This is a genomic window from Actinacidiphila glaucinigra (assembly GCF_035918135.1).
Classification (GTDB): Bacteria; Actinomycetota; Actinomycetes; order Streptomycetales; family Streptomycetaceae; genus Actinacidiphila; species Actinacidiphila glaucinigra.
This window is the reverse complement of the sequence record NZ_CP109144.1, coordinates 9,418,225-9,513,205: the sequence shown is the minus strand read 5'-3', so window position 1 is coordinate 9,513,205 and position 94,981 is coordinate 9,418,225. Positions and strand designations below refer to the sequence as shown.

Here is a 94,981-nt window from a genome sequence, read left to right as displayed (position 1 = left end):
CCCTGAACGAAGGCCGCCAGATTTGGTGCCAGCAGCTGCGCGCGCTGGAAGTGAAACCGCCACGCTTCGCGTGGCGGGACGGCCGGCTTCGCCGCCGGAGATCCGCTTCGCGGATCTTGGGGTGCCTTCGGCACCCTGCTGACTTCGCCAGCAGCCGGCGCTGCGCGCCCGTTGAGAGAGCGGCAGGTTCGCTTCGCTCCCCTGCCTGAGCCCTCCGGCTTCGCCTTCGGGCTTGGTGCCCGCTGACGCGGGCACGGCTGGCTACGCGTCAGGGGCTCTCGCGTGCTGCCACCTACCGGAGAAGTTGATGTTCCGTCAGGTGGGCTGGTCGCTTGAACGCACCTGACGGGCGGTAAGTGCGGTGATTGAAGGCGGGCCCCGTTCCCGGGCCGCTGCTGGGGTCACCCGATCTAGGGGCCATTCTCCGAAAGGAGGGTTGCATCAAAAGGATCCGGGATAAAGTCTAAAGCTAGGCCCCACTGCCTCCCGGTCGGGCCGAAGGCAAGCGAGAGGCAAGATCTCATGTCGACTCCGAAGCGGCTTCATCCTCATCAGATCGAGGCAGTGGATGCTGCTGTCCGTGCGCTGCAGGCGCCTGCGGATGGGGTGTTGCCTGAGGGCGGGTTGCGGGCTCAGGTCGTTGCGGCCACTGGAACGGGCAAGAGCTTGATCGCGGTGCATGCCGCGCACGAGCTGCGCGCTGAGCGGGTGCTGGTTCTGGTACCTACCCTCGATCTACTCGCTCAGATGGCCGCTGTGTGGCGGGAGGGCGGGCGCACCGGCCAGTTGTTCGGGGCGTGTTCGCTGTCCGAGGGTGAGGCGCTGGGGATGCCGTGCACCACGGATCCTGCCGAGCTGGTGCGATGGCTCGGGAGCGGGGGGCGGGTCACGCTGTTCGCCACGTATGCGGCGGTGGGGCTCGGAGTCCTGGAGCGTGCACACGCGGCGGGGCTGGGGCCGTGGGATCTGGTGGTGGTAGACGAGGCGCACCGTACCTCGGGGGCGCTGGGCAAGCCGTGGGCGGGGGTCCATGACAACGAGCGGCTGCCGGCCGTGCGCCGGTTGTACATGACGGCGACTCCGCGGCTGTGGGAGCCAGCTTCTGCCGGTGACTTCTCTGGTGCCGGTGGGGTTGGGGGGCCGGGTCAGTTGGTGGCGTCGATGGATGACGAGGCTGTGTTCGGGCCCGTGGTGTACCGGCTGACGCTGTCGGACGCGATCGAGCGGGGCCTGATCGCGCAGTACCAGGTCGTATGCGTGGACATCGCCGACCCACAACTGCAGGCAGCCCAGCTGATCGGCCAAGACGCCCGCACCGATACCGTCCGCGGAGCCCGCCTGGCCGCGCTGCAGACCGCCGTGCTCAAGACCGGGGCCGAGCACCGGCTGCGGCGGCTGCTGACTTTTCACTACCGCACAAGCGAAGCCGAGGCCTTCGCTAGCGGCCTACCATCCGTGGCCAAAGCCCTGTGGGAGAGCGACCCCGAGGCGTACCCGGAGCCAGGCTCGGTCTGGGCGCAGTGGCTGTACGGGGAGCACAAGCCGGCCCACCGGCGCCAGGTGCTGGGTGAGTTCACCGCCGGTGCCACCGCCGAGGGGGCGGTCATGGAGCGGTGCGTGCTGGCCTCGGTGCGGGTACTCGGTGAGGGCGTGGACACCAAAAACTGCGATGCGGTGGTCTTCGCGGACGTGCTCGGGTCCACGGTCGACATCGTCCAGGCCGTCGGCCGGGCCCTGCGCATGCAGCCAGGCGAAGGCAAGACGGCCTCCCTGGTCGTACCCGTCTTCCTCAGCCCCGGCGAAGAACCCGACGACATGCTCTCCTCGCGCTCCTACGAAGGCCTGATCAAGGTGCTGACCGCGCTGCGCGCGCATGACACCGAGGCCGTCGAACAGCTGGCCACCCCACAGGCGGCATCCCGGCGGAAGCCGACTGCGGTGGCAGATGGTGGAGGACAGGGCGCGGTAGGAGCGGTCAGTGCGCCGGCAGGTGGGCTGCTGTCGTTCTCCACCCCGCGCGATCCCGCACAGCTGGCGGCGTTCATCAGCCTGCGAGTGCTGAAGCCGGAGACCGAGTTCTGGCGGCGCGGCCTGCAAGCCGCCCTCGCCTACCACGGCGACCACGGCGACCTGCGCGTCCCCTACGGACACCGCACCCCCGACGGCTTCCCCCTAGGCGTGTGGATCGCCACCCAACGCCAGACCCACACCCGCGGCCGCCTCGACACCGAACGGGTCCATCAACTCGACGAGCTCGGCATGATCTGGAACCACGCCGACATCGCCTTCACCGAAGGCCTGGCCGCCGCGCGGGGTTGGGCCGCCGAACATGGCCACCTCCTCCCGCCCACCGACGCCACCTGGCAGGGCTACCCCCTCGGGCAGTGGCTGAAGAACCAGCGCGCAGCAGCCCGCCGCAGCAGCAGTACAGCCGGTGCTGGGAAGGCTGCGGGGCTGGACCGGGAGCGGCGGCGGGCACTGGAAGAGATCGATCCCGCCTGGTGCCCCGCGTGGCCGGTGGTGTGGCAGCGCTGCTTCCACCTCGCCCGCACCTACCGCACCGCCGGCGGCGCACTACCTGAGCGGGATGGTCAGCTCATCATCCAAGGCGAAGACATCGGCCGCTGGGTCCAAGCCCAGCAAACCCAATGGGGCACCCTCAGCGCGGTCCAGCAATGGCTCCTGACCGAGATCCTCGGCTTCACCACATCTGAGGACAAGCAGGCACCAGGCTCAGGGGCGCCGAGGCCGAAGCGCACCCGGGCGCAGATCTGGGCCGCCAACCTCACCGCCGCCCGTCAATACGCCGAACGGGAGGGACACCTCAACGTTCCCCGATCCCACGTCGAGGAAGTCGACGGCACCGATCACACCCTCGGCATCTTCATCGCCAACCAACGCGGCCGCCGTGCCAGCCTCGCCCCTGAGCGGATCGCAGAGCTCACCGCACTCGGCATGCGCTGGGTTTAGCGTGAGTCCTCCCTCCTCGGTTGATGAGTGACGTCACAGGCCAGGTCCGGCCGCGGTGTCGGCGCCACCTGAACCGTTCCGGGTATGATCGAGACTCTAGGTTGTGACTGTGACCTGGGGATTTGCGTTCTGTTGGTGGTAGGCGGCTTCGTATTCTGCGGGCGGGACGTGGCCGATCTCACCGTGCAGGCGGCGGTGATTGAACCAGTCGACCCACTCGGCGGTGGCCAACTCGACCTCGGAGAGAGTCTTCCAGGGCCGCCGGGGCTTGATCAGCTCGGTCTTGAACAGGCCGATCGCCGACTCCATCAGGGCATTGTCGTAGGCGTCGCCGACTGAACCGATGGATGCCGCGATGCCTGCCGTATCCAGGTGTTCGGCGAGCTTGAAGGACGTGTATTGCGACCCGGCGTCGCTGTGATGCACCAACTCCCCGGCGACATGGCGATGGCCCTCGCGGTCACGTTGCCACAACCCCATCTCCAGTGCGTCCAGTACCAATTGGGTCTCCTTGCTGGTGGCAGCGGACCAGCCGACGATGCGGCGGGAGAAGGTGTCGACGACGAAGGCGACATAGACGGTGCCGGCCCAGGCCGCGATGTGCGTGAAGTCGGCCACCCAGCACCGGTTCGGGGCCGAAGCCACGAAGTCGCGGTCAAGAAGGTCCGGTGCCCGCTCGGCCGCGTGGTTCTGGATCGTCGTGATGACCTTCTTGCCGCGGACTGCCCCGGTGATTCCCAGTTCCCGCATCAGTCGCTCGACGGTGCAGCGGGCCACCCGATGACCCTGTCGCTGTAGGTGACGCCAGATCTTGCGAGCCCCGTAGACGCGGTAGTTGGCATCGAACACCGCCTGAATCAGCACCTTCAACTCCGCGTCTCGGTTGGCCCGTTGCGAAGGTGGGCGACTCTTGGCTGCGTAGTAGGTGGAGGGGGCGATGCTGAGACCGTGCTCGGTGAGCACGGTGCAGATCGGCTCGACGCCGCCGAAGCGGTTCCGGTACTCGTCGATGAACGTCACGAGCGTGTGTGTGGCCGGTCGAGCTCGGCCGCGAAGAAAGCCGACGCGGCCTTCAGAATCTCGTTTGCCCGCTTGAGCTCGGCGTTCTCCTTGCGTAGGCGCTTGAGCTCGGCCGACTCCTCCGTCGTGGTGCCCGGCCTGGCACCACTGTCGATCTGGTCCTGGCGGACCCACTTGCGCAGCGTTTCGGTCGTCCCGATCCCCAGTTTCGCCGCAACCGCCTTCATCGCGGACCACTCCGTGTCGTACTCGGGCCGCACCTCGGCGACCATGCGGACCGCGCGCTTGCGCAGCTCAAGGGGATAAGGGGAAGGACGTGCCATGACTCGATCCTCTCAAATGATCGAGTCCCCACCGAACCCGGAACGGTTCAACCCTCTTCGTGTGTCTCGTAGAGGAAGACGCCTAGTGTCGATGCTGCGCCAACTGCCAGGCGAGCGTGGCGCGACGTAAGGCGTTGGTTGGCCTGTGCTTTGGATTTGCCGTGCCCCGTACCGTAGGCGTTACGCAGCTCGGCGGCGCCCTGAACGAGTTGAGCCAGGTTCATCATCATTCGCTTGAGCGTGTCTGCTGCGGGGGCAGAGGCATCAAGCTGGCCTGGTTGAAGATGCAGACACTTGGTCGTCTTGCGGACCAAAACTAGAACGTCGTCGCTCTTGGCGTGGGGTTCCTGCTGTTCATCGAGGATCGTCTTGCAAATGCTTTCGATGAACTCCTTTGCCGTCCCGATCGCAAGTTCGGGCTCCGCAGAGATCGCCGCTTCCATGCGCGTGACCTGTTGCGCAATGTACTCCGCGTCCAGGCGGGTGGCTGCAGCATGCGCGTGGCTGATCGCGCTGTTGGGGAGGCCGCCCAGCAGCGTGGCTGCATAGACCGGGCGTCCAGACATGCTCCCCTGCGGCTCAAGAACCCATCCATCACGCCGAAGGATCTCGTTGAACGCGGAGACCATAGTCTCAGCGTGTTCTGGAGTAGCGCGCACCACTGGGTGCACCATCTGCGACAGGAAGCCCAGGAGCTTCTCGTCGGGACCCCCGTCTAGCTCGAAGCGGGCATCGGTAAGTACCCACTCCTCAGACCAGTCGTAAGGGTTCCTGTAACGATGTTGCTGGATATCCTCGCGGGCAGTGCTGAAGCGGTAGTCCTCCGACGGCAGGGCATCTAGGTCGTACAACCGTGAGAGGAAGGCAATCTCGTCCAAGCGCCCATGCCAGGCCAAGCCCGAGGTTCTGATGTAGTCGAAGAGATCACGACGGGTCACCCGTGTGATCCGGTGCCCCGGGCCCGGTCGATCTTCAGCAGGCGTAGTCATCGGCTAATCATCGTGGGCTTGCCCTGTCGCCGCCGCAGGTTTTCACCAGAGCTGTCACCAAATCTCCGCCTAAGCCGAGGTATGCCGAGTCCCCCATGGAGCGAAGGTCTGATACGTGATCTTCAATTCGTCCAGATGAGAGCTCACTTCGGCGTGCTTGGAGTAGGGGTAGGCGATCGTCAGCAGTTTCCGGGCGCGGGTGATGGCAACGTAGTAGACGCGGAGCATCTCGTTGGTTTGGGTGTGGTGGAGCGGGTTCGCCCAGGCTTCGAGGAGGTCGGTGACGTCCTGGGGGCGGGAAAGGTGGATGAGGACTGCTTCGGCTTCGCTGCCTTTGGCTTGATGGACGGAGGAGCTGCGCATCGTGGTCGGCGTCGCTTCGTCGTCGGGTGTGTCCAGCAGGCCGATCAGGGAGCGGATGGGCTTGTCCAGGTCGGCATTGGCCAGGTATGGAGCTGTAGGGGTGGCGAGTTCGGTGCCAGGAGTGGGCAGTTGGGCCTTCAGTACTGCTCGTGCTTGGCTGCGCCAGATTCTGGCGGGCGAGGTGTCCACCGGGGGTAGTTGAGACAGCAGCATTCCCGCGCGCCTACGCATCAGCCCGGCCGGGATGTCGCGCTGGGCGAGGGTTTCCGCGACCGGGCCGTCTGCTTCGGGATACCAGTACGCGCTCAGAAATGTGGTTGCCATGGCCAGCGCGTGGGCGCGGGCGGTGGAGGTCGCGTCGTCTGATGCGAAGACAGCGGCACACCAGGCCAGGGCGATGGTGCTCGGTTCCTTGGGCAGGTGAGGGGCAGGCTTGGAGCGGGCCTTGGGGATGGCGCTGTTGCGGTAGGCCACGGCCAGGCAGTCAGCGGCGTCGATGCCCTCCTCCGCGGCCCTGTCCAGGAACGCCTCGCTGGCTGCTTGGGCGTCAGGGAGCCCGGAGGGGTTCTTGCGGTTGCTGCCGTAGGGCAGCAGGAGGACTGGGGTGGTGTGGGCGTGGTGCTCCCCCACGCACAGGTCCGGTGTCTGTCGTGGGGCCGGGCGCAAGGTTGCGGCAAGTTCGCAGATGGGTGGGCTGCTGCGCCAGTTGCCGTTCAGTTCAAGGTCGTTGTTGATGGCGCTGGTGAGGGTGTGGAGGTCCGTCGGGCGGGCGTCGTTCCACTCGTAGATGCCCTGGTCGGTGTCGGCGACGATGACCAGAGGGATGTCGGCACCGTGCAGGTGGCCGAGGATGGCGAGGTCGAGTGCGGAGCAGTCCTGGGCCTCGTCGACGACGATTTCGAAGAAGCGCTCGCGAAGCAGGTCGGTGACGGCGGGGTTTCTGACGTGGTCGAGTGCAGCGATGCGGAGTTCGTGACCGGTCATGTAGCCGCGGGTCTGCCAGAGGAACTCCTGCTTCTTTTCCGCTTGGACGATGAAGTCCTCCGCCGTCATGGCGGCGTTGTGGAGGTACTTGTCCGGTTTGGGCCAGGTGACGAGCGTCTGCCGGGTGGAAGGGTCGTAGGTGAACTTGAAGGCCGACAAGGGTACCTTGCGCTTGCCCCAGCCGACGACGGCTGAGGGGACCTGGTCCCAGGACAGCACGTGCTGCCACGGCGGCGTGGCCGGGAGGAAGGGACGGACCAGGTAGCGCCACAGGAAACTGTCGAAGGTCCCGATGTAGTGGGGAAAGGACGTCAGGTCGGGGCGGTTGCCGGAGCAACGCTCGCGTAGTTCGTCGGCGGCGACGTTGGTGAAGGAGATCAGGGCACGGCCGGCGCGTCGCGGGCCGGGTGGGGTGAGGCAGTGGCGGTCCACTAGAATCCGGGTTCTGCCTGCTCCCGGGCACGCGCGGACGAAGACGGGGGCCGCGGCGTGGACGGCCTGTTGCTGTTGGTGGAGGGCGTGGTTGCGCTGAGCCTCGAGGTTGGTCATGCGGCGTTCTCGTCCACTCCTGCGATCCAGCGGATGGCTGTGGCCAGGTGGTCGGGCACCACAAAGCCGTCGGGCTTTTCGCTGAGGCGCTCGGCGAGGCGGTAGGCGTAGTCGCCCTTCGGCAGCTTGATCTGGGAGGTGAACAGGTTCCCGAACGCAGCTGCCTGCTCTTGTGGAGTGGTGGCGTCCTGTACCGGCTTCCAGTGGTGCTGGGATCTGGGGCGGAGGTCGAAGAAGACCTCGGCGAGCAGGTCGTGGTTCTCGGCCCGCATCAGTTCCGGTTCGAGGGTCGGCTTGCTCTCCGCGATGTGGAAGGCGCTGGACGGCACGTCCCACTCCTGCAGGTGTCGTGCCAGGTAGGTCGCGCGGTTGAAGCCGACCTCGAGGGCCTCGTCGTCGCTCGCAGGATCGGCGGCCTCTGGCTCGCTGGCCGCGGTCTCCTCGGTGGACTCGTCGTCGTCGGAGTCCTGGGCGCTTTTCCTCTTGCGGGGATCCTGGTCAGTGATGAGAACGACGCGATCGGCGATCCGGACGCCGTCCACGTCGGCGAGCAGCGCGCGCATGTAGGGCTTGAAGTCCACTCCGTCGACGGCGACGATGCAGCTTCCGCGGAACACGGCCTTGGCTCGTCTGCGGTCGGCCTCGTCCGCGATGGCGCCCAGGACGATGTTGGCGAAGGCCGGCATCAGCAGGGCCTCGGCCAGGCCCTCCACCAGGACCACCCGGGTGCCGAAGAGCATGGCGCTCTTGGTGATGTCGAGGTAGCGGTCGAGCTTGGCCGGTTCGTGCTTGGCGAAGGGAATCGCTGCTACCGGTACAGCAGCAGTCGTAAACGCAAAGGCTGCAGGCGGCGTCGGGACGCCGCTGTCACCTTGGTTCGCGGCTTGCGGACTGGAGGGCGCGAGCACTCCCGCATCCGCTTGCGCCGGCACGGTGGCTGGTGCTGCTGGCTTCGGGTTGGGTGTGCGACATCGTTTGAGGACCACCAGGTCCTTGACCGTGGTGGCCGCGGCCAGCACCGGGGAGTGTGTGGTGATCACGACCTGGATCCGGCCGAGCGGGGTTCCCTCGGCTTCCGGGCGCGCCTGCTGTGATTGCAGGGCCTGGGTCTTGAGATGGTCAAGCAACAGGTTCTGCAGCTGGGGATGGAGATGGGCCTCGGGCTCCTCGACCAGAAACAGCGTGAGGTCGGCGCCGCGGGCCGCTTCAAGTTCGGCCAGCACGGTGGCGATGTAGAGCAGGTTGGCGTAACCGAGGCCGGAGCGGGCGATGTCCTCGACCGCCAGGCCTTCATCGCCCATACGCGTGCGCAGTGCCCGGGCGATCGACACCAGGGTGGGGTCGGCGAACGACAGTCCCATGTGCTGGGGGTGCGCGCCGGCTGTGAGCAAGGCGAGGGGATCGTTGATGCGCTTACGGGTGGCCTCGATCTTGTCGTGCTGCTCCAGGCCACGGAAGTGCTCGGCCTGCTCCTTCTCGAACTCCTTGATGGCCTCTTCGGCGCCCAATTCCGCGGCAAGGATCAATCGCAGCCGGTTACCGGCGCTTGAGGCCAGTTCCTGTTGGGCGTTGCGCATGGGGGGCAGGTAGACATGCCGGATCGTACGGCGCGCCTCAGGTTCCGGGTCATCCAGGAGCCGGCCGGCTGACCACACCGGTCGCTGCGGCCGGGTGTCGGCGGCAGGGCGCGCAAACTGAACGGTGTAACGGGCGCGGTGGCCACCCAGCAGGCCAGGCTCGTCCGCTGCGGGCACCAACGCCTGCAGGTGTGTGGCAGCCTCGGCAGCTTCCATGCCGCCGTAGACCGCAGTGAGCTCTGCCCCGGCCTCGGCCCACGGGTGAACGTCCTCGGCCTCCCACCATCTGCTGCGCCGCCCATCAAGCGGATCGGTCAGCAGCCGGAGCGCATCGATGAGATTCGACTTGCCGGCATTATTCTCCCCCACCACCACCGTGACACCCTGCCGCAGCGGAACATCCGCACTCAACAACGACTTGAAACCCTTAGCCCTGACCCGCCCCAGATACAACATCCACCCCTTATCTCCCGGCGAACACTACAAGGGGTGGTCGAACCACAAGGCACAAACCAGCAAATCCGGGGCGTTAGGTACCGCCCCTGTCTCGCCCCTGATGGTCCGGTCCGGTGATGCTGTTTCGAACTGGCACCACGCCCGCAGGGGTATGGGCTGCCTCAGGCCGAGGTCCACGCGGCGGCATCCTAACGCCGCGGATTCTGGAAGGATCATCGCGAGCGCGCAGCCAATGGTGGGGGCACAGAGTGAGGATCAGCAGGATCACGGCACAAGGCTTCTTGTCGTTTGCCGAGTTCGACTTGGACTTGGACCAGGGCCTGACCGTGGTCACCGGCCCCAACGCTGCGGGCAAGTCGAACCTGTGCCAGGTACTTAGCGCTGTATCCGCGGTCCTGAATCGCCACCTCGAGCCGAAGCAGCGCGACCTGCTCTCCCTGTACGAGCAGGCCGGCCACCACGGGGCCCCCACCTTCACGTTGACGGTCTCCTTCGAAATGGACCAGCCATGGGAACAGAAGCTGGTCACGGACTTCGTGAAGGCCTCGTACATCAGCGTCGCCTGCAAGAAGTACGACGGGATGGGCCCCAGCACTGCCGAGGTGGAGGAGGCCGCCGAAACCCGCATCACCGGGGACTCAGTGGCCGCACTGTTCCAAGGCACACTGCGGTTGGACTTCGACTCACACAGACGCAGTGGCTGGTCCTGCGCCTGGCAGTTCATCTACGGCGGGGACCCCTTCCATATCCAGTTGGAGGGCCCCTGGCCGGAGCAGCTCCGCCCCGGGGCAGCCCAGGGCTGGAAGACCGTCGCCATGGAGCAGGTGACCGAAGACCCTCCGCCCGAACTCGTTGATTTCCCGCGCATCTTGGACCGGCTTGAGCAGCCGGTCATGTTCAACGTGCCCACGCTCAACGACGCGTACAGCCCTCGGCCCGTCTCCATGACCGCGCTCGCCCAAGCGCTGCAGCTGACCGAGCAGCATTCCGTACCCTTCGTCGCGGTGCTCGGCAAGATCTGGGCCGCGGGCGTCTCGGTGACCGTCAATCGGCGCCTGCCCGCGCGCCGGAACTTCTCCCTCAATGAACTGGCGAGCGCGCTCGATCTGAGCGACGGCAGCCAGGTGTCCGCCGAGTTGTACAGACTGAAGAACGGTACGCGTGAACAACGCGAGGGCTTTTGCAAAGCCCAGAAGATCTTTCACACCATCACCGGGGCCCACCTGGAAGTCCAGGCATCCCCCGAGACGGACGGGCTGGCCATCGATGTCGTGATCGACGCCGGCCGTGGTGAACGCCGTGCTGAATTCAGCGGAGCAGGACTGCAGGAAGTCGTCTTGCTGGCGGCCCTGACAGCAGGTGGGTCCGGCCGCGTCATCGTTCTAGACGAACCGGCGGTCCAACTGCATCCGACCATGCAGCGACGCATCGCCACAACTGCCCTGCGTGACGTACAAGCCCTCCTGATCACCCACAGCGCGGACCTGGTCCCGGTAGTCACGGAAGCCGATCTCAAGCGCATCGTCCGTCTAGCCCCCGGGCCGGACGGAGCGACCATTGTCCGGCGCGCCCCGGCCAGGGCCGCCTCGGACCTGGCTGGCTGGATCCAGAACCTAGCCGCAGCTGACACCAGGGCCCTGCTTTTCGCCCGGGCGGTAATCCTCTGCGAGGGCGCGTCGGAGACCGGCGCCCTGGGCCAATGGTGGAACACCGACACCCAGCTGGGACCGGAAGCGGCCAACATCCCCCTGCTGGATGTCGGAGGCCAGAACAACTTCGGCGGCTACATCAAGTACCTATCCGCCTTCGGTGTCCCATGGGCAGTCGTCGCCGACGGGCCAGCCCTCCGCAACACCAGCGCACTCGCCAAACAACTAACCAAGCAGCAGCTTCGCCCCCTCAACCCTCCCGACGACGCAAACGACTTCACCGCCTGGACCGATTACTGGAAAGCCGCAGGCGTGTTCACCCTCGCCGACCAGTTCGGCGACGACCGCAGCAAGTCCGGCGAACTGGAGGCGTACCTGCGACGCCTGGACCCCCAGATCCTCGACCAGGCCCAGAGGGACACCACCAGCAAGCCGCGGGTGGGCGCCCTCTTCGCTACCCGCTACCCCCACGGAACCCCACCCGAGGTAGCCGCGCTGTACAAGGACGTGGCCGCGCACCTGGGTCTCGACTGACGCCCCCGCGTGCACTCGGAGTCTTCACTGCTACTGAGGTCCTGATGAGTGCTTTGTAGCCGCGGTGGCAGCGGTCCAGCGTGGTCCCCGACAGGTCGGACCCGGGGAGACGAGCCCTGCGGGCTCGTGGAGGGGCAGAAGTGGGTGCCACTGCAGTGAGTAAGGCAAGATCGACATGCCCGCCGGTGGTGGCCATCACATGGGACATAAGTTCTCCGGCAGCGGATGGCATCAGTAGGGGGGCTGTTTGTAACGGCCTGGGCTGCGGAGGTGTAGGGGGCTCACCGGCGCGGGTACGGTTCCCGCCTGGCTGCGGCTGACACTGTGGCCATGGGGGTGGGGGGTGGGGAGCTGTCCGAAGAGAGCCTGGAAACGTATCCGGCTATGCCAGTCGGAGGGACGAGCCCGTCGTGGAGCGGCGTGAGCCGGGTGACCCGGTTCCTGTGCGCGGCCGCCTACAACCATCGTGAGTCGTTCCGGGCCGGCATCCTGCAGCGTCTGACGCTGCCGACCGAGCGTTTCCTGCCGCCCGCTTACGGGGTGGACCCTGGGGCGGTGGCGTGGCATTGCGTCCGGGCGCAGCGGCTGGATGCGGCGCGGGAGCTGGCGGCGCTGGCTGTGCTGGCGGCGGCGTTGTGGGTGGAGCCGGTGTCAGCCGCTTTCGTGGTCTACGTTGCCACGGCGCTGCGCTTGCGGAGCTACTGGCGGCAGCGGCTACGCCTACATGTGCCGAAGCCGTCGGGTGTGAGGCAGTTGGCGGTGCCAGCCCTGACGGTGATCGTGGCGTTGTCTCTTGCCGTCTATGCGGCATTGCTGGTCTATGCGGTGTGGTCCGGGCTGGGCGGACGGGTGCCGTGGCTTGCTGCGTCGTCGGCTCCGGCCGTTGCCGCTCAGGCGGCCGGCACGTGGGTGCTCGTGGGACTGCCGGCCGGGTGGGGCGTGGTGGCGGCTGCCGAGCGGAGGGTTCGCCGGCGGCGCTGGCAGGAGATCCGCACCCCGAAGCGGCTCGGCCCACCGGAGACCCGGGGGTTGTGGGGCGTGATCGAGACGTCCACCGCCCGGGGCTTGCGCCGATTGTCGCAGCTGGAGCAGGTCACCCACGTCGAGTACGCCGACGATGCCTTCTACGGTGCCGGCGACGAGCTGGAACAGTTTCCGCCGTGGTCGTTCGCCACACAGTTACGGCGCCGCACGCCCCCCGCACCGCCGGATGCCGGCGCCGGGCATCTGCGGCTGGTCAAACCGCCCGAAGACAGCGGACCGCTGCTCAGCCACACCGAGGTCATCGACGCCATCCGTGAAGGCATGCACCGGTTCCGGGCCGGAGAGGCCAGATCCGGCGCGCGCCTGCAGCAGCTCACGATGCGGGACTACGTCTTCGCACCCCAGGGCCACCCAGCACTGATCGCCAAGCGACCGGCCGGGGACGTCCTTGCCGACGAGGACGAAGAGGCCCGGCACATGCTCGGCATCCGCGTCGGCAGCTGGGAGGAGGACCTCAGCACCACCACCTTCGTACGAGCCACCACCCACGGCGACATCCTCTACCTGGAAGTCTCCGTGCGGGTCCTCCTCCCAGTACAGAACAAGTACCGCTGGTCGATCCGCACCATCGACGCCGGCATGCTCAGCGCGCTGCGCTCGATTCCCGGCGACATCCTGCTCGCCGTGCCACGCCACACGTGGCAGCTCGCACGCCGGTTTCGCCTGATGTGGGGGAAAGAGCCGGAGCCCGCAGAGCGCAGCGCGGCCCAGGCCGAAGGCTGGGACGTGCCCGCGCCTCCCCTGCACATCAACTCGCTGCGCGAGCAGGTCGCACAACCAAGCCCGCAGAACCTCTTCCAGCGCCCGGACATCGAGCGGTACGTCAAAGCCGTCGAGCACCGCCTCATCTCCTCCGTCCAGGACCTCCTGGAACGCAAGAACTTGGAAAGCGACGAGTTCACCGCCCGCGTCAGCCAGGTCTTCAACACCGGCGTAATCATCAACGGCGGCGTGCAAAGCGGCTCCATCGCCAGCGGCCACACCGTCGCCCAGACCAACCAAACCAACGTCCAACCCAGCACCCCCTCCAGCCCGCAGACTGGCACCGCCTCCAGCCCACCGCCCGCCTGACCTGCTGCGCTGCAAGCACCCCTGCTACGAAAGGACACCCATGGCCACACCGGACGAGCACGGCTTCATCGGCGTCAACATCTCCGGCGGCACCCAGCACGGCCCCATCGCAGGCGGCTACCACGTCCAGCAGACCAACCAGACCATCCACATCAACGACGAAGCCGTCCAAGCCATCCGTGACCACATCGCCGCCATCCGACAGGCACTCCCCCAGCACCACGACCCCGCGGTCCAGCAAGCCGTCTCCACCGCCCTCGCCCACGTCGACGACGCCTTCACAGCCCCAGGACCCGCCGACCCCCAAACCTTCCTGCGCCGCCTCCAAGCCGCCGGGCTCTTCCTCACCCGCACCATCGAAACCCACCCCGCAGCCACCGCCCTGCTCGCCCAACTCATCCCCCTCGTCACCGCCGTCGCCGGAAGCGCGTAGAACAGCAAGGTTGAAACAACACGGCCGACGCTCACCGATGGCTGCATGCTCCGCCTCCGGTACAGGGCCAGGAACGGGGTGAGGGCGTCGATGAGAACCCGTACCTGCAGCAGAGTGCCGTCAGTGGCGGCTTCCGGTGCCTGGGCAATGGCGCGGGCGACGACTGCGAGCAGTGCGCAGAGGCGGCCGTCGGCGGCTGCCTGCGGGAGGTCCCGCAGGGATGGAGGTCCATGCCTCACCCAACGACCCACCCCGCCGCGCGCCCAGCGGGCGCTCGCAGCAGCCATGACCCGATCCAGCGGCGCGGGCAACGGGACGCCTCGGCGATCAGCAGTCTTGGCGGACTATCCGATCAACTTCGATCCCGTTGCCCACGTTGCAATCGACGCCGAAACCCCTTGCCACCAGCGCAAATCCGTTAGCTACCCGGCCTTGGGGCCAAGGCCCCATCTTCCCTATCTGGAGGACCCGGCAACGTTCTGGTGCGCTTGAGGACTTCATACACCGTCAGGCAGCGTCAGAGGAGGGCGCAGCCTGGACCACGGCACTCAGGTAGTTGTCTAGGGCTTGGAGGTGCTGTGTCAGGACGGTGACGCGTTCCCGCAGCCGGTCCCGCTCCGCGGTGATCCGGCTCACGAATTCGGGGTCGCCGTACTGAGAGCACGCTGCGGCAGCCAAGCACGGGAGAACATCCCGGATGATCTCTGTGGTCAGCCCGGCTCCCAGCAGACCGCGGATCTGCTCAACCCTCTGCACAGCCGCCTCGTCGTAGGACCGGTAACCGTTCTCCTCACGAAGTGGGGCGAGAAGACCTTGCTCCTCGTAGTAGCGCAAGAGCCTTGTGGAGACGCCGACCTGCTCCGAAAGCTCCTTGATCCTCATCATTGCTCTTGTTGCCTGACATACATGTGAATCTCCTCAGATGGCGCCCCGTTGGAAGGAGGCTCTGTGGTCACGCGGCTCGTGCTCGGGCGGAGGACTCCAGGGCCGTGGCGAGCTGTTCCCTGTACTGCGCGATGGCCGCCGCACGGTTTGCTGTCAGTGCTCCTACGAGCCGTCCGTCGCGGTAGTAGGCGACGTTCAGCCGCCGCCGCTCGATGTCCACTTCCCGAGCCTCAGCTTCATCGGCCTCCCGCGGAAGACCGACTGCCCGGAAGCGGACGCCGAACTGAGTCGACCAGAAGGACGCGACGGGCCGGTAGATCGCCGGAGCGTGCGGGTAGAGAAGCGTGTGAGCCGCGGTCCGCGCCTGCTCCACCGCGTTGCTCCAGTGCCCAAGGTTCACCAAGCCCGAAGCGTGCGGATGAGGAAAGCGCGTGACATCACCCGCGGCGACGATGCTGAGATGCGGCCGACCGTTCGTTCCCACAACGCGTGCGTGAGAGTCGGTGACCAGGCCTCTGTCCAGCCTCAGGCCCGAGGTGGAGAGCCAGTCGGTATGGGGTGTGGTCCCCAGCGCCAGGACCACGGTATCTGCGTTCACCTGACGTGCCCCGTTAAGGGTGACCGAGGTGACGCGCTGACGTCCCTGCAGCGCGGTGAGCGTGGCGAACGGCACGAGGGAGACACCTGCCGTGCGGTGGAGTTCCGAGAGGAACGATGCCGCGTCCTCACCTATGACGCGGTGCAGTGGCGCGGGCCCCTGGAAGGTGAGGGTCACGTCGTGCCCCAACTCTGCGGCAGTCGCCGCAGCTTCGGTCCCGATGAATCCGCCGCCGACGACGAGGATGCGGCGCGGCCTCGTGCCGAGGTCTCGCCGCAGCGCTGTGGCGTCATCGAGGGTGCGGAGGGTGTGGACACCCGTGGCGGGGAGGGGGGATGGCCAGCGGAGTGCCCCGACGCCAGTGGCGATGACCAGACCGTCATACGGGACGCTCTGGCCAACGTCCAGGTGCACCGTACGCTCGCTGGGGTCGAGGTGGACTGCTCGCCGACCGTAAAGTTCCGTCAGTCCGAGAGCAGCCGTATCCGTCAGGGCCAGCGACGAGTGGTTCGCGTCAGAGGTGAGGAATCCTTTCGACAGGGGGGGTCTGTCGTAGGGGCTGTAGGGTTCCTCGCCGATCAGAGTGATGGGACCGACGTGTCCGTACTCGCGCAGGGCTCGCGCCGCGTTCAGCCCGGCGAGCGACGCACCGACGATGACGATACGCATCGGCTGCGTGGTCATCGTGTGGGCCCAGGGTTATTGCCGGTTGCGGCCTCCGGGTGTGCGCCGCCCTCGGTGGTGCGCTCGATGCGGATCGCACGCACGGGACATGCTGCCGCGGCGGCGACGACCTTGTCGTACTGGGAGACGTCAGGAGCCGGCTCGTAGACCAGGACGTCGTCCTCGTCGAAGGCAAACACCTGCGGTGCGGCGAAGACACACTGTCCGTGGCTCTCGCACAGGCCCATGTCGACGATCACTTCGAGGCTGGTGACGGGACGCTCAGGCATGCGCTTGTTCCTTCACTCGGTCGGGGGGTTGAAGCGGGAGAATTGAGGCGCACTCCAACGCAGCGGAGAGGCGTGGCCGACGCGGACAAGCTTTTCGACGGTGAAGTCCACGACTCGCTGTGCTCCTGGCAGAGCGGCCACGTGGTCCGGGTCCCAGTCCACGGATGCTGTGCCGGTGAGGTGCAGGAGGGTTCCTGTGGTCCAGTCGGGGATCAGCAGCCCTGCACGGGGATTGACTTCGAGGTTACCCAAGGTGTTGAACATCGAGTTGCCGACGTAGTCGGGCCAACGCAGGTGATTGGGTCCCAGGGCTTTGAGGAAGCCTGGGTTGCCGCCGCGGTGGGAGGCGTCGGCGTTGCCGACCGTGTCTGCTGAGGCGATGAAGAAGGTGTCCGTGCTGTGGACGAGGGTGATGTCCTCGGGGGTGAGCCCGCTGCCTTCGAGTGGATCGTCGGGGGTGGCCGACTGCCAGTGCGGCACCCTTTTCTGAATGTACTTGGGGCAATTGGCGTAGATCTGCTCGAGCTCGATCTCCAGGCCGTCCCGGGCGGGGCGCGCTGTGCCGTTCATGCGCATGCGCCGCCGCGTGCCGGGTTCTATGGCGATCATGCCGAGGCGGGCCGGTTCGGCGAGTGTGCGGTACAGGGGGTCGCTGTCTGAGAGTGTGGCGGCGACGCTCACAGAGGAGGGGCCGCTGACGGTGATGAATCCGGGATCTCCCGTCAGGAGAGACGACCAGACTTCCCCTCGTCTGTTGGCTGCGCCGATGAAGAGCACAGGCTGCTCGGCCAGGAAGGCCTGGGCCGCGTGCGGGATCTCGGTCATGATTGCGGCGGAGACAGCCTTGGCCATCTCTCGAAGGCCGGCTCTGTTCTGCACAGCTAGTTCGCCGCGGTGATACGGCTCCATGTCTGCTCCTCCCGATGTCGGCGTATTACGTGCTGCCGGCCCGTCGTCGACCCGTGCGGGAAGATCCCGCGGACCCGCGCGAGGGTGCGTACTGGGAGTCGGTGCTCGCTCATATGTAGGTGGTCTCGGTGCGCCGGGAGGCCCACACCCGGCGACTCGGTGCAGGCTGGAGCCTCCCGGCGTGATGGCCTCTAGAAGAAGCCGCAGGTCGGCTCCTGACCGGCCGGTGCGGGTGCACCTTCCGCGCCGGTGGGCACGTAGAGCTCCAGGCGAATGCCGTCGGGGTCGCGGAAGAAGATGCCGCCCGAGGTGGCGCCCTCGGCGTGTGCTGCGACGCCGTCATAGACGAAGTCCGTGTTCAGCTCTCGCAGTACCGCCTCGGTCGCGGCGATCTCCTCGAGAGTGTCTACCTGGAAGGAGAGGTGGTGAAGGCCGGCGGTTCCGGTGGCGAAGCCGTCCTCGCTCTGCTGCCACAGCGTCACAACGATCTCCTCGCCGCGGCCGAGGAACGCCCATCGGCGGCTGTCCTCCTTGCCCTCGGCAAGGGTCTCGAAGCCGAAGACCCGGGCGTAGAACGGAAGCGATCGGTCGAGGTCGGTGACGCTCAGGCCGATGTGGCCCGTCTTGAGGGTGGCAGAGGACAGAGAGGTAGTCATGAGGTTCCTTACACGAAGTGGATGCATCTGACCGGAGCGTGAGCCGCTCCGCTCACCTAACCGGTCAACTTTAAGTTAACGGTTGCACGATCGAGTGTCAACCCTTAAAACTCTCTTTACAGGTGCAAGGTTCGGCTGTGTGATGGCATGGTCCCCGAACACGAAAGGGCACACCGCATGAACGCTCATCCCGCCCACACGGCCGACGCGGACCCCCGCCCACTTCTTGGGGAACCCCTGCCGCTGGACCTGCTGAACACGCGCTGGATTGACGACAGCGGTGCCCACGACCTGTTGGAACGCCCCGGCGGGCTCACAATCTGGCTCTCGTCCGCCGGCTTCACCGACGATGCGCCCGACACCCAGGAAACCCTTGGCGCTCTTCTCGCCACACGGACCGCATTGAGCTCCCTCGTGACCAGCGAAGGACCCGGCCTCGAACGAGCGAGGGAGATGCTTAACGACACGCTTGCTCACGGACGTATTCGGCGCCTGCTGGGGACGACAGGCCCGGAAGCCGTCGTAGAGACCGACACCCCCGGCTGGCTCGCCGCGTGGCGCACCGCCGACCTCTACCTGCGCCTGCTACAGGAAGGGGCCGACCGCATCCGCAAGTGCGCCAACCCCGAGTGCCCTCTGCGGTTCTATGACACGACGAGGAACGGACGCCGTCGGTGGTGCTCTATGACAGCTTGCGGCAACCGCGCCAAGACCCGCCGGCACTACGAACGCCACCAGGGCAGTCTGAGGCAGAGCAGGACCCGCTGAAGTTGCCACCCCGCGACCCCGCCCCGTGTTCCGTCACCATCGGCTTCAGCGCTACAACCATCTTCCAGGACATCCGGCCGGACAATGCCGATCGCTGTCCCGCTCCTGCGACCCACCATAGGGACAGGCCACAGCCACGGCTGCAAGGACCGCAAAGGTGGCTCCTGCCTGAAGTGATACAGCCCAACGCTCAGGCCCCCGGACCGGCCTCCAGCAGGAATGACACTGCCTGGACTGCAGTAGAGGTCAACTTTCTGCCAACCACCAAAATACCGTTTCACGGTTACAGAAACGAGAGACGCTTCCCTTCCATCGCAGAGTCCCCGTGTCCGAACGCGCCTTCCATGTTGCGGCCGACCCACTCTGCAGCACACGGCGACCAGCTCCCCTCGTCCGACTCGTGCGGGTACCCAAAGCGCCACTGCATGTCACTGCTTAGAGCTCGTAACGCGGTCATGTGAATCGTCTCTGGTGAGCGTGTCCGGTGCGACGATCCCGCCGTTCGTGGGGTGTGAGTAGCAAGCCGCGGATCGTGGATGATCAGTTGTGGTCGCTGGTCGAGCCACTGCTGCCGAAGTGGCCGGAGCGGTCGCCGGGGCCGCGCCCGGTGGACGACCGCCGGTGCCTGCGGGGCGTCTTGTTCGTCCTGTACACCGGCATCACGTGGCAGCAGCTACCGATGGAGTTGGGCTTCGGCTCGGGCCAGACCTGCTGGCGGCGCCTGGGGCGGTGGCGCGAGGCCGGCGTCTTCGAGGCCCTGCATCAGAGACTTCTGGCCGAACTGAACGCGGCCGGACAGATCGACTGGTCGCTGCGCTTGCGTGGACGCCTCCCACGTGAAGGCGAAAAAGGGGGCGATGCGACCGGCCCGTCACCGGTCGCTCGAGGTAGGACCGGCAGCAAACACCACGTGATCTGCGACGGCAAAGGCACCCCTTTCACGGTCATTACCACCGCGGCCAACGTCAACGACGTCACCCAGGCCCTCGCCCTGGTCGACGGCATCCCGCCCGTCGCCGGCCGCCCAGGACGCCCCCCGCAGCCGGCCCGACACGCTCCTCGGCCACAAGGCCTACGACAGCAACCCCCTTCGCCGAGAACTACGCAACCGCCGGATCCAGCCGGTGATCTCCCGCAAGGGCAGCACGAACATCCAGGGCCTGGGCACACTCCGCTACGTCGTCGAGCAGACCTTCGCCCTACTGCACCAGTTCAAGCGCCTCGCAGTCCGCTGGGAACGACGCCCCGACCTCCACGAAGCCCTGGCCTCCCTGGCCTGCGCACTCATCTGTTGGCGGCGGCTGAGGCATCGATAACCCCCAGGCAACCGTGTGCACGACAGGACATGCTAGAGATCAGCGGTGACTTTCTACGAAGACTTGAGCCCCTACTCCGAGGAGCCGGAAGACACCTTCTGGGAGGGCGAGGGCACCCGCGTGGTGACCTTCACCCCCCGTTACACGCGGATCAACGTCGGCTGGCTCGCGGCCGACCACCCCTTCGACGTCGGCTCACCCCCTCCCGGCTTCGAGGAACAACTCGACCGCATCCTGCACGGCCAGTACGTCAACGCCGCCCTGGGGACGCACCCGTGCGAACTGTGCGACATCGCAGAAGACGACACGCCTCAAGCACCCCGCGGCAGCAGCGAGATCCGCGTCCCGGCATCACCCACCGAGGTCTTCGCCGCCCCCTTCCTCATCGGACACTACGTACAGGCACACAGCTACCTCCCGCCGAGGCCCTTCGTCGATGCGGTGCTGGCTTGCCACGACACCTGGCGCAACGGACCCCCGGCCCCCTGGCTCCCTGACGACGCCCAGCGACTCGACTTCGAGGCGGACGACTGAGCAAGATCGCGTTACGAGCTCTTGGGGAGACGGTCCAGATAGTCATCGATGGCCTGGACGTTCTTCGCCAGGCAAGCGAGGCGCTCGGCCATGCGGCTGCGCTCTTGCCGGACTCGACTCACGAAGTCGGGGGCAGGGTACTGACAGTTCGCTGCCTCGGCCAAGCAGGGCAGCACAGCCCTGATGATCTCAGTCGTCAGGCCCGCATCCAGCAAGCTGCGAATTTGCTCGACCCTCGCAACTTGGGATTCCTCGTAGTCCCGATACCCGTTCTCCTCGCGCCTCGGCCGTAGGAGGCCCTGCTCCTCGTAGTAGCGCAGCAGCCGGGACGATACGCCTGTCCGCTCGGACAGCTGCTTGATCCTCATCACAACTCCTTAGCGACGATTTGCCTTCTCGCTGGTGTCAAGGTTGGAGGGTAGTCGAGCCACCGCGACCGCGGAGCCCGACGTGAGCCCGGGGCCACGTCGCCCAGCTCTGACCTGTAGGAGATCTGCATGGCCGTTGCAGAATTGTTCGAACCACTCACTCTCGGTCACGGTCCGGCGATGAGGAACCGATTCATGCTGGCACCGCTCACGAACCAACAGAGTGAGTATGACGGATCCGTGTCGAAATTCGATCAAGACTGGATGGAGCAGCTCGCACAAAGCGGCTACGCCCTGATACAAACCGGTGCCGCTACAGTCGAGGCCAGCGGCATTGCATATGAGCGGCAGTTGGGCATCCACTCTGATGAACATTTGCACGGGCTGACGCAGATAGCCACCGTGATCCGCGCCGGAGGCGGCCTCTCCGCGGTGCAACTGCATCACGCAGGGCATCGCGCCAGTCCAGAATTGGGGGGAGTGCCGGCACCGGCTTCCAGCCGCACACTTCCGGGCGTCAAAGCGCTGACAACGGACGAGGTAGAGCGAATCCGCGACAGCTTCATTGCAGCAGCGAGAAGGGCAGAGCTGGCAGGCTTCGACGGCGTCGCGCTCCACGGTGCTTTCGGCTGGATCCTCTCAGAGTTCATGTCCCCCCTCCTCAACGACCGCACCGACAAGTACGGTGGCAATACCGAGAACCGGGCTCGCCTCACGATCGAGGTGATCGAAGGGATTCGCAGGGAATGCGGCCCGGACTTTCAGATCGGTTGGCGCTTGTCAGTCGAGCGATACGGGCTGTTCCTGGAGGAGCTGCGCGAAATAACCGCTGAGATTCTCGACCGAGAACTGATCGACTACCTTGACCTGGCCCTGTGGGACTCAGCCCAGATCGTGCGAGAGGGAGCCTTCAGCGGGCAGACGATGCTCAGTGTCTTCACGAGCCTTCCCCGGAAGGGTGTACGGGTGGGAGCAGCGGGCAAGATCATGAGCGCCCAGCGTGCAGGGCAGCTACTTGATGAAGGTTGCGACTTTGTGCTGATCGGTCGTGCCGGAATTCTCCAGCGAGACTTTCCCCTGCAAGTAAAGAAGAACCCGGTGTATGACAGCCCAGAGCTGCCGGTCAGGGCGCAGTACCTGCGTGACGGAGGAATGAGCGAGCGCTTTATCAACCACATGCGGGGATGGCCGAGCTTCGTTCAGCGCTTCAGCGTGTGAGGGGAACCCCATATCGGGGACTACACTTCCGTGCCCGGCGTTCGCTCATCGGCCGGCCGTGCGAGCCTCCGTCCTTGATCTCGCCTGGAGAAGTGCAAGACGCGTTCACCATCGTCGACGAAGCCCAAGCGTGGCCGGGCCCGAACTAGAACACGCTGGGGGCGCCGACTCCGATATGGGCGGCAGAGACCAGTTAAATTGTCGACTAAACCCCCGTTCAGGGCATTACCCCCATGTTGGACGGTGTCCTGAGGTCATTCCATCCCAGAAGATGTGAGGAGGTACAGCAAATATGCATCGCCTTCAGCCGCTCGCTAACGGTCTTCACACAGATCATCCCGTCCCCGGGATACCTTTCGTCGACGACAGCCACATTCCGATCCACGATCCCGCCGCCATAGAGGCCGTCATTTGCCGAGAAGGCGGCGCCTCAATGGGCCGCTGGGAGCGAATGAACGAGGCTCAAGGAGCGTGGCTCGCCTACACGGCCGACCCGCTCCGCCCGGAGCTTGCCTGGGCCGTCCGCCACCATCCCGAGCACGGCCGCACGGTTCTGCTGCTCCTCACCAAGGACGCGCCCCTCTGGCACAGCAGCTGGAGGGGGCCCAAACTCCTGTTCCGCCAGGGCGGATACTGGTGGGACGGCACCACCTGGTACCGACCGGACCAGGCATGGGACGCCACCTGTAAGCACTTTTCCCTTCGGCCGGTCCCGGACGCGACCACCATCACCGCCGCCGACATCCTCGACGAAAACGCCCGCACCGATGGCGGCCGCCTGTTGGACGTCTACAGATTCGATCCGGAAGCAAAGCCACCAGATTCGTGGAATGAGCACTTGGCCATGTGGGCCTCACAGCGAGCCGCCGACGACCGTCCTCTCTCGCAGTGCGTGGTACGACTTTCCGCGCCTGAGCTTCCCGCCGACCAGCTCATTGGGGTACCAAAGATGCCGAAGATCGGACACATCGTGGCTCCGACGCTTCGCACGTACATCGCCCGCATCCAACGAGAGCTGCCCGCAGGTGACGGCTGATGGCTGCAGCGGGCGTGACGGAAGTTACGCCAGCGTTGAGGGTGGCCATGCCTCGTGACGGGATACCGCAGCCGGGCGTGCGCCCGGTTTCGCGATCTTTGCCGGGCGGTGAGCTCCTTGCGGGGCGGGCGTCTGGTCGGCGTGGCGAAGGTGGCGACGATGCGATGGGGGCGGGCCGCGGTGAGGTCGTGGGTACGGCCCGGAAGGGTGTGGGAGATCCAGACGATCTCGCCTCGCGGGTGGGTGATGACCTGGATGTTCACGCCGTGGCGGCGGTGCTTGCCGGAGTAGTCGGCGCGTCCGTCGCCGACCCGGTCGCACTCGGCGAGCGTGCCGTCCACCCGGGCCAGGTGCTGCGGTTCCCCGACAGTGGCCATCAGCCCTACCTGCAGGACCTAACCGGCTTCAACAGAGCGATCGGCCACTTCCTGGACTCGTTCGCGGAGGGGCCAAAAGCCTTCCTGCACCGTCGACACCTTGATGATCAAGGCGCCGCCATCACTACGAGACCGGAAGACACAGCTCAGCTGTGGTTCCGAGACATGATGTTCAGCTTCCCGGGCTCGGCCTGCCGCGTAAAGCGGTTCCCCACCGGACCACAACTGTCACTTTCCAGGACCCCTTGCATTAAACCACCAAAATGATGTTTACTGGTTTGGTATCTGGGTTGCAACGAGTGGAGGGTCGAACAATGCCCTTGACCGGACGGCGATGCGCGATCTCAACCCATCCTGATCGTTCACGCTTCGACACACGCCTCGGACGGAAGCTTTGGATGGCCTGGACCCGCATTCGCCACTCCGGCCTGGTCCTCCAGATCCAACCGCACGACCTCGCTGCCCTGTGGGCTGCGCGCAGGGCAGTTGCTCAGCACGCGTCGCATTGCGGCCTGGCTCCGATTAGCGGCGATGCGGCGCTGCTCGCAACTGAGCTGATCACCAATGCACTTCAGCACTCAAGGGGGCCTGCATTTCTGGCGGTGATACCGCTGAAATGTGGGGTGAGGGTGGAAGTTCATGACGCACTCCCGTCGATGCCTGCCTGCCAGAACAAAGATGCAGACGCCACCTCCGGACGCGGTCTGATACTGGTCGACGCCCTCGCGCAGTCATGGGGCATCGAGAAGAACAGAACCGGTAAACGAGTCTGGTGTGAAATCTACGCATAGATCATGAGCCTTTTCAGCGGGGCCACCGATCGAGTGATGGCCGACTGGGCGTATACCGGTACAGAACGGACGAGGCTCCCCGGCGGTTGAGCGAAACGTCTGACGTCCCAACTCTTCTGCCGGGGAGCCTCGTTGGTTACGTATCCTGCCTGTGAGAATGGAGATGCCGTCCCCGGGGTGCGGTCTGGCCCATATCCTGCCTGTCTCGCTTGTTGAGGGGATGGCGATGCTGATCGTCACTCGGGAGGGTGACCGCCGCTGCAAGCTCCGGCCCTCGCAGCGGGCCCTGGTCGCGCTGGTGCACATACGCAAGCACGACCCAGATCGCGGCCGGCTTCCGGATCAGTGTGGGCACCGCCCACGCCTACGTGCACGCGGTCATCGATCTCCTGGCCCACCGTGCGCCGGGCCTGACCCGCGCCCTGCGCGTGGCGGACGCGGAGTCGTGCTGCAGGGTTCCCGGCGTGCAGGTCGTCGATGCAATAGGGCAACGAGGCGGCCCTGTTCCCCTCGGACGCGCCCACCGAGCCCCCGCAGCTCCTGCCATTGATCAAGGTCTACGGCTTCGTAGAAGATTCGGTGCAGGTGCGCCGGATCCAGCGCGGGGAGCGATCTCACGAAGCCGCGCGCGATCGCGGAGTGTGCGGTCACCCCCACAATCGAGCAGCAACTCCGCCCACCGGCGCCCTCGCCCGGGCGGAGCAGGAGGTCGTAGAGGGCGAGTCTGGCGCTGCGGTCCGTGGAACGAGGGCGAGGAAGGTGTTGACGATCGTCAGCGACTGGACACGCCGGGGCCGACGCGCTGGGAATGCCAGGCCCACAGGTGCTCCCATGGACAGCCCCACGACTACTGGGCGCTCGATGCCGCAATGGTCCCAAGCGGCGCCTATGGCTGCAGGATAGGAGCTGAACGGCACGGCGGTTCCACTGGGCAGTCCATGTCCGGGCAAGTCAAGGGCGATGACGCGGCGGGCGGCGGAGAAATAGCGTCATTGATGGAGCCAGTTGCCGCATCTGCCTCCGAGGCCGTGCAGGAACAGCAGCGGCGTCGGCTGCGCAGCGGCAGGTCCGGCATCTCCCCGATCCGCGATGGCCATGTGCTTTCGTCGGTGTAGTGGAGTCGGTGTCCGTACCATTCGAAGATCATGGTGAAACCCGGGCCGTCCCTGGGGAAGCGCAGTGGCGCATCGCGCTCTCATGCGCCTTCGGATGGGTCGCCGGCCGCAGTGGCCCTGCCCCGCCTGAAGGTACTCTGGTGGCGTTCGTAATGCCGGCGGGTCTTGGCACGGTTGCCGCAGGACGTCATGGAGCACCACCGGCGGCCTCCGTTCTTGGACGTGTCATAGAAGCGCAGGGGGCACTCAGGGTTGGCACACTTGCGGATGCGGTCGGGTCCCTCCTCGAGCAGGTGCAGGTAGAGGTCGGCCGTGCGCCACGCCGCGACCCAGCCGGGAGTGTCGGTCTCCACGAGCGTTTCCGGGCCGGCCGTCCCCAGAAGCCGCCGAATGCGGCCGTGACCGAGTGTGTCGTTGAGCATCTCCCGAGACCGCTCCAGGTCGGGTCCGTCACTTGCCACGATCGAGCTCAGTGCGGTCCGCGTGGCCAGGAGGGCGCCGAGGGTTTCCTGCGTGTCCGGCGCGATGTCGGCAAGGCCGGCGGACGAGAGCCAGATCGCAAGACCACCAGGGCGTTCCAGCAGGTCGTGGGCGCCGCTGTCGTCGATCCAGCGCGTGTTCAGCAGGTCCAGCGGCAGAGGTTCTCCGAGGAGAGGGCGGGGATCCGCGTCAGTGGTGGGGGCTGGATGAGTGTTCATGCGGTGCGCCCTTTCGGGTCGAGGTCCATGCCATCATAACCTGCTAAGAGCATTTCAGCGGTTGCCAGAGCTAGGTCAACCGCTTTCGCCCTGCCACCCTCAAGACGAGCCACGTCGGCCTCAGCGTCACTGACCTCCCGCGTCGTCGTCCTCGTCGCCCAAGCTCTCCAGTGGCGTGACTGACAGTCGGGGGTCCTTTAGTCGCGGACCTCGTGGTAGATCTTTGGGGGGCCGAACACCGCCCTCACCGAGCCCACCACGCACAAGGCATCAGCTCCGGACTCGTCCATGCGTGCGCTGCGGGACGACGTCCTGGAGGCCATCAGTCTCGTGACGTGCGCTCACCCGAAGACTTCTCGGGCAGATTCAGTGCCCCTGCGCACCTGATCCAGGAGGCAGCCCTGCAGCGAGGGCACATCCCTCCGCAGTGAATGTGCCATGGTCCAAAGCCGCCAACGAAGATGGTACGTTCCGCTCCGATAACGAGCTCGCGGCGCTGTACGGAAGTCTCGATTCCGGACGAGAGATCAACGCTCACGTAGTTGTCTAGGACATTGATTTCCTGCGTCAGAACGGTGACGTGTTCCCGCAGTCGGTCTCGTTCTGCTGCGATCCGGCGAACGAAATATAGGTCGCACGCGGCGGCAGCCAAGCATGGGAGAACCTCTCGGATGATCTCAGTGGTCAGCCCCGGCTCCCAGCAGACCGCGAATTTGCTCGACCCTCTCTACAGCCGCCTCTTCGTGGTATCGGTAGCCGTTCTCTTCACGACGCGGGGCGAGAAGACCCTGCTCTTCTTGGTAGCGCAAGAGGCGGGTGGACACGCCGACCCGCCCCGAAAGCTCCGTGATTCTCATCACCGCCGCCTGCCACTTGACATCACATAGATGTGAATGTTCCACCATTGGCTCAGCCTCACAGCGCGCAGCGCTCCCCGATCAGGGATGACACTGGCCAACCCCGTCAAGGTGACGACGACCCTCCTGACGGACCAGGCTCAGTAGCCAGGCGGAGGCATAACCGGCACCCGGCGGGTACCGCGACCGCGGAATAGCAAACAGCATGAAAAGGACTTTTCAATGGTTGACGCGACTGCATCATCTCTCGTATTCGATTCGGTCGACTACGGCGTCTTGATCCCACTGGATGTTTACTTCGACGACCTTGACCCATACGGGATGCTGCACAACGGTCGTTACACCGTGATGGCCGAACGTGCTTTTAACACGTACGCGTTTAGCCTGGGCTTCGGCGGATCCGAAGTGGCCGTGCCGACCTATTATGTCGTGAAGGCGGTCGCCATCGTGTTCGACCTCCCTTTGATTGGCAACGGGGAAATCGCCGTCCACCTCTGGACCGAGCGGATAGGCCGCACATCGGCAACGACCGGCTTCCGCGTGTGTAGTCGTGATGGCAGCAGCACGTACGCACACGGGACGCGGACCATCGTGAATGTAAGCGGCGAGACGATGCGCCCCACCGAGTGGTCTGAGGAGCATCGAGCGGGGTTCGATCGAATCCAGGGCCCTGAAGCCTGACATCCTGCTTTGAAGCCCCTCGGACCGATGGGCTCGCCCGACTTCACGGGCCTCCGTGTGTCTACTGATTCCCAATGTGGTTGTCAACGCTTGACCCGTGACTGGCTGTAGCTGGCTCAGCCAAGGGTGGCAACGGGGAATGGTGGGCTGCTTTCGAGGGGCCGATTGTCGCGCAGTAGTGCCCACAGGACGTTCAGGCGGCGGCGTGCGAGAGCTCGTTTTCGGTCGTAGAACGCCTTCGAGGTGGGGCAGCATCGGGCGGCGACCTGGGCGGGCATGTAGAAGACCCGCATCAGGCGGCGGCAGTAGCGGCAGGGTCGGCGCATGTTGCCGCTGATCCGTCCGGAGTCTTGGGGGACGGGTGCCAGGCCGGCGACACCGGCGAGGCGGTCGGGGCTGCCGAATACGTTCATGCCTCCGCCGGTGTGGGCGATGAACTCGGCGCCCAGGACAGGGCCGAGGCCGGGCGTGCTCAGGATGATTTCGACGTAGGGGTGGTCGCGGAATCGGCGCTCGATCAGGGCGTCGGTCTCGTCGAGCTCATCGTCGAGGGCCATCACCTCCCTCGCGAGCCTGGCGACCACGGCCGCCCCCAGTTTTTCCCCGGGGGGCGGCGGTGTGCTGGGCCTCAGCTGCCTGGACGGCGGTGGCCGCGACGAGCTGGTGGTTGCGGACCTTGCGGTTCTTCAGCCACGTCGCGAGGCGGTTCTTGCCGTCGCAGGGCGGCCGGTGTCTGGTAGCCGGTCAGCAGCACCAGGGACGCCTTGGAAGTGCTGTAGTCGAAGGCCCGTTCAGGGCAGGGAAGTACTCCAGCAGCCGGGCTCGCATCCGGTTGATCGCCCTCGTGCGGTCCGCGGCAACGTCGAGCCGGCGCGAGGTGAGGATGCGCAGGTCGACGGCGATGTCGTCACCACGGTGCATGGTCTGCAGATCGCGGCGCATGCGGGCCTGGTCAGCGATGATGAAGGTCCTTCGCGTCGCTCTTCCCGTCGCCCCGGTAGGAGCCAGAGGCATGGTGGACGCTGCGGCCGGGGATGTAGAGGACTTGCTGCCCGTTGTCGGTCAGCAGGGCGATCATCAGCGCCGCCCCGTCGGAGTTGAGATCGATTGCCCAGGTCACCGGATCTCCCTCGCTCAGCGCGAGGACATCCGCGATCAGTTCCAGTCCAGCAACACGGTCTTGTCGTTGGCCACCCGCCGCGACAGCCTGCGCTGGCCCTCAGCGTCGATCACCATGCAGTGATGCTCGGTCTTGCCCGCATCCGTCCCAGCCCACAGCTCAGGCACGGCCACCTCCGACGTCGCTCCAGTTCCGGTTCCAGCAGACGACCTCGCCAGCGTGTCCTTACCAAGCGATCGTGCGCGCGCATCCCAATCAGTGGCCGGGTCGTGCGGGACGCCGGGCGGCCAATCCGGGAAGCGCGTCGGCGAACCAGTCGAGTGCCGCCGCGCACGCCTCGGTGGCGTACCCGTATCCTCACGCTTGAGGGAGTAGCGAGCTCGGCCTCCCCGCCTCCCGGACGGTAACCCAGACGCTCCGGGGCACGCCGATCAAGCGTGACTATGCCGATCAACGCTCCGTCGAGCTCGACCACAAAAGAGCCAGGGCGTTGCCCAGGCACCTCAGGCACCGCGCGCTCCAGCTCATCACGCGGTTGAGGGCCACCGATGTAGGTACCCACCTCTGGCGAGGCGAACAGCTCGATCAGCCGGGCGAGCCCGGCCTCAACTGCCTATCGCTCCCACGTTTTTGACCTGATCCCTGGTCAGAGTACGTACGGGTAGAGGCTGACCTTCTCGCGCTCGATGAAGAGTTCGACCCACGTATTGGCGACATCTTCGGGCAGCGGATCAGCAAGGTCCAGCAGGATATTCGTGCCGTCGAAGTCCAGCAGGGCGGCACCGACCTCAGTGAGGCTCAGCTGTCCCCGCAGGACTGCGCAGTGCCCACCGGTCCGGAGCCCGGGACCGATACAACAGCAGGCTTGGCGTTCTGCCCCCAGACTATGTCCTCGTCGATCGTCCACTCAACGTGGTACTCGCCGGGCTCCGCGGCACGATCCCCGCACCATCGGACCGCGGTGTGACCGAACGAGGTCCGGACATCTGCAAGCCAAGGACTTCCAGGGACCTCGCGACCTTCACCAGTTCGATCAGCACCGCTCGATCATGCAGCATCCGCGTCGCTGCCGGGACCCGTGAAGTTTCGGCGCTGCCTGGCACGGGTTCGCCGGAACATGTGCCCTGAGGGTCTTGTTCGAGGTCAGGATGATCGAGCCCTTTTCGTAGTGTTCGGAGATCACCTGGAAGACGAGCTTGGCCTCTGCTCGTTCCAGGGGCTGGTAGCCGACCTCGTCCACCACGAGGACGCTGGGGCTGAGGTAGGTGCCGAATTTACTGGTCAGGCGCCCTGCGGCTTCGGCGGCGGTGAGGTTGCGGACCATGTCGTCGAGGCTGGTGAAGTAGATCGAGTAAGCCGGCCCGGCAGGCCGCGACCGCGAGGGCGAGGTGGGTCTTGCCGACCCCGGGTGGCCGACGCGGTCGCGTCAACCACAGAAAATCCTTTTCATGCCGTTTCTTCTCCGGGCCCTCCCCGGCTGTCGGGGAGGGCCCTTCCTCGGCCGTGTTCGCGGTGGTTGGCCTGCCGTGCGCCGGCCATGCCTCTGTGGCTACTGAGCCTCGTCCGTCACCAGGGTCGTCGTCACCTTGACGGGGTTGGCCAGTGTCTCCCTGATCGGGGAGCGCTGCTGGACGAGCTCGGTCAGTTCCTGGAGCTGCTCGGCCGTCGCGTTCGGCGACTGCGCATGGACGTCCACCCGGATCTCCTGTGCTCCCGGACGGACGGACTTGTCGATGCCGAGGAAGCCCTGGAGGTCGAAGTCGACCTGCAGATCCAGGCTCAGAGAGCTCAGCTCGATGCCACGCGTGGCCGCGACCGACGCGTAGGTCACCGCGTAGCAGCCTGCCAGGCCCTGGAGGATGTACTCGGCAGGGTTTGCCGCCTTGTCCGTGCCGAGCAGCGCTGTGGGCTCGTCCGACTCGAAGACGTACGTGGCGGTACGGCTGGCGATGACTTCACCGTTCTGTCGGGGGGCGGTCGTGGTGGCCCGCTGGTGGGCGCCCCCGCTCCATTCAGACTGGACGCCGAAGGTGACCTGGGCCAATTCGGGCTTGTCCCGGACCGCATCCACGGTCTGGCTCAAAGCGTCCGTGTCGACACCGTTGATCATCAATCTCTCCTTGTCGCCTTCATGTAATCGATTTATCGGTCCTGGGTGACAGCTCGCTGAGAAAACGTCACCGACCGTGCATCGGCACCTTCCGAGATCCCCAAAAATGATCCCGGGCGCTGTCGTCGCCGGCGGCACGCATGACGTGGGCCCGGCGGTGGTGCGCGCGCGCTGCTCGCGGACGGCGTCGAAGTCCTGTTGACCCCGCCCGCGCCGTGGTTACCGGAGGTGGATCGCGAACCCGGTCTCACCGGGCACGTGCGCCTCCTCGAGAACCATGTTTTCGTCGTAGTCGCCACTGTTGCGGGAGCGGTACGGCAGCGGCTGCGTCGTCTCCAGCGTGCGCAGCCGCTCGCGCAGCGCGCCGCGGGCCTCGGTGAACTGCTCCGGGGGCACCCGGTCGGCGCCGTACACCGCGTACGGCGGGAGGACCGACATCCCGGTGTAAAAGAACGTCCCGTGCTGGAGGCTGAACAGCAGGTCGTCCAGTGAACCGTTAATGCCGCGCGGGCCCAGCGCCGCTTCGCTGGCGCCGCCCGTCACGACCACCATCGCGCGCTTGCCCGCCAGTCTGCCCTCGCCGTAGTGGAGTGTGCGGCCGTCATCGCCGGACAGGCCGTACGCGAAACCCTTCACGAACACGCGGTCGATCCAGCCCTTGAGGATCGCGGGGACGCCGAACCACCACAGCGGGAACTGCACGACGACCGCGTCCGCCCAGGCCAGTTTCTCCTGCTCGGCAACGATTTCCGGGCTCAGCATGCCCCCGGCGTACGCACGGGCGGACGCCGCCCCGACCTGCAGCCGCTCGTCGGCGGCCTCGGTGCCGTAGTCGGCCGCGTCGACGACCGGGTTCCACTTCATCGCGTACAGATCCGACTCGCGGACGTCATGGCCGAGGTTCCGGAGTGTCTGGAGGCTGTCGTCGCGGAGGGCGCCGCTCAGCGAGCGGGGTTCGGGATGGGCGAATACCCACAACACGTTCATGACTTCGATCATCCGACCGTTGCGGAGCGTGAGCGAGTGGCCTGATAGCCAATATATGCAAGAATCGGGCCATGACTTCTCCTGCCGCGTTCGCGCACCCCGACCGCCACCGCGTCGCCGTCCTGGTGCGGCACGGGATGCTCGTGATGGAACTCGGCATCATCCAGCGGCTGTTCGGGCAGGCGCGCTCGGCGGCAGGCGAGCCGCTGTACGAGGTCGTCACCTGCACGCCCGAGCCAGGGCTGGTGCGCACCGACTCCGACGTCGTCATCCCCGTCCACCGCGGTCCGGAAGTCCTCGCAGAGGCCGATACCGTGATCGTTTCGGCGTCGATGGCGGACTACGAGCCGGCGGCGCGCGAGCTGGCCCCGCCGGTGCGCGCCGCGCTGGCGCGGATCCGGGAGGGCGCACGGATCGCGTCGATCTGCACCGGCGCGTTCGTGCTGGCCGCCGCCGGCCTGCTCGACGGCCGCCCGGCGACCACGCACTGGCAATCCGCCGCGGAACTGCAGGAACGGTTCCCGGAGGTCGACGTCGACCCGTGCGTGCTCTACACCGACGACGGCGACGTTCTCACTTCCGCCGGCGTCGCCTCCGGGATCGACCTGGTGCTGCACATGATCCGCCGCGACCACGGCACGGCTGTGGCCAACGAGGTCGCCCGCGGCACGGTCGTCTCCCCGCACCGCGAGGGCGGCCAGGCCCAGTTCGTCCGCCGCCCGGTGCTCGAGCCCCGGACGTCGTCGACGAAGGCCGCCCGTGCCTGGGCGCTGGACAACCTGCACCGCCCGCTGACGCTGCGCGAGCTGGCGGCCCGCGAGTCGATGAGCACCCGCACGTTCACCCGCCGCTTCCGCGAGGAGGTCGGCGTCTCGGCGCTGCAATGGCTTACGCAGCAACGAATCGAGCGCGCCCGCCAGCTCCTGGAGGAGTCGGCCCTCCCGGTGGACCGGGTGGCGGCGGAAGCTGGCTTCGGCACGGGTGCCTCGCTGCGCCAGCACTTCCAGGCGGCGCTGGGCGTATCGCCGAGCGCGTACCGGTCGACGTTCCGCGGCGAACCGGCAGCCCAGTCCGGCTAGTTAAGTCTGCCTCGGTCTCGGGGTCGGCTCCAGGGCGGTTGCAAGTTCCGGGGTCGAGCCGGCCGTGTTCGAGTCGGTGGCCTCCGACCCGACGGTCTCGCGGCTGATCGACACCCTCGCCGCAGCCGGGCCGAAAGCGCTGACAGCCATCCGGGCCGCACGGTCCGAGGTCCGTGAACGTGTGTGGAAAGTGGCCGGTGATGCGGCCCCGGACCGCGGCGGACAGGTCATCGTGGACCTGGACGGGGTGCTGGTGATCGCGCACTCCGACAAGCAAGACGCGAAGCCGACGTGGAAGAAGTCCTTCGGCCACCACCCGCTGATGGGATTCGTCGACCACGGCAGCGGCGGCAGCGGAGAACCCGTGGCGGGCTTGCTGCGGCCCGGCAACGCCGGCTCCAACACCGCGGCCGACCACGTCGAAGCCGCCCGGCTCGCCCTGGCCCAGCTCCCGAAGACCTACCGGCGCGGACGCCACACCCTCATCCGCACCGACTCCGGCGGCGGGACCCACGAGTTCGTGGCCTGGCTGGCCCAGTGCGGAAGGTGGCTGTCGTACTCGGTCGGTATGACCATCACCGATCCCATCCACCGAGCAGTGCTGCACGTTCCCGCCACCGCAGGACGCGGGCCGTCGAGCCCCGTGGCGAGGTCCGCGACGGCGCCTGGGTCGCCGAACTTGCCGGTGACGCCCTCAAGGGATGGCCGACAGGGATGCGACTGATCGTCCGCAAGGAACGGCCGCGCCCCGGCGCACAGTTACGGATCACTGACGCCGACGGCCTGCGGCTCACCGCGTTCGCCACCAACACCCACAACGTGCCGATCGCTCGAGCTCAGGCACCGCCAGCGTGCGCGAGCCGAGGACCGCATCCGTGCCGCGCGAGCCACCGGCCTGCGTAACTGCCCCTCCACCACACCGCGCAGAACCAGATCTGGCTGGAGATCGTCCAGATCGCCCTGGACCTACTCGCATGGATGTCGATGCTCGCCTTGACCGGCTATGTCCGCCGCTGGGAACCCCGGCGGCTTCGACTCCGACTGTTCTCCACCGCCGCCCAGCTCGTCACCACCGGACGACGCCGCATCCTCCGCCTCGCGACGCACTGGCCCTGGACAGACCTGATCAACCAAGCCCTGCAACGGCTCCAAGCCCTGCCGAACCCCGGCTGACCAGCAACGTCCCGTCCCTACGAACAGCACCACCCCGCCCGGAACCGTGGAACCCGGCGCCCACCCGACGCTACAGCCGGGCCACAGACCTACCCGTGACCGCCCGAACGACCGAAACCGCCCGCCAGAGAATCCGACGAACCGTCACGAAAGATCGAGGTTAACGAAGCCCTATCCAGCGGTGCACCATCACGTCGCCACTGCCCTAAGAAGCGAGAGTTTCCGTACTGCTTCACTTGATGTCCCGAGTATCTCCGACAGTTCAGGCCCACGTCCTGCGAGGCTGTCCAGGAGCACTGCCATATCGCCACCGACGTCTGCTCGGCCACCCGTCTGGACGTAGACGTGGGAGTTGCTGTGGCCTATGCGATACGTGCAGTCGGGTGATCCGTACAGCTTGATCGCTGTCTCCACGTAGTCGCCAGACCAAGCGGCAGGTGCCGAGGCGGCAAGCAGGGTGTACATCACCATGAGGCGACCTTCCTCGCCATCAAGTGGAACGTCAAGTCCTAGGGGAATACATATATCTCGCTCATGCATCCACGCATCCCAGATCGTATGGGTGCCGAACACGGACCAGTGCAATTTTCTCCGAAGTGGACCCTGCTTCACTTGGGGGGACCCTTCCATCACGCGCCGGAGGAACAACTCCCCTTCCCGTTGGATCAATTGCGATAGCTCATCCACCGTCTCCCTTACGGATTCGCCCTCCGAATGCCTCATCCAAGCGGCAGGTGAGGTTTTCGGACTGAAGTTCCTGGGGTTTCCGAAAGGGTATTCAGTCTCATCTAGCATAGATATATGCACCTTGGTTACATCACGAACGTGGCGTACCACTTCATGCACCGACCAGTCCGTGCAGCGAGACTGTGCGTTGAATTGAGATTCTTCGATGTTGTTCAAGAGCTCAAGAAATGCGTGTCGTCGGCGGCGCAATATTGCGTAGACCGCCTCCGCGCCTTCGCTCCACCCTTCCATCTCGGAAATCATGTAAGTCGTACTTGAGTCCATCGGATCAACCATTCGCGCTTTTCGAAGCAGTAGGGACGGCTCGCACAGTTGCCTCTGAGTTCGGTAAAGGGTTTTGCAGTGCCCGGTCCAAAGATCCAGGAATCGGCCGCTACGGAGGCGTCACCACATTGAGGTCCGCAAAACGCAACTCGTGCTTCAGGCAGCTCCGCTGAGGATTCCCGTCTCTCTGCGAGACGGCCATTTGGTCAGCCGCCCAGATGGCCGATCTTCTTGGCCAGCTCCTCCAGATCCGACGGGGTTGCAGACCAGATGGTGCGAACGTGCTCAGTGATGTCCTCGGCAGGCCAGTTCCACCAGGCGATGCGCAGCATGCGGTCGATGTCCTCGTCTGGCAGCCGCTTCTTGATCTCTTTCGCGGGGTTGCCTCCGACCACGCTGTAAGGTGCGACATCGCTGGTGACCAGGGACCGCGCTCCGATGACTGCACCATCACCGATGGTGACGCCGGGCATGATGACGGCTTCACGACCGATCCACACATCGTTGCCTACGACGATGTCGCCCTTGCTAGGCAGATTGGGCAGCAAGTCGGCCGTCTTCTCGAGCCACGATCCGCCGAAGATGAAGAAGGGGTATGAGGTGGTGCCACCGGGCATGTGGTAGTCCGTTCCCGGCGACATGATGAACTTCGTCCCCATGGCCAGGCAGCAGAATTTGCCGATGACCAGTCTTTCCGGTCCATACGCATAGAGAACGTTGTTGTCCTCGAAGCCGGCGGCGTTTTCGGTGTCGTTGTAGTAGGTGAATTCACCGACCTCGATCCTGGGCGACTTGATGAGCGGCTTGAGGAAGACAGTGACGTCTTCGGCTGCTTCGACCAATCCGGGGCGCCGCTCGCTCTTTATCATGCCAGGGATGCGGGCGTTTGCGGGATCGGGGAACGTGGTCATGCTGTGGACCATCCTTGGTGACTGTGTCGGTGTGCATCAGGGGCTCACCACGCGGCGTGCGGTGGCGGGCAGTCCCTGTTCCCCATTCGGCTGACGTTCGCCGAGCCGGATGAGGCCAAGACGGAGCGGATCAGGTTTCGTCTGCGGTCGGCAGTGTGATGGGAATACCCACGAGGAGCCGTGTTCGGCCCACGATCCGTCGTAGTTGCGCAGGTTCTTGGATCAAAGTTCGAGAATTCCGTACAGTCCGACGAACTCGTCATCGGAGCGGAAGGTGCCGTCGTCGTTGGCGGCCTTGGACCATGGCACATTCACTGTGGTGGGGATGTGTTCTCGCTGCAGGGCTGCCTCCTGGTGGGCGGGGGCACTGATTTTGCCCGAGAGCTCCTCGGGCGAACCCACGTCCACAAGATTGAGTGAACCGATGGCCGCTAGGACGTCATCTCGCAGGGCACGCATAGATGGTTTCGGAGCTGATGCCTTGTACGCGGTGGGCTGGCGGGTAGCCCCTTCCTGCACCGGTTCTCGGTTGTCGAGTTCCCGTTTCTTGCGGCCGCCATCGAGCAGTCGTATGTCCTCGTGCCCGTATACCTTGAGATACCAGTATGCGAATGCCTATGTGGTGCCGTCGGCACCAGGCACGGATCGCCCTTGACGAATAAGCCTTGTCTGCCACCACGCGGGGCGGGCGGGTGCGCGGCCGACCCCCGTGGGCGTTGCCTGCGGTGAGCACGATCTCGACAGGGGCAGGCCGCGTCCGTCGACCGCGAGGTGGACCTTGGTGGTCAGTCCGCCTCCGGACCGGCCGAGTACCTGCCGCGCCGTTGCGGATCCGCCAGTTCGTCCCCTTCTGCGGGCGCCGGCGGCGGGCTGGTGCGCACGGTTGATCGTGGAGTCGACGGACACGGTCCACTGCACCGTGCCCACCGCGTCGTCGCGAATGTGGACGTGCTCCAGCAGCCGGGCCCAGGTCCCGTCCGTCTCCGAGCGCACAAACCGCTCGACGGTCTGCCAGGGCCCGTAGCGCTCCGGCAAATCCCGCCACGGAGCACTCGTACGCAACCGCCACAGCACTCAGTTGACCACCTGCCGATGATCTCGCCACGGCCGCCCACCGTCACGTGACGCTGCACTGTGTGCCGGCCTTTGCGGGCAGGCCGTGCGTCACCCGCGTGCGTGGACGGAGCCCCACCCTCCATCAACGCTGAGCAGCTGACCGGTCACGTAGGAACTGGCAGGACTGGCGAAGAAGAGGATGGCCTGCGCGATGTCCTCCGGCTCGCCGAGCCGCCCAAGGACGTATTCCTTCGTCAGCATCTCCTCCAGCGCCGGATTCTCCGTGACAGCGCGGGAGAAGTCGGTACGGGCTACGGCAGGCCTGACCGCGTTGACCCGTACGTTCGCGGTACCCCATTCTGCAGCCAGCGCGAGCGTGAGGGCGTCCACCGCGCCCTTAGTGGTGGCGTACAGGCTTACATTCGCCATGCTCCGGTCGCTTCCCACCGCGGAGGTCACGTTGACGATGCTCCCGCCGCCGACCGAGGCCATGTGCGCGGCAGCTTTCGCGCCCAACAGCAAAGGTGCGCGCGTATTGAGTGCCCACAGCGCGTCGGCTTCCTCGGCCGTCATATCCTGAGCAGGCGTCAAGCTGCCCAACTGACCGGCGTTGTTGACGAGTACGTCGACCTGGCCAAGCTGTGCGATAAGAGCCTCCCAGACTGCCTCGGGAGCCTCAGGCCGGGACAGGTCTGCCGGAATCACCACCGTGGTATCGGGCAAACTGTCCGCTAGCGCCTTCATCGACTCTTCGCGGCGGCCGACCAGCGCGAGCCGCGCACCCGCACGGGCGAGGAGGAGAGCCGTGCTCGCTCCTATTCCCCGCCCACCGCCGGTGACCACCGCCGTCTTGCCGGCCAGCGGGTGAGTGGGCAGACCATCGAGTGCGTTGTTCGTCATTGTTGTGTCCTTTTACACGTCGAATAAGGCATTCAGGGCCTCAGAGGGAGTACTCTTTCGCGCTCGCATTCGTGACACGCGTCACTCCGCAGGACGGCGGTAGGCGCCGTACCACCAGATCCTGGCGAGCTCACGGGCGAATGAGGCGTCGCCGCTTCCGTCGTCGACGCTGATGTGGTGGGCGATCGCCTGTCCGCCTCCCCACACGATGATCCGGCTCGCGGCCACAGCATCGAGATCGGGTGACGTTGATCCTGCATCCTGCTCGGCCAGCAGCGTCTCCAGCACGTGCTCGTCAAACCCTTCGAGGTCGGCTGTGTAGAAGTCGCTCACCTCTGGGTCGTAGGCCGCCACCTCACGGATCGCGGTGATCAGGCTGCGATGGGTACGGTGAACAACGATCACTTCTTCGAAGAACCGGGTAAACCGGTCTGCTCCGTCCTCTGCGACGGCTGGATCCCACTGGCGGGCCAGCGCCAGTAGCGACTCACGCAGTTGAGCGGACAGGCGCGCTAGAATGTCTGACTTTCCGCGGAAGTGTGCATAGAAGGTGGCTCGTGAGACGCCAGCCTCGTCGATGATGCGTTGCACGCTGATCGCCGTGAAGGGCTCGCCTGCATCAAGGAGCTCAGTCACCGCCGACAGCAGGCGAGCCTCGGTCGCCTCTGCTTGCACCGCATGGTGGGTGGACCTGCGTCGCGTAACGGATCGCAACGGGCACCTTCCGTTCGTCAGTGTGGGATTACGTACAGGGAGAGGGAAGGCCTCGCTCCGCGCGGCTCTCATGCATCCTGCACCGGCCTGACGGTCGCCGTGTTCGTCGCGATCTTCGTCAGAACGTCTGCGAATTCGCGGGGGTGGGAGTAGAAGGGCGCGTGGTGACCAGGGACGCGGTACACGGCATCGGCACGTTTCGCCATGTCTTCCTCGACCGCAGCGACGGTGGACACGTCGTAGTCCGGGATCACATAGCTGTTGGGCACGGTTTTCCAGCCCGCCTGCGTCACCGTCTCGAAGTCGGCACGCACGGTCTGCGGGACGAGTCTCGCCATCGCCTCCACCGTCTCCGGATTCGAGGCGTCACCGTCATAGAAGCCTGCGGGAAGATTCAGATCGGGGTTCTCCGGCGGACGCAGGCCGATCAGCGAGTCGGGGGCCGGCACGCCGTGCATCTGGAACATGCCCTCGCCGACGTCAAGCATGTAGGCCGCCACGTACACGGCGTGCACGACATTGGAAGCCCCGGCGATCGCCTCAGTGACCGGTACCCCGCCATAGGAGTGCGCCACAACGATCACCGGGCCGGCTATCGCCTCCAGGGCCCGCTTGATCACTTTGGCGTCGTCATGCATGCCCGGCAGCGGCTCGACTGCCGACGGGTCCTCCACCGCACTCACGAGGCTCACCGCTCGCGTGGACCAGCCATCGCTCTCAAGAACTTGCTGCAGCCGCTCCCATACCCACGGCCCGTGGTGGCCCCCCGGCACCAACAGGAACGTCGGGCGACTCGCACTCGCATTCACAGCACATCTCCTCAAGCAGGCCTTGCCGCGCACGCCCCACGGCGCAGAATCGGTCAACAGACCCCATACGCAATGACCATACAACATGTTCAGTCTTGCTCACCGCTGGGCAACGTTCGTCTATCGACCGCTTGATGAGCAAGATCGATAAGCGGCGGCGCGCGGCCGGATCGCGTGAACTCATCGTTCAGGCACCAAACGAGGGCCTGGATACCGCCCGGGCCCGCGGCATCCGCCGCGGGCCGGCCTGCGAGGACGGAGAAGCGGTAGTGCCACGCTCGCGACCTGCTTGTCCGACCGGACCGGAGAACACCGTCACCTCGATCGCGAAGCTCCTCGGCGTCTCCAGGAACGATCCACAACTGCGTGCCTGATCTGAAGGGCGGTCGCCTCGCACTCGCTGAACGGCGAGTGCGCTGGAACTGCCCCGACACTCCAGGTCCGAAGACTGATCACTGCCGTCTGCGGCTCGGCTCTTGCCGGTACCCCAATGTGCCGCAGCGGTGTGTTCTTCTGTCACCAGGTCCTGCGTACGGCCGGTCGCTCGTTTCGCCCGACCGCCGAGGCGTCTCACGTACTGCTGTTCCCTGGGGACAGAAGCGCTTCGCGGTGGCGGTGGGATGCCTGACACTCGTGTCGGCGACGGTCACCGCGAAACCACCCTTGCCCCCGAGCAGCCAGCCGCGCGGTTCAGACAGACCGCCGCCATCGCCCTTTACCGAGGGTTCGGATTGCGCTGTGGGCTGCGCCTCTCGACTGGCAACTGCCCACACCGCGCGCGAGGACGCCCTGGGCGCGGCTGGGTGCGGAGTCCCAGCCCTCGCCGCTTTCCCCAGCTCGAACCGAACCGCTCGCTTGCTCGTTCATCAGCCGCCTGCATGAGCTGAGGCGAAGCTCTGCGCTAAGCGACTTGCTTTCACACTGATGTCAAGGTTGGAGCCTAGTCGAGTCGCCGCGCTTGCGGAGGCTCGATGTGAGCCCGAGGCCACCTCTCCGAGGCTCTGATCACGAAGGACAGCCGTCGTGACCACTACCCAGATGGACGTTCCAAGGACCTCGTCCGTGGAGCGTTTGCCACTCCTGCCCCTGATCGCGAAGCCAGTCGACCCAGGATTGTGACATGAACATGACTTCGACAAAGAACGCCGACATCAACTTCTATTTCGACCCCATCTGTCCGTTCGCGTGGATGACGAGCAAGTGGATCCGGATCGTCCAGGCACAGCGCCACTACACCGTCGACTGGCGGTTCATCTCACTGCGTCTGATCAACTCGCACATCGACTACGACACCCACTTCCCTGAGGAGTACCACGCCCAGCACACCGCGGGCCTGCGGCTCCTGCGAGTGGCCTCTGCGGCCCGAGAGAAGCACGGACGCGAGGCGATCGGCCCGCTCTACGCGGCCTACGGCGCGCGCATCATGGAGGCCGGACCCGACGAGGGCCGGGCCCCCGGCTGGCAAGGCACCCCCGACCTCGCCGCCGACGCCCTCGCCGAAGCCAACCTGCCGACCTCGCTCGTCGACGCACTCGACGACACGACCCGAGATGCCGAGATCCAGGCCGAGTCCGACGAGGCGCTGTCGCTGACGGGCAAGGATGTCGGCACGCCGATTGTGCACTTCGAGCCGCCGGAGGGCATCGCCTTCTTCGGACCGGTGATCAGCCGACTGCCTGACGAGGAACAGGCAGGGGTGCTGTGGGATCACGTCATCGGCCTCGCCCGGTTCCCCGGCTTCGCCGAACTCAAGCGCAGCCTGCGCGAGCGTCCGCAGCTACCGTCGTTCGGCGTAACAGCGCAGGAGACGGGCAAGACCGAGGACTGGCACGCCGGAAGCCGCAGACTCAAGAAGTAGCTCTGCCAGGGCGCTCCCCCGGCAGCCGGCGGCTCCCGTCGCAGGTTGGAAAACGATCCACTACGTGTCGCGGTCGCGCGATGTGGTCGGAGCAACCCATCGCGTGGCCGGAGACAAAACGGTCAACGTGTTGTCCGGCCATGCGACTAGGTCGGCGAGCACGGCAACCACGACCAGCGGGCTACCGGGAGTCAAGCCACCAGTTAGGCGGGGCTTCGGCTTCGCTCCGAGCCTTCGCGCGGCCTCGCACACGGTCAGCCGTGCCCCTCGGCCGGGCTGCCCGGCACCCTCAACCATGGGCAGCCATAGTCACATCGAGAAGGAGAGATCATGTCCGACACCAGGCCGCGGCAGGCGGCCGTCGAGGTACCGCGAGGACTGGCGGGCGTCGTCGTCACCGATACCGCACTCGGGGACGTGCGGGGAACCGAGGGCTTCTACCACTACCGCCAGTACTCCGCGATCGAACTGGCGGCGAGCCGGAGCTTCGAGGACGTCTGGCACCTGATGTTCCACGGGACGCTGCCCGACGCGGAGCGCTCGGCCGCCTTCGCCGCCCGCGTCGCCGCACTGCGCCACCTGCCGGACGAGGTCGCTGAGGCGCTGCCGGCGATCGCCCGGGCGACCGCCGCGGCCGGCCCGCTCGCCGGACTGCGCACCGCGCTGTCGCTGTACGGCTCCGCCACGGGCCTGGGCCCGCTGTACGACACTGATCCGGCACGCCGCGCCGAGGACGCGCTCGCCGCCTCTGCCGTCGTGCCGACCATCCTGACGGCGCTGCACCGGATCGGCCGTGGCCAGGAGCCGCTCGCGCCGCGCGACGACCTCGGACACGCCGCCAACTACCTGTACATGATGACCGGTTCGGAGCCGGACCCAGTGCATGCGCGAGCGATCGAGCAGTACCTGGTGGCGACGGTGGACCACGGCTTCAACCCGTCGACGTTCACCGCGCGGGTGATCGCGTCCACCGGCGCCGATCTGGTGGCCTGCCTCGTCGGCGCGGTCGGCGCGTTCTCGGGCCCGCTCCACGGCGGCGCGCCGGCCCGCGCGCTCGACACCCTCGACGCGATCGGCACCGTCGACCGGATCGACCCGTGGATCAGGGAGCGGGTCCTCGCGGGCGAGCGAATCATGGGCTTCGGACACGCGGTCTACCGCACCGAGGACCCGCGCTCCCGGATGCTGCGCAGCACAGGTCTGGCGTTCGGCGGACCGCTCATCGACTTCGCCGTGCGGGTCGAGGAACGCGTGGAGGCGATCCTCGCCGAACTCAAGCCGGGCCGCGAGTTGCACTCCAACGTCGAATTCTACGCCGGCGTCGTCATGGAGCAGTGCGGCCTGCCGCGGGCCATGTTCACGCCGACGTTCGCGGTCGCCAGGGTCGTCGGCTGGAGCGCCAATATCCTGGAACAGGCCGCCGATCCGAAGATCATCCGTCCGGGCGCGCGGTACGTGGGCGAGACGCCGCCGCAGCCCCTACCGGCGGTGTGAGGAGGGAGCGGGGTCGCGACTACGACGTCGGGGTCGCTCGCGTCGACCGCGCAGCACACGCTGCCGTTGCCGACCGGCACCATCGGCGAGCCGACCTGTCGGCGACCGTCATGGCGTCGATCTCCACGGCCCCGAAGTCCCTGACGGCCACGCCGATCCTGGTGCCCCTGCGCTCCCCCCAGGAAATGGTTGAGGAGCCTCGTCTTGCCCGCGCCCCGGCGGTGACGTGGTCGTCTGGGAGGACGCGATGCTCAACCCGCCGGAGGACCCGTACCACTGCCCGCCCGGCGTGACATGGGCGTACTTCCTGGACGGCGGCCAGGCGGCTGCACCCCCGCCGACCCGTTCGCTGAAGCGTGCGGAGGGGGGCGGCGGGACGGGGGGCTGGGGGCGCCCGGGTCTGTGCGGGCGCTTGCGGGCGCCACCCGCACAGACCGCCACCGGCCCGCGCTCAAGCCTCTTCGCGCCAGACCCAGGTGACCCGTTCGTAGAGGGGCTCGAAACCGGTTCGCAGCATGTTGCGCAGCGAGGTGTTTCGTTCGCCTCCCCGCTCCGCGCCCGTCTCGGCGACCAGCCACCGGCAGCCGGCCTCGCGGGCCGCGGCCGCCCGGGCGAGGAGCAGCGCGGACTGGGCACCCCGGCCCCGGGCCTCGGGCAGCGTGGCGCCGCCGAACATGTCGGCGCAGTCTCCGTTCAGGTAGACGCTTCCGACCGCGACGATCTGCTCGCCGTCGCGGACCGCGTACTGCCGCCAGTGCGGTCGGCCAACGCAGGACGCGGCCAGCTCGATCATGTCCGGTGCGCCGAAGCCGAAGGTGGTCATCATGACGGTGGCCCACTCCTTCGCCTGGCGCGGCTCGACCAGGCCGACACGCAGCCCCGCGTCCAGGGGCGGGAGCCCGTCGGGCGCTGGCGTCCCGGCGGCGAGGTCCCACCCGAGCTTGACGAACGAGCTCCCCGCCGTGAGCGCCAGCCTCTCGGCGACGGCGGGCCAGTCCTCCGGCAGGAGCGCGGGCGCGATCATCATCGAGCCCTGCCGCAGGCCCTGCTCGCGGTAGAAGTCCCGGACGCGGGTGAGCACGTCGGCGCCGACGGGCACGTCGTCTGCGAATCCTCCGGCCCGGTTGAAGAAGCCGCTGGGGTCCTCCCGGACGCAGAGGGCCAGCGCGGGCCCGATCCGCAGGGCGGCGGCCCCCAGCCGTTCCGCCGCGGAGCCCGGCGCGCCCGCCGCGAAGTCCCCGTACGCCTCGATCTCCGTGCGCTCTGCCAGCCCGAACGGCACAGTCGTCATCGTCGTCCTCCGCTCTTCACGCTCCGCACGAAGCCGAGTACAGCGGCGGCGAAATCCTCCGGCTGCTCGATGTGCCCGAAATGACCGCTGTTTTCCAGGGTTACCACGGTGGAGTGCGGGAGCTCGTCGTCCATCGCCCGCGCCCACCGGGGGCCACAGATGAAGTCGTACGCTCCGACCACCACCAGCGTGGGCGTCATGACGGCGCCCAGGCGTCCGCGGTGGTCGAAGGCGCCGCCGGTCACGTGGGTGACCCTCAGCCCGGGCAGCCGCGCGAACTCGTCCTCGCGGCCCCAGTAGTCCGCGAAGTAGGCAGGGAGCAGGGCACGCAGGTGCTCGGTCCGGGCTTCGTCGGTGTCCGCGACGGTGTCGTCCGCCCAGGCCGCGAGGACGGGCGCCACCCGCGGGTCGCCCGCGAAGCGGTCCGCGAACTCCGCCAGTCGGGCGGTGGCCTCCTTGGCCAGCTCCTCCGTGTTGTGCGCCAGGGAGTCGTAGAGGACCAGCCCAGCCAGCCGCTCGGGGTACGTCAGGGCGTACCGCTGGGCGAAACCGCCCGCGGAGTGGCCGAGCAGATGTACCCGGGGGAGGCCGAGGTGCTCCACGACGGCGTGGATGAAGCGGGCGTAGACGTCCAAGGTGTACCCGTCGGGGTGGCTCGGAAGCCTGCTCTCGGCGGTCGTCCCGACCTGCGTCGGGTAGACCATCGTGACATCCTCCTCCAGCAGCGGGAACCGCAGGTAGCCGTCGTCGACCCGGGACCCCCGCTCAGCGCTAGGCATACCGCGGGCCCCTGCCCGCGGACCTCGTACTCCTGGGGGATCCCGTCGACCTCGATGACGTGGTGGCCTGGGGACAGCGGATTCATGTGTCGTTCCTCAATGGTGGTGCCGGTCATACCTGCACGATGCGGTGGCTGGCGGGAAAGTCCGACCGGCCGACGATGTTTCTCGGACTGGCGCTCCCGGTGGGGGCTGGTCGCAGCTGCCGGTGCGGATCAGGCGGCGCGTAGGTGCGTCCCCCCTCGTGGCGGGGGACCGCGAGGGGGGACGCCACCGCAGCGGCTGCGCGCCGCCGAGGCCAAGGGAAGCAAGGACGGACGCCGCCCCACCATGACGGCCGCGAAGACCGACACCGTCCGCACCGCGTACCTGGAAGGCCGCTCCATCGCGGCCCTCGCCCGCGCCCACGGCGTCAGCCGCGGGCGCGATCCGCACAGGCTGTCGCCGGCCTCCTGCCCGACCACGCCGTCATCGAGGAGGACGTCGCCGCCCCGAAGTTGCCTCCCCACCCCCTATGACGTGCACTTCGGCCTCGCCGAACAGCTCCGCGAGATGCGTGCCGACGTCCTCCAGGCCGCCTACGCCAAGCACCCCGAGCGCTTCATCTGCAAGCCTCCCGAGCCGCCGAAGCTCCCCGCAACGGCCTGGATCAACAAGCCGCCACCAGACGGCCCACTGATCCCGGCACAACGTTAGAACGACCTACCTGCCTTGATCCTTTTGGCAGGTTCAGGCTGGCTGATCCTCCGAGTGATCAGTGACGTCGGGGATCGTGCACACACCGTCGATGCAAGTAGCGGCCGCCGGCACCGTCAGCCTGACGAGCGGGCTCGAGTCTTCCTCTGGCGTCGTGCACGTGCCGTCGATGCCCGTAGTGGCCACCGGTACCGTCCGCTGGGCGATCGGGCTCGGCTCTTCCTCGGTCATCAAGCGGCCTCCCGCTTCTTCTCGGCGAGCTGGCGCAGAATGTCGGCGAACGTCGCCGGATCCTGTGCTCCCGCGACTCCGTAGGCGTTCTCGAACACGTAGAACGGAACACTCTGGATCCCGAGTTGTCGCGCGCGGGCTTCGTCCGCCCGCACATCGTCGGCATACCGGCCCTCCTCGAGTGCGCTGAGCGCCTTCTCGCGGTCGAGTCCTATCTCGGCGGCGAGCTCGGCCAGATCCTTGTCCCGGCCGACGTGCCGCCCCTCCTCGAAGTGAGCCGCGAGAATCCGCTCGACCATGTCGAGCTGGCGCCCCTCCGCTTTGGCCCACCGGATCAGCTGATGTCCCTTCAGCATGTTCGTGTGCCGGAGGATGTCGTAATCGAAGTCCAGTCCGACAGCCTTTGCCGCGGCAACGATCCTGGCCAGCAGCGGCTGAACCTGATCGGCCGTGAATCCGCGGATCTCGAGGTAGTCCTGTTCGCTTCCCTCGAACTCCTCCGGGAGATCCGGCGCGAGTTCATACGCGTGGTACTCGATCTCCACCGGGATTCCGGTTACGGTCATAGCTTTTTCAAACTTTCGCTTACCGATGTAGCACCAGGGGCAAGCGATGTCCGACCATACGTCGACTCGGATCGGATCGATCCCTGCTGCCGCCGCAGGTGCTGACATGGAGTCAACGTCCTCATTTCCTGCCATAACTTTCTTCCTTATTTTCGCAGTGCGGTCCGCACCGATTGCACACGTCGGGAGTCATCAGCTCGAGCATCGGTGAAGTGCATGAAGAAGCGCTGTCATGTCCCGCTCTATCTAACGTTCAGCTCGATACGTCGATGCCCTCAAGGCTTTGTGCTGGGTCCGGGGAAGGCGTGAGTTCGTGCGAGGATCACGACGACGACCGTGAAGATGACGAGGACCGCGACGGCGATCATGAGCGACGCCGATCCGAAGCCGGCGAGGAGGATGCCGCCGATCAGGCCGCCGAGGCCGATTCCACCGTTCCACATCGTGACCATCAGCGGCTGCGCGGCGTCTGCGTGTTCGCGCGACGCTGCCATCAGTGCGCCCTGGAACAGGGTCGCGGCCCCGCCGAACGCCAGTCCCCACGCCGTCACCGCGACGTAGTCCACGACCACGTTCCCCGACCAGAGAGTCAGCGCGACCGCGGCCACGGCGAAGAACACAGTGCTCAGGATGGTGAGGCGCCGGTGGTGCCGGTCGACGAACACACCGGTGAGCCAGATACTCAAGATCGAGGCGATGCCGAATGCGAGCAGAATCCACTGCACCTGGTCCGCGAGCCCGACTCCTGCCAGCACGGGCGCGATGTACGTGTAGAGGATGGTGTGAGCGAGCACGTACACACCCGTGACGACCAGGATGGTGCGAAGACCTCGGATACGGAGGAGGTGACCAAGAGGCAATCGCTCAGCGGCCTTCTGGCCGGGGACGTTCGGCAGCTTCCACATCGTCCAGGCTATGAGGAGCGCCGTCAGCACCGACATGAGGCCGAAGGTCACCTGCCAGCCCACGATCTGACCGAGGAACGCTCCGACGGGAACACCCAGGGCGAGCGCGACGGGCGTGCCGGCGAAAGCGAAGGCCATGGCCCTGCCCTTCAGGGCGTCCGGGGTGATGCGCTGCGCATAGCCGCCGAGGATGCTCCATGTCACGCCGGACGCTGCGCCGGCAACGAACCTCGCCACCATCGTGATCGTGTAGTCGACGGAGAGCGCTGTGACGAGGTTGGCCACGAGAAACCCGACGAGCGCGACGACGAGAAGATGCCGTCTGGGCCAGTTCGTCGTGGCGACCGCCACCGGGATCGCCGTGAGCATCGTAGCGACGGCATAAATTGTCACCGTCTGTCCCGCTACCGACTCGGAAACGCCGAGCGCACGGCTCATCTGCGGGAGCACCCCCGCCGGCAGGGCCTCGGTGAGCGTGGTGATGAAGCCTGCCGTGAAGAGCGCGATGAGAGCTCCGATGGGGAGGCGTTCTCGTTCCGGTGCCTGCAAGATCGCGTCCTGAACCTTGGTCACTTCTTCTTCTTCTTTCTCTGGCACGTCGAAACCGAAGATCGACGATCTGCCACGTCTCGATGCACCGCGATCGCGGCGTCGAAGGCGATACTGCAACCTTGACAGTGATGTGAAGGCAAATCTGTCCGCGAGCGGCTCTCCCAGGAGGCGCCCGCCAGGGGTCTCTGAGGCTGCCTTCTCCCGCCGATCCCTAGACCGCGGGCATGCGGATCGGGCCGGCGTCGCGCACCTGCCCCAGAGCTGAGCGGCCCCGGCGGCGCGGTTGCGGTCCTCCCGCCGGCCCCACGCCGGAACACCACCCGACCCCAGAACTGCACCGGCGCCGCCCTACGACGTGGGCAGAGCGGTCCGCCACGAGAAGGCGCCACGCACGTCACACGCTTGAAATTTAAAGCACATGCTTACCGACTTGCCTTCACATTGATGTGAAGGTGTAAGGGTGGGCCGCGCGTCACTGCCCCGCCTCCTGACGAGCCGGCGGCACCCATCCGCCGGTCGACCACTACTGAACTGGAGATCTTCCGTGACCGTTGCAGACCTCTTCGAGCCGCTCGCGCTTCTGCATGGCCCTGCGATGCGAAACCGGTTCATGATGGCGCCGCTCACGAGTCAGCAGAGCGAGCCGGAAGGCTTCCTCTCCGATTTCGACAAGGAGTGGATGCGACAGCTGGCCCAGGGTGGATACGGGCTGGTCCAGACGGGCGCGACGATCGTCGAGGCCAGTGGAATTGCGTGCGCTCGGCAGCCGGGCATCTTCAGCGACAAGCACCTGCCCGGGCTGGCGGAGGTTGCTGCTTCCATCCGCGAGGGCGGCGGCTTGTCGGCGGTCCAGCTCCACCACGCGGGGCATCGCGCGAATCCGCACTTCGGAGGTGTGCCCTCGCCCGCCTCCAGTCACACGCTGCCCGGAATCTCCGCATTGTCGACCGCAGAAGTGGAGCGCATCCGTGACAGCTTCATCGCAGGCGCGAAGAGGGCCGAGAAGGCCGGTTTCGACGGCGTCGCGGTCCACGGCGCCTTCGGGTGGATCCTGTCGGAGTTCATGTCTCCGATACTGAACGACCGGACGGACAAGTACGGCGGCAGCCTGGAGAATCGCGCACGTTTCACCATCGAGGTGATCGAGGGCATCCGTCGGGAGTGCGGACCTGATTTCCAGATCGGATGGCGCCTGTCGATCGAGCGGTACGGCCTGCGCATCGAGGAGCTTCGGGAGATGACCGCGGAGATCCTCGATCGAGAGTTGATCGACTATCTGGATCTCGCCCTGTGGGACTACAACCAGATCGTCCAGGAGGGTGCGTTCCGAGGCCGGACGATGCTGAGCGTCTTCGCCGATCTGCCACGGAAGGGCGTGCGCCTGGGCGCAGCAGGCCGCATCAGGAGTGCGGAGCGCGCCGGTCGGCTGCTGGACGAAGGGTGCGACTTCGTGCTGATCGGACGGGCCGGCATCCTGGAGCGGAACTGCCCCGTTCTGGTGGAGTCGGACTTCGAGCACGAAAGCCCGGTCCTCCCCGTCCCCGCGGACTTCCTGCGGAGAGGTGGACTGAGCGAGCGTTTCATCAGCCATCTGCGCGGCTGGGGCGACTTCGTCCGACCCGGCAGCCGCTGAGCAGCGGACTGACCGTACGCGGCGGGAAGGGAGCGCGGCGATGGAACTGAGCTGGCTCGGGGAGACCCTGCACTACACCGACGAAGGGGCCACCGACGACGCAATCCTGTTCCTCCACGGTCTGGGCGGCAACGCGAACAATTGGCTGCACCAGCGCCGAGCCTTTGCGGAGCATCACCGCGTGATCACCCTGGACTTCCCCGGCCACGGGCGATCCACCGGAACGTCAGTCCCGTTCGGGCAGTACGCGGCCGCCGCACAGGCCCTACTCGATCACCTTCGAGTGAACGAAGTGTCGGTCGTGGGACTGGCGATGGGTGCCAGAGTGGGGATCACGCTCGCGGCACGATCGCCACGCTGTGTCAGGCGTCTGACGATCGTGAACGGGTACTTGGAGCTTCCGCCGCGCGAGCACGAAAAACGCGTCGAGCTCTATGATCTGCTCCTGAGCCCGGGTGGTGCACGCGAATGGGCCCAGCTGCTGCTCGAAGGCATGGGGGTCTCCGGACACGCCGGCATAGCGCGAGGATTTCTCGCGTCAGCAGATCGCATCGATCCCGCACACGTGAATGCAGTCTTTCACCAGGTTGACGGGGTCGATCAGGCGGAGGAGTTCCGCGGACTGGCCATTCCTGTGCAGCTGATCGTGGGAGAGCGAGATCAGCTTGTCCCCACGTCGTCCACCGAGCAGCTGACCGCGCTCGCCAGAAAGGCAACAATCAGTCGCTTCCCCGACAGTGGACATCTTCCCTACCTGGAGGATCCGGCAACGTTCAATCGCGCACTCGAGGACTTCCTACACGGTCAGGCGGCATCAACGGATGGCGCAACCTGAGACACAGCGCCCAGATAGTCGTCTAGAGCATTGACGTGCTGCATCAGTATGGTTACGCGTTCCCGCAACCGGTCTCGCTCTGCTGCGATCCGGCGAACGAACTCAGGGTCGTCATACTGGGAGCACGCTGCGGCACCCAGGCATGGGAGAACCTCCCGGATGATCTCCGTGGTCAACCCGGCTCCAAGCAGACCGCGAATCTGCTCAACCCGCTCCACAGCCGCCTCGTCGTAGCATCGATAGCCATTCTCTTCACGACGCGGGGTGATAAGACCCTGCTCTTCGTAGTAGCGCAAAAGGCGGGTGGATACCCCGACCCGTTCCGAAAGCTCCTTGATCCTCATCGTCACTCCATGCCACCGGCAATCACATAGATGTGAACCTTTCCCAATCAGTATAGCGTTCAACAGTGCGGAAGCAGTATGGCCAGATAGAAATCTTTTTGGTGGCACCGACCAGGCCGACAGGCCGTCACCGTGCCGCGCGAAGATCGATAGGAAGTTGAGCGCGCTGAATTACCACTCCAGCCGTTTCAGCGGCGCCCGCATCTTTCACTTGTCCCCGAATGCGCGAAGCACGCCCTACATGGGGCGGCGCGGGTCAGCCGTAACCCGACTCCTCGCCCGGATCGCACTGGACTCCACCAGGCCCCTTGCTCACGCCGAGGACGAATCCGAACGTCTCACGCTGGCGTGCCGCGCCGCCGTCGAGGTGACGGCATCCGCTCCGGCCGGAAGACGAGTGGCGGCAGGGGCCGAAAGCGGCGTGACCGGGAGGACCGGCCGCCGGCGATGCTGATCGCGCCGGACGCCGCCGGGCTTCAGGGAAGGGCCCTTTTCCTAGTTCCGGCCGAGCGCATTCAACCGCGCGCAGCGGCGGAGTATCCACGTTCGCCGAAATAGAACAAGTGTACGATGAGTGATGTGGAAGCGGTGAGCACGCGTGATGAGGCGCGTCGCGCCGAGCTCGGCGCGCACGTCCTGCACGTGCGGGCGGACCGCGCGGTGCGCGAGTCCGGGTACGCGGAGCTGCTGGGAATGCTGGGTGAGGTCACCCCGGTGGTGCAGCCCCTGCCGCCGGCCGCGGCGCTCGCCAACGTCGCCGGCGCCTTGCGGTACTGGGACCGCACCCCGTACGAGCTGGCCCAGCGGATCCGGGCCCGGGCTCTGGCGGCCGGCCTGTTCCGTGCAGATCGGTGTGGCCGCCACCTGGGCGGTCGCGGCGGTGGCCTCCGCGCATCCCGGCCGTGGCGGCATCCGCGTCGTCCCTGACCATCATCAGGCGGTCCGCGCGTTCCTCGACCCTCTGCCGGTCGGTGACCTGTACGGGGTGGGGCCGGTTCAGGCGGCGACGCTCGAGCAGTACGGCCTGGCGACGGTGGGCCGACTGGCCCGCCAGCCCCTGCAGACCATCCAGCGGATCCTGGGCGGCCGGGAGGGGCGGCTGCTGCACGAGCGGGCACGAGGCATCGACCCGCGCCCGGTCACCCCGTCCGAGTTGCCGCAGAGCATCAGCGTCCAGCGGATCCTGGACCGCGACACCATCGACCCGTACCTGGTGCGCACCGAGATCCTCGACGCCGTGGTGGACCTTGCCGATCAGCTCCGCGAGCGCCGTCAGGTTGCCCGGGGCATCGCTCTCGGTGTGTCCTTCGCCGGGGGCAGCAGCGTGTCCCGGTCCCGGACCCTGTCCGAGCCGAGCGCGTTCACCGACGACCTGCGGGACGCGGCGATGGCGGTGTTCGAACGTCTCGGGCTGGAACGGGCCCGGGTGCGGGGAGTCTCGGTCCGCCTCGAGCACCTGGTCGACGCTGCAGGCGCACCGCAGCAGCTCAGCCTCGACGCCGGCCGGGAGAACAGCCGGCGCCTGGACCCGGTCGTCGACCGGGTCAATGCCCGCTTCGGGCCCGGCGCTGTCACCCGGGGCGCGCTCGCTCACCGCCGCCGCAGCGCCTGACCCTGGCCGGCGCCGCGTGCACGACGACCTGCCCACCGAACTCGCCCGCCTCCGCGTGATCCGAGTTCCATCTGCTGTAGCAGCTGCACCGGGTCCGCGAGCAGATCTACGAGGTGGAGACCGGCGATCAGCCGTGGGTATCGGGCCCCGCACCGGGGTGGCGCCTGCAGCGCCTTCCGAACGCTGCCGGCCGGCCGCCCCGGTATGTCCTGCACCGCCAGGACTGCTGGCTCGACGACGGCCAGGCACTCACCGGTACCGAAGCCACCACATGGGCCGCCCGGTGGGACGTACGGGCCTGCGAGCTGTGCAGCCCCAACCTGCAGACCACCAGGCCGTTACCGAGTACTCCGCGGATGGAACGTTGCCAGCCAGTGGAACCGGATGCAATCCGGTTCCACTGTCGTCGGCTGGAAAGGTGAACGGGTCTGCCAGCCAGGGCGGAGCTTAACGAGCCCGCCGTATCAGGATGCTCCGGAGCCCTCTCCAGAGCGCTCTGGAGACCAGCATCCCAGTACGCCTTGTCGCGGGCGCATCGTGATCACTGCGCCGGAGTAGCCCACCGCGCACCGAACCGCCCTGCCATTCACGCTGTCGGTATGCGCGCGATCTGGACCGGTTACGTGAGCTTCGGCCTGGTCACCATCCCCGTCCATCTCTACTCCGCGACCGAGGAGCACGGCACCGGATTCCACCAGGTCCACGCGAGTGACGGGGCCCGCATCCGGCACCGGAGGGTCTGCGAGCGCGAGGACGTGGAGGTCCCGCAGTCGGAGATCGCGCGCGGCTGGGAGCGTCCCGACGGCCGCACCGTCGTGCTCCTCGATGAGGACCTTGACGCGCTCCCCCTCCCCACGAAGCGTACGGTCGACGTCCTCGGCTTCGTCGACGAGCACGACGTCGACCCGGTGCTCTACGCCCGCCCGTACTGGGTCGGGGCTGCCGGCGAGCAGGGACAGCGTCCCTATGCGCTCCTGGTGGAGGCGCTGGCCCGGCATGGGACGGTCGCCGTCGCCAAGGTCACCTTGCGCACCCGGGAGCGGCTGGCGGTACTGAGGCCGCGGCGCGGGATGCTCGTGCTCCACACGCTGCTGTGGCCGCAGGAGATCCGTGAGCCCGACGACCTCTCCAGCCCCGCCCCGGTGACGGAGAGGGAGTTGGAGCTCGCCGAGCTGCTGATGGACCAGCTTGCCGGGGTCGACATCGCCGAGCTCCACGACGAGTACGCAGCGGCGCTCGAGCAGCTGGTGGCCGCCAAAATGACCGGCGCCGGGCTGCAGGAGCCAGAAGAGCCGACGCCGGCCGTGGATCTGTTGGCGGCGCTGGAGGCCAGCATCCGTGCGACAGGAAAGCGCTGAAGCAGACAGAACTGCCGCGTGTAAATCGGCTCAGCCTGCAACAGCGACCAGGTCGCCGGTTCGCCAGGAGTGTGACGCCGGTGGGTTTCCGTCGGGGTGGTCGTGGATCCATTCCAGGCCGCCGAGGTCGAGGCGGGTGCGTGCGCGGGTGACGGCGACGTAGGCGAGGCGGGCGTCGGCGTCGCCAATGGGGCCGGGCAGGGGGTTTCCGTGCTCGTCCTTGTCGTCGCTGTCCTTGGGCGGGTAGAAATCGTCGGCGATCTCGACCTGGGGCCACTCGCGGCCCTTGGATTTGTGCGCGGTGGAGATCGTCACCTGTGCGTCCTGCTCGGGTACGAGACGGCCCACCGCGGCCAGGACGGCGTCGGTGCCGTGGTGGTCGACGAGGTCGACCAGGGGCTGCAGGTCACTGCCGGCAGGGTCGTGTTCGGCGTACTCCTGCAACTGGCCCCAGGAGGTGAACAGCACCAGCTCGGGATGGGAGGTACGGCGCCCGTCCTGCAGGTCGCGTGACGCCAGCGCCAGAGCGCGCAGGGCTTCCCCTCCTCCGACCAGCGCGACCCTGCGGCCCTTGGCGAGAAAGCGGAAAATCTGCGCCATGGCGCCGATGTTGCTGCGGCACAGCACCGCGTCCGGCTGGGTCACCTTGCCGACCTCGGTGGGGATCGCCTGGCTGCCTTCCAGGCGGATCGGGGCGTCGGCGATCGCCAGCCACCGGTTGGCCTCCAGCGCGAGGATGGGGCCGAACCGGAAGGACTGGGTCAGGGACAGGGCGGTGCCGTCGAAGCCGGTCATGACGTCCTTGGCGCCACGCCATCCGTAGATGGCCTGCGCGGAGTCGCCGACCATGACCAGCTGAGCGTGGCCGCGTTGGTTGAGCAGGACTTGCTCGAGGACGGGGTTGGTGTCCTGGGCTTCGTCCAGGAGGACGAAGTCGGTGTGGAGTTTCGGGTCGGACAGGCCCAGATTTTTAGGTAGTGGTCGTGTTCGAAGCGGACCGCTCCGGTGTCGGGGTGCTGCAGGTCGGCCCAGGCGGCGCGGGCGTAGGGCAGGATGCGCCAGGCGAGCTCCGCGTGCAGGTCCGCGGTGTCCAGGCCACGGAGCGGCGGCACATGGTGGCGCTCGATGACGGGGTCGGCAGACTGGCAGAACCGGGTCACGGTGCGCTGCGCCGTGGAGGTCAAAGTCGCCGGCCACACGACGCGATTGCCGATGCGCATGGGCTTGGTGATGCCCAGGGCATCGGCGGTGTGCCGACCGGGCAGCCGGGGACCGTTCAGGCGAGCGCGGTAACGGTGGCCGATGGCGGCGTAGGCCAGGGAGTGTGCGGTCTTGCACAGCACCGTGCCGGGGAAGCGGCCGGCCGCATCCTGGGCGATGGACCGGTTGAACGCCACATACAAGCCCCGGCGCGAGGTACTGGCCGCGAGCTGGGTGAGGGTGGTGGTCTTACCCGTGCCAGCACCGGCCTGGATCACCAGGTGGTCACCGGTGGCGAAGGCGTCAGCGGCCGCGATCTGTTCGTCAGTGGGCTTCAGCACGTTGAGCTTCATCGATCTGTGAGGGCGCAACACGTGCGCGGGGTTGGTCAGGTGTCGTCGTCGGTGAGGAAGCCGCGCATCGGCACAGGCGGCAAACCCTCGGAGAGCACGGCCGCGTGGCGGCGCAGGTCGGCCAGGTCCCGCACGATCGCCACGTAGTGCACCACCACCGGCTCCGCCGGGACGGCAGCACGAGCAAGGTCGTGGACGAGGCCCTTCTTCGCCTCGTCGCCAGAGTGGTCGGCGCCGGCTTGCTGATGGCGCTCGAGCTCGGCCGTGACAGCTGCCTGGGTGCAGGGCTCCTTGTGGCGGTGGACCGCGGCGGCGGCAAGGAAGACCTCCCGGCAGGCCGGGCTGCTGAAATGCGTCGGTCGCAGGACCGCCACGAGATACGGGACCAGCTGCGAGTGGTGGAACACGGCCGCCAGGACCATGCGCTCGGCGTGCTCGTCGCGAAGAACAGGCTCGGACGGCGGCTGATCAGGGTCGGGAGTGCCGATCAGGGTCTTGGACATGGGCGCCTCACAGATGGGCGGAGAACGGAGTCGACAGCTACGAGGTTGCCGGAGCAGCAGGGTCGACCGCAGCGGGATGCCGGTGGCCGCGCCTACGGGCGGAGGCGGCGGTCCCTGCCTGTGCGCGGGTCAGGGATCGGGAAGCCGGTCACGGACGTATGGGCGGTGGCGCACCGGGTCGAAGGGCTCCCACTCGGTCCGCGCGTGGTCCGCGGCCTCGCCGATGCCGGCGTGCGTGGAGCAGCGCTGCTTGTGCCAGCGCAACTGCTCGGCATACGGCAGTCCGGTCAGGTCGTAGACCGCCATCAGTTCCTGCGTGAGCGGCAGGCGGCCACCGCCGGGGCCAAGGAGCGGATCCGCTGGCTCCAGGCGCCACATACCCGGCAGGGCACCTGGGTCCTGGACCGGCAGAGGGCAGCGGCGGCGGCTGCGGGTGTGGGCCACGCACTGAAGATGCTCAAGAGGCCCGGGGGCGAGGTAGCGGGTGTAGAGCAGACACACCACCGGCCGAACCGGCAGGGAGGGCGGCGCAGGGGCCGACTCCATCTCAGGACGGGGCGTGAACAAGCCGGCGTCCTGCAGCCGACGCGAGGTCAGACCCAGTGCCCGGCGCATCTCCGCCAGCAGCGGGCTGCGATTGCCCGCCGGGCCGGCCGGGCACACCGCGTGGTGCCGAACCCGGCACCAGGCACTCCCGTCCTGGCCGGCGTGTGCGGCGCCAGAGGAGACGTGCCAGCGCTCCCCTGCAGGGACGGTGCTGGCGGGCAGTTCCTCGGGGTGGAGCGGGACAGGAGTACTGCCGGGGCGCTGGTACCACTCCACACGGTTCCCGCAAACGTCGCACCGGCCGACCTGCGCGGACCGCAGCAACCGGCTGGGACTGTCCGCGTCAATACGCAGCGCCCGGCGGGGCTGGTAGTTCTTGCGGCTGCCGTCCCAGGCACAGCCGTCGTCAGCGAAGGAGTTGTTCGTCGAGCGCATGACCGCAGACGATGACCGCCGACACCCTGCAACTGGGCTGACCAGGCCGCTCAGGTCACCTTCATGGCCGCATCAGTCGTCCTGGCGTTCGCTTCTTAGCGCGTGCGTTCGGTGCTGGTCGCCGTTTCGGGTGGTGTCACGCCTCCCGGCAACTGGGCCCCTGAGGCTTTCGCCGGGCGGTCAGGGAGCAGGCCGCGCGGGAGGTTCATGGCCGGCGCAGAGGGTGCCGAAGAGCTGGTCGAGCGGGGCGCCCAGGGCGTGGGCGAGAGCGTGCCAGGTGGCCAGGGTGCCGATGGTGCGGCCCTGTTCGATCTCGATCAGTGTGCGGCGTGACAGGCTGGTTCGGGCGGCGAGTTCGTCGTAGGTCCAGCCGCGTTCGGCCCGCAGTCGTGACAGCTCCAGGCGGAGCGCGTCGAGGTTCGGGTCGGGCGGCGGAGTGATCGTCACCGCTCTATCGCACGGTGCAGAACCCTGCCCTGTCAGTGCAGACCCCTGCCCTATTTGCCCTCGTCAGGCCGCAAGCGGCAGGGCAGACATCTGCACTACCGTGTGCCGCCACCGGCACTCCCCGCCTCGGGACGCCGGCCCGACAACCCATCAATCAGCAGGGGGGACAGCTCTCCATGGGGCACGGCGCGATCACCCGCCCAGAAGGGCGCGCCTGGACACTCGAACTCCGTCCCGGCCCCAGCGGGACGGTCGTCACTTGCCCGCGGTGCGGCCGCCTACCAGCCACTCCGGAGAGTGCCGCGACACAAGCAGTCGTCGTCACGCATCTGGCGCAGCATGCACGCTCCGAGACGCTCCCCGGCCACCTACGGACGTGCCAGTGCGGGGAAACCGGCTGTCAGTGGCATCAGCGCCACCGCGGCTGTGACGGACCGATCGCGCTGCTGCTGACACGCAGCGCGCACGGCCGGATCTGGCGTCTCGCTGACGCGTGCCGCGCTTGCGCAGCAGCCACACGGCACGCCGCCGCCGTCCACGAACCACACGGCGGAGCAAGCGATGCCACGCCGAGCAACAGCGCTCTCGCCAGTGACGATGAAGCACTACAGACCGCTGAGGAGGAAGCGACGTGGTGGGACGACGAAGCCCTTTACGGCTGATCGGAACGTCCGAGCTCAGGCGGCTACCGCACCACCGGATCTCTACAACCGCATCCTCGATCTGTGCGCTGTTCCGAGTGGCGGACGACGCGCGTCCTCGAAACGATGGTCTACGTCCTTGAATCCGGCTACGGCGCGCCTGGCATTGCCTCACAGTACGTTCGCATGCCTCCGCCCACAGTGTCCGTAGGTACGACCTGCGGTGCCGGGGACGTCTATGCCTGCATCAGTCCAGCAGTACGTGCGCAAAGACGGCGCGCATCCGTCCTTCACGGATGGCACCGCTGAGTTCAGGGCCTGATGGGTCGCTGGACAGACCTGCACAGAGCAGCACGTGCTGCGCGATCTCGAGCGTCTCCCACATTTGGTCGGACACCTGCACCCCGCACCCAAAGGCGAATGGGATTTTGTGTGAGAATTCGGAGGATTGGCTATAGACGCCCCCCAAGGTATGGATTTTGGTGTCGAAAATCGCATACCAGCCCTCTCCGAACTCTAGCCGCCTGGGGTACTGCCACATGGGGCATCGCCACATGGTGTCCCGCCACATCGGCCAGCCGAATGTCTCGGCCAACGCAACCGGCCCTGCGCCGCCCGGGTCAGCGTTCAGCACGATGACGACCATGGGCACTTCCGCCCGCTCGAGCAGCACGTGCGTCGGCCTTTTAGGGTGTTGCCGCGCGATCCAATGTCCGAGGGGAAGATCGATGTGGATCACGGTGGCGCTGTACCCATTTTCGTCGGTGGTCGGGGTCAGCTGACCAGCGGCGGTTGTCTCTTCCATGCGGAGTCTCCTGGGTGCTTCGTACTGAGCCCGTCCTCGTACGGGGTGCTACCGGTCGCCGCGACATTGAGCGGGAGTTGTGTGCACGGTGGCCGGCAGTCTCGGTGTGGATGCCTAACGCCCGTTCCTGTGTCGGAATCGCTGTTGGCGGGGGATCCAGCGCATGTCCAGGGCATGGAGGGCGTCGAGCTGTTCCTGCGAGAGCCTCTGGGGGTTGCGGCGTTTCTCGGAGATCCAGTCCCCCAGGCGGAAGGATCGTCCGTGTTCTGACGTAATGTGATTGGTGGGGACGTTGAGGTGCTGGTGACCGCGCCAGAAGGCGCGAGCTGCTCTCAGACCGCGGACGAAGGCGAACTCGGCGGCACCGCGTGGGCGCCGTAGCAGCAAGGCCAGCGGGTGGTCGAACGGTAGGGCGCCAAGGAGATTCTGCTGGTCTGCTTGCAGGTTGCCGAAGGCGTCGATCTGCGCGTCGAGCCACCGGGTCAACGTGCTGTCTTCCTGGTCGGGGCGAAGGTCGGGGAAGGTCAGGTCTCCACTGCGGGCGGCGGCCAGGGCCTCGGTGTAGGCGCGGTTCCATGAGCTGGACCAGCGGGCGTTCCACCAGGGGTAGATCTCGTTGAGGGCCCGGTGATAGCAGAAGGGGAGCGTGCGCTCGCGGGCTTCCTTGCGGCGTTCGGCGATCCAGCGGCCCAGGCGGATGCCACGATGGCGTTCGTCGGTGCGCGGCGCGAGGTGTCCGTGGTGGGCAGCGTAATCACGGGCGAGCTGGAGCGTGTACTCGATGCTGTGCCTTGGGTGCTCCCAAGTCATGCCGAGGGTGTCGAGGGCGCTGATTCGCTCGGGCAGGAGCATGTGGTTCTGGCGTAGGGAACGCTGCTGGCCGATCCACCAGCCGAGGTAAAAACGGTCGGTGCCCAGGTAGCGGCTGGGGACGTCGAGGTGACCGTGCTCGGCGTGGAAGCGTTCGGCGCTTTCGAATCCGCGTTCCCACACCTTGTTGGGTGGCGCGGCGTGGGTGAGGCTGAGGAGCGGGATGATCTCGTCGGCGCGTTCAGGGCGTGCGGCGATGTGGGGGCGATCGGCGTCGTCGTCGTGTCGGATGTATTTGACGCGGTGGAAGACGTGCTCGTCGTAGACGCTGAGGGCGATCATGACCTGGTAGAGCAGGTGGAAGGGGGTCCTTTTGGTGCCTTCGCCGATGTCTTGGCCGGGAGCGATGTAGACGGGGACGATGATCCGGGAGATCTTGCCGTCTCCGGGTGTCTGGCGCAGGGCGCGGCCGACGGCTTGGACGATATCGACGGAGCTGGTTTTGGGGTCGGCGAAGAGGATGGAGTCGATCGTGGGGATGTCGACGCCTTCGGTGTAGCAGCGGCAGTTGGTCAGGACCGCGCGTCGTGGTGGTGTCCCGGTGTGCGGCGCGTGCAGGGGCGTGGCGACGAAACTTTCGGTGGCTCGGTGGCGTTCGATGGGACTCTGGCGGGAGTTGACCGTGGAAACTTGGAGAGGTGTCTGTGTCGTGGCCGGCATGAGCTTGGCGGTCTCGTGCAGGGTCTCGGCGAAGGCGCTCGCGGCTGCCACGAGGGCGTGGAATGACAGGGTGCGTCTGAGGTCGTAGCGGTGCTGGGCACGTAGCAGCGCGACCTGAGCGGCAGCCACGCGGAGCCCTTCGGTGGTCTGCGTGCTGAGGGTCTGCCGGTTGAGGATGCGGCGCAGTTCTTCATCGGTGATCTCTACGGCGACGATCTCGTAGTCGGCCAGCAGCCCCTGGTCGATGGCCTCGGCGAGGGAGATGCGGTAGACGACCGGGCCGTACAGGCTCAGGTCGTCCATGGACGCGATCTCACACTCCGGTGCAGGGCGCAGGCCTTTGCTGACCGCTTCGTGGTCGAAGACCCGGGGGGTCGCGGTCATGTAAAGGCGGTGGTGGGCGGGGAGGGCGTCATTGCTGTGGATGTTTGCCCATGTCTTGCCCAGGTCGCCCGCGGAGCGGTGGGCCTCGTCGGAGATGAGCACGTCCCATCGAGGCAGATGGAAATCTCGGTGCGCGGCTTCGATCTTTTTCAGTGAAGCGTAGGTGCTGAAGACGTTCACCGGGCCGTCGGCATTGGCAACTTGGGCAGCCAGTTCTTCTGCGGTGTGGACCATCGTGAGGATGCCGTGCAGGGCGGGTTCTTCCGGCTGGGGAAGGTGGCAGACGCCGAGGTAGAGGCCGCGGCGGCCTTCTGTGTGCCAGACGGCTGCTGTCTGTTCGAGCAGCTTCAGCGTCGGCATGACCACCAGGGCGCTGCCGTGGGGGGCCGTTTCCTGGACGGTGTTGAGGCCGACGAGGGTCTTGCCGGTTCCGGTGGCCATGGTGACTGTGACACGTGGTGTGCCCTGGGCGAAGCTGGTCACGCAGGAGCCGACGGCGATCTCCTGGTGTCCTCTCAACGGGGTTCGCAGGCCGTTGGCGGTCAGCGTGGCCACGGTCTGTACCTCCTGCTGGGGTGTGCTGTGCCTGTGCGGTTGCCCTTGATTACAGGGTGGAAGGGCACCTCAGCGACATTTCGGCGCCTTTGACGGGGTTCACCGGAACGAGTGATGAAGGTCTTGACTGGCCATGGAGGAGCTGACGATGGTGCGTTAACGGCGTCTGACGTAAAGGGGAGAACGATGCTGGACATCCCCGTTGCGTACGGTCCGCGCCAGCCGCTGCCGCTGCGAACGCCGTACGTTGTCGGCGAGTCGACGGGCTCGTTCGTGAACCGGTACGCCCACAGCAACGGGATGGAGCTCCACGAGTTCCTTGACCGTGTCGGCCAGGGAAAGGCGTCGGAGGATCCTGCGCGGGTCGGGAAGTACCCCCAGGTCACCGAGATGTACGTGAACGCCGCGGGCCTGCGGTACCTGGCCGTTCTGACGGACCAGCCGGCGGCGTTCCTGCAGCGGATGCTGCCCAGTCTCGCCGAGCAGCACCTGCTGCCCGGTACGGACGAGGCCGTGTGGAAATGGCCGTGGGAACCATCCGAAGGGCACCTCGTGCCCTGCTGCACGCTGTGCGCACAAGACCGCGGGGTCCGAGAGCCGGCGTGGCTGATGTCTGCGGACAGCTGGCGGGTGTGCCCGCGCCATCATTCCTGGACGGACGACTCCCGAAGCGATGACCCCGCCTTCGTAGACCTGGCGGAGCTGCCAGAGACCGTATGGGCACACCGGCAGCGGCAACGATTGAGGCGGTGGTTCGGGCCGGCGGGTGAGGAACTGTTCGCCGACGCCTTCCAGGTCGCCGTCCACTGGTGGACGACCATGCCGCACGCGACACGCTGGGTGCAGCGGGCACGGTCTGCCGGGCTGGAAGTCCGCGCGATGAGGGCGGCACCGCTGGTGCTCTATCCCGAAGCGGCATCGCTCGCGCTGGCCATGCTGCGGTTCGAACACGACGGGAAGCGTGACCCGGCCGGGCGCGCGCGGTGGCTGGCCGGCGTGCAGCACCTGATGGAGGGGTGGGAGGTGGACTTCGGGGTCGGGAAGCAGCCCTTGCTGGCGTGGCTGGAGCGCCACAGCCATGCGGCGGCGCCCGCACCGGCCCACTCCCCCCGTCGTTGTCGTCTGAGGCTGGCTATGGGACACGACCGCATCGCCGCGCGGACCGGCTCGCTGGACAGGCGCTCCTGCCTGCCCTGGCAACTCGGCATGGCAGCTGCGGAACTGTAAATCCAGTCGGGGCACCACATGGGTGCGGCGTCAAGAGCACGTTCCTCGTTCGGGTGACGCAAGCAGCCGTTCCGGCGGGTCGCCATCGCAGAGCGTCACGCTGGTGATCAGCCACGTGGGAAGTGCCGGCGCGGGTCGTCATGGTGTGGCACCGGGAAACCGGCACCGCGGCAGGAGGTGGGAAGCGTGAGCACAGTGGTGGACTCGGGCGGCCTGCTGGACGGCGAAGCGGCGCCGGGCGCGGGGCAGGATGTCGTGGCCCTGTACCGGGAGCCGTACGGGCGGGTGCGCTCAAGTAGCGCGGCGGGGCTGCGCGGGGTGGTGCTCGAGGAGTTCGGGCCGGTGAGTGAGCCGGTGCCCTATAAGGGCCGCAAAAGCATCATCACCTACTGGCCGGTGGCGACCCGGGAGCAGACGGTGGTGTGCGGCAGTCTGCGGCAGTGGCGGCTCGCGGTGGAGCTGGACTTCGATCCGGCCTGGGCAGCGTTCAGTGCCGGCCCGGTGGAGCTGCGGTGGCGGGCAGGAGGCCGCCTTCGCCGGTGGCGCCCGGATTTCCTTGCACGCACGGCCGATGGCGTGCGGGAGGTGCTGGTACTGAAGCCTCCCGACCAGGACAGCCTGCCCGCAGCAAAGCTTCAGGTGCTCGAGGCGGTCGCGCGAGCGGCCGGCTGGCGGGTGCGGCAGGTGCGTGAGCCGACGGGTGTACACGGACGCAATCTGGGGTGGCTGGCCGGCTACCGGTTCCCTGCCAGTGACGGGGACGGCCAGGAGCATGCACTGCTGGCGGCGTTCAGGAAACCGACCGGTCTGCGGGACGGGGTGGCCGCGAGCGGGTTGCCCGAGCTGACAGGGCTGGACCTCGCCTACCGGATGCTCTGGCAGCGGCGGTTGCTGTTCGACATCGCGCATCCGCTGCTGCCCGATGCCATGGCCTGGACGGCCTGAAGGCGCGCGGGGCGGGGCATGGCGGGAACAGGTGCGGGCCGGCTGTCGTGGTCTTTGTCCATCGGGGCGCGGGTGTGCTGGCAGATGCGCGAGTGGGAGGTGGTGGCGTGGCAGGGGCCGCAGGTCACACTGCTGCCGCGGGACGGCGGCCAGACTCCTCGGGCGGTGTCATACCGGTGGCTGGTGGGCGCAGAGGACTTCGCTGTCCTCAGTGGCGGTGCGGCGCCGGCCCCGGACAGCGCGACCTTTGACGGGTGGGGGCGGCAGGAGGACCAGGAGGAGGCCGCGCTGTGGCAGGCGCGCATGGTGGAGATCGACACGGGTCTGGCGCCGGGCCGAAGCAAGCATGAGCGGGGATTCGGGCCAGGGACGACGCTGGCGCAGCGGTGTGCCGCGATGTCGGCGCGGCTGGCCGCCGCCGGCATCCGCTGCTCCGCCCACACACTCGCTGACAAGCGGCGCACGTGGAAAGCGGCCGGAGAGAACGCGGCGGTCCTGCTGCCCAGGACGCGGGACAAACGGCCGGGGGGCTTCACCGATCCACGGTGCCTGGCAGCGATACAGGAGGTCGTGGCCCAGCGCGCACGCGAGTCGGACGTGACCATCGAACTGATCCGCGAGGAAGTGGAAGACCTGCTGCGCTCGCGGTACGCCGCCGAACTCGACGACCCGGCTGCCGCGGCGGCCCTATTGCCCTCCCGCTCCACCTTCTATCTGCGGATGAAGGAGTCCGGCCTGGCTGATGTCCTGGCCGGGCCGACGCGGGCCCGGGCCGCTCTGTCCGCCACCCCGTCCCTCCCCCACGGCGGCCGCGAGGCCGTGCTGCGGCCGGGACAGGTCACCCAGGCCGACACCACGCCGCTGCGGATCCTGGCCCGCGGCGACGACGGCCGGCCCACCGCCACGGAGATGACCACGCTGATCGATGTGGCCAACCACGGCATCTGCGCGCTGATGATCACACCCAGCCGTCCCCAGGACTCCGAGCGCGGACAGGCCGGCCAGGCGACCCGCGCGATCGACCTGACCCTGATGCTGGCCCAGGCTTTCGCGCCCTGGCCGGTGATGCCCGGCTGGGACCCGCTGAGCGCGGCCGCCGCATCCAGCCTGCCGTTCGGGGCGCTGCGGGCAGCCGACGAACGGTTCACCGAGGCCACCGCCGCCCGCCCGGTCATCCGCCCCGAACTGATCATCTACGACCAGGGCAGCCCCTATGTGAGCGAGCATTTCACGTCGGTCTGCGACCGGCTGCGGATCGCCCGCCGCCCGGCGCGCAAGAGAACCGGGCCCGACAAGCCGCTCGTCGAGAGCTTCTTCATCACCCTCGCGCACCGCTTCAGCCAGTACGTGCGGCACGGCTGGCAGGGCCGCAGCCACAAAAAACGCGGCCGCGGCATCGAGCGGATGCCGCTGTACACGATCGCCGAACTCCAGCAGATGGCCCAAGAGTGGGTGGCGCTGGAGTACCAGCAGACCCCCGACGCGGGGCTGCGCGATCCCTTTCGGCCGGGCATCGTACTGTCGCCCAACGACATGTACGCCGTCCAGGTGGCCCGCAGCGGCTACCGGCCCGTGCCGCTCTCCCCCGCCCAGAACCGCTTCTTCCTGCTGTCGCGGTGGGTCACCCCCGGCAAGAGCGGCTTCATGATCAACTACCGGACCTATCAGCCCATCGCGCAGGACGCCGCCCACTACCGGGAGATCCTCCTACGTGGCGGCTCGAAGCTGCCCGGTCGGGAGAAGCAGTGGGAATGCCGATTCAACCCGTACCGTCCCGAGCGGGTGTGGCTGCACGACCACACGGCAGGCACCTGGGTGACGTGCGATTTCCGGCTACGGCACCTGCTGCACGATCCGTGGACCGCGGACATGTGGCAGGAACACGCCGAGCAGCACCGCGCGGCCGGCGGCAGCGAACAGGACGAGGAAGCGATCGCCCTGGCCCTGGCGCAGCGCGACCGGCGGCGGCGCAGTCGCAGGCCGCCGCCGCAGCGCACCGGATCCGAACCTCCCTTCCAGGGCCTGGGGCTGGAGACCGAGCAACCGTCCCAGGACCCCTACGCGGGCCTGGAGGACTTCGACCTGTCGACCCTGCGGCCCCGCCCGGCGCTGCCCATCTCCCCCATGGCGCCCCGGCCCGCGCCCACCTCTGCGGCCCTTTCCGCCGGTGCGGGCGGGGAGCAGGACGGCGTTCAGGCTCCGCACCCGCTCGAGGCTCTTTTCGTGGCCGCCGACACCGCCGGCGGCCCACCGGACGCCTCCGACAGCGGGAGGCCTGGCGAGGCGCACGAGGTTGTCGAGGCCGAACTCCTCGACGAAGGAGGCTCCGGTGCGGACGACGACCGCTATGAGGACGCCGACGACGTCATCGACGTGTGGGAGGAGCACATGCCGGGAGGCATGCAGCCGTGAACGACGAGGCCGCAGGCCGCTCCACCAGGTGCGCTCCGCGCACCAGAGCCAGCCTTGCGGAAGGAATGAACCGGGAACCGTGCACGAGAGGACACTGTGATGAAAGCGTCCGTGGAATTGCGCGACAAGCGCGAGGCGCGCCTGCGCCAGCAGCTCAAGGACACCCCGATGCGGCCTTTGCCGCTCTTCCAACTCACCGGCTGGAACCACTTCGTCGACGAGGAAGTGGACACCCCCACGCGAGCGGGCAGCAGTCCTGGCCCGGACAGGCGCAAGGACGAGCAGTCCATCGCTTACCACCGGCATCTGCGGATGGTGCCCACTGACGCGATGTCCCACATGCAGGAGATGGTCGTCGAGGCGGTCCATCGCAACAGCGGTCGCCGTGACGGTCTGATGGACCATGTCATCGACGGGCCCGCCGGCACCGGGAAGTCCTGTCTGCTGCGGGCGGCGGGACGCGCCGCCCAGCGGGAATTCGAAGCCGGCACAGGCGGCAGGCGCCCGAACACGATCCCGGTGGTCCACATCACCACCCCCGCGGACCCGGAGCAGAAGGTGAACTGGGTCTGGGAGATCGCCTCCTACCTGGGCCTTCAGCCCGAACCGAAGAGTATTGCCGAAGTCCTAGAGATGCGCCGGCATCAGGACCTGACCCTGCCGGTCAACTACGTCCTGGAGACGGCGCAGACCCGGCTGATGCTCATCGACGACATCAACCGCGCAACCCCGCCCCAGCTGGCCAACGCGCTGCCCTACTTCGACTACCTGCGCGACAAGCTGGGCATCTCGCTCGTCTTCTGCGGCACCGGCGCCAGCCACCTCCTGCACCAGGCGCGCATCCTGGCCGGGGACCTGACCCGCGTCAGCGAGGAGAACCGGGTACGGCTCGAACAGGCGGGCCGCCCGGCGGCGCCCGCCTCACCCTCCCCCACCGCGCTGCTGCCCGTGACCTGGCTGCACCCCCTGCCCCTGGACACCGGAGACCAAAAGACCTTCCGGGAAGTACTGGCGGGCTTCGAGGCAGACCTGAGCCTGTACCGGCTCGAAGAACACGCCCTGGCCAAACACGCCGTCGAACTCCACCGACGCACCGGCGGCTACTTCAAAGCCCTCACCTACGTCATCTCCACCGCCGCCGTCACCGCAATCCGCACCGGCAGCGAAAACATCACCCTCAAAGAAATCGACGCCGCCACCGCCCAACTCAGCCCTTGAGACACGCCGCAGAGGCAGTGGGCGGCTGGCCTCGTTCACGCCCGTGGCTGCCGGATGGCCGGATCCCGCCTGCCGAGCGCCGTCGCCTCCGGGTGGGGAGGGCTGCCTTGCTTCGGCCGGTGACCGACAAAATCTCCGCGGCGTAGGCCTGCGAGTCGAGCTGGAAGGACAAGGTCGGCGCCAGCCGCCAAGGCAACAAACGCCACCCCAGTTCTCTATGACCGCCCTCCCCCACCAGCACCGCCAGCCCGGCCAGCGGGCGCAGCGCCGAAGCGCACCGAATCTGACCGCTGCGTTGGAGCCGTGGCCCGCTTGAGGATCTCCACGTCCTCCCGCAGCCTGCGGTTCTCCCGCCGCAGCGCGACCAGCTCCTCGCGTTCACTGCTGGTCAGGCCACTCGCCCGCGTCGACCGCTGCGCAATCCCGGGCGGCTTCGAGGCGCCCACTGCAATCTACTGCGACGAGGTGGTCGTCGCAGCCTTCGTAGCCGTTCCCTGCGGCTCGTCCGAAGTGCGCAGCAGAGTCGGGGGGCGGTTTCAAAGGCTGATCCGCAGAGGTCAAAAGGGGTTCCGCGAAGCGATCAATCGGTTGGTCAGCTCCACCGTGGCGAGGTACCACCAGAAGATCCAGTCGAGGAACACGTCGTCGTAATCACCTAGTTGATCGGCCCGGCGGTGGCGCAGGTCGAAGCGGTTGGCGATCTCGAACAGCGCACCTTCGTCTTTCCCAAGGTGCTCCTTGATCAGAGCGCGGCGTTCCTCGAGGATGCGGGCGAGGTTGAAGATCGCCGATCGCTTGCTCTCGGCCGACGTGTCACGTCCTCGGAAGAGCGCGATGGCATGGCGGACGCCGGCTGTGGTGTCGGGTGGGCTGTCGTTGAGTGCACGGTGCACCAGCTGGCTTCGGGCGTCGTCGGTTACTGCGACCAAGCGCCCGAGGTCCTCGCCTTCCGCGGCCAGTTCGTACTCGATGCTGGCCTCTCGCAGCAGGCGGTTGATCTTCCACCGGTACAGGGTGCGCGCGGGGCCGTTGTGGAACTCCGAGTGGTGCCATCCGCAGCTGCCGTAGGAGTGGTAGTGGCGCACACGGGGACGGCTCACCAGATCGTGGAATACCTCGATCAGCCCGTAAAAGGTGTCCTCGTCCCAGGTCGCTGGCTTCAGGGGCCAAAGATCAGGGATACCCAAGCGCCCGTTGATCACCTCGGAGGGATCGGGCAGATTGCTGTGATCGTCGACGCATTCCTCACCGAACGCCTCAACTAGGTAGCCGTCGGCATCGAACTCGTTGATGAGCCGAGCGAAGGCGCGCCGGGAGTCTCGCGCAGTACTGCCGTCGTGGGCGAGTCCGTTGCCATGGCGCTGCGGCCAGTATGGTCGGGGCGCAGCAGCGCGCCTGAGCTCGGACCCCCGGTTGATGAGTTCCGTGAACCATGCGTGCTGGTCCGGCACGGTCCGTCTGGTGCTCCAGCCTGTGGCAGTGGTCGCCCAAGGATCGGCCGTCGGCGCGGTCTGGTTGGGCAGGTCTTCGAAGTCGGCGACCGCGGTGGTGCCAACCAATGCCTCCGTCATGAGCCATGTCGCCCGGTTCTGCCAGGAGCCGGCGGACCGAAGGATGCGCTCACCCTCGGACATGAACAGTGATGCGGGCCAGCGCAGTTCGTAGTTGCTCAAATCCAGACTCACCGCAACATCATCACCCATCGAAGGAGCGTCCCGGTTCTGATTTTCGCGTCTCAGCCCTGGAAAAGCTCCCGGGACTGCGGACACCCCACGGCATGTCACTCCCTGACGAGAGCCTCCCCGCAACGAGGACAACCTCCGCATGCCAGGGCAAGCAGTCTTGGCATGCGCGGATGTCGTATGAGTGCCGCCGTCGTCGAACGCCTTGAGGTCGACGGAACCGACCGGTGCCCAGTAGGTGACGTCCTACTACGGATCGAAGCCGTGCGCCGTGGTGGTCAGTATCGAAGATCGGAAGCGCCCGCCACCCATACATGGAGGCGTTGTCACTGGCTTCTGCCACCATCCGGCCATGCTCATCAGCCGTGAGTACGCGCATTCACTGTTCGCGGACCTGACGCAAAGCGTCATGGTCCCGCTGGACCCCGACGAGCTCCTCCACATGCCAGGCCTGCAGCGACACGGCCACGTTTTCATCGGTGACATAGCGCTGCGCTGCTACAAGCACAAGGCACGCTGGACGTACGACGAGCGAGACATCCGCACTGCCAGCCGGGCGTTCGCGGAGCTAGATGTGGACTTGGGTGACGTCGACGACGTGCAGCTACCCATGTACTACGAAAGGCCAGAGCGCGATCCGGAGGAGTGGAATCGTCCCAACTGGCGGCGCCGACTGATGCTGTGGATGTTCGACGCGGCTCGCAACAAGGCTCAGGCGGAGGTCCCGTGGGAGGAATGGAACGACGCCTGGAAGGAAGTCGGTGCCAACGGACTGCCAGGGGGCCTGACCTGGGAGGAATTCGTCGCGGCCTGCAGTCAGCGCCGGGACTCCCAGAACATCGCCAGCACCCGGCCGCTGCAGCTGCTGACCTGGTCTGGTGAGACCTGGCTCCTGCCTCGCGCCTATACGGAGCTGCTGGACCGCTGGGAGCAGCGAGAGGAGAAGCTGGTCGCTCGGGCCCGGTTGTGCGCCTGCGGAGCTCAGGGGCCGCACTGGGGCGGCTGGAGACGACACAGCGCGAGGACGGGGTACGTCACTATGTGCCCACCGTGTGCGGGGGCGACCTGTCAGCTGTACACCGGCCACATGTGCGGCGTGCTGTACGAGTCGCCGCGCAGGCGCAACACCCGGGCAGACGACTACCTGTGCCGGTTGTGCAAGGAGAGTCCTGCATCGGCGTGGGATCACTGCCACGAGCACGGCTATGTCCGCGGCCCGTTAACCGAACTAACTCGTGAGTTCTTGCAGGTCAGATGGCCTCTCCGCTAGCTTCTCGGGATGCTTCAAGGTGATGTCCCCGAGCGGGACTTGGCGGCGTTCGTCCTGCCCGAGTTAGGCAGGTTGCAGGAGACCGGTAATCAGTGGGCGCCGTACCAGTTGCTCGACCAGGACGGCGTTGTCGTCGACCCCGTCCGGGTCTATTTCGCCGAGCTGCAGGCAGAGGACAAACCTGCCTCCACGGTCCGCTCATACGGCATGGACCTGCTGCGCTGGTGGCGGTTCCTGTGGGCTCTCAACATCGAGTGGAACCGGGCAACGCGTACCGATGCACGGGACTTCATCCGGTGGATGCAGATCGCGAACAAGCCCCAGCGCCTGCACTGGAGACACCGGAAGGCGGGCCACTCCGAAGAGACGGCGCCGAAGCCGCGGACGACCCGAAAGAAGATCCCCGGCACCCCGAACGCCATCACGGGCAAGGTCTCACCCGGCCCGCAGTACGCCGCGAGGACGCGCGCGCACTGCGAAACCGTGCTCCGCACGTTCTACGACTTCCACCGGGACGAGGGCACCGGGCCGATCATCAACCCGTTTCCGCTCGACCGTTCGCGTCGCGGCGGCCGCGCGAACGCCCACCACAAGCCTGACCGGCCCTTTGACCAAGAGCGGACAGGCCGCTACCGGCCGACCATCCCGAAACGTGCGCCCCGGCGCATCCCGGACGAGATGTTCAACGCGCTGTTCGCCGCCCTCCGACACAACCGAGATCGCGCCCTACTGGCCTTCTGGGTTTCCAACGGTGCACGCGCCGAAGAACTGCTCACCAGCCGGCAGCGCGACGCCCTCCCCGGACAGCAGTTGGTCGGCGTAATCCGAAAGGGAACCCGCGCCTACCAGCAGCTTCCTTGCTCAACCGACGCCTTCGTCTGGCTGCGCCTCTACCAAGAGGAAACACGGCGAGACGGCATCCCGCGGGGCAAGAATCTGCCATTGTGGTGGACGCTGAGGCGGCCCTGGCGACCGCTGAACTACGACGCGGCGCGCGCGATGTTCAACCGGGCCAACGATCTCCTCGGGGCGAACTGGACGCTTCACGATCTACGCCACACCGCGTCCTACCGGCTCGCCCGCGACCCCAACGTGCCTCTGACCGACGTCCAATGGGTCCTCGGTCACGCACATCTGACGACCACACAGCTCTACCTTCCGGCCAGCCAGGACGAAGTGATCGAACGCGTCCGCGCCCATCATGCACGCCGGGCAGGGCAGCGTGACCGGCCGCCCGCGCCACCGGCCCCCGGCTACAACTCCGACTCGCTGAAGACTCTCTTCGAGAACTCATGGTGACGAGCACTGAGACCTTGCGCGCTCCGGCCGCCATCCGAGATGCACAGCCACTCGCCGGCGAGGCTCTCCGGGCCGCCAAGAAGCGTTTCCCGCCGCGGCCCTACGAGGACGCCTGGCCTGCCACCAGCCAGTCCTCTGAGGAGGTCGTGGCTCGACTGAACCAACCTCCGCTACGGGCCGCGAGCGAATCCACCCACTTCTACCGGCGCCGGGGCGCAACGCTCATTCTCCGATGGCTTCTGGACCAGCCGGGCGCCACCTGGCAACAACGATGGAACGCGACTCCCGCCGCAACCTCGACCGGAGCACAGTGGAACAAGCTCAACGCCAGATGGGTCGGCTACGACGCAGCGAATGCGAACGGCATCCTGAACACGGGCCTGTTCGCCCTGGTCTGCGCCGATGTGCTCCGGCCGTCGCTCCACTGGCAGCTCACCCGGACCTCGACCAATCTGCGTGCCATCATCTGCCAGTACCGTGACCCTGAGGGATTTGCCCGCCTTCAGGAGTTGGTGGGCCCAGAAGCGTGGTCCTCTCACCTCGGCATCCTCGCCAAGAACGTGCTGGTCAAGCTGGTCATCGCCAAGGGTGGGGGTCTGGACGACATCAATGTCGGAGACGCCATTGAGTACATGGAGGCGCATCGAGCTCAGCGGGCCACGTCGGGCGGTCAAAGCCTGTTCTACTCCTGGCTGAAGGACATGGGTCACCTGCCGCCCGACGCGCCCGTGTCACTGAGGCTCCTGCACCGAACGTCCGGCCAGGTCTCGGTCGAGCAGCTCGTCGACCGCTACCGGCCGCAGTCCAAGCCGATCCGGGACCTGCTGGTGGAGTACCTCAAGGAACGCCAGCCCACCATGGACTACACGTCCTTGGAGGACGTGTCACGGACGCTTGTGAGGAACTTCTGGCTGCAGATTGAGCGCATCCAGCCCGGCATCGACACACTCCGGCTGCCGCCTGAAGTCGTGAGCGCATGGAAGCAGGTCAGCCGGACGAAAGTCACGCGCCGCCGGCTGCCTGATGGCATGATCCATGAGGCAGTGACGGAGCGTGCCAACTACGGCAGCCTCATGATCGGAGTTCGAGCTCTATACCTTGACCTGGCCCACTGGGCCGTCGAGGAACCAGAACGCTGGGGCCGGTGGGTTGCTCCCTGCCCGGTCAGCGCCGCCGATGCCAGTACCTCCAAGTACCAGAAGCGCCGCAAGGCCAAGATGGACCAGCGCACCCGTGAACGACTGCCCGCGCTGTCTACCGTTGTCCGCGCCGCCAGGGCGAACTGGACGGAGGCTCGGGAGGGGATGGAGGCTCTGCAGGCCGCCCCGCTCGGCGGCCAGTTCACGTTCAGGGGCAGAACATACACACGCCAGAAGAAGGACTCGTCGACTCCGTTCCGGGCCTACGACGAGTCCGGCCGACGCGTCCATCTGGGGCTGGTCGAGGAACGGGCGTTCTGGGCCTGGGCCACGATCGAGTTCCTGCAGCACACCGGCGTCCGGATCGAGGAGATGCTGGAGGCCAGCCATCACGCCCTGATCCAGTACAAGCTGCCTACCAGTGGTGAAGTCGTGCCTCTGCTCCAGGTCGCTCCCTCGAAAACCGACGAGGAACGGCTTCTCCTGGTCAGCCCAGAACTGGCCGACGTGCTCAGCACGATCATTGCCCGAGTCCGTGACCCTCGAACAGGCGCGATCCCTATGCTGCCCAACTACGACGTCGCGGAGAAAATCTGGAACCCGCCGATGCCGCTGCTGTTCCAGTGGACATACGGAGGCCAGCGCACACCGGTGTCCCGTCAGCTGATCCGCAATGGTCTCAACGAGGTCCTGGAACGAACCGGGCTTACCGACTCCGCGGGCCAGCCCCTCGACTTCGCTCCGCACGACTTCCGAAGGATCTTCATCACTGACGCAATCCGCAGCGGCTTGCCGCCGCACATCGCGCAGGTCCTCGCAGGGCACTCCGACATCAACACCACGATGGGCTACAACGCCATCTACCCGGCGGACGCCATCGAAGCCCACCGCGCGTTCATCGCCCGCCGTCGATCGCTTCGTCCCAGCGAGGAATATCGGACCCCGACGAACGAGGAGTGGGACGCCTTCCTCGCCCACTTTGAGAAGCGCAAGCTCTCTCTGGGAACCTGCGCTCGGGCCTTCGGAACGTCGTGCATCCACGAGCACGCTTGCGTTCGATGTTCGCTCCTCCGGCCCGAGCCGTCCCAGCGAGACCGTCTGACCGAGATCCGCGACAACCTGCTCGACCGGATCGCCGAAGCTCAGCGGGAGGGCTGGCTCGGCGAGGTCGAGGGCCTGGAGATCAGCCTGGCCGGCGCCGAGGACAAGTTGACCCAGCTCGATGCCGCTCTCAAGCCCTCAGTCATCCACCTGGGCCTGCCAACCTTCGGCGAGATCGCCGCACGGACCACCTGATCGGCTCCGTCACGCGACAGGCGGAGCCGCTCACGGTTGACGACGCGCGAGGATGATCCCTCCCAGCTTGCTCTCCGCAGAGGTGAGAGTCTTGTGCGTCTCGACGGCGAAGCCAGCTTCGTTAAGCCACTCAATCGTCTGATGGTGCTGGCGGCGATGGACATAGACCTTCATCGGGTGCCCGCCATAGCCCTCAGTCTTCAACCGCGATGCATCGCCGACATGGAAGCTGAGCAGCAAAGGCCCACCGGGCCGAAGCACTCGACGGAAATGCGCAAGAACCGAGCTGATCTCATCGTCAGGAATGTGGATCAGTGAGTACCAGGCGACCAGGCCAGTCACCGAGGCGTCGGCCAAGGCGAGGTCCGTCATGGAACCGAGATCGAACCGCACACCGGGGTGATCACGACGGGCCACATCGATCATTCCAGGTGACAGATCGACGCCGAACGCGTCCAGGCCAAGGTCCCGCAGGTGGCCTGTGATCCTGCCTGTCCCGCACCCCACGTCCGCGACCAGCCCACCGCCTTGGGCACGCACCAGGTCAGCAAACAGGGCCAAGGCCGCGCGTTCTTCAGGTGCTTCGTCCAGAATGTGACGCGTCAACTCTGCGTAACTTGCAGCGACGGTGTCATAAGACGTCCGCGTATCTGCCAGCCAGTCATCTTCGTTCAGTCCAGTCTCCACCGACTGCAGGCTACCCAAGTCATCGATCGGGCGTGACGGCTTAGTTCAGAGAAGGCCCGCTGTGCGGCAGCTGCAACACCCGTGAAGGCATGTCTGCGCCAGACTGGTACCTGCGCGAAGAGGACAACGTGCTGCACTTGCTGGAGTGCCGGGACTGCCGCGCGCAGCGGACCCTGCCGCGCCGATTCCACATCGGGGTGGTCCACGCGTACCTGGAACGGACCGAGCGGCACGGGCGCTGCCGCCAGCAACCGTACGCCCGCGAGCTGGAGTACGCACACGACGTCCACCGATTCGAGCTGCAGTGCAGCGGATGGCACACCGGCAAGTGGACAAAGGACGTATCAACATCCGAGGCGGCCGCACTCGTACGGGCCTTCGTCGACGCGGCCCTCGACGCGCAGGAGAAGCAGCCTTCTCCTGGCACTGCCACGGGCGTGGGGTGATCTGTGTGCGGCAGCGTCGTTGAGCCAGCATCACGTGCAGGAGCATCCGGCCCCGCGGATCCGCGAACAAGCCCGGACCAGCTGGCCCGGGCTCGCGTCCTGTAAAACGTCAAACTTCGCTCCGAGCCGCGCTCCACATGGTGGTCCCTCGCGCCGCCCCCGGTGTCAGTGCGGCGGGATACCGTCCTCATCACGCTGAGGTGAGGGGAGAACCATGGCGAGGAACGCCCGGGCCGAGCAGCTGCGGGAGTACGGCCGGTCCGTGCTGGAGGGGGCCCGGTCGGAGCAAGTCCTGCGCATGGCCCGGCAGGTGAACGCCGTGTCGTACACGAGCGCGCGGGAGTACGCCGGCCGGTCGCTCTTCGAGTTGCTGCAGAACGGCTACGACGCGCATCCGAGGGACCGCCGCGACGGACGGGTCCACGTCCTGCTGGACGAGGCGGAGGGCGAGTGGGGGACGTTGTACGTCGCCAACGGCGGCACGCCCTTCACCTGGCGTGACGTCGAGCGGGTCTGCGAGCTCGCGCAAAGCTCGAAGGAGGTCGGCGAGGGCATCGGGAATAAGGGCGTCGGGTTCCGCAGCATCCTGCTGATCAGCGAAGCGCCCGAGATCTACAGCGCAGACCCCGACAGCCCTCTCGACCCGGAAATGAACGGGTACTGCTTCCGCTTCGCGCAGAAGGTCGACGTGGAAGAGTTCCTCGCCGGTGAGGACAACGCCCACGAGGTGGCCGCCAAGTATCCGCCGCTCCAGGCACCCCTACCGCTGGACGATGTGCCCGCGACCTGTCGGCAGCTCGCCGCCGAGGGGTACGTAACCATCGTCCGGCTGCCCTTGCTGAGCGAGGCCGCCCGGGCCGAGGTCCGGCTGCGGATGCGTGAGCTCGCGGAGGCAAAGGTACCCGTGATGCTGTTCCTCGACCGGCTCGCTGGCCTGACGCTGGAACGGCGGACCGTCGGTGGCGAGGCGGGCGAGTTGGACGACGGCCACGAGGCGCTCGACTGGCACGAGCTGACCCGATCCGAGGAGCGCTTCGTGGTGGCGCAGGACGGCGCCGGGCACGGATTCCCCGTCTCCTGCGCGACCGTGGACCTGGGGACGTCCGGCACCTTTCTCGTAGCCCGGGGCACCGTGGAGAAGGAACGGCTGAACAGCACGCTCGCCGAGGCCGTGGGTTCCGGGCTCCTCGACGACACGTGGCAGGAGTGGAAGCGGTCCGCCGTCGTCGAGGTCGCGCTCCCGCTACCCGCCCCGCGCCGACCGCGGCGCGGGCAGATCTATACCTTCCTGCCGATGGGCGAGAACCAGGCCGCACCGTTCCCGGGGCACGTGAACGCTCCGTTCTTCACCAAGTTCGACCGCACCGGGCTTCCCTTCGACAACCCCCTTAACGTGCTGCTGCTCGACGCGGTCGCCGAGACCTGTCTGGCGGCCGCCACGATACTGCGTACCGTGCCCGAGCCGTCCATCCGGCAGCTGGCCGTGGACCTGGTGAGCTGGGAGAGTGAAAAGGGCTCGGCGGGGCGGCTCCGCGCGGCAGCTCTGCGCGTGCACGGGAGCGAACTTACCGACGTACCGCTCGTGCCCGTCCTCGCCGCGGACGGCGCCCCGCCGGAGGCGGGCTGGGCCCCGCCGCGGGGTGCGGTCCTGTGGCCGGCCTTCGACCTGACCGTCCTCACGGCACACCGCGCGCACGAGGCCGGGATCGTGGTGGCGGACCCCGAGATCGGCGGTGACCGGCTGAAACGGCTGGCCACCCTGTGCAAGGCCCTCGCGTGCCCGTGGGAGCCGGGCCCGGAGGTCCTCGCCGAGTACGTGGAACGGATCGTTGGGGGCCTTCCCCTTCCCCGGTCCGGTGAGTCCCCCGAGCAGTGGAGCGCGCTGTATGAGGACCTGGCCGCCCTCTTCGATGATGACGGGCACGTCCTGCACGGCAGACCGTTGCTGCTCGCGGAAGACTGCACACTGCGGCACACCAACCGTCCCCCCGACAGGGCGGGTACGGGCACAAGCGCACGTACACGTACACAGGGCAAGCCGGGCGGTCAGGGTGCACGCCGCGAAGCGTTCTTCCAGCCCCTGCGTACGGAGGCGAACCAGACCGAGGCCCCGACCGTCCCTGCCCTGCTCGGCAAGCGATTGTTCTCCCTGCACCCGGGGCTGGTCTGGAAGGACCGCGGCGAGCGCACTCGGGGGCGGCCTGCCCGGGCCTTCCTTGAGCAGGAGGGGCTCGTCCGGCCGTACGACGTAAGGGGCCTGCTGGACCACGTACGGCAGGCGCTCAGCGCGAGCACCGATCTCCGGCTGCGGCTCCAGACCCTGCGCTTCGTCTTCCGGCTGTGGCAGCCGCGGCGTTCACTGGGCGGGACGGAGATCTCCTCGCTCGGACTGTACGTACCGTCGGCGGCGGACGGCCATCTGATCAGAGCAAGCGGCGCCGTCTTCGGCCGGGGCTGGGGCCGCGCGTCCGTCGGTGAGGACTTGGCGGTGGTGGTTGCCGCCGGACAGGACGTGTCGAAGAGCCTCAAGGCGATCGCCGGACGTCTCCTTGCCGCGCCCGAGGAGTTCACCAAGCGGGGCGAGACCGAGGAGTGGCGGGCGTTCCTGCTGGAGGCCGGGGTGGCAGACGGACTGGTCCCGGTCAGGTCCTCCGACGCCGTGAGCAGGGTAGAGCAAGGCCGGGAGCTCACCGCTCGGCAGTTGGTCCGCATGGCGAAGGTGTCTGCCGAGGTGCGGGAGCAGTGGGAGCCGTACATCCGCACCTGGTCCACTGCCGACTACCCCCGGACGCCGTACCGGGGAACCCCGGCCTGGCGGCTCCCCGGCCAGGACGTCGTCGAACACCTCGGGCAGGAGGCCCGGCTGGCGTACGCACGGCTGGTCCTGCACGGCCTGGCCAGCTGGGAGGACGCGAGGTTCACCAGCGTCTGGACCAGTGCCGGCAGCCAAAGTTCCCCAGACAGGGAACGGGTCCCGACCCCGCTCGGCGCCTTCATCCGGGAGCAGCCGTGGCTCCCGGTGCGGGGCCGCGACCGGGCCGTACGGTTCGTCCGGCCGGCCGACGCCTGGCACTGCCCGCCCGGGCTGGAGGAGGAGCCCTCATACGCGCCGACCGTCGACCATCGGCTGCGCCACCTTCTGGGACGCGGGAAGGCGAGCGACCGCCTGCGGGAGATGCGACTGCCGACCTGGGACGACCCCCGGGACAGCGACCGCCTCATCGCCGCGCTGGGACGGCTTGCGGCGGAGGGCGCGCTGGGGGCCGAGGACCAGCCCGCGGCGCAGCGCGCCAACGAACGCGCCTGGAGGCACCTCGTACAGCGGCCCCGTCCCGCACTGCCCGAGGGTGCCAGTCTGCTCGCTGAGTCCGGGGACCGGCTGATCAGCGTACCGCTGTCCGCCCTGGACGGCGGGGAGAGCGATGGTGATGCCGGAACCGTGCTCTACGTCAGCGGTGAACGCGACGGCCTGACGGCCCTGCTGGTACGGGAGATGGCGCGCCCCCTGCTCACCCTTCCCAGTGTCTCGGCGGAGGCCGCCGAGCTGCTGGCGGCCGAACACGCCGCCACCGTCAGGCACACCGACGACCTGACGTTCACTGTGACCGTGGACGGCGCACGGGTTAACCCCGCGACCATGGGAGAGCCACTGGTCCAGCAGCTGCCCTGGCTCACGCTGGCCGTGGGCGTTCTCTCCGACCACCTGGCGCACGGCCCTCGGGCGAGCGAGGCCGAGCTGAGCGAGCTGACGTCCCTGCTCCGGAGCGTACGTCTGCATCGCTACCGCTCCTGGGACATCGAGCTCGATGGCCGGACCGTGACGTTGCCGGGGCGCCTCGGCGGAGTGCTGCCGCTGCCCGATCCGAAGCATCCGCTCGTCCTCGCCCCGGCAGGCGAGCCGGGCTGGCCCGAGACCACCCGCATCGTGGTGGCGGTCGCCGAGTTGCTGGGACGGCGGGAGTTCGGCGACCGACTGCGCCTCGCCGCCCACCAGCTCGCTTCCCGCCACGCCGACCTGCGCGACCCGGGCCAGGAGGAGCTCGCCGACGCCCTGGAAGTCACGGTCCACCAGGTCGGGGAGACGAGCCGCCGGATCGACGGGGCCATCGGCGTGGTCCTGGAGCGCTGCCGGCCTTTCCTCGTCCACCTACTCGGCACGGAGTCGGCGGACTCGCTGTTCCTGCCGCCGCCGGCCGACACCCGGGAGTTCCAGGCTCACCTCGAGGAGTACGCCGCCGAGCTCCCGGTGCCCGTATCCGAGTTCATCGCCAGGGCCCGTGCGGCCCGCGGTACGGACGAACTGCGGCGCGACCTGGGCATCAGATTCGCCGAGCTGAACGACACCCTGCGCGCGATGAGCCCGCCCCTGGCGCCGGTCAGCCACGCCGACGAGCACGAGGAGGCGCTCCGCACCTATCTGGACCTGCGCAGGAAGGAGCTCGTCAACCGGCTGCGCTGGGCGGCGCTGGAGGACTTCGACGCGCGCCGTCCGATGCCCGACTGGCCCTCGGTCCGGGCCCTGGACTGGATCACCGCGCCGGAGGCATGGGCGTACACCGTGGACACGGCCGACACGGGGAGCCTGGAGGCGCACGTGGAGCAGCAGCTGGCGCTGCGCCTGGGCCGCTCGGTGCCGTTGCCCCGATCGGGCGAACGTCTTCCCACGTACGACCAGGTACGCGGCGCGAACCTCCGTATGATCACCGGCCTGGCCGCCGACCTCGCGGTCCTGGTCAAGGCGGCCGGACACCCGTTGCCCGCGGCCCTGACCGGAGCCGAGCCCGCCGAGGAGGTCACCGCGCGGCTGGAGGCCGCGGGCGCGCTGGACTTCCGGCCCCTGTCCCCCACCGACGTCGTCGGCTGGCTGACGGCCCTCGGCCAGTGGCCCGACGGAATGGCGGCGGCGACGGATCCCGAACGGCACGGGCTGGCCGAGGCCGACCTGGACCGGGTGCGCAACGCGGCGGAACACGAGCGCCGCGAACGGGAGCGCAAACTGCGTTCGATCTCCGTCGGCGGCCGCGACTTCGACGTGTACTCCGGCGACTTCACCGCCCTCACCCGCGAACTCGACCGGGTCCTGCAGAACGGCGCGGCGCCAGGTATCAGCGCCGCTGGGCCGCTCCGCTTCACGGACCCCCTTCCCCGGACCGGGCACAACCGGGCCACCGGTCGCACGCGCGGGCGGCGGTACGGGGGCGGCACGGACAGTGGGCTGACCACGGCCCAGCGGGAGGCCATCGGGTACGTGGGCGAGTGGTACGCGTACCAGTGGCTGTGTGCGCAATACCCGGACCACATGGACGAGACCGGCTGGGTGTCGGGCAACCGCCGCAAAGCCTTCCCCGGCCCGGCCGGCGACGACAGCCTCGGCTTCGACTTCCAGGTCGGCTCCGGCAGCCGGCCCTACCTATACGAGGTGAAGGCGACCGGGGGCGAAGGCGGCCGCTTCGAACTGGGAGAGAGCGAGGTCCGCGCGGCCCGCCAGCACGCGGGCAACGACCGCTGGCGCCTCCTGGTGGTCACCCACGCCCTCACCCCTCACAAGGTGGCCATCCAGATGCTCCCCAACCCCTACGGAAAGCGCGGCCGGGGCCGCTACCGCGAGGAGGGCGGGGCACTGCGCTTCTCGTACCTGCTGCGACCTTGACGCGCTGCCGTCGCCAGGGTCCTCGCCGTTCCTGGGCTGCGTCAGCCGCCTTGGTGGTCCCAGCGCTAAGTGGTCGGAGCCCGAAGTCCTTCGGGGGTTGATCATGTTGCTGGCGGCGGAGGATTCTTCCTGTCGGTCGATCGTGTGTCGGTCGAGCCGGGCCGGCAGATTGTCCAGGTCGGAGGTGGTGAACTTCCACTGGAACGGCTGTGCTGTGGCGTTGTAGCGGTCCTCGAAGGCTCGGAGCTGGTCTCGGATCCGGTCGAGATTCGGGAAGTCGTTGGGTGCCACGACTTTGCGTTGAACGACGGAGAAGAAGATCTCTATCTGGTGGGTCCAGGAAGCGTGGACCGGGGTGTGGACCATGACGGCGTTGGGAAACGCCTTGGCCAGGCGGTCGATGGCGGTCTTGCCGCGGTGGGAGGAGCCGTTGTCTACGATCCAGAAGACGCGTTTCGCGCTGGCGTAGGGCTCGCTGGTCATGACCTGGGCGACCAGGTTCATGAAAGGCACGATGCCGGTGGTGGGCTCGCAGCGCCCGAGGACGCGGGCGTGATGGACGTCGTAGGCGGCGAGGTAGGCCAGGGCGCCGCCGCGTCGGTACTCGTGGTTGACCCGCGTGGCCCGGGCCTGTCCGGGGGCGAGGGTGGGGTGGCAACGGCAACGAGCCTGGATCGAGGTCTTCTCGTCGCTGGAGAGTACGTACTCGTCCGCGCCCAGCGGGACGCCGTCGAAGGTGCCGGCATACAGGTCCATGATGCGGGCGGCCTTGGGCCGGAACTTCGGATCGCGGATGAAAATCCAGGACTGGTACTGCCAGGGCTTGAGTGCGTCCTCGCGCAGCCAGCGGCGGATGGTGGAGGCGGAGATTGAGCCGGCGATGCCGCGGACGACGACCTCGCGTGCAAGTTCCGGGCACGACCAGCGCGACAGCGGGGTGCCGGTCTCGGCGGGCAGTTGGCAGGCCAGGGCCTTGACCTCGGCGACCTGCACCGGGGTGAAGCGTCGTGGACGGCCGCAGCGCCTGCGGTCGGCCAGGGCAGACAGGCCCCCGTCGGCGAAACGGCCCCGCCAGGTGCGCACGGTGTACAGATGCGCTCCCGTTTCGCGGGCGATCGCTGCTTGCCCAGCCCCCGGGCAGCCTGCAGCACAATCTGCGCCCGCAGGCGGTCCTGGTGCGGGGTCCGGTGGCCGTAGGCCGCTTTCTGCAGCCGCTGCCGTTCGGCGGCGGTCAGGACGATCGGGCGCGCGGTGGCTACGGGCAAGGCAGGCAGGCCATTCAGCAGAAGCGGATCACCATCAGACAATTAACAAGCTGTCCGGCCCGATCCGGCGGATCGCCTCCAGGGGATACGGGGTCTGCCTGCTCTTAAAACGGAACTCGCGGTAGTAGTCCGTCATCACTGCGGCGACTGGGGCGTGGCGGATGAGGATCGCCGCGACCTGCGGCGGAATTCCCGTCGGAGGTTCCCCTCGGGCGCAGGCGTGCACGAACGCGCTGCGCTCGTCCCGCTCGTACCCGTACAAGGCGGTGACGAGCCACTGCACCAGGTGGGTGACGGTGTAGCAGCGGTCATAGGTCTGGTGATCGGCGAAGAAGTCGGCCTCCTCCTTCGACAGGTCGAACCGGGAGGAGATCGCGAGGCCGTAGTCCGTGAAGAACAGACGCTTGCCGTCGGTGAGGATGTTCTGGAAGTGGCCATCGAAGTGCAGGAGCCCGCGGTCGTTCATGAAAGAAGTCCCGGCCTCAAGTTCCCTCGCCACCATGGTGCATGCCTGCTCGGCCGTCTCATCGTCGGCTTTGACCTGAACGTCCAGCCAGTCGTGCAGGTTCTGCGGGATGTACTCCAGGAACAGCGCGACGCTCGCCGAGGAATCCCGCAGCGCCTCGATCCGGTGGCGCACCTGCGATCCACCTCCCCAGTAGGCGACAGCCTTCTCCACGTCGGCCAGTTCCTCGGGTAGCGACTGCCCGGGGTGCGGTAGCACCCGCCAGTGGTACATCAAGGGAAAGCCCTCATGGTCCTGTGCAAGAACCCAGTTCGTCGTCATCGTGTGCACGGCCAACTCCCGCCAGGCCCCCCATCCCGGGCCTGCGGGGACCCCGAGGCCGGGATGGCAGAAGGTAGGTAGCCCGAAGAGGTTCGCCGTGGATTGGACGTTCTCCGGCTGCCTTTCCAGATCGGTCAGCGGCAGCCGTTTAACGAAGACTGGGGTCCCGCCGACCTCCAGCAACGCTGAGGTCCCGCCGATGCCAGAACCCAGCGGCGCAGCCGTATCCACAAGATCGCGCAGTTCGCGATCACTGCACAGCGCCAGCGATGTGGAGACGGCACTGTAGGCCGCCAAACGCGCACCACGCGTCGCGTCGAAACTCTCGACGGATACCTCCACCAGGGCACCCTCTCTGAAGTACCTGGGCCCGTCCAAAGGGCGCGTAACACGCGACGCATAGCCCTGCGGTTCGTCTCGTCCCCCTGGCACGGGCGGAGGGCATCCAGGCCCGTCTGTGAACACGGATCCGAACACCCTTTTGGCCGCACTGTACGTGAAGATCGACGACGAGGTCGGGCGAACACGATGCCTCGGCAGACCGCCACTGCTCAGCGGCTCGGATCTGGTCCATCTCGCCGTGGTCGAGCTCCATCCGCACCGTCTTCGACGCCCGGACCGCGAACCCCACTACCCAGGGCCAGGGGTCAACCCCTGAAGGACTTCCGGAATCGACCACTAAGGGCGCTCGTCTGCGTTACGCCGCTGGGTGGTCTTCATCGGGGGCTTGCGGATGATGTCTATGTCGCCCGGCTCGCGGGGTATGTAGGAGAAGCCGTTCGCCGTGTCCGGGTCGTAGTGGACGACTGCGTCTTGTTCCTCGAGCATGACTCGCCATGATTCCAAGCGCTTGGCTCTGTCCTCGTCGAGTGCCAAGCCGGCCCGCCGACGGGCCTCCACCCGCAGCATGATCACCGGGTACAGCTGCCGGTGTTCCCTCTTGACCGCCCACGGAATCAGCTCGTCATCACGCGCGATCCTGCGATCAAGCCCCCGCCTGTGCCGAAAATTCCCCCACATCGAGGACACCGTATCGATGCCGTACTTCCGCCGGTACTCATCAATCATGTCCTGATAGCTCCAGCCATCCTCGAACCACCGAATGACCTCCCCCTCGTCAACGATCTTCCTCTTCGGCACGAATACCCTCCCTGAACTGCGGCAATGCAAGATACACCCACCCCTGCAACCCGCTACCCAGCCCACCGGAACCACCCCGCACGCCCGCCCCACTCGGACACCCACACCGGCGAACCGCGCCCCACCGTCACGCCCTCCCCCACCCCCGGTCAGGGGAACCGGGCAGGCCGGTCCCGGGAGCCGACGGGGGTGAAAACGCCGTCGACTCCACCGACGCACCGGCGCCTACTTCAAAGTCCTCACCTACGTCATCTCAACCGCCGCCGTCATCGCGATCCGCACCGGCAGCGAGAACATCACCCTCAAAGAAATCGACGCCGCCACCGCCCAACTCAGCTGAACCGCCTCGGGCCGCTCGGCGGATGCCGGCAGCCAGACGAGCCGGTGCGTTCGTGCAGGGGCCGCACTGTGAACCGCAGCGAGCAAGCACCGCGCCGGTCAGCACGGTGGGGCACTGGCTCACGCCGAAACGCCTTTGTCAGTGGTGGGCTTTACGGTGCTGCCGTGGCTATCAAAGCTTTTGCGTACATGTCGGCATCAGCATGCGGTGACGCATGACAGAGGGAGGGGCGCCATGGCACGCGAGCACTTCCCGTACGCGTGAGCGGGAATCTGGGGTGGGAAGCTTGGACTACGACGAACTGGTCGCGCTGCGCAGGCAGCATTCCGCCTGGAAGCTGCTGCGGGCGGACAACGCGGCGCTGATGCTGAGCTTCTTCAACAAGGTCTTCGTCGAGCATGGCATTCGTTCGATCGCCGGTGTGGAGCTGGCCGACCGTCTGGACGACGAGCTGTTCGCACTCAATGAGCGTATTGGCCAGGGAACGTTCCCGAAGTCCGCGAAGGCGTACCTGGACGACTGGTCGGGGCCGCAGTCGGGCTGGTTACGCAAGTACTACCCGGCGGACTCGGACGAGCCTCACTATGACGCGACGCCGGCGGTGGAGAAGGCAATCGCCTGGATCCGGTCGCTTCAGGTCCGGTCCTTCATCGGTACCGAGTCCCGTCTCAACACCATCTTCGACCTGCTGAGGCAGATGACGTTCGGGGCCGAGACCGATCCCGAGACCCGGCTCGAGGAACTGAAACGACGTCGTCTGGAGATCGACGAAGAGATCGCCCGGGCTGAAGCCGGCGACGTGGACGTGCTCGACAGTTCCGGTCTGCGGGACCGCTACCAGCAGCTGACCACCACCGCACACGACCTGCTCGCCGACTTCCGTGAGGTCGAGGCGAATTTCCGCGACCTGGACCGGGAACTGCGCCGGAAGATCGCCGTGTGGGACGGCAGCAAAGGCGAGCTCTTGGACGAGATCCTGACCAGCCGCGAGAGCATCGCCGAATCGGACCAGGGACGGAGCTTCCAGGCGTTCTACGGCTTCCTGCTCTCCCACCGCCGCCAGGACGAGTTCAAGAAGCTCCTGGCCGAGGTCGAAGCCATGGACGCCATCGGCGAACCCGACCCCCGCATGCGGCGCATCCCCCGGGACTGGCTGGACGCCGCCGAGCGCACCCAGGCGACCGTCCGCCAGCTCTCTGAGCAGCTACGGCGTTTCCTCGACGACCGGGCCTGGTCCGAGGACCGCCGGGTTATGGAACTGATGAGCGGCATCGAGGCCCGCGCGATCGCACTGCGTGATACGCCCGGGATGGACCTGATCGTGGAGATCGACGCCGCTGCCCCGGCCATCACTTTGCCGATGGAACGGCCGCTGTACGCGCCGGTGACCCGGACGCCGATCGACAGTGCCGACATCCGCGTGGGAGATGAGGAGTTCGCGGCCGACGCGCTGTTCGAAGCGGTCTATGTGGACCCGGCCCGGCTCGTCGAGACCGTCCGGCGCGCGCTGGACCTGCAGGCTCAGGTGTCCCTGGCAGACCTCGTGCGCCAGCACCCGCTGGAGCAGGGGCTCGCTGAGCTGGTCGCCTACCTCGCGCTGTCCGGGGACGGCTTCACGGTGGTCTTCGACGACAGCCGCCGCGAAGAGATCACCTGGGCCGGCGCGGACGGCGTCCAGCACGTCGTCCAAACCCCCGTGGCGGCGTTCGCCCGCACCATCTCCGGCGCCACCTGGGCCTCGGGCAAGGAGGAGCAGTCATGACCACGCCTGTGCCACCCACGCCACGGCAGGCCCGCAGCCTCTCCCTGCCGGTCAACCAGCTGCTCAAGGGTCCCCTCTTCCGTGACCAGCATGAGCGGGCCTGGGAAGCGCTGCTCCAGCTGCGCGCCCGCGTCCAGGACTACGTCGACGTCATGGGCCTGACCGTGGTGATCGACGAAGCCGAGGGCTACGCGTTCCTGCGCTCCCAGCCCGAGGACGAGAACGCAGATCCGCGCTTGGCTGCGCCGCGCCTGATGCCCCGCCGATCCCTGTCGTACCCGGTCAGTCTGCTGATCGTGCTGCTGCGCAAGCGGCTCGCGGAATTCGACGCCGGCTCCGGCGAGACCCGGCTGATGATCACCCGCGACGAGATCGTGGAAATGATCCGCATGTTCCTGCCCGCCGTCAGCAACGAGGCACGTCTGGTCGACCAGATCGACACGTACATCGCCAAGGCCGTGGAGCTGCAGTTCCTGCGCCGCGCCAAGCACCAGGAGCAGCTGTACGAGGTGCAGCGGATCATCAAGGCCTATGTCGACGGGCAGTGGCTTGCCGACTTCGATACGAACCTGGCCCGGTACGCGGCCCCCACCACTCCCGAAGGACAACAGTGATCCCCGCTCAGTCCGGCCCGTTCGTCACCGATGCCTCCCCCGATCTCGACCTGGCCGGGTTCCGGCTGGAGCGGCTGGAGGTGTACAACTGGGGCACCTTTCACCAGCGCGTGTGGTCCTTCGGGGTCGGCGGCGCCAACGCCCTGCTGACCGGCGACATCGGCTCGGGAAAGTCCACCCTGGTCGACGCGGTCACCACGTTGTTCATGCCCGCGAACCGCATCGCCTACAACCGGGCCGCCGGCGCGGAGAGCCGCGAACGCAGCCTGCGCTCCTACGTCCTGGGCCACTACAAGTCCGAACGCAACGAGGCCACCGGCACGACCCGTCCGGTCGCCCTGCGCCAGCCAGGCAGCTACTCGGTGATCCTGGGAGTGTTCACCAACCGCGGCTACGACGCGACGGTCACTCTCGCGCAGGTTTTCTGGATGACCGACGGCAACGCCACCCAGCCGGAGCGCCTGTTCCTCACCGCGGACCGGGCCCTGTCCGTCACAGACGACTTCTCCGACTTCGGTACCGACGTCAGGTCCCTCAAGAAGCGGCTGACCGGCAGCGGCGTACGGGTGCACCCGTCGTTTGCCGCCTACAGCAAAGACTTCCGCCGCCGCATGGGCATCGAGTCCGAGCAGGCCCTGGAGCTCTTCCACCAGACGGTGTCCATGAAGTCCGTCGGCAGCCTGGACGACTTCGTCCGCAGCCACATGCTGGAACCCTTCGACGCGGCCTCAATGACCGAGACGATCGTGGCGCACTTCGACGCCCTGACCACCACGCATGAATCGGTGCAGCGCGCACGCGCCCAGATCGACGCCCTCACGCCGCTGCTTCAGGAGTGCGACCAGCACGACAGCCTCGCCAGGAGTATCGACGAGGCCGTCACGCAGCAAAGCGCCCTGCGCTTCTTCTTCGCCCAGCGCAAGTCCGCCCTGCTGGAGGCGGACCGTCTCACGCTGAAGCGTGATCTAAGCCGCCACGAGAACGACCGGGGTGCCGCGAAGGACCGGCTCAAGGATCTTCACCGGCAGCAAAGCCGGTTGGAGCTGCAGCGCGCGGGAATGGGCGGCGCTCGCCTCGGTGAACTGGAGAGGGAGATCGAACGGGAATCGCGCGCCCGCGATGACCGCCAGCGCAGGGCCAGGAACCACGCCGGTCTGCTGGGCCAGGCGGAGCTCAGCCCGGTCAGCAGCACGGAACAGTTCGCCGAACGCCTCCAGGAGATCGCCGCCTGTCAGGAAGCCGCCACCACGGTGCAGCAGGAGACCCGTGAAGCCCTCAACGCACTCGCGGTCGATGCCGACCGCCTGCGCCGGCAGGCGACGGAACTGGGCGAGGAGCTGGTCAGCCTCCGCTCCCGGCGCAGCAACATTCCCAAGAAGCAGCTAGATCTGCGCGCCCGCCTGGGCCGTGAGCTCGGGATCGAGGAGAGCGTGCTGCCGTTCGCCGGCGAACTGATCCAGGTCCGGGCCGACGAGCAGGCATGGGCCGGCGCCGCAGAACGGCTCCTGCGGGGTTTCGCGCTCTCGCTGCTGGTCCCGCACGACCTGTACTCCCCCGTGTCCGAGTGGATCAACACGCACCACCTCGGGGCCCGGCTCGTCTACTTCCGCGTCCCCGAAACAGTCCCGGTGCGGCGCCCGCAGCACACCGAAGCCCCTGTCCTGGCCTCCAAACTGGAAGTCAAGGCAGAGTCCCCGTTCGCCCACTGGCTGGCCGGCGAGCTGGACCGCCGCGCCGGACACGTCTGCGCCGAGACGATGGCGGACTTCAAACGCGCCGACCTGGCGATCACCCCGCAGGGTTTGGTCAAGGGGGCGCGAGGCCGTCACGAGAAGAACGACACCACCCGCATCGACGACCGCAGCTCCTACGTTCTGGGCTGGACCAACCAGCTGAAGATCGACGCCCTCCTCGACCAGGCCCGCCGCACGCAAAGAGAACAAAAAGACCTCAGTAAGAGGAAAGACGGCATCGAAACCGCCCACAACACCAGCATCACCCGCGGCCAGATCCTCGCCCAGCTCGCAACCACCCGCGACTACAGCGAGATCGACTGGGCCTCGGCCGTCAGCCGCATCACCGTGCTGACCGAGGAGAAGCGCCGCCTTGAGGAGTCGTCCGAGGACCTGGACCAGATCACCCGCCGCCTGGAGGCGCTCACGAACGAGATCGCCCAGGCGGAAGACGACCGTGAACAGGCAGGTCTGGCCGTCGGCGGCCTGAACGAGGCCCTCAAGACCGCGACGCGTGAGCACGACGCAGCCCGGGCCCTGCTGGACGACCCGGGCTGCACAGCCGCCCGCGCACACTTTCCCACCATCGAGCAGCGCCTGGCCCAGACACGGCTGGCCTGCCGGACGGTGAGCGAGTGCACCGCCGCGGAAAGCCGCGTGCACGACGAGCTGACCTTGGCCAAAGACCGCTTCAGCACCCAGCAAAACCGCATCGGCCAGGCGATCGCCTCCAAGATGGGCGCCTTCCGCCGCGACTACCCGGTGGAGACAGGCGAACTAGACGACTCGGTCAACTCCGCCCGCGGCTACCGCGAACTGCACCAGCGCCTGGTCGCCGATGATCTGCCCCGCTTCCAGGAGCAGTTCAAGAACTACCTGAAGACAAACGTCATCCGCGACATCGCGGGCTTCCACGCGCAGCTGACCAGCCAGGCCGACCAGATCGGCGAACGCGTCGCCATCATCAACGACTCCCTCGCCGGCATCGACTACAACCCCGGCCGCTACATCACGCTCAAGACCGACCGCACTCCCAACGTCGAGATCCGCGACTTCATCACCGAACTGCGCGCCTGCACGGACGACGCCCTGGCCGACGACCACTCCGACACCTACTCCGAGGAGAAGTTCCACCAGGTCCGCCGTCTCATCGAACGCTTCAAGGGCCGCGAAGGACACACCGAGGCCGACCGTACGTGGACCCGCCGCGTCACGGACGTGCGCTACTGGTTCGTCTTCAGCGCCAGTGAACGACGACGCGAGGACGACACCGAGTACGAGGTCTACTCCGACTCCGGCGGCAAGTCCGGCGGACAGAAGGAGAAACTCGCCTACACCATCCTGGCCGCATCCCTCGCCTACCAGTTCAAACTCGACTGGAACTCGGCCCGCTCCAAGACCTTCCGATTCGTCGTCATCGACGAAGCCTTCGGCCGCGGCTCCGAGGACTCCGCCCGGTTCGCCCTCGACCTCTTCAAACGGCTCGGTCTGCAACTCCTCATCGTCACACCGCTCCAGAAGATCCACGTCATCGAGCCGTACGTGTCCGCCGTCGGCTTCGTCGACAACCCCGACGGTCACGACTCACGCCTGCGGACCCTGACCATCACGCAGTACCGGCAGGAGCGTCTCGCTCACACCCTGTCCGGGCTGCAGGGCGCCGGCACCGGCACCGGCCAGGGGCACTGACATGGTGGCGCCGACCGCCCGCCGGGCATGGACCACACCCGCAGACGTCACGGACCGCCTGCGCAGACGCTGGATGCGCGGTGACTTCCTCACTGCGCTCGCCCAGCAGCACCCCTTCGAACCGCTCGGCATCCCGCTGGGCGGCCCCAAGCCCTCCGAGCTGACCCGCGACTTCGACGCCGTCCGCACCTGGGTCAACACCTGGCACTCCGCCGGGCAGCAGTTCTCGCGCATCGAACACCGGCGAGTCGGAGGCCGCGTCGTCGGCACCAACAACCTCCCTCACCAGGCGTGGATCGACCACCGCGAACAGCTTTGGGACCTCCTCGGCGTCACCGGTGCCGTGCACCGCTTCCAGACGCTGCTGGCCTCCGCCCGGGAGGCCACCCCTGAGCTTGCGGCCTGGATGACCGCCTATCCCATGAAGGTCCTGGACCTCGAAACGGACTGGGAGCGCCTACACCAGACCGTCCGCTGGATCCTGGACTACCAGGGTCCGCCGCTCTATCTACGGCAGATCGACGTACCGGGCGTCGACACCAAGTTCATCGAGTGCCACCGCGCCATCCTGACCACTCTGCTGGAGCACTGCCTACCCGCCGACCGGATCGACACCGATGCGCCGCGCACCAGCTTCACCGCCCGCTTCCGCTTCCGGGGCAAACCCGCCTACGTCAGATTCCGTCTCCTCGACAACACCTCTGTCGCCGGGTTCAGCGAACTGACCGTGCGCGTCGTTGAGTTCATCGCATCCCCGCCCGACATCAGAACCGTCTTCATCGTTGAGAACGAGACCACCTACCTCGCCTTCCCGCCCCAGCCCGCAAGCATGGTGATCCTCGGGGGCGGATACGCCGTCACCCGGCTCGCCGAACTGCAATGGCTCCACGACAAGCGCCTGGTGTACTGGGGCGACCTGGACACCCACGGTTTCGCAATCCTCGACCGACTGCGCCGCCTCTTCCCCCACACGGAGTCGGTCCTGATGGACCGCTCCACCCTGACGGACCACCGGGGCCAGTGGGTGAAGGAGCCCAAGCCCACCCAGGAACACCTGCAGTCACTGACCGGCGAGGAAACCGACCTCTACCAGAGCCTCGTGGACGACGACTTCGGGCACGGCGTACGACTGGAACAAGAACGGATCCGCTTCTCCGCCGTCCAGACAGCACTGGCCAGCCTTCACGACTCGTCATCGCAGCCGCCTCACGACGCAGGGTGGACCCCGCAGAAGTGACGTGAGCCAACACCGTCCTCATGCGGCGACCAGCACCACGACACCGCACCCTGCTGTACATCGATGCCGACAGCTGCGCCCGTCACGACGGCGACAGCGAACGGGCCTGCCGCCCTACGACCGTCGTCCCTGACCATGCTGCCGGCTGGTTATCGCACCGGCCTGACCCACCGCTGGGCCTCGGACCTATACGAGGCGGTCCCCGCCGTCGAGCACCACCACAAGCGTGCCGTAAGGGAGTTGCGTGACGTCCTGGCCCTCTGACTCGGTCTCCGGGCGCGATCTTCCTATCGCTGTATCTGGCGGCCGACGGTCCACAGGTCGCCGGGGGTGCGGATGAATGCGCCATGGGCGAGCATGTCTTGCTTCAACTGCGCGGCGGAGACCGTGTGGCCGCGTCGGGCGAGCGCGTCACGCAGTTCGCCGGACGTCAGGGGCCGGCCGCAGCGCGCAAGGTAGCGGGCGGCCAACTGCTCGCTGGTCGGGTAGGCCGGGGGCTCCACCACCAGAAGCGAGTCACTGAGCGTCTGGTGTTCAGTCATCCCGGCTTCGGCCAGTTCCAGCAACGGCATAGCCGCACCTCCCATCCGCGAGAGACTCCGCCGCCAGTTGTCGCGAGTCAGGTAGCCGCGGTGGTAGCACCACAACAGCAGCCCGCCCACGGCGGCCGTTGCGGCAAGCGGGTTGCGCGCGGCGAGGGCCACCAGGCGGTGGGCGCCCGCGCCGAACAGCCGGAGTACCAGCTCGATGAGTACCAGCCCGTTCGCGGCGGTGGCCTCCAAGCCGGCCAACCGCAGCACATTCTGGGCGACGGGGATCCACTCGATGACGGCGAACCCGAAGCGCTCGAAGACACTGTCTTGGGAGACGATGACGCACGGCCCAAGGAACTCCGCGAGCGCCATTGTGGGTGCGTCGTCCGGGTCGCCTCGGTGCTTCAGCGGCATCTCCCGGTCGACCCGCAAAATGTGACGTGTCCGCCAGGACAGATGATCACGGATTTCGAGGTCGACCACCCGAAGGGCTGGCCAGATCCGCTGATCGAGCACGCGACGTGCCTGACGCTCTGCCACTTCGAAGTGATCAGCCATCTTGGCCAGGTGTTCGTCGACTTCGCCGGGGACGTGCGCGGCGATGTACGGGGTGGCGCGGCCGGTGCTGGCCAGTGCAGTGACCCGGTCCTGGCGTCCGCCGTACTTGGCCAAAGAGCAGGCTTCCACCAGCAGCGCATTGGCGTCGAGTACAGGCAGCAGCATCTGCCGGTCCAGCGCCATGGGGTTGAACGCCGATCCGGAGGGGACCAGCAGTGGCGGTACCGAAGCGGCACGGTCAAGCGTCATGGACCAAGTGTCACCACCACCACTGACAAGCGGGCAGAATTTTCGGTCCGGCACCGGTCCGCTCCAGCAACCAAGCTCATAACCGCATACGTGACCAGGCCCGGTCTGGCCATGGAGGCCGGACCCACTCGCGTATCCCCCTGCTCGGCCCTGTACTCCCGAAGCTGCCGCGAAGTGACAAGTAGCCATCACGGCGGCGGGGATCAATGGGGCAGCCGTTAGAGCCCTAAGCCCGCTCCGGGGCCCGGCGATTCGAAGGTCAGCCAAGTCGGCGTGTGCCTGGGCAACGGCTTCCGAGTACGCCTCCTTCTTCCCGTGCTTGGCAAGCGCCATATCCGCCCCTACGGCGAAGTCCGCCTCGACATTGCCTCGCGCCTAGTCATTGGCGACGGTCGCAGCGGACGCCCCGCGAGCGTCCTTGCCCGTCCCCGACCCGCGAAATGGGCTCGCCCAGGTCGGAGTGCCACTGACAGGATATCCCGGTGAGTACCGCGCCGCTCCTGACCTCCGACAGCTACGGACGACTCGTCGCCGGCCTGCGCGGACGAACCATCGTCGCGGTCGATTACTTCGTGCTGATGGTCGGGGACGAAGGCACCGATCCTGACGAGTGGGACTACGGCGCGTGGCACGAGCCTACGATGGGCGTCGAGCTGACCATGGACGACGGCGGCACCTACTCGGCTGTGTGGGGCAGCACGTTCGACTACTACGGAGTCGAGCTCTACTCGGCGCCTATGCGCGACTCCCTCTCCCGCGTCGGCGAGCCGGGCGGGTCGGCACGCGTCGCGGTCGCGGAGCACCCCCTCTGGTCCGGGGTCGTCTCCACCCCGATCGAGTCGTGCCGCATTCAGTGGTGCGGCGAGGAGCACGGCGCTCCGACTCCGGTGCCGGAAGCCATCCACGTGCGGACCGCCACCGGTCAGGTGTGGATCGCCGCTGGCCGCTCGGCCACTTACGAGCCTGACCGGCCGGGGCCGTTCTACTTGTGCACCGACGATGTGCTCGTCATCTTTGACACGGATGTCGCCGAGCGCGCCGGACTCGGAGTCTGATCAACGGCCTCGAAGACGGGCTCACGGGCCGACAGCCAGCAGCGTCCTGTCAGGCAGATCGCTCGGCACCGTAGTAGCCGTGGCGCATCCGGAACCTCATGGGGTCGGTGCCGTCTGCTTGGATGTGCTCGATCAGCGTTGACCTCAGCGGCTCGGGCAGTTGCTTGCCGTGCGCTCCGGTCCATTCGAGGGACGCGAAGAGTTGGGCCGCGCCGTCGAGGTGGGCCGGGCTCGGCGGGCGGGTGGCGAGCGCGGCGAGGATGAGGTCGGGGTCTTCGGCGAGCAAATGCTGCTGGATCGCCATGTCGTACCACTTCAGGCCGCCGGTGGACTCCCTGGCGGGGATCCCGGCCCAGGCCAGCAGGACGCGGATCCGCTCGATCCCGTCGGGATAGCCATGTTGGACGAGCGTGGCAAGCCGGGCCTTGGCGTCGCGCAGTCGACCCGACCAGGCTTCCAGGTCACGCCCCGGCGGGTCGGACACGTCCATGGCCGCGTCCCGAAGTCCGGCGGGCGCGGCCTGGAGCCAACGCAGCCGACGCCTGTCCTCCTCAGCCTTTTGCACGGCCAGCCCCGCCTGAACCTCCCGAGATCCGGTCAGGCCCCGCTCCGCCAGCCACTCGGTGAGTGCCGGACCGTCCCGCAGATCGGCATCGCAGTCACCGATCCCTCGGATACCGGATTGGTGGTGCAGCGTCCAGCAGGCGATCAGCTCGCCACCTACGCCGTGAACCATGATCGTCGGCCAGCCGCTGCACCGGCACCGGTCGCCGGTACCGCCGTCCACAATGGCCAGCATTCGGGCCAATTCGGTGGTTTCGGCACTGGTCACCACGATCCGCGCCACGTCGGCGGAGTCCGCCTCGTCAGGCGATCCCTCGACGATCACGACGCGGCCGGCACGGTTCAGCACATCCCGCAGTCGAGCCGTTGTTGGAGCGCCCTCATCCATGCCCACTGTTCCCTCGTACACCACGTCCGCGAGATTACCGGCGCCGCTCCGGCTGCCTCTGGACGGGTGATCTTGACCGCTTGCCAGGGGATCAACGTGTGGTCGGCGAGGCCTTGCCGGCCGCCTCGGGAACGTAGCCGCAGAACTCCGGGGCGCACTCGGCCCTGTGGTCCCGGCCCCAGAGGTAGGCGTCGCGCTCGGTGGACCGGGCGCGGTGAGCAAGGCGAAGTTGCTGCCGCCGGGATAGCGTCGAAGGCAGCGCCGTGAAGGTCTCCGGAAGTACGGCGACGATGCCGTTGACCTGCTCTCCGTCGCGCATCCGCAGCAGCGCGGTGCACTGCCACCAGCCAATCTCGCCATCGCCGATCGGGGTGCCGGGCCAGTAGTACGACGCCGGGTCCGGCAGCAGGTAATGGACGCCGTCGGGATCCAGGTGGGCTCGGAGCCACGGTCCTCCTCCGCCCAGGCCGAGTCGGAGCCGTCGTGCCTCGTCGTACAGCGCGCAGACCGTTTCGGTGTCGAGGGACTTGAGGACGTTCGCCTCTGCGGGCAGCGGCTGGCGTCCGACGGGGGTCCTGACGGGCCAGCGCCCGAGCAGGAATCCGGCCCACTGCCGCGGTGTCATCGGGGACGGCCCCTTACGGCGCTCCG

General features: G+C 67.2%; 76 protein-coding genes and 14 pseudogenes. 41 read left to right on the top strand and 49 right to left on the bottom strand.

All coding sequences use genetic code 11. The features are described from left to right. Positions 1 to 522: 522 nt before the first annotated feature. Complete coding sequence (locus tag OIE69_RS43230; RefSeq protein WP_326569868.1) at positions 523 to 2,970, top strand: DEAD/DEAH box helicase; 2,448 nt, start codon at positions 523 to 525, stop codon at positions 2,968 to 2,970. A gap of 96 nt (positions 2,971 to 3,066) precedes the next feature. On the opposite strand, the gene OIE69_RS43225 is transcribed toward OIE69_RS43230, so the two are convergent. The 4 genes from OIE69_RS43225 to OIE69_RS43210 form a co-directional block, all read right to left on the bottom strand. Further along, a protein-coding gene (locus tag OIE69_RS43225; protein WP_326569869.1) for an IS3 family transposase occupies positions 3,067 to 4,313 on the bottom strand; the annotation gives its coding sequence in 2 pieces (ribosomal slippage) (positions 3,067 to 4,031 and positions 4,031 to 4,313; 1,248 coding nt in all). 47 nt (positions 4,314 to 4,360) lie between these two features. Further along, on the bottom strand, positions 4,361 to 5,302 hold the full coding sequence (locus OIE69_RS43220) for an abortive infection family protein (protein WP_326569870.1): 942 nt from the start codon (positions 5,300 to 5,302) through the stop codon (positions 4,361 to 4,363). Positions 5,303 to 5,371: 69 nt separating this feature from the next. Further along, positions 5,372 to 7,198, bottom strand: coding sequence for an ATP-dependent helicase (locus OIE69_RS43215; RefSeq protein ID WP_326569871.1), 1,827 nt, complete (start codon positions 7,196 to 7,198; stop codon positions 5,372 to 5,374). After that, the gene (locus OIE69_RS43210; RefSeq protein ID WP_326569872.1) at positions 7,195 to 9,231 is read right to left on the bottom strand and encodes an ATP-dependent nuclease; all 2,037 of its coding nucleotides are present in this window, start codon (positions 9,229 to 9,231) and stop codon (positions 7,195 to 7,197) included. The genes OIE69_RS43215 and OIE69_RS43210 overlap by 4 nt, the downstream gene beginning before the upstream one ends. A gap of 248 nt (positions 9,232 to 9,479) precedes the next feature. On the opposite strand from OIE69_RS43210, the gene OIE69_RS43205 reads away from it, so the two are divergent. The 3 genes from OIE69_RS43205 to OIE69_RS43195 all read left to right on the top strand — a co-directional run bounded on the left by OIE69_RS43205 (position 9,480) and on the right by OIE69_RS43195 (position 13,962). Next, complete coding sequence (locus tag OIE69_RS43205; RefSeq protein WP_326569873.1) at positions 9,480 to 11,414, top strand: AAA family ATPase; 1,935 nt, start codon at positions 9,480 to 9,482, stop codon at positions 11,412 to 11,414. A gap of 420 nt (positions 11,415 to 11,834) precedes the next feature. Then, positions 11,835 to 13,529, top strand: coding sequence for a hypothetical protein (locus tag OIE69_RS43200; RefSeq protein ID WP_326569874.1), 1,695 nt, complete (start codon positions 11,835 to 11,837; stop codon positions 13,527 to 13,529). A 40-nt stretch (positions 13,530 to 13,569) separates the two neighbouring features. Next, positions 13,570 to 13,962 (top strand): hypothetical protein, encoded by a 393-nt coding sequence (locus tag OIE69_RS43195; protein ID WP_326569875.1) that lies wholly within the window; start codon positions 13,570 to 13,572, stop codon positions 13,960 to 13,962. Between the two features lie 507 nt (positions 13,963 to 14,469). Here the strand turns inward: OIE69_RS43195 and OIE69_RS43190 are convergent. From OIE69_RS43190 to OIE69_RS43170, 5 genes are all read right to left on the bottom strand, one after another. Next, positions 14,470 to 14,847, bottom strand: coding sequence for a MerR family transcriptional regulator (locus OIE69_RS43190; RefSeq protein ID WP_326569876.1), 378 nt, complete (start codon positions 14,845 to 14,847; stop codon positions 14,470 to 14,472). Positions 14,848 to 14,914: 67 nt separating this feature from the next. Next, on the bottom strand, positions 14,915 to 16,129 hold the full coding sequence (locus tag OIE69_RS43185; protein ID WP_326569877.1) for an NAD(P)/FAD-dependent oxidoreductase: 1,215 nt from the start codon (positions 16,127 to 16,129) through the stop codon (positions 14,915 to 14,917). Further along, on the bottom strand, positions 16,126 to 16,398 hold the full coding sequence (locus tag OIE69_RS43180) for a ferredoxin (protein ID WP_326569878.1): 273 nt from the start codon (positions 16,396 to 16,398) through the stop codon (positions 16,126 to 16,128). The genes OIE69_RS43185 and OIE69_RS43180 overlap by 4 nt, the downstream gene beginning before the upstream one ends. Before the next feature lie 12 nt (positions 16,399 to 16,410). Continuing rightward, a complete protein-coding gene (locus OIE69_RS43175; protein WP_326569879.1) occupies positions 16,411 to 17,307 on the bottom strand; it encodes a pyridoxamine 5'-phosphate oxidase family protein in 897 nt (298 codons plus the stop codon). 191 nt (positions 17,308 to 17,498) lie between these two features. Continuing rightward, a complete protein-coding gene (locus tag OIE69_RS43170; protein WP_326569880.1) occupies positions 17,499 to 17,963 on the bottom strand; it encodes a VOC family protein in 465 nt (154 codons plus the stop codon). A gap of 177 nt (positions 17,964 to 18,140) precedes the next feature. Here OIE69_RS43170 and OIE69_RS43165 point away from each other — a divergent pair, with 177 nt between their 5' ends. The 3 genes from OIE69_RS43165 to OIE69_RS43155 all read left to right on the top strand — a co-directional run bounded on the left by OIE69_RS43165 (position 18,141) and on the right by OIE69_RS43155 (position 20,581). Beyond that, a complete protein-coding gene (locus OIE69_RS43165) occupies positions 18,141 to 18,731 on the top strand; it encodes a CGNR zinc finger domain-containing protein (RefSeq protein ID WP_326569881.1) in 591 nt (196 codons plus the stop codon). Positions 18,732 to 19,242: 511 nt separating this feature from the next. Beyond that, positions 19,243 to 20,047, top strand: a protein-coding gene (locus tag OIE69_RS43160) for an IS5 family transposase (RefSeq protein WP_326569882.1) whose coding sequence is annotated in 2 segments (ribosomal slippage) — positions 19,243 to 19,764 and positions 19,766 to 20,047 — 804 coding nt in all. Because the reading frame shifts where the segments join, the coding sequence is not laid out codon by codon here. 45 nt (positions 20,048 to 20,092) lie between these two features. Then, positions 20,093 to 20,581, top strand: a complete 489-nt coding sequence (locus tag OIE69_RS43155; protein WP_326569883.1) for a DUF7919 family protein — start codon at positions 20,093 to 20,095, stop codon at positions 20,579 to 20,581. Between the two features lie 11 nt (positions 20,582 to 20,592). Here the strand turns inward: OIE69_RS43155 and OIE69_RS43150 are convergent, their stop codons facing one another. After that, positions 20,593 to 20,949: a MerR family transcriptional regulator gene (locus OIE69_RS43150; protein ID WP_326569884.1), complete on the bottom strand. Its 357-nt coding sequence runs from the start codon at positions 20,947 to 20,949 to the stop codon at positions 20,593 to 20,595. A gap of 129 nt (positions 20,950 to 21,078) precedes the next feature. Between OIE69_RS43150 and OIE69_RS43145 the strand changes: the two genes are divergently transcribed. Next, a complete protein-coding gene (locus OIE69_RS43145; RefSeq protein WP_326569885.1) occupies positions 21,079 to 22,167 on the top strand; it encodes an NADH:flavin oxidoreductase in 1,089 nt (362 codons plus the stop codon). Between the two features lie 292 nt (positions 22,168 to 22,459). Continuing rightward, entirely contained in the window at positions 22,460 to 23,203 is a 744-nt protein-coding gene (locus OIE69_RS43140; RefSeq protein ID WP_326581575.1) for a hypothetical protein, read from the top strand. A 2-nt stretch (positions 23,204 to 23,205) separates the two neighbouring features. On the opposite strand, the pseudogene OIE69_RS43135 reads toward OIE69_RS43140, so the two are convergent. After that, a pseudogene (locus OIE69_RS43135) lies at positions 23,206 to 23,586 on the bottom strand (transposase family protein); the annotation flags it as partial. Positions 23,587 to 23,978: 392 nt separating this feature from the next. Between OIE69_RS43135 and OIE69_RS43125 the strand changes: the two are divergent. Further along, positions 23,979 to 24,371, top strand: coding sequence for an ATP-binding protein (locus OIE69_RS43125; protein ID WP_326569886.1), 393 nt, complete (start codon positions 23,979 to 23,981; stop codon positions 24,369 to 24,371). Between the two features lie 163 nt (positions 24,372 to 24,534). Then, positions 24,535 to 24,814: pseudogene (locus tag OIE69_RS43120) on the top strand (helix-turn-helix domain-containing protein); the annotation flags it as partial. A gap of 204 nt (positions 24,815 to 25,018) precedes the next feature. Here OIE69_RS43120 and OIE69_RS44910 read toward each other — a convergent pair. Both OIE69_RS44910 and OIE69_RS43115 read right to left on the bottom strand, forming a co-directional pair. Next, positions 25,019 to 25,333: an alpha/beta fold hydrolase gene (locus OIE69_RS44910; protein WP_392567642.1), complete on the bottom strand. Its 315-nt coding sequence runs from the start codon at positions 25,331 to 25,333 to the stop codon at positions 25,019 to 25,021. Positions 25,334 to 25,566: 233 nt separating this feature from the next. Further along, positions 25,567 to 26,184 carry a CGNR zinc finger domain-containing protein gene (locus OIE69_RS43115; RefSeq protein ID WP_326569887.1) on the bottom strand — a complete coding sequence of 206 codons (618 nt, stop codon included), beginning with the start codon at positions 26,182 to 26,184 and terminating at the stop codon, positions 25,567 to 25,569. 255 nt (positions 26,185 to 26,439) lie between these two features. Between OIE69_RS43115 and OIE69_RS44905 the strand changes: the two are divergent. Further along, positions 26,440 to 26,686: pseudogene (locus tag OIE69_RS44905) on the top strand (sulfurtransferase); the annotation flags it as partial. A 175-nt stretch (positions 26,687 to 26,861) separates the two neighbouring features. Here OIE69_RS44905 and OIE69_RS43110 read toward each other — a convergent pair. Next, entirely contained in the window at positions 26,862 to 27,041 is a 180-nt protein-coding gene (locus OIE69_RS43110; protein WP_392567708.1) for a MerR family transcriptional regulator, read from the bottom strand. Between the two features lie 222 nt (positions 27,042 to 27,263). Here OIE69_RS43110 and OIE69_RS43105 point away from each other — a divergent pair, with 222 nt between their 5' ends. Further along, entirely contained in the window at positions 27,264 to 27,722 is a 459-nt protein-coding gene (locus tag OIE69_RS43105; RefSeq protein WP_326569888.1) for an acyl-CoA thioesterase, read from the top strand. 116 nt (positions 27,723 to 27,838) lie between these two features. Here the strand turns inward: OIE69_RS43105 and OIE69_RS43100 are convergent. The 6 genes and pseudogenes from OIE69_RS43100 to OIE69_RS43075 all read right to left on the bottom strand — a co-directional run bounded on the left by OIE69_RS43100 (position 27,839) and on the right by OIE69_RS43075 (position 31,939). Continuing rightward, a pseudogene (locus OIE69_RS43100) lies at positions 27,839 to 28,958 on the bottom strand (IS110 family RNA-guided transposase). A gap of 175 nt (positions 28,959 to 29,133) precedes the next feature. Continuing rightward, a pseudogene (locus OIE69_RS43095) lies at positions 29,134 to 29,437 on the bottom strand (GNAT family N-acetyltransferase); the annotation flags it as partial. Positions 29,438 to 29,488: 51 nt separating this feature from the next. Further along, complete coding sequence (locus OIE69_RS43090) at positions 29,489 to 29,749, bottom strand: hypothetical protein (RefSeq protein ID WP_326569889.1); 261 nt, start codon at positions 29,747 to 29,749, stop codon at positions 29,489 to 29,491. Between the two features lie 222 nt (positions 29,750 to 29,971). Then, positions 29,972 to 30,254, bottom strand: a pseudogene (locus tag OIE69_RS43085) (ATP-binding protein); the annotation flags it as partial. A 137-nt stretch (positions 30,255 to 30,391) separates the two neighbouring features. Further along, a complete protein-coding gene (locus OIE69_RS43080) occupies positions 30,392 to 30,952 on the bottom strand; it encodes an OsmC family protein (protein WP_326569890.1) in 561 nt (186 codons plus the stop codon). Between the two features lie 219 nt (positions 30,953 to 31,171). Next, positions 31,172 to 31,939 (bottom strand): NAD(P)H-dependent oxidoreductase, encoded by a 768-nt coding sequence (locus tag OIE69_RS43075; RefSeq protein ID WP_326569891.1) that lies wholly within the window; start codon positions 31,937 to 31,939, stop codon positions 31,172 to 31,174. Positions 31,940 to 32,010: 71 nt separating this feature from the next. Here OIE69_RS43075 and OIE69_RS43070 point away from each other — a divergent pair, with 71 nt between their 5' ends. Together OIE69_RS43070 and OIE69_RS43065 are read left to right on the top strand one after the other, a co-directional pair. After that, positions 32,011 to 33,018, top strand: a complete 1,008-nt coding sequence (locus OIE69_RS43070) for a GlxA family transcriptional regulator (RefSeq protein WP_326569892.1) — start codon at positions 32,011 to 32,013, stop codon at positions 33,016 to 33,018. A 55-nt stretch (positions 33,019 to 33,073) separates the two neighbouring features. Continuing rightward, positions 33,074 to 34,191, top strand: a pseudogene (locus tag OIE69_RS43065) (IS1380 family transposase); the annotation flags it as partial. A gap of 189 nt (positions 34,192 to 34,380) precedes the next feature. Here the strand turns inward: OIE69_RS43065 and OIE69_RS43060 are convergent. From OIE69_RS43060 to OIE69_RS43030, 8 genes and pseudogenes are all read right to left on the bottom strand, one after another. Next, entirely contained in the window at positions 34,381 to 34,662 is a 282-nt protein-coding gene (locus OIE69_RS43060) for a hypothetical protein (protein WP_326569893.1), read from the bottom strand. Positions 34,663 to 34,725: 63 nt separating this feature from the next. Continuing rightward, positions 34,726 to 35,169, bottom strand: a pseudogene (locus OIE69_RS44900) (DinB family protein); the annotation flags it as partial. Between the two features lie 239 nt (positions 35,170 to 35,408). Next, positions 35,409 to 36,071 carry a CatB-related O-acetyltransferase gene (locus OIE69_RS43055; RefSeq protein WP_330294185.1) on the bottom strand — a complete coding sequence of 221 codons (663 nt, stop codon included), beginning with the start codon at positions 36,069 to 36,071 and terminating at the stop codon, positions 35,409 to 35,411. A gap of 264 nt (positions 36,072 to 36,335) precedes the next feature. After that, positions 36,336 to 36,515, bottom strand: coding sequence for a rhodanese-like domain-containing protein (locus tag OIE69_RS43050; protein ID WP_326569895.1), 180 nt, complete (start codon positions 36,513 to 36,515; stop codon positions 36,336 to 36,338). Between the two features lie 91 nt (positions 36,516 to 36,606). Next, positions 36,607 to 37,226 (bottom strand): annotated as a pseudogene (locus tag OIE69_RS43045) (IS5 family transposase); the annotation flags it as partial. A gap of 51 nt (positions 37,227 to 37,277) precedes the next feature. Further along, the gene (locus tag OIE69_RS43040; protein WP_326569896.1) at positions 37,278 to 38,069 is read right to left on the bottom strand and encodes an SDR family NAD(P)-dependent oxidoreductase; all 792 of its coding nucleotides are present in this window, start codon (positions 38,067 to 38,069) and stop codon (positions 37,278 to 37,280) included. Positions 38,070 to 38,150: 81 nt separating this feature from the next. After that, positions 38,151 to 38,744, bottom strand: coding sequence for a TetR/AcrR family transcriptional regulator (locus OIE69_RS43035; RefSeq protein WP_326569897.1), 594 nt, complete (start codon positions 38,742 to 38,744; stop codon positions 38,151 to 38,153). Between the two features lie 107 nt (positions 38,745 to 38,851). Then, positions 38,852 to 39,679 carry an alpha/beta fold hydrolase gene (locus tag OIE69_RS43030; RefSeq protein WP_326569898.1) on the bottom strand — a complete coding sequence of 276 codons (828 nt, stop codon included), beginning with the start codon at positions 39,677 to 39,679 and terminating at the stop codon, positions 38,852 to 38,854. Between the two features lie 47 nt (positions 39,680 to 39,726). Here OIE69_RS43030 and OIE69_RS43025 point away from each other — a divergent pair, with 47 nt between their 5' ends. The 3 genes from OIE69_RS43025 to OIE69_RS43015 all read left to right on the top strand — a co-directional run bounded on the left by OIE69_RS43025 (position 39,727) and on the right by OIE69_RS43015 (position 42,944). Further along, positions 39,727 to 39,966, top strand: coding sequence for a hypothetical protein (locus OIE69_RS43025; protein WP_326569899.1), 240 nt, complete (start codon positions 39,727 to 39,729; stop codon positions 39,964 to 39,966). 752 nt (positions 39,967 to 40,718) lie between these two features. Then, a complete protein-coding gene (locus OIE69_RS43020; protein WP_326569900.1) occupies positions 40,719 to 41,450 on the top strand; it encodes a mycothiol-dependent nitroreductase Rv2466c family protein in 732 nt (243 codons plus the stop codon). A gap of 330 nt (positions 41,451 to 41,780) precedes the next feature. Next, complete coding sequence (locus tag OIE69_RS43015; RefSeq protein ID WP_326569901.1) at positions 41,781 to 42,944, top strand: citrate/2-methylcitrate synthase; 1,164 nt, start codon at positions 41,781 to 41,783, stop codon at positions 42,942 to 42,944. 23 nt (positions 42,945 to 42,967) lie between these two features. Here OIE69_RS43015 and OIE69_RS43010 read toward each other — a convergent pair. The 3 genes and pseudogenes from OIE69_RS43010 to OIE69_RS43000 form a co-directional block, all read right to left on the bottom strand. Continuing rightward, positions 42,968 to 43,159, bottom strand: a pseudogene (locus tag OIE69_RS43010) (GTP-binding protein); the annotation flags it as partial. 236 nt (positions 43,160 to 43,395) lie between these two features. Continuing rightward, entirely contained in the window at positions 43,396 to 44,235 is an 840-nt protein-coding gene (locus OIE69_RS43005) for a GNAT family N-acetyltransferase (RefSeq protein ID WP_326569902.1), read from the bottom strand. Then, positions 44,232 to 45,014 carry an alpha/beta fold hydrolase gene (locus tag OIE69_RS43000; protein WP_326569903.1) on the bottom strand — a complete coding sequence of 261 codons (783 nt, stop codon included), beginning with the start codon at positions 45,012 to 45,014 and terminating at the stop codon, positions 44,232 to 44,234. Before OIE69_RS43000 ends, OIE69_RS43005 begins: the two co-directional genes overlap by 4 nt. 501 nt (positions 45,015 to 45,515) lie before the next feature. Here OIE69_RS43000 and OIE69_RS42995 point away from each other — a divergent pair. Beyond that, positions 45,516 to 45,710, top strand: a pseudogene (locus OIE69_RS42995) (IS3 family transposase); the annotation flags it as partial. 33 nt (positions 45,711 to 45,743) lie between these two features. Here OIE69_RS42995 and OIE69_RS42990 read toward each other — a convergent pair. From OIE69_RS42990 to OIE69_RS42980, 3 genes are all read right to left on the bottom strand, one after another. Next, positions 45,744 to 45,941, bottom strand: coding sequence for a hypothetical protein (locus OIE69_RS42990; RefSeq protein ID WP_326569904.1), 198 nt, complete (start codon positions 45,939 to 45,941; stop codon positions 45,744 to 45,746). After that, positions 45,941 to 46,615, bottom strand: coding sequence for a DsbA family oxidoreductase (locus OIE69_RS42985; protein ID WP_326581574.1), 675 nt, complete (start codon positions 46,613 to 46,615; stop codon positions 45,941 to 45,943). The genes OIE69_RS42990 and OIE69_RS42985 overlap by 1 nt, the downstream gene beginning before the upstream one ends. Before the next feature lie 167 nt (positions 46,616 to 46,782). Continuing rightward, on the bottom strand, positions 46,783 to 48,009 hold the full coding sequence (locus tag OIE69_RS42980) for an MFS transporter (protein WP_326569906.1): 1,227 nt from the start codon (positions 48,007 to 48,009) through the stop codon (positions 46,783 to 46,785). A gap of 499 nt (positions 48,010 to 48,508) precedes the next feature. On the opposite strand from OIE69_RS42980, the gene OIE69_RS42975 reads away from it, so the two are divergent. Together OIE69_RS42975 and OIE69_RS42970 are read left to right on the top strand one after the other, a co-directional pair. Further along, positions 48,509 to 49,597, top strand: coding sequence for an NADH:flavin oxidoreductase (locus OIE69_RS42975; RefSeq protein WP_326569907.1), 1,089 nt, complete (start codon positions 48,509 to 48,511; stop codon positions 49,595 to 49,597). Positions 49,598 to 49,637: 40 nt separating this feature from the next. Next, positions 49,638 to 50,432, top strand: a complete 795-nt coding sequence (locus OIE69_RS42970) for an alpha/beta fold hydrolase (RefSeq protein ID WP_326569908.1) — start codon at positions 49,638 to 49,640, stop codon at positions 50,430 to 50,432. Here the strand turns inward: OIE69_RS42970 and OIE69_RS42965 are convergent. Continuing rightward, positions 50,402 to 50,776, bottom strand: coding sequence for a MerR family transcriptional regulator (locus OIE69_RS42965; RefSeq protein ID WP_326569909.1), 375 nt, complete (start codon positions 50,774 to 50,776; stop codon positions 50,402 to 50,404). The two genes, OIE69_RS42970 and OIE69_RS42965, sit on opposite strands and share 31 nt — an antisense overlap. Before the next feature lie 588 nt (positions 50,777 to 51,364). On the opposite strand from OIE69_RS42965, the gene OIE69_RS42960 reads away from it, so the two are divergent. The 4 genes from OIE69_RS42960 (at position 51,365) to ku (ending at position 53,746) form a co-directional block, all read left to right on the top strand. Continuing rightward, the gene (locus tag OIE69_RS42960) at positions 51,365 to 51,703 is read left to right on the top strand and encodes a hypothetical protein (protein WP_326569910.1); all 339 of its coding nucleotides are present in this window, start codon (positions 51,365 to 51,367) and stop codon (positions 51,701 to 51,703) included. Continuing rightward, on the top strand, positions 51,630 to 52,388 hold the full coding sequence (locus OIE69_RS42955; protein WP_326569911.1) for a DNA polymerase Y family protein: 759 nt from the start codon (positions 51,630 to 51,632) through the stop codon (positions 52,386 to 52,388). Before OIE69_RS42960 ends, OIE69_RS42955 begins: the two co-directional genes overlap by 74 nt. Positions 52,389 to 52,501: 113 nt before the next feature. After that, positions 52,502 to 52,810, top strand: coding sequence for a DUF6233 domain-containing protein (locus OIE69_RS44895; protein WP_392567437.1), 309 nt, complete (start codon positions 52,502 to 52,504; stop codon positions 52,808 to 52,810). Between the two features lie 177 nt (positions 52,811 to 52,987). Beyond that, positions 52,988 to 53,746: a non-homologous end joining protein Ku gene (gene ku / locus OIE69_RS42950; protein WP_326569912.1), complete on the top strand. Its 759-nt coding sequence runs from the start codon at positions 52,988 to 52,990 to the stop codon at positions 53,744 to 53,746. Positions 53,747 to 53,776: 30 nt separating this feature from the next. Here ku and OIE69_RS42945 read toward each other — a convergent pair. The 6 genes and pseudogenes from OIE69_RS42945 to OIE69_RS42920 form a co-directional block, all read right to left on the bottom strand. Next, positions 53,777 to 55,284: pseudogene (locus tag OIE69_RS42945) on the bottom strand (UvrD-helicase domain-containing protein). 50 nt (positions 55,285 to 55,334) lie between these two features. Then, complete coding sequence (locus tag OIE69_RS42940; RefSeq protein WP_326569913.1) at positions 55,335 to 55,802, bottom strand: DnaB-like helicase N-terminal domain-containing protein; 468 nt, start codon at positions 55,800 to 55,802, stop codon at positions 55,335 to 55,337. A 129-nt stretch (positions 55,803 to 55,931) separates the two neighbouring features. Beyond that, on the bottom strand, positions 55,932 to 56,783 hold the full coding sequence (locus OIE69_RS42935; protein ID WP_326569914.1) for a DUF6083 domain-containing protein: 852 nt from the start codon (positions 56,781 to 56,783) through the stop codon (positions 55,932 to 55,934). 180 nt (positions 56,784 to 56,963) lie between these two features. Next, a complete protein-coding gene (locus OIE69_RS42930) occupies positions 56,964 to 57,230 on the bottom strand; it encodes a helix-turn-helix transcriptional regulator (protein WP_326569915.1) in 267 nt (88 codons plus the stop codon). Positions 57,231 to 58,118: 888 nt separating this feature from the next. Next, the gene (locus OIE69_RS42925; RefSeq protein WP_326569916.1) at positions 58,119 to 58,676 is read right to left on the bottom strand and encodes a hypothetical protein; all 558 of its coding nucleotides are present in this window, start codon (positions 58,674 to 58,676) and stop codon (positions 58,119 to 58,121) included. Between the two features lie 114 nt (positions 58,677 to 58,790). After that, a complete protein-coding gene (locus tag OIE69_RS42920) occupies positions 58,791 to 61,145 on the bottom strand; it encodes a DEAD/DEAH box helicase (protein ID WP_326569917.1) in 2,355 nt (784 codons plus the stop codon). 186 nt (positions 61,146 to 61,331) lie between these two features. Between OIE69_RS42920 and OIE69_RS42915 the strand changes: the two genes are divergently transcribed. From OIE69_RS42915 to OIE69_RS42900, 4 genes are all read left to right on the top strand, one after another. After that, positions 61,332 to 62,372: a TniQ family protein gene (locus OIE69_RS42915; protein WP_326569918.1), complete on the top strand. Its 1,041-nt coding sequence runs from the start codon at positions 61,332 to 61,334 to the stop codon at positions 62,370 to 62,372. Positions 62,373 to 62,558: 186 nt separating this feature from the next. Beyond that, positions 62,559 to 63,317, top strand: coding sequence for a TnsA-like heteromeric transposase endonuclease subunit (locus OIE69_RS42910; RefSeq protein WP_326569919.1), 759 nt, complete (start codon positions 62,559 to 62,561; stop codon positions 63,315 to 63,317). 18 nt (positions 63,318 to 63,335) lie between these two features. Continuing rightward, positions 63,336 to 65,729 (top strand): transposase, encoded by a 2,394-nt coding sequence (locus OIE69_RS42905; protein ID WP_326569920.1) that lies wholly within the window; start codon positions 63,336 to 63,338, stop codon positions 65,727 to 65,729. Positions 65,730 to 65,828: 99 nt separating this feature from the next. Beyond that, entirely contained in the window at positions 65,829 to 66,947 is a 1,119-nt protein-coding gene (locus OIE69_RS42900; RefSeq protein WP_326569921.1) for an AAA family ATPase, read from the top strand. A 557-nt stretch (positions 66,948 to 67,504) separates the two neighbouring features. Here OIE69_RS42900 and OIE69_RS42895 read toward each other — a convergent pair. Continuing rightward, the gene (locus tag OIE69_RS42895) at positions 67,505 to 68,650 is read right to left on the bottom strand and encodes a hypothetical protein (protein WP_326569922.1); all 1,146 of its coding nucleotides are present in this window, start codon (positions 68,648 to 68,650) and stop codon (positions 67,505 to 67,507) included. A 331-nt stretch (positions 68,651 to 68,981) separates the two neighbouring features. Here OIE69_RS42895 and OIE69_RS42890 point away from each other — a divergent pair, with 331 nt between their 5' ends. From OIE69_RS42890 to OIE69_RS42880, 3 genes are read left to right on the top strand one after another with little or no spacing between them, the layout of a single operon-like run. Further along, complete coding sequence (locus OIE69_RS42890; protein WP_326569923.1) at positions 68,982 to 69,899, top strand: endonuclease domain-containing protein; 918 nt, start codon at positions 68,982 to 68,984, stop codon at positions 69,897 to 69,899. A 9-nt stretch (positions 69,900 to 69,908) separates the two neighbouring features. Then, positions 69,909 to 71,198 (top strand): tyrosine-type recombinase/integrase, encoded by a 1,290-nt coding sequence (locus OIE69_RS42885; RefSeq protein ID WP_326569924.1) that lies wholly within the window; start codon positions 69,909 to 69,911, stop codon positions 71,196 to 71,198. Then, entirely contained in the window at positions 71,192 to 73,633 is a 2,442-nt protein-coding gene (locus OIE69_RS42880) for a tyrosine-type recombinase/integrase (protein ID WP_326569925.1), read from the top strand. Before OIE69_RS42885 ends, OIE69_RS42880 begins: the two co-directional genes overlap by 7 nt. Before the next feature lie 30 nt (positions 73,634 to 73,663). Here the strand turns inward: OIE69_RS42880 and OIE69_RS42875 are convergent, their stop codons facing one another. Then, positions 73,664 to 74,308, bottom strand: coding sequence for a class I SAM-dependent DNA methyltransferase (locus OIE69_RS42875; protein WP_326580870.1), 645 nt, complete (start codon positions 74,306 to 74,308; stop codon positions 73,664 to 73,666). 101 nt (positions 74,309 to 74,409) lie between these two features. Here OIE69_RS42875 and OIE69_RS42870 point away from each other — a divergent pair, with 101 nt between their 5' ends. Beyond that, positions 74,410 to 74,766 (top strand): hypothetical protein, encoded by a 357-nt coding sequence (locus OIE69_RS42870; RefSeq protein WP_326569926.1) that lies wholly within the window; start codon positions 74,410 to 74,412, stop codon positions 74,764 to 74,766. A 214-nt stretch (positions 74,767 to 74,980) separates the two neighbouring features. Next, entirely contained in the window at positions 74,981 to 80,416 is a 5,436-nt protein-coding gene (locus OIE69_RS42865; protein ID WP_326569927.1) for a sacsin N-terminal ATP-binding-like domain-containing protein, read from the top strand. Positions 80,417 to 80,647: 231 nt separating this feature from the next. Here OIE69_RS42865 and OIE69_RS42860 read toward each other — a convergent pair. Further along, positions 80,648 to 81,562, bottom strand: a pseudogene (locus OIE69_RS42860) (IS630 family transposase); the annotation flags it as partial. A 153-nt stretch (positions 81,563 to 81,715) separates the two neighbouring features. Beyond that, the gene (locus OIE69_RS42855) at positions 81,716 to 82,810 is read right to left on the bottom strand and encodes a protein kinase family protein (protein WP_326569928.1); all 1,095 of its coding nucleotides are present in this window, start codon (positions 82,808 to 82,810) and stop codon (positions 81,716 to 81,718) included. A 115-nt stretch (positions 82,811 to 82,925) separates the two neighbouring features. Here OIE69_RS42855 and OIE69_RS44970 point away from each other — a divergent pair. Further along, a pseudogene (locus tag OIE69_RS44970) lies at positions 82,926 to 83,057 on the top strand (IS982 family transposase); the annotation flags it as partial. Positions 83,058 to 83,146: 89 nt separating this feature from the next. Here the strand turns inward: OIE69_RS44970 and OIE69_RS42850 are convergent. After that, the gene (locus OIE69_RS42850) at positions 83,147 to 83,608 is read right to left on the bottom strand and encodes a hypothetical protein (protein WP_326569929.1); all 462 of its coding nucleotides are present in this window, start codon (positions 83,606 to 83,608) and stop codon (positions 83,147 to 83,149) included. Positions 83,609 to 84,234: 626 nt separating this feature from the next. Here OIE69_RS42850 and OIE69_RS42845 point away from each other — a divergent pair. From OIE69_RS42845 to OIE69_RS42825, 5 genes are all read left to right on the top strand, one after another. Then, on the top strand, positions 84,235 to 85,710 hold the full coding sequence (locus OIE69_RS42845; protein WP_326569930.1) for a DUF3375 domain-containing protein: 1,476 nt from the start codon (positions 84,235 to 84,237) through the stop codon (positions 85,708 to 85,710). Further along, on the top strand, positions 85,707 to 86,324 hold the full coding sequence (locus tag OIE69_RS42840) for a DUF4194 domain-containing protein (protein WP_326569931.1): 618 nt from the start codon (positions 85,707 to 85,709) through the stop codon (positions 86,322 to 86,324). Before OIE69_RS42845 ends, OIE69_RS42840 begins: the two co-directional genes overlap by 4 nt. Next, positions 86,321 to 89,746 (top strand): ATP-binding protein, encoded by a 3,426-nt coding sequence (locus OIE69_RS42835; protein WP_326569932.1) that lies wholly within the window; start codon positions 86,321 to 86,323, stop codon positions 89,744 to 89,746. Before OIE69_RS42840 ends, OIE69_RS42835 begins: the two co-directional genes overlap by 4 nt. Before the next feature lies 1 nt (position 89,747). Then, the gene (locus OIE69_RS42830; RefSeq protein ID WP_326569933.1) at positions 89,748 to 90,983 is read left to right on the top strand and encodes a Wadjet anti-phage system protein JetD domain-containing protein; all 1,236 of its coding nucleotides are present in this window, start codon (positions 89,748 to 89,750) and stop codon (positions 90,981 to 90,983) included. A gap of 135 nt (positions 90,984 to 91,118) precedes the next feature. Further along, positions 91,119 to 91,247, top strand: a complete 129-nt coding sequence (locus OIE69_RS42825) for a hypothetical protein (protein ID WP_326569934.1) — start codon at positions 91,119 to 91,121, stop codon at positions 91,245 to 91,247. A gap of 23 nt (positions 91,248 to 91,270) precedes the next feature. Here the strand turns inward: OIE69_RS42825 and OIE69_RS42820 are convergent, their stop codons facing one another. Then, positions 91,271 to 92,323, bottom strand: a complete 1,053-nt coding sequence (locus OIE69_RS42820; protein WP_326569935.1) for a PIN domain-containing protein — start codon at positions 92,321 to 92,323, stop codon at positions 91,271 to 91,273. A gap of 482 nt (positions 92,324 to 92,805) precedes the next feature. Between OIE69_RS42820 and OIE69_RS42815 the strand changes: the two genes are divergently transcribed. After that, on the top strand, positions 92,806 to 93,378 hold the full coding sequence (locus OIE69_RS42815; RefSeq protein WP_326569936.1) for a hypothetical protein: 573 nt from the start codon (positions 92,806 to 92,808) through the stop codon (positions 93,376 to 93,378). A gap of 49 nt (positions 93,379 to 93,427) precedes the next feature. Here the strand turns inward: OIE69_RS42815 and OIE69_RS42810 are convergent, their stop codons facing one another. Both OIE69_RS42810 and OIE69_RS42805 read right to left on the bottom strand, forming a co-directional pair. Then, complete coding sequence (locus tag OIE69_RS42810; protein ID WP_326569937.1) at positions 93,428 to 94,354, bottom strand: hypothetical protein; 927 nt, start codon at positions 94,352 to 94,354, stop codon at positions 93,428 to 93,430. Between the two features lie 67 nt (positions 94,355 to 94,421). After that, entirely contained in the window at positions 94,422 to 94,955 is a 534-nt protein-coding gene (locus tag OIE69_RS42805; RefSeq protein WP_326581577.1) for a hypothetical protein, read from the bottom strand. Positions 94,956 to 94,981: the final 26 nt, after the last annotated feature.

Coding starts and splice junctions, on each gene's coding strand:
- OIE69_RS43230 (WP_326569868.1), top strand. CDS start 523: ATGTCGACTCCGAAGCGGCTTCATCCTCATCAGATCGAGGCAGTGGAT.
- OIE69_RS43220 (WP_326569870.1), bottom strand. CDS start 5,302: ATGACTACGCCTGCTGAAGATCGACCGGGCCCGGGGCACCGGATCACA.
- OIE69_RS43215 (WP_326569871.1), bottom strand. CDS start 7,198: ATGACCAACCTCGAGGCTCAGCGCAACCACGCCCTCCACCAACAGCAA.
- OIE69_RS43210 (WP_326569872.1), bottom strand. CDS start 9,231: ATGTTGTATCTGGGGCGGGTCAGGGCTAAGGGTTTCAAGTCGTTGTTG.
- OIE69_RS43195 (WP_326569875.1), top strand. CDS start 13,570: ATGGCCACACCGGACGAGCACGGCTTCATCGGCGTCAACATCTCCGGC.
- OIE69_RS43190 (WP_326569876.1), bottom strand. CDS start 14,847: ATGATGAGGATCAAGGAGCTTTCGGAGCAGGTCGGCGTCTCCACAAGG.
- OIE69_RS43185 (WP_326569877.1), bottom strand. CDS start 16,129: ATGACCACGCAGCCGATGCGTATCGTCATCGTCGGTGCGTCGCTCGCC.
- OIE69_RS43180 (WP_326569878.1), bottom strand. CDS start 16,398: ATGCCTGAGCGTCCCGTCACCAGCCTCGAAGTGATCGTCGACATGGGC.
- OIE69_RS43175 (WP_326569879.1), bottom strand. CDS start 17,307: ATGGAGCCGTATCACCGCGGCGAACTAGCTGTGCAGAACAGAGCCGGC.
- OIE69_RS43170 (WP_326569880.1), bottom strand. CDS start 17,963: ATGACTACCTCTCTGTCCTCTGCCACCCTCAAGACGGGCCACATCGGC.
- OIE69_RS43165 (WP_326569881.1), top strand. CDS start 18,141: ATGAACGCTCATCCCGCCCACACGGCCGACGCGGACCCCCGCCCACTT.
- OIE69_RS43150 (WP_326569884.1), bottom strand. CDS start 20,949: ATGAGGATCAAGCAGCTGTCCGAGCGGACAGGCGTATCGTCCCGGCTG.
- OIE69_RS43145 (WP_326569885.1), top strand. CDS start 21,079: ATGGCCGTTGCAGAATTGTTCGAACCACTCACTCTCGGTCACGGTCCG.
- OIE69_RS43140 (WP_326581575.1), top strand. CDS start 22,460: ATGCATCGCCTTCAGCCGCTCGCTAACGGTCTTCACACAGATCATCCC.
- OIE69_RS43125 (WP_326569886.1), top strand. CDS start 23,979: ATGGCCTGGACCCGCATTCGCCACTCCGGCCTGGTCCTCCAGATCCAA.
- OIE69_RS43115 (WP_326569887.1), bottom strand. CDS start 26,184: ATGAACACTCATCCAGCCCCCACCACTGACGCGGATCCCCGCCCTCTC.
- OIE69_RS43110 (WP_392567708.1), bottom strand. CDS start 27,041: ATGAGAATCACGGAGCTTTCGGGGCGGGTCGGCGTGTCCACCCGCCTC.
- OIE69_RS43105 (WP_326569888.1), top strand. CDS start 27,264: ATGGTTGACGCGACTGCATCATCTCTCGTATTCGATTCGGTCGACTAC.
- OIE69_RS43080 (WP_326569890.1), bottom strand. CDS start 30,952: ATGATCAACGGTGTCGACACGGACGCTTTGAGCCAGACCGTGGATGCG.
- OIE69_RS43075 (WP_326569891.1), bottom strand. CDS start 31,939: ATGAACGTGTTGTGGGTATTCGCCCATCCCGAACCCCGCTCGCTGAGC.
- OIE69_RS43070 (WP_326569892.1), top strand. CDS start 32,011: ATGACTTCTCCTGCCGCGTTCGCGCACCCCGACCGCCACCGCGTCGCC.
- OIE69_RS43060 (WP_326569893.1), bottom strand. CDS start 34,662: ATGGTGATGTACACCCTGCTTGCCGCCTCGGCACCTGCCGCTTGGTCT.
- OIE69_RS43055 (WP_330294185.1), bottom strand. CDS start 36,071: ATGATAAAGAGCGAGCGGCGCCCCGGATTGGTCGAAGCAGCCGAAGAC.
- OIE69_RS43040 (WP_326569896.1), bottom strand. CDS start 38,069: ATGACGAACAACGCACTCGATGGTCTGCCCACTCACCCGCTGGCCGGC.
- OIE69_RS43030 (WP_326569898.1), bottom strand. CDS start 39,679: ATGTTGTATGGTCATTGCGTATGGGGTCTGTTGACCGATTCTGCGCCG.
- OIE69_RS43025 (WP_326569899.1), top strand. CDS start 39,727: ATGAGCAAGATCGATAAGCGGCGGCGCGCGGCCGGATCGCGTGAACTC.
- OIE69_RS43020 (WP_326569900.1), top strand. CDS start 40,719: ATGACTTCGACAAAGAACGCCGACATCAACTTCTATTTCGACCCCATC.
- OIE69_RS43015 (WP_326569901.1), top strand. CDS start 41,781: ATGTCCGACACCAGGCCGCGGCAGGCGGCCGTCGAGGTACCGCGAGGA.
- OIE69_RS43005 (WP_326569902.1), bottom strand. CDS start 44,235: ATGACGACTGTGCCGTTCGGGCTGGCAGAGCGCACGGAGATCGAGGCG.
- OIE69_RS43000 (WP_326569903.1), bottom strand. CDS start 45,014: ATGCCTAGCGCTGAGCGGGGGTCCCGGGTCGACGACGGCTACCTGCGG.
- OIE69_RS42990 (WP_326569904.1), bottom strand. CDS start 45,941: ATGACCGAGGAAGAGCCGAGCCCGATCGCCCAGCGGACGGTACCGGTG.
- OIE69_RS42985 (WP_326581574.1), bottom strand. CDS start 46,615: ATGTCAGCACCTGCGGCGGCAGCAGGGATCGATCCGATCCGAGTCGAC.
- OIE69_RS42970 (WP_326569908.1), top strand. CDS start 49,638: ATGGAACTGAGCTGGCTCGGGGAGACCCTGCACTACACCGACGAAGGG.
- OIE69_RS42965 (WP_326569909.1), bottom strand. CDS start 50,776: ATGAGGATCAAGGAGCTTTCGGAACGGGTCGGGGTATCCACCCGCCTT.
- ku (WP_326569912.1), top strand. CDS start 52,988: ATGCGCGCGATCTGGACCGGTTACGTGAGCTTCGGCCTGGTCACCATC.
- OIE69_RS42940 (WP_326569913.1), bottom strand. CDS start 55,802: ATGTCCAAGACCCTGATCGGCACTCCCGACCCTGATCAGCCGCCGTCC.
- OIE69_RS42935 (WP_326569914.1), bottom strand. CDS start 56,783: ATGCGCTCGACGAACAACTCCTTCGCTGACGACGGCTGTGCCTGGGAC.
- OIE69_RS42925 (WP_326569916.1), bottom strand. CDS start 58,676: ATGGAAGAGACAACCGCCGCTGGTCAGCTGACCCCGACCACCGACGAA.
- OIE69_RS42915 (WP_326569918.1), top strand. CDS start 61,332: ATGCTGGACATCCCCGTTGCGTACGGTCCGCGCCAGCCGCTGCCGCTG.
- OIE69_RS42905 (WP_326569920.1), top strand. CDS start 63,336: ATGGCGGGAACAGGTGCGGGCCGGCTGTCGTGGTCTTTGTCCATCGGG.
- OIE69_RS42900 (WP_326569921.1), top strand. CDS start 65,829: ATGAAAGCGTCCGTGGAATTGCGCGACAAGCGCGAGGCGCGCCTGCGC.
- OIE69_RS42895 (WP_326569922.1), bottom strand. CDS start 68,650: ATGGGTGATGATGTTGCGGTGAGTCTGGATTTGAGCAACTACGAACTG.
- OIE69_RS42890 (WP_326569923.1), top strand. CDS start 68,982: ATGCTCATCAGCCGTGAGTACGCGCATTCACTGTTCGCGGACCTGACG.
- OIE69_RS42885 (WP_326569924.1), top strand. CDS start 69,909: ATGCTTCAAGGTGATGTCCCCGAGCGGGACTTGGCGGCGTTCGTCCTG.
- OIE69_RS42880 (WP_326569925.1), top strand. CDS start 71,192: ATGGTGACGAGCACTGAGACCTTGCGCGCTCCGGCCGCCATCCGAGAT.
- OIE69_RS42870 (WP_326569926.1), top strand. CDS start 74,410: ATGTCTGCGCCAGACTGGTACCTGCGCGAAGAGGACAACGTGCTGCAC.
- OIE69_RS42865 (WP_326569927.1), top strand. CDS start 74,981: ATGGCGAGGAACGCCCGGGCCGAGCAGCTGCGGGAGTACGGCCGGTCC.
- OIE69_RS42840 (WP_326569931.1), top strand. CDS start 85,707: ATGACCACGCCTGTGCCACCCACGCCACGGCAGGCCCGCAGCCTCTCC.
- OIE69_RS42830 (WP_326569933.1), top strand. CDS start 89,748: ATGGTGGCGCCGACCGCCCGCCGGGCATGGACCACACCCGCAGACGTC.
- OIE69_RS42825 (WP_326569934.1), top strand. CDS start 91,119: ATGCTGCCGGCTGGTTATCGCACCGGCCTGACCCACCGCTGGGCCTCG.
- OIE69_RS42820 (WP_326569935.1), bottom strand. CDS start 92,323: ATGACGCTTGACCGTGCCGCTTCGGTACCGCCACTGCTGGTCCCCTCC.
- OIE69_RS42805 (WP_326581577.1), bottom strand. CDS start 94,955: ATGACACCGCGGCAGTGGGCCGGATTCCTGCTCGGGCGCTGGCCCGTC.